The sequence below is a fragment of the Aequorivita vladivostokensis genome, assembly GCF_000952855.1.
GTDB lineage: Bacteria > Bacteroidota > Bacteroidia > Flavobacteriales > Flavobacteriaceae > Aequorivita > Aequorivita vladivostokensis.
The window spans coordinates 230,687-346,029 of the sequence record NZ_JSVU01000002.1; the positions used below are offsets into that span (position 1 = coordinate 230,687).

Below are 115,343 nucleotides of genomic sequence, written 5' to 3' on the forward strand. Positions count from 1 at the left end.
GGCACCTCCCGAGGTAGAAATCGCCATTGGGATAAAGCCCATAATGGCCGCCGTTGCGGTTAGCAAAATTGGTCGTAACCGTTCGTGTGTTGCTTCGTATATTCGTTTCTTTAAGTCTGTCATTCCACTTTCTTTTAATTCGTTGAATTTGTTTATCAGTACCAAACCGTTCAATACCGCAACTCCAAAGAGCACGATAAATCCGACTCCTGCTGAAATACTAAAGGGCATTCCCCGTATCCAAAGCGCAAACACGCCACCAATGGCCGCCAGAGGCACTGCCATATAAATCATTACCGACTGCGAGAACGAGCTCAATGCAAAATAGAGCAATATGAATATCAGAAAAAGTGCAATAGGTACTACAATCATCAATCGGTCTGACGCACGTTGCAGGTTTTCAAACGAACCTCCGTAGGTTACAAAATAACCTGGTGGCAGTTTCACTTCCGTTTCCAGTTTTTGCTGAATTTCCTCGACCATCGATTTTACATCTCGCCCACGAACATTGACTCCTACCGAAATACGACGCGAGGTATTGTCCCTTGAAATCTGCATTGGACCGGGTTTGTAACTGATGTCCGCTACTTCCTTTAACGGTACTTGGGCACCATTTGGTAAATCGATATATAGATTTTTAAGGCTGTTGATGTCCTGTCTGAAGTCCTTCGCCAAACGAATGACCACATCAAAGCGTTTTTCGCCCTCAAAAATCACACCTGCCGCTTCTCCTGAAAAGGCGGCACTTACATAATCATTCAGCTTGTCAACGGTTACACCGTACTGTGCCATTTTTGCACGATTGTATTCCACGGTCATTTGTGGCAAACCACTCGTAGCTTCCACATTGAGGTCGGCCGCTCCGGGAACGCTTCTAATGACCGCTGCGATTTCCTGAACCTTGTCTGCCAATACGCCCAAATCTTCTCCATACAATTTAATGGCCACGTCCTCGCGAACACCCGTAAGCAGTTCGTTAAAACGAAGTTCCACAGGTTGCGTAAACACGAAATTTACACCGGGAACAACTGAAATTTTTTCCTGTATTTTTTCTATAAGTTCTTCTTTGCTATCTGCGGAAGTCCATTTGCTCTTATCCTTTTCAAGAATGATATAGCTATCTGCAATATCCATAGGCATTGGGTCTGTCGGTATTTCGGCCACACCAATCCTTGAAACTACCGTTTTTACTTCTGGAAATTCATTGATTAAATTCTGAAGTTTTTTTGAAGCCTCAATGGATTCTGTAAGACTACTCCCTGGTTTTATCAAGGCCTGAAATGCAATATCGCCCTCATCAAATTTAGGTATGAATTCGCCACCCATATTGCTGAAAATAAATCCTGCAATCAATAGCAGCCCAACCGCACCAATAATGACACCAGCCCTAAAGCGAAGTGCGAAATTGAGCAAGGGCACATACGCCCTGTTCAACCCTGACATTATTTTATCACTGAACCTGTCAATCCTGTTTTCAAATTTGGCGAACCAACTGTTCTGATTTCTGGCAGGTTTTAGGAACATTGACGAAATCATTGGTACATACGTAAGGCACAGGATAATCGCTCCCAAAACCGCAAATCCGAAAGTAAATGCCATTGGACGGAACATTTTTCCTTCTACACCAGTTAAAAAGAGAATCGGTGTAAATACGATAAGGATAATAAGCTGACCGAAAAAAGCCGAATTCATCATCGTGCTTGCCGATTCATAGGCTATTTCATCCATTTCTGGCTGGCCAATGGCGGTTGTGGTTTTCTTCATCCGTTGATGGATGTGAAATACCATTCCCTCCACAATAATAACTGCGCCATCCACGATGATACCAAAATCGATTGCCCCCAAGGACATTAAATTTGCCCACACCCCAAATTGTTTCATCAAGATAAATGCAAACAGTAATGATAAAGGGATTACCGAAGCTGTAATTAATCCACCACGGAAACTTCCCAAAAGCAAGACCAAAACGAAAATCACAATCAATGAACCTTCAATAAGGTTTTTTTCAACGGTGCTTGTGGTCCTTCCGATAAGTTCACTTCTACTTAAAAACGTATCTATGTAAACGCCTTCCGGCAGGGATTTTTGTATTTCTGCAATGCGCTTCTCCACATTTTCGACCACGTTACCAGGGCTTTCTCCTTTCAGCATCAGTATTTGTCCCCCAACAGTTTCGTGTCCATCTTGGGTAAACGCACCATAGCGCACTTGATTCCCATAGCCCACTTTTTCAGCGACATCGCGCACTAAAACAGGGCTTCCGTTTTGTGTGGTTACAACGGTGTTTTCCAAATCTTCAAGGCTACGCGCCAAACCTTCGCCACGAATGAAATTTGCTTGGTGGTTTTTTTCAATATAAGCACCACCAGTATTGGCATTGTTTACTTTCAGGGCTTCAAAAACCTGATTCATTGTAATGCCAAAACTTTTTAATTTATCAGGATTTATGGCAACTTCATATTGTTTCACATAGCCTCCAAAAGCATTGACCTCGACCACTCCTGGAACTAATGCCATTTGGCGTTTTACAATCCAATCTTGAATAGTACGAAGCTCCATTGCATCGTATTTATCTTCGTAGCCCTCTTTTAGTTTTAGGGTGTATTGGTAAATTTCGCCCAGACCTGTAGTTATTGGTGCCATAAATGGCGTACCAAAGCCTTCAGGAATTTCTCCAGCAACTTCGGTTAATTTCTCTTGCACCAATTGCCGGGGAAGATAAGTGCCTGCCTCGTCCTTAAAAACAATGGTAACTACAGACAACCCAAAACGAGACACCGAACGCAGTTCGATAACATCAGGAAGATTTGCCATTGCCAATTCTACCGGATAGGTTACAAATTGCTCAATATCTTCAGTACCTAAATTTGGGGCAACTGTAATAACCTGTACTTGGTTGTTGGTAATATCGGGTACAGAACCCAGATTTATAGTGGCCATAGACCAAATGCCCGTACCTACAAGTGCCACTATAAAGAGCCCAATAATAAACTTGTTATTAATGGAAAATGAAATGATTTTGTTAATCATAAAAAAAGTATTAATTCAGTTTAAACATCGCAATGCAAAGAGATGCAAAGCGTTTATGATGCGACACTTACTTTGAAAAGCATCACGATAGGATATAACTATCCTTTAAAAAACTGAATTATACTTTAGGGGGTTGGAAAAGCGATTCCAGATATCTCGAAGTGAAGTTTACTTTATGTAAGTTAAATTGTTCTTTCCCTTCAAACCTTAATTGATTAGTTAAAGCTAAATTGTTGTTCTCAATCATTAACACTAAAGGGTGGCAACATTGCTGATGGGAATGGATTGGTGTATTCTCCTTATCTGGGTTATGATGATGCTCTTCATTTTTTGCATCATTGTCAACGTAATCTTCAACTACATATTCAAGGAAAGAGTCGCCATAAACTTTATGGTCTTGATAATGTGTTATAATATTTGAGATTTCTTTAATTGGGCCACAAAAGTCCATATCAATGCTAATTCCTTGAAAAAAGGATAGAAACGACATTGATATGGAAAAGAATATTTTCATAAAGTTTTACAAATATACAAATTAATAGATGCACAGGTTGTGCAAAGATTATTCAGATGTTAGCAACAATATTTATTTTCTTGAATTGGTGGACAAGGAACTGTTCCATAAGAACAAAACACACAACAATCTCCATCATAAGGCTTCAAGACTGTTTTACAATTCTCACACTCGTAAAAGAATTGACAAGCGTTTGTTGGCATCTCTTCTACTTTTTTGTGTCCGCAGTTTGGACAGGTAATCTCTGATTTTAATTGAATTTTCATCAAATCTCATCTAATGACTTACGGTTTTTATTAGTACTTTTTTTAAATTCCGAAGGGGTCATTCCTGTTAGCTTTTTAAACTGATTGCTTAAATAAGCGACGCTACTGTAATTCATTCTGAAGGCTATTTCACTCAAGGTTAATTCATCATAAACTATTAGTTCCTTGACACGTTCAATTTTTTGGTTGATGATAAATTGCTCAAAAGTGATACTTTCTACGGACGAGAAGAGTGCACTTAAATATTTATAATCAAGATGTATGTTGTCGCTTACATAATCTGCCCATTTAATGTTCAGTTCGCTGGATGAGTGATGAATTTTATCTACAACCAATGTTTTCATTTGTTCAATAAGTTGGCTTTTACGGTCGTCAATCAAACTAAATCCTGAATTTTGAAGCACTTTGGAAAGACCACTTTTGGTCTTGGCATTTAATGAAGAGACTAATTTAACCTCTCCCAATTTGATAGAAACATACGGTATTTCAAGTTGTTCCAAAATATTGGATACTGCCGAGATGCATTTTGGGCAAACCATATTTTTAATATGGATAGTCTCATTCATATAATACTTGTTTCAAAATAATGTTAATCCAGATTTGTATAGAGAATAATAAACAGCAGCTATTGCTGCAACAACAAAAATCAATACTATTACAACGAAAGCTATAATTTTATCTTTTTTTGAAATATCACTTTTAGGTTGATGTTCCTTCCTTTCATTTTTTCTTCTATTTCTTCTGCTTTCACTCATTATCGTTCGCCGTGATAAAACCAAGATTGCTCTATGGTCTTATTCAGATTACTTGATTAATCCGTATTTCATTTTATTGTAATGTTGCTTTTACCTCTCCACAGGTTTTCATAGCCTCTCCATAATATGGGTTTCGCACCTCTTTTTCTAAACTTATCCAATAAGCACCCTTATCGTTATCTGCCATTGGACAAAACTGGATATATACATTTTCGTTAACCCCAAAAAGTTGCACACTACTTATCATATGCGCAGATAGATGCTTAAAATGTCCTCTTTGCGTTGCGATATCTGAACTGTTCTCAATAGCATTAGCAGAGGTCTTTAGTTCTTTCTGAATGGTCATCCAATGGTTATGTGCTTTTTCATCAGATAATAATTTCATATCTACTTTTTTCAAGGATTGGTTTATTTGGTTTCCTGCTTCTTGTGCATTTTTGGCATCATCATTTACCAATGCATCTTTTAAAAGGATATAATCATCAAAAACCTGTTTTAACTGATTTTGAAATTTGTTTGATACTTCAATTCTTTCGTTCATTTCTGTATGATTGGTTTTATTCATTTTATCTCCAGTATTATTTTTATCTCCCTCCATTCCCAAATGTCCTTCGTGGCCTGTCATTGTTTTGCCGCCTGTTGCATTCATCATACTTTTTTTACCTTGTAGTTGTGCAGCAGCATCAACTGTAAATGTTCCGTTTGTAACTACCTCTTCGCCGTTGGAAAGGCCTTCTGTAATAGTATAAACATCGCCGTTTTTATTTCCCAAGGTTACTGCTCGCATTTCAAAAACGGGTTCGTTGGGATTGGTTTTTACATACACTAATGAGCGTTCGCCTGTCCACATTACCGCAGTAGCCGGAACGGTTATTTGTGTTTCCATGTTATCACTACCTTTTGTCATTGCCACTTTTGCAGTTACAAACATTCCTGGCTTTAAAATATCTTCTTTATTGTTCAATGTGGTCCGAACCGAAACTGTTCTGGATTTCGTATTTAAAACTGGGTCAATAAACGAAACAGTTGCCTCAAATTCCTTGTTGGGATAAGCGTTGGTAGTAACAGTTATTTTCTGTCCTTCCTTTAATTGTGAAATTTGACGTTCGTAGGCATCAAACATCGCCCAAACGGTTCCCAAATCGCTTACTTTTACAATGGGCTGGCCTTGCTTTACATAGTCGCCTTCTTCTGCTATTTTTTGGGAAACTGTACCCGAAACCGTGGCATATATTGGAAAATTTTCCCGCACTTTGCCAGAGCTTTCAATTTGATTGATTTGGGTTTCAGAAAGTTTCCATAGTTTCAATTTGTTGCGGACAGCTTTATACAATGCAGGTTGTGATTCCTTCATACTTGCTGCTGTCAACAATTCCTGCTGTGCGGCAACAAGTGTTGGTGCATAAATAGTTGCCAATAATTGCCCTCTTCGCACTTCCTCGCCTGTGAAATTGACGTTAAGTTTTTCAATACGGCCTTCAAAATAACTTGCTTGAACTGCATTGGCCTCTTCGTTCGCCATAATCTTTCCTGAAAGTTGTATTGTATTTTCATCTGTTCCTGAAACATTTCCAACAATGGTGGTTTGGATATTCGCCAATGCCATTGCATTGTCGCTCATTTTTATTTCGTTCATTGCGAGTCCTTCTGCGCCAGTTTCGGCGGGAATTAAATCCATTCCGCAAATTGGGCAGTCGCCTGGTTCGGGTTGCATAATCTGTGGGTGCATTGAACAGGTCCACATTTGTTTTTCCATTGTGGAATTCTCGGTCATATCAGAAACGTTTTTGGTGTTTGCTGAACCTTCTGCTGAACGGCCAAAAAAGACGTAGCCCAAGACCAAGCCTATGGCCAAAATTGCGATGTAAATGATGTATTTTTTCATAATAGTTATAATTAAGTAGGTCTCGACTACGCTCGACCAGACAATTTATCTGTACGAACCTAATAGGTTTTATCCCGAAGTTTCGGGACTATTAGGTTGGATATTCAACATTATTTTGCTGCTTGCAAACGCTTTATCATATCTTTCATTTCCCCTATTTCTTTACGCTGTGCCTCGATAATATCATCTGCCAACTTTCTGACTTCTGGGTCTTTGATATCTGCTCTTTCACTTGTTAAAATTGCGATGGAATGATGGGGAATCATTGCTTTCATCCAGAGTATGTCGCCAATGATTGGGCTTTGAGCTCTAACCAAGCCAAGTGCGCCGACAAACAAGATTAAACTTCCCAATAAAATAGCGATGTTCTTTTTCTTGTTTTGATACATTTTACGCGTAAAAAACCACATTATGATTGCCATTGCCGCAATACCCAAGCAACTCATATAGAACCGTGTTAGGCTAAAATAAACGTGGTCAATTGAATAAGTGTTAAGGTACATTGTAATGTACATTGCAATAAATGAGGCGGCAAGCATCAAAATGAATTTTGTGTAATTGCCTTTGCTTTCGTGTTGATTTGAATGTTCCATTGTTTTCGGGTTTTTAGTTATTATTTACTTATTTTCTTCTTCTTTATTTTTCTGATTGTTGGCGATGATATGTACCATAGCAGGAATCCGCTTAACACAGTAATCAATCCCAGAAGCGAAAATGCCCTTAATACAATAGTATTAAAGTTGTCGCGCGTGTCATAGTCCATTGTGTGGGTCATCCATAAAAAATCGAACCAACGCCACGCTCGATGCCTTACCGTCTGGAATTTTCCGTCGGTTACCGATATATAAGCCTTCAATGCCTCATCTGTATCATACGAAATAACGTAAGCTGGCAATAGTTTTTCCCGATATTCGTGATAGTCGTCCACTTCGGTTATTTTTTTGATGTTTGCCACTTTTAAACCTTCTTTCATATAATTTTTGGCTACCGACAAGGCTTCTTCTTCCGAAATATCTTGTTTTGCTTCCCCAGTTTTTGCACTATACAATTGTTTATTGTTAACCCAATAATAAGGCTCGTTGTTGATGTCCCTAATTTCGATACTTCTTATGCCTTCGGCATTATGCATTTCTGAAGGACTTATTAGATTGTTGAATGTTTTTGGCACATAATCCAGGTTGCGAAATTCGTCGCCGTGGATGTCGTCTATATTCGTCCAACTGAAGTACATTCCGCTGATGGTCCAAAACAAGAATTGAATCCCCAAAAAGAGCCCCAAATATCTGTGGGTCTTTCGTATTTTGATTGCTGTTTTTCTGTTGACCATAGTCATAAATTAGTTTTGTTTAATTAAAATCATTTAGTTCACAAAAAATTTAACTATCAATCCTCCAGCAAGCCAAACGTAGCTTACCAATGCAGCATATTTAAGTATATTTTCCAAAAGTTGACTTTTGGGTGCCATTTCCTTCATTTGTTTTACATCTTTCCTTTTGAAAAATCCGAGATATATTAAAAAACCTGAAAGTGCCAAAAAGGCTATGTTTAAATAGAAGGTATAATCTAATTTAAAGTATTCGCTATTTTGAATTTTTACTTGTGATGGGTCTGGAAGAAGGCTCAAAAAATCGAATGAATAATGCAGAATAAGTGATGCGCCAATCAATGCCATAAACAGTAAAAACAGGATGAAGAGCGACATTTTCCAACCATAATATTTGGCATTGATACGCAATATTGGAAAAACGACCAAGTCACTAAATATGAATGCCATAACACCTGCAAAACTTACACCTTTACCAAACAGCAACGCTGCTAATGGAATATTTCCCATAGAACCAATAAACGTCAAAAATGCTGCAATAGGCCCAACTATTATATGTTCTAAAATTTCAAAAAATGTAAAATCGGTCTTGCCATTCCCACTATTGATGAATAAGGTTTGAAAGAACGAATCGGGGACGAAAGCCGCTACGATTCCTGCAATAGTAAAGCCAACGGTTACGTCCTTCCATACCATTTTCCATTCCATTCCGTATTGTTTGGAAACTTTTGCCCAACCTTTTTCAGATTGAATTTTCTTTTTCCACGACTTTGATTCGTCCATATCATCGTCGTCCTTATCCTTTAGATTTTTTCGGGCGTTTTCTATGAGTTTTTTTGGGTTTATCACTCGTATCAATAGCCACGAAATGAGAATCAATAAAATTCCGCCGACATATTCGCCCACTATAAATTGCCAACCAAGAAAGATGGAAATGATGATACCCAGTTCAATAACCAAGTTGGTGGAAGCCAATAAAAAGGCAATTGACGACACAAAACTTGCGCCTTTTTTAAAAAGGGATTTAGTTGATGCCAAGGCCGAAAAGCTGCACGAACTGCTGATAAAGCCGAAAAATGTTCCGAGTAAAACACCTTTACCTTCATTTTCACCCATCGTTTCTTGCATCTTTTTTTCGGTTACAAAAACCTGAATCATACTGCTTATAATATAGCCAAGTGCAAACGCCCAAAGTGCCATCCAGAAAAATCCTGTTGTTGTGAAGGCTGCTTCTGCCCACTGTTTTAGAAAATCGTTCATAGACTAATGGTTATTACTTTTAGTACTTTCATAATTTTAGTTTTGAAGGTTGGTTATTTATTGTCAACGTGTATTCTATTAATGTTAGCAATGCCAAAGACAAGGACCAAAAAGCTCAAGAAAATTTCCATCATCACTAAAATTTTCCCCGAGATTGAAATCGGCACAATATCTCCATAGCCAACCGAGGAAAAAGTTATCAAACTGAAATAGATAAATTCAAAAAACTGAACCAAAAATGAACCATTTAGCGTTGTACTCGACTTGTAATTTTCAGGATTCAAAATATACAAAGCGTGATAATCTGCCGTGAAAGAAAAAATAATCAAAACAATTAACACAGCAAATAATGTTAAGACGTGCGCAAGCTGGTGGCTTTCGTCTATAATTTTAGCCAACTGTATGAACGTGAGCCGAACTATAAAAATGGTCTTGAATAAGGCCAAAGCCACAATTAAAAGAGACAGAAATAAGCTGTCGGAATCCTCACCAGCCCATAGAGTATAACTTAAGGATAATACAATGACTATACTTGCAGTAAGTAATACCTTTTTAAACAGTTGTTCATAAAATCCTGTATTTTTAGATGTTTCTATCGTGTTCTCTATAGCCATTTTTACTTATTTTCTTATCTAAATAATTGAAGTGCCAACGCACCACCAACTATTAAGATTAGTATGGTGCATATTATATAATTGAGCCATTTTTTAACAACTGACTTTTCAGTTGTGTTTTGACAATCGTCTTTGCAACATTCTTTCAATGTTAAATTTTTTTTTTTAAAATTCTATTAACAATACTTGAAAATGAGAGGCAAACTTCTATTAACTAATACACCAACCAATATGTTTACCCCTCAAAATCAAGCACACTTCTCTTCTTCATATTTCTCATTATGCCTGCACGCGGGAAGAATTTCACTAACTATTAAACTTATTTTCCTTCCCACGACAGGACTTGAAAACCATTCATATGCCAATATCATCATACAACCTTCTGTTAACTAAAAACCAGAACATTGAAAAGATTTTTTTAACAAGGAATATCTATTGAATAGTTTTTTGAACTTTCCCACATTTTAGCATTTTACTGCCGTAGTAAGGGTTTCTAACTTCGTTACTTGTACTTAACCAAGCACTTCCTTTATCATACATTGGACAGAATTGCTCATAAAGCGTATTTTTTGTCCCTGTAATAGCAACCATATCTGTAATATCTTTGCTCAAGGTTTTGAAATGCTCACGTTGATGGTCTATGGGACTTTCAGAAATATGTTCTGCGTGTTCGGTGGCATCTTCTATAATATCGGCAAGTTCTTTTTGTTCTTCTTTGGTATAACTTTTCGTATCAAAAGCCTTTAGTGAGGCCATTAGTTTAGTTCCAGCTTGAGCTGCTTTTTTTGTATCATCGCCTACCAATGCATCTTTCAGCATAAAATAATCGGTAAGAACTGCTTCAGCCGCTGGATTCATTTTGTCCATTTTCATCGAACTATGGTCCCTTTTCATATCGCCGTGCTCGTGGCTCTTTTTTTCTTTTTCCTGTGCGTTGGTAAAAGAAACTGCTAACAATAGCATTGCTGCTATACTCATTTTTAAATTTTTCATCTTTTTTTATTTTAAATTAATTATAAACTATCTTTTAATTGTGTTATAAAACTGATTAATTCTTCTGTTTCTGCTTCTGAAAACTTTGCGTCTTTATGTATCAAAACGTAAGAATTCAAAGGCATTTCTCCGCTTTCAATCTGCTTGATAATAGACCTCAACTTACTTGCCTTTCTCCGGCTTGACAATGAATCCCATTCGTTGAAGTTAAGTTCAGCTTTTCCTTCTTTAATATGGTCTTCCAAAAACCAGGCAACAGGTTGAATTTTATTATACCAAGGATATTGTGTGTTATTACTGTGGCAATCATAGCAGGATGTCTGTAACTTATTTTGAATAGTTTCTGGGACATTATTGACCAGCATAAAATCGGTTGATGGAACAATGTCACTATGGTTGCGTGTAGTGGGAACAAATTGAATCCCTACAAACGCTAACAATACTATTATTGCTATGATTTTTACTATCCTCATTTAATTGATTTCCTTTTGAACTTTTCCACAATTCAACATCCTACTTCCATAATAAGGATTCATTACATCTTTACTGGTGCTTAACCAAGCACTACCACCATCGTACATTGGACAAAACTGCTGGTATAAAGTGTTTTCTGTTCCAGTAATGGCAACCATATCGGTTACATCTTTACTCAATATTTTAAAATGCTCTCTCTGATGGTCAATGTCACTTTCAGAAATATGTTCTGCGTGCTCTACAGCATCCTCAATGATATCTTTTAAATCGGATTTTTTGGGGTCTGCATATTTTGAAATGTCAAGATTGCCGAAACTTTTTGCTAGCGTGGCACCAAGCTCTTTTGCTTTAGCATTATCATCTGCTACCAGAGCATCCTTAAGATTGAAATAGTCATTTAATACCATTTGCGAATTGCCATCTCCGGTCATAGCCATTTCTTTTTTATCGTCATCGTGATGACCATCACTGTTATCGTGATTCATTTCTGAATGGTCTTCATCAGTGCTATTTTGTTCTTTGTTGTTGTCTTTACAAGACATTACTGTTACGGTTATAAATGCTATCGCAATTATACCTAATGTTGATTTTAATTTGCTCATTTTGTTTTAATTTAAGTTTGTGTTTATTAATTATTATTACTGCTTTTTGACAAGGGTCTTATAATTTCTCAATGACGTTTTCAAGCATTGCAGTTATTTCACTGGCAACCTCGTTCAATCTTTCATTTTTTACAGCCTGCATTGATGCCATTGGGTTTACGGCCGCAACTTCAATGATACCTGTTTCGATTTCCTGTACTATAACATTACAGGGCAACATCGTTCCAATCTTATCTTCTGCCTGTAAAGCTTTGTGGGCATAGGGAGGATTACAAGCTCCAAGTATCCTATATTTTTTAAAGTCAATACCCAGCTTTTTCTTTAGTGTTTCTGTTACATCAATTTCTGTTAGGATTCCAAAACCTTCTTCCTTTAATCCTTGTGTCACTTTCTTGATGACCTCTTCAAAAGTTCCATTGATTGTCTTATTAAAATAATAGTTCATATTTTTATTTTTTTAAATTAATTCCTTGTTTTCTCTCTTCATATTCTTCCTTGGATATTTCGCCTTTGGCAAACCGTCTGTTCAAAATTTCCTCTGGACTTTCTCTCTTGAGGATTTTGCTTCCCTTTTTATCTGCATATAGGATAATCCCCAAGACAATTACTCCCAAAACAATCATCCACGCGTACATCATAACTTTAGTTTTTAACTATTAAAATCTCACGGATAAACCACCACCTGCACCAAAACGGTTGTCGTAGCTCGCCATCAATGAGAAGTTTCGTGATAGGAAATATTCGATACCTGCGTTCCAAACAACTTCCTTTGTAAAATTGTCGTCAGCTGGAAGGTCATTTACCCACCCAAAATCTGCTTGGTATTCATAACTGCCAAAAATGGCCGTTCTTGGGAAAATGAGGATTTCACGGCTCAAACTTATCTGTGGACGCAACTTGTTGTCAATACGCACATCGAGATTGAATAGATAGGGCGTCAAAAATCGGACCCCAGCAATGGCTGTAGTAGAAAGTTCATCCAAACTGTCTTCCATTTCATTCTCGATATTTACACCACCAAACACCCTTAAATAATCGTGCAGATAACGTTCGTAGGTTATTTCTGCTTCCAAATTTTGATTCCAACCATACTCGGCCATTATATTGAACTGGTTGCGAATGTTTGAAGTTACAAAGTTAAATTCCGTCATATGCGATGCCGCATCCACCATTGCCCAAGTGTAATATTTATCTGCCTCGGTAATCAAACCGCTTATGGGATATCCGTTCAAACGGTCATCCCTCGGCGTGTCATAGCTCATAACCCTTGCCATCCCGCTCATCATATGATACAGGATGTGGCAATGGAAGAACCAATCGCCGTACTCGTTACCGTAGAACTCAATGGTCACTTCGCCCATTGGAGGAACGTTGACCGTATGTTTTAATGGCGAATATTCTCCATTCTTGTTGATGACCCTAAAAAAGTGGCCGTGAAGGTGCATTGGGTGGTGCATCATCGTGAGGTTGTTAAGTGTAATCCTGGTAACTTCCTTATGGTTTATTTTAATCTGGTCGGTTTCCGAAAGGGGTACTCCGTTCATACTCCAGATATAGCGGTTCATATTTCCGGTAAGGTTCAATAGGATTTCCTTTACTGGAATATCTTTAGGATAGGTTGTTTTTTCGGGCGATTTTAGGTAATCGTAATTATATTCTGAAAACATTTGCATTCCCTCCATATCATCCATTTCTTTTTCATCCAAATCCATTTTGGAATGGTCCATTTTCTTCTTACTTGTGGAATCTTTGGACATATTCATATCCATTTTTTCATCTTTCATTGCCATCTTTGAGTGGTCCATTTTGGAATGGTCCATTGACATTCTGTCCATTTGCATCCCATATTCCTCTTTCATCTCATAGCGTTCATCTTTCTTTGGCTGGAATTTTAAGGCGTGTGCTCCCATTTTCATATCCATCTTTGCCATTTGCTGCATCATTTTTATCTTGTCTGGCCGCGGAACTACTTCCGCAGGTATCACTTTACCATTTCCAATAAAGGCAGTTGCCGTGCCCGACCCATCCTGTGCCATTGCACGGAACTCAATTTTGCCATTTTCGGGGATGGTGACTATAAAGTCATAGGTTTCAGCGATGGCAATGAAGGTTTTATTTTTTTGGATAGGTGTTACATCCAGTCCATCCGCAGCAACCAATGTGGGCATTTCACCACCAAAAGTCATCCAAAACTGGGTAGAGGCCGAACCGTTGATGATGCGCAACCTCACTTTTTCGCCTGTCTTAAAATCGGGATATTCGGGATTTTGCTGACCGTTTACCAAAAAGGCAGGATAATAAATATCCGCTATATCGGCACCTTCCATCCGTTGTCGCCAAAAATCAAGCTGTGCACCAAACGCTCCACGGCCTATTACTTGGTTCAATGGTGTTGACGTTCCTTTTTTCATTCCGTACCATTCGTTGCCACGCTTTAGGTTTCGTAGTACATTCATCGGTTTTTCGTTTGTCCAATCGGAAAGCATTAAGACCAAATCTGTTTCATAATCCAAGATTTTTTCTTTTGGATTAATAACAATAGAACCAAAAACACCGCTTTGTTCCTGCAACATCGTGTGCGAATGGTACCAATAGGTACCAGCCTGTGCTATTGGAAATTCATATTTGAAAGTTTCGCCTGGGCGAATGGGCGGTGTGGTCAAATAGGGAACACCATCGAAAAAATTTGGGATGATTATTCCGTGCCAATGGACGGAAGTTTCTTCATCCATTTCGTTTTTCACATAAATGACGGCGTATTCGCCTTCTGTAAATTCCAGAATTGGGCCTGGAATGCTTCCATTTACCGTCATTCCTTTTACATCTTTTCCAGCTTTATTAACCATTTCTTCCCTGATGGTCAAGGTATATTCGCGAATAGGACGGTTTTCAGCATTTCCTTCTTTGGATGGTTCAAAAATGTTTTGGCTAAAAACAGTTTGACATCCCATTAACATTAGAAGTAATATGTATTTTAATTGTTTCATTTTTAAATATTTTTTTTATAATTAATCTAAATCTCTCAAACCTCTTATCTCTTTAAATCAAAGTTTTAATTGGTTAAGTAATTTATGATTGTTGATTGAACATAATAAGTCTTGACCGATTCTATTTGGTTAATCTGAAATTTCAGTTGCAACTCTTGAATGTCCAAAACATCATTGAAATCAATCGTTCCTGTTTCATAATTTTTGATAAGAATTTCTTCGGCATCTTTGGCTTGTTTTAGGTTTTTGGATTGTGTATCGTAACTTATTCTTGCGGAATTTCTATCATAAATTGCTTTTGAAAGCATAGTTTGCAAGGCATTTAACCGTTCTTCTTTTTGTGAAGTGATTTCTTGCTGTTTCAACTGGTTCTGCTTGGTCTGGCTCTTGTATTTATTGTTGAAAATCGGTATGGAAAGCGTTACCATCGGCATCAGTATATCCTTGCCGTTATCTATAGGATTCATATCGGTTCGTTCTGAAACTGGGATATAGTCCAACCCAAAACCGATCATTGGGCTGCTTTCTTTTTTATTTAACAGTTCCGACTTTGAGACGGATTCGTAGAGCTTATCATATTTGGTAAGTTCTGGATGTACTTTTAGGTTTTCCTCGGAAATCATTTCGGTTCCTAAAGGCATTTTGGGTTCTGAAACTACTACCACAGTCATATCACTTTCTCTATTCAAGAGATTGTTGAATACAGCCTGTTCAGCCAAAAACTGCTGTTGCAGGACTTCCTTGGACTGCTCCAATTCATTCTGCCTAATCTGCAATCGCAATACGGAAACTGCCGATGCCTTGCCCACTTCCAGAGACGTCAATGCCAAACGTTCGTAAGTTTCCAACAATTGAACGTTCTTTTCCAACACTTCCTGTTTAGCCTTGTTCGCCATTAAGTTGTAATAAGATTGAGAAACCGATAGGACGAGTTTACGTTTGGCAATGACCAGTTCTTCGTATTGTGCAGCTGCCATAGAATTCATATAATTTTCCCTTGCCGTAATGGTGCCAAACCAGGGAATCATCTGTTTCAATGAAAATCTTGCACGTTGGGCCCCGACCCTTGTTTCTGGTTCGCTCACAAAATAGCCTGCACTTACCTCTGTGTTCGGCAACCAATTGGCCTCATTCACTTTTTCGGCAGCAATGCCATATTGAAACTGAACTTTTTGAATTTCGGGGCTGTTGGCAATGGCTTCGTCAATATAGGTCTTTAAATCTTGACTGTAGCTATTGAGAGCCGAAAGACATATTCCCAAAAACAAGACGAATTTTATATGTATTTTACCTTTTTTCATTATTCAATAGTTATAGGTTTTGATTCGTTTTTCAGCCTCTTCTTCGCCATCCGTTCCTTTTTCCAGCTATAAAGCACGGGCACAAGGAAATACGATGTGGTATCGAGCAGCATTCCGCCGAAGATGGGAATGGACATCGGTATCATAATATCACTTCCTTTTCCTGTGGAAGTCAAAACTGGCAAGAGTGCCAAAATGGTCGTGACCGTTGTCATCAAGCACGGACGGATCCGTTTTGAAGCCGCTTCCAACGTGGATTTTCTTATTTCCGCCTTATCCGTTGGGTCGTTTTTATCGAAGGTTTGTGTAAGATAGGTTGCCATTACCACACCGTCATCAGTAGCGATTCCGAAAAGCGCAATAAAACCTACCCAAACTGCCACACTCAAATTGATGGTTTTTATATTGAAAAGGTCTCGTAGGTTTTCGCCAAAAAAGTTAAAATTCAAGAACCAATCCTGGCCATAGAACCAAATCATTACAAAACCACCTGCAAAGGCGACAGTAATCCCTGTAAACACCATTAAGGTGGTAGAAACCGAACGGAACTGGAAATACAATATCAAAAAGATGACTGCAAGTGCCAAAGGCACAATGATGGATAGTGTTTTTTCTGCACGTAATTGATTCTCATAAGTTCCAGTAAATTTATAACTGATGCCCTTTGGCATTACCAACTCGCCACTATCAATTTTTTTCTGAATAAGTGCCTGTCCATTTTCCACGACATTCACTTCGGCAAAACCGTCCAATTTGTCAAACAGCACATAGCCCACCAAAAAAGTATCTTCACTTTTGATGACTTGTGGGCCTTGTTCGTATTTAATGGTCGCCAACTCACTCAAAGGGACAGGACTACCTTTTTCAACAGGAACATAGATATCTTTCAAATCTGACGGGTCGCCACGTAGTTCCCTTGGATAGCGCACCCGAACGCCATAACGTTCCCTGCCTTCCACGGTTTGGGTCAGTACCATTCCGCCAACGGCTACTTTCAGCACATTTTGAACGTCCTCGATGGTAATTCCGTAGCGTGCTAATTTTGTTCTATCAATATCTATGAGCAAATAAGGTTTGCCCACGATGCGGTCTGCAAAAACGGCTTCCTGTTTTACGCCTTCGGCCTGTTTCAGTATATCTTCCAATTGTACCCCAAAGGCTTCAATCTGTTCTAAATCCTGACCTTTAACCTTTATGCCCATTGGTGCGCGCATTCCGGTTTGCAACATTACCAAACGAGTTTCGATGGGTTGCAATTTTGGAGCTGACGTAACGCCTGGCAATTTCGTAACCCTTACGATTTCGTTCCAAATATCATCTGGAGAAGTAATTTCTGGTCGCCAGTTTCGGAAGAACTCGCCGTCGTCATCCGGAATCAATTTTTCTGAAGATACATCGACAGTAACAGACACTTTCTTGCCATTCCTTCGTGCATTTTCTGTTTTTTTAGGGCCCACGGGATTATTAGGGTTTTCAATTAGACTACTATCCTTCTTTATAAAAAACCCATCGTCATCTACCCTAAAGCGTTGTCGCTTCCCTTCTTTCAACATATATTCCTTTTTATATTGAATGACATTTTCGTACATTGACAAAGGTGCAGGGTCGAGTGCGGATTCCGTCCGGCCCGATTTTCCGACTACAGTTTCGATTTCGGGTATGCTTGCCACGGCCATATCCAGTTGCTGTACTACACGTTTGTTCTCTTCAACGCCTGCGTGGGGCATAGAAGTTGGCATCAACAAAAATGAGCCTTCATTGAGTGAGGGCATAAACTCCTTGCCCGTATTTTTGAAAATGATAAAACCAAAAATCAACAAGGCTGTTGGAATGGTCAAGAACAAAAGTCTGTTTGCGAGTGCCCATTTTAAAATTCGGGTATAATATTTTTGGAAAATGGAAAAAACACCTAAAAGACCAAAGCAGATAATGCCTACAAAAAGTAGATTCCAAAACACGCTTTTATCGACTCCTAAAGGTCGCCAATATTCTGCCAGAAGAAAAACAATAGCAGCTACGGAAAGGTAGATATTAATAAGGTTTGAGCGTTTGTGGGACACTTTGTCGCGCTGCTTTGCAAATGCCACAAGACCAAATGCAATCAAAATAACACCTATCCAATGTGCGAAAATTACTGCTATAAACCCAGCCAGAATCAAAAGGCTATTGATACCGTAATTGGTGTTTTTATGAATGTTCCTGTTTTTAAAGAAAATCGCTGCGAATGGCGGAATTATAAAAAGCGCTATGATTATGGATGCTGTAAGCGCAAATGTTTTTGTAAAAGCCAAGGGACGGAACAATTTACCTTCGGCACCAATCATCGTAAATACAGGGATAAAACTGATGATTGTGGTCATTACGGCAGTCACGATAGCTCCCGAAACTTCTGCCGTGGCGTTGTAAACAACAGTGTTTATCGGCAATTTTTTATCATCCTCATCCAGATGCCTGATGATATTCTCTGCCAGAATAATACCCACGTCCACCATTGTGCCAATGGCGATGGCAATACCCGAAAGTGCCACGATATTTGCATCTACACCAAAGAATTTCATTGCAATAAAAACCATCAGCACTGCAACGGGCAAAAGTCCCGATATTAAAATGGACGCCCGAAGGTTGAAAACCATTACGATGATGACCAAAATGGTAATGAGGATTTCCAAAGTCAATGCTTCGTTGAGCGTTCCAAGGGTTTCCTGAATCAGTTCGGTACGGTCATAGAAAGGAACAATGGTTACTTGTGAAGTTCTACCATCGGCCAGTACTTTTGAAGGTAATCCTTTGCTCAATTCCGCAATCTTTTCCTTTACATTAGTGATGACTGCCATCGGGTTTGCGCCATAGCGCGCCACAACGACCGCTCCCACAACTTCTGCCCCTTCCTTATCCAAAATGCCACGGCGGGTGGCAGGACCAAGCGTAACATTGGCAATATCACTAATCTTTATAGACGTGTAATTTTCAGAGGTTACAACGGCGTTTTCAATATCGGCCACAGATTTTACATAACCCAGACCACGCACGAGATATTCGGCCTGGTTTATTTCCAAGGTCTGTGCGCCAATATCCCTGTTGCTTTCCTTTACCGATTTTACGACTTGGGCAAGCCCGATGTTGTATTGGCGCATCAATTCTGGATTGACGTCTATTTGGTATTCCTTGACGTAACCACCGATAGATGCCACTTCTGAAACACCACTGGCAGATGCCAAGGCATATTTCACATAATAATCCTGAATACTCCGCAATTCTTGTAAATCCCAACCACCTGTAACGTTGCCATCTTTGTCCCGCCCTTCTAGCGTGTACCAAAATATTTGCCCCAAGCCTGTGGCATCTGGACCCAAAGCTGGATTAACGCCATCTGGCAAAAGACCACTTGGGAGGGAATTGAGTTTTTCGAGGATTCGGCTTCGGCTCCAGTAGAATTCGATGTCCTCTTCAAAAATGATGTAGATGCTCGAAAAACCGAACATTGAGGAACTGCGGATAGTTTTCACGCCTGGAATGCCCAATAATGTGGTGGTCAATGGATATGTAATCTGGTCTTCAATATCCTGTGGTGAGCGGCCGTCCCATTTGGTAAACACAATTTGTTGGTTTTCGCCAATGTCCGGGATGGCATCCACGGCCACAGGGTCACTGGGCAAAAATCCAGTATTCCAATTAAAAGGTGCGTAAACCGTCCCAAAACCCACAAAAGCAATAAGTATAAGGGCGGCAACGAGTTTGTTTTCTATAAGAAATTTGATGCTTTTATTCAGCATAGAATTGATTATTAAGTAATTATAAATCTTGTGAAAAAGAGATAAACAAGCTGTAATGTCCTAAACAATTTAATGCAGGACTACAGTATTAATTACTTAAAAATCAAATAAGGAAAGTCTGGTCTAAAACTTGAATATCCCTGACCAAGGGAGGAGGTGTATAATCTTTATAGGAATTAAGTTCCGCTTGAGGTTCAACAAACAGAAGTATATAGGTGTGGACAAAAGCAGCAACAAATAACTGTTGTCCTCTTTCTAACTTGTCAAACGATGTTTTTAAAGTATCCTGACCTTTAATGGTCACTTGCTCATCACTACAGCAATCTTTTTTTGAGATATTACATTCTGATGAAAACGCATTGTTTTGTTGAACTTCCATCCCACAAGTTTCAACGTGTCCAAATAAGGAAGAATCCACTAAAGTATCTCCACAATAATGACTATCAACAGTAAAAGAAACTGTTGACAATAACACGATAAGTGCCAAGCAAACGGATGATATTTTATGAAAAACTTTTTTCATTAATGTTGCAAAGTTATAAAAAACTTATCTCATTTTGCATATTTAACAATTCTTTTGGAATCTTCAAGTTTTAAAATTGCCTGTTAAGATAGCTAAATATTGTTTGCAAAAAAAATTCTTTTATAGTTTCCTTTATATGATAAAAATCATATTTCTGTCGAATCTTTAAAAGTATCTTCGCATTAATTAATTTTGCCGTTAATTCATAAAAATTTGATATTAAGCTTATTAAGCCGTAGCATATAATCTATAAAAAATTATCAATGTTAGACAAAATTTATTAATTTTATACTGTGAAGTCTTTTTTTTCTAAAATAATATCCTTCTTTTTAGCAGCTTTAATACTGCTTTCTACTTCTTCTTTTACGGTAGATATGCACTTTTGCTGCAATAAACTGGTCGATATGTCTTTGATAGGCAAAGCAAAAGTCTGCGCAGAGAAGGTTCAAAAGAAAAAGGAACCTTCAAAACAATGCACTACGCTACAAGAAAAAGATTGCTGTAGTAATCAATCTTTTGTAAAAACAGGAGACGAAACCATTAAAAAGGCCAATATTGTACCAGAACCTGAAACGCTGGTTTTCCTAAATACTTTCTTTTATAGCTATATCAATCTTTTTGAAGGGTTGGATGATAAAGTAATTTTCTTTGAAACCTATCGGCCGCCACTTCTATCTACAGATATAATTATTCTCAACGAGACTTTTTTAATTTGAATTTCTTCATCGCAGATTAAATTTTATCTGCATTGCTTCCATAGCCAAGGTTTCACTTCTGGCTAACATTTTTGTACCCTGTTTTCCATAACATTGTACACCATTGAACAAAACCACACATCGCTAACCCTGTTAGGTTTTAACCTTTCAAATCATTGAGTCAAAACCAATGACAATACATTATATACTATGAGCAAACCAAAGGAATTTTGGATTAAAAATATGGTCTGTAATCGCTGCTTAAAAGTAATTCAACAGGAATTACAGCAACTTGGTGTAACGGTACTTTCATTGGAATTGGGAAGATTATTGGTAGAAGCACCAAAAAAAAACAACAATGAGATTGTGAATGCTGTAACAACAGTACTCCACGCAAATGATTTTGAAATTGTTGAAAACGGAGAAGAAATGCTTGTGGAAAGAATCAAGATTATTCTAATTGAACAATTGCAAGAGTTGCCATTACATTTAAAGTTAAAGACATCCGAACTATTGGCATCAAATCTTCATAAGGATTACAAGGCATTGAGCAAGCTTTTTTCTGCCAATGAAAAAACCACCATAGAGAAATACTTTATAAAACTAAAGATTGAAAAGGTAAAGGAACTCATTCAGCTCAAACAGTATTCGTTTTCCGATATAGGCTATATTTTGGATTACAGTAGCGTCAACCATTTGTCCAGACAGTTTAAAGAAGTAGTGGGTATGAGTATGACAGACTATAAAAATACAGAAAACTGGAAACGGAATTTTTATGATGAAATTATATAAATATCAACGAAAGTTGTGCAGATGACAACTTAAAGCAATCATTAATTTTATCAAATGAATCAAAATTAACTCAAACAAAAATGAAAAATTTACTTATCACATTAGTATTAATTCCCTTTTTCGGAATTGCTCAAACATTGGAAGATTTAGAATATATCTCACCTTTTAACAATAGTGTAGCTGCAATTAAAAAAGGAAACGAATGGGGCTTTATTGACCAAGATGGTAAGATAATCGTTGATTTTCGAAATGATTTGATACTTACCAAAACAGACAACGGAACTTATCCCATATTCAGTAACGAAAGATGTCTGATTGCACATCATAAAGATGGTGTGCTCTACTATGGCTATATAGATAAAACTGGAGAAACTGTCATTACACCGCAATACCTGAATGCCACCATCTTTGAATTTGGTAAGGTATTGGCTCTAAAGGTTGAAAAAGAAACCATAGGCTATAACGATATTTTCAAAAAGGACGTGGTAAACTACCATTATTTTGAAGTGGTTATAGATGAAGCAGGAAAAACCGCTGACCATTTAACTCAATTGGCCATTCATGTCTCGCCCAAAGATAAGAATGATAAAAATCCACCTGCTATTACCTCAAAAATGATTTCGGAGAATCTAGTAGCAGTTAAAGACAGTAATAAGAAATGGCGTGTTAAAAAAATAGAGCAATAATGAAAATGTACACAATACATAAAAAATTCAAAAAGATTGATGCTTTTTTTAAAATCTGTCAATTAATAGCTGATAATCCATTCCCTCAACTATAGTCATCTAGATTGTTGGGAATGGGTTTATAAAAATTAAAATAAATGTTTAACTCAATAAAATAATAAATTATGAAAACACTACTAATTGTTTTATCGGCAATTGGGCTTTTAAGCTTAAACAGTTGCAAACAAGAAACAGACCCATTAGCATTAATGGAAAATCCTGAAACCCGCACAGAAGTTTTTAATGCCATTACTAAAAATCACGACTATATGACCGAGTTTATGGAAAGTATGCACGGCAACCAACACGCAATGCAAATGATACAGGGCAATAAAAAAATGATGGGCACTATGATGCAAGGAGAAGGAATGCAAATGATGATGAAAGATAGTACGATGATGCACTCAATGATGAACGGAATGATGAATGACGGCAAAATGATGGGAACAATGATGAAAATGATGCACGAAAAAGGGATGATGAGCGAGGATTGTATGGAATCCTGTAAAAATATGATGGGCGAAAAAGGAATGGATATGCAAGGAATGAATATGGATAGCTCAATCAAAGAAGACCATAATGACCATCATTAATGTTTAACCATTAAAAACAAAAACAATGAAAAATAATCACTGGATATGGATGGTCATCGGTTGTGGATTACCACTTCTGTTCATCTTTTTCGCACCATCAATAGGTATCGGAAGCAGTTCTTCTCTCTTCATATTCATCCTATTTATGTTTGCTTGTCACTTATTTATGCCTCACGGTTCGCATCGTCACGGTGGACATTATCATTCACAGAATAGACAAAAAGAACACGAACACAGTAATGAAGTGTCTAAAACAGAACGAAAAGATGAAGGCAAAGAACACCATCACCATTAAATACTAAATAATGAAACAAAAATTTCAAATAAACGGAATTAGTTGTGGCGGATGTATTGCAAGAGTAAAAAAGACTTTGGAAGAACATCCCAATATAGAAAAAGCAGAGATTTTCTTGGCACCAAAAGGTGCTGCACTTATCACAATGGATGAAGCACTTTCAGTTGCCGACTTACAAAAGCAACTTGACAGACTCAATGGATATACAATTATAGAAATAAACCAATAACAATCTAAAATTTAAAAATATGCATTATTACGACGGACATTTTGGAGGAATGCACCTAATATGGTGGATTATATGGGTCATCTTACTTGCGTGGATATTTTTTATCCCGGCAGATATCCCTTATCAAAAAACAAAGAAGGACAGCCCACTGGATATTCTTAAAAACCGCTTTGCCAAAGGCGAAATATCCAAGGAAGAATTTGAGGAATCAAAAAAGGTTTTAAAATCAGACAACTAACTCAAAACTTTAAAATTATGTATCGATTAAACGTAAAAAAACTCGGATTTGCTTTTGGTCTTACAGGAGCAATAATTTACTTGGGTTGTATGATAGTAATGACAACAGCAGGACAAGAAGAAACAATAAGCTTTTTTAACAGTTTATTACACGGTTTGGATACCACAAGTATTATTAGAATGGACGTGCCATTGCTAGAAGCGTTCTTTGGCATAATACAAACTTTCATTTTAGGATGGCTTATAGGTGCCTGCATTGGCGCTTTTTATAATGCGCAAATAAAAGTTAAAAAATAAGAAGGTAAAATAGGATTTATGCAGTATGTCTGGTTTATATGGTCGCTAATTATTCTCGCACTTTGGGCAATCATCCATTTGTCAAAAAAGGGGTATAGGAAAGAAATGCTTAAAATGAGCCTAATTACTATGCCCTTTGGCTTAACAGAACCCTTGTTTGTGCCTGAATATTGGTTTCCCCCATCGTTATTTGATTTGGCCGAAAAAACTGGCTTTGATATAGAAAGTTTAATTTTTTCTTTCGCCATAGGCGGAATCGGAAATGTACTCTACAACTTTATTTTTAAAAGAGGCTTTGCCGAAATATCTCATAGCGAACGAAACCACAACAGGCATCGGTTGCATATTTACATACTTTTTATACCAGCAATCGTCTTCATCATTCTGGCGCTTTTCACCTCACTTAATCATATTTATTGTGGCATCATCGCTTTGTTCATCGGTGGATTGGCGACACTGTACTGTCGACCAGATTTAAAAGGAAAAATATGGGTCGGGGGAATCTTATTTACGGTATTGTACTTCATTTATTTCGGAAGCATCCTTCCGTTCTATCCCCAATACGTGGAGCTATACTGGAATCTTGACAACCTGACCCATATTCTTATCCTGGGAATCCCAATTGAAGAATTGCTTTTTGCCTTCACATTTGGGATGTACTGGTCTGGGTTATACGAACACCTGTATTGGAGAAAGCTTATACACTTAAATAAAGCCCGTAATTAATAAAACATTCAGATTATGAAAATAGTATTAGCAATAGATGGTTCGGATTTTAGCAAGGTTGCCATTAAGGAACTTGCAAAATTTCCATTACCAAAGGATAGTGAAGTTTGCATCATAAACGTTTATGAGCATCCTGCTCTGTCAACGCCAGAGCTCATTTCAACTACAGTAACACTTGATGTCTATTACCAAGAGTTTATATCCAATGCACAAAAGTTAGGAGAAAAAATCATTTCCGAAGCTGTCAAGGTTTTAAAAGAAAAGAATGGCTCGCTTACTATAACATCAAGTGTTGTAAGCGGTCTTCCAAAAAAAGAAATTTTAGAAAAAGCAGAATCCTTCGATGCCGATTTAATCGTGGTCGGCTCACAAGGGCAAGGCGCATTTTCACGTCTTTTATTGGGTTCTGTATCACAATATTTAGCAACACACGCCAAATGTTCAGTAATGATTGTGAAAGACAAGGATGCAAAGTAAACTACGGCCAACATCAATGGTATAAAAACTAAATATGAACGTCAACCATTCAAATATTACTATTACAGAATCTGCTTGCAAGATAGCAGATGAAATCTGCTTGCCAGATACTTATTTACCTCGTGTTGTTGTTATAGGTGGCGGGTTTGCAGGTTTGGCATTGGTTGAAAAACTGAAACACAAAGAAGTGCAGGTGGTACTGATTGACAAAAACAACTTCCACCAGTTTCAGCCATTATTTTATCAGGTGGCAACAAGTGCTTTGGAGCCTGACAGTATTGTTTTTCCATTTAGAAAACAAATCAATGGCTATAAAAACGTATTGTTTCGTTTGGCTGAAGTCGAGGAAATCCAACCTTCTACAAACACCATTATAACCAATAAGGGAAATGTTCATTTCGACTATCTCGTATTGGCAACTGGAACAACTACCAATTTTTTTGGTATGGACAGTGTCGAGTCCCATAGTCTTGGGATGAAAGACATTCGCGATTCTCTAAATATTCGCCATATGATGCTTCAAAATCTGGAACAAGCTGCAATCACTTGTGATGATAAAGAACGTGATGCCCTGACAAATTTTGTCATCGTTGGCGGCGGCCCTGCTGGCGTAGAGATGGCAGGCGCTTTGGCTGAATTCTGTAAATACATTCTCCCCAAGGATTATCCAGAATACCCTTCTTCCATTATGAATATTTATTTAATTGAGGCTGTTGGAGAATTGTTGGGTGCAATGTCTGACAAAGCCTCTTCTAAAACTCTAAAATACTTGAAGGACTTAAAAGTAAAGGTACTATTCAATGAATCGGTAAGTGATTATGACGGCTCTTTAGTCACAACCAAAAGTGGAAAAACCATTTTAGCCAAAAACCTAATCTGGACGGCGGGTGTTAAAGGACAGTTCCCAAAAGGGATTGATGAAAAACACGTGGTTAGGGGCAATCGCTTAAAAACCAACTTTTTTTTAATGGTAGAAGGCTACAAAAACATTTTTGCCATAGGCGATATCGCAGCACTTATTTCAAAAGACACTCCAAAAGGACATCCACAAGTAGCACAGGCAGCAATTCAACAAGGCAAATGGTTGGGTAATTCATTACTAAAAATTATTAAAGATAAGCCTGTAAAACCTTTCGAATATAAAGACAAAGGTTCATTGGCCACAGTAGGAAAACGCAAGGCAGTAGCCGATTTGGGGAAATTCAAATTTGCAGGTTATTTCGCTTGGTTGCTATGGTCAATTGTACACTTATTATCCATAAGCGGATTTAGAAATAGATTGATGGTTGGTTTTAATTGGGCGGTAAGCTATTTCACATATGAAAAGAGCAACCGCCTGATTATTAGAAATTTTAAACCCAAATCATTAGTAAATGAAACAGAAGAATAATTTATAAACAATTCAAATGAAAAAAATAGCAGTTATAGGATACGGAGTCATTGGAAAAAGGGTGGCCGATGCTATCAATCTACAAGACGATATGGAGCTTTCCGGAGTATGTGATATCATAAGCGATTGGCGCATTCAAAATGCCGTAAGAAAAGAGTACAATATCTACGCAGCAACTGAAGAAGCAGAAAACAAAATGAAATCCGAAGGTATTTCAGTAAAAGGCAATATGCAGGGGCTTTTAGAAAAATCAGACCTCGTCGTGGATTGTACACCTAAAAAGATTGCGGCTCAAAATGTAGCAATTTATAAAAAACAAAATATCAAATTTATTTTGCACGGAGGCGAAAAACACGAAACCACAGGTCATTCCTTTAGTGCCGAAAACAACTATAAATCGGCATTAAATTTAGATGCCACAAGGGTTGTTTCCTGCAACACCACCTCTATTTTAAGAACATTGACAGCTCTAAAAAGAGCGGATTTATTGGATTATGCCAGAGGCACACTTTTAAGAAGAGCCACAGATCCTTGGGAGAGCCATTTAGGTGGTATTATGAATACAATGGTCCCAGAAAAAAACATCCCGAGCCACCAAGGTCCGGATGCTAAAAGTGTAGACCCCGATTTGGATGTCATCACTGCCGCAGTAAAGGTCCCCCAAACCTTAAGCCATATGCACTACTGGAACGTGAAGTTAAAAAAACAAGCATCTAAAAAAGAAGTGCTAAATGCATTTAAAACGTCAAGCCGTATTAAATTGATTCGATATGACCAAGGGTTGGTGTCCAACAACACTATTAAGGAAATGTTTTTGGATATGGGAAGACCTTGGGGCGATATGTACGAAGTTGCCCTTTGGAAAGATATGTTGAAGGTAGTGGGAGATGAACTTTTCTACGCCTACGTAGTCGATAACCAAGCCATTGTAATTCCTGAAACAATCGATGCCATTAGAGCATTAACTGGAATTGAAACAGATGGCGCAAAATCCATTTCCAAAACCAATGAAAGTTTAGGAATCAAATAAAATTGACTTATGAAAACAGATGAAAACATAACAAAGATTTTAGGAGAAAAAGCATCCTACTATTTGGACCACGTTTGTGAAAAAATAACAAAGGATGAATTGCAAACACCAAGCAAAAACAGTCTCGACAAAGTATTTACCAATAGTAACAGAAATCCGCAAGTATTGCGCAGTCTTGCCCAATTGTACAATCACGGAAACATAGGTGGCACAGGTTACTTGAGTATTCTTCCTGTTGACCAAGGCATTGAGCATAGTGCTGCTTTCTCATTCTATAAAAACCCAGATTATTTTGACCCAGAGAATATCATCAAATTGGCAATAGAAGCAGGATGCAATGGAGTGGCTTCAACCTTTGGTGTTTTGGGATTAAATGCAAGAAAATATGCCCATAAAATTCCATTTATAGTGAAGATTAACCACAATGAACTGCTTACCTATCCCAACAAATATGACCAAACATTATTTGGAAAGGTCAAAGCGGCTTGGGATATGGGAGCGGCTGCAGTAGGTGCTACCATCTATTTTGGTTCTGAAGAAAGTAATAGACAGCTAAAGGAAATTTCGGAGGCTTTTGAAGAAGCTCACAATTTAGGTATGGCTACCATTTTATGGTGCTATACCCGAAACGAAGCCTTTAAAACTAAAAAAGAAGATTACCACGCTGCTGCCGATGTAACTGGACAGGCCAATCACTTGGGTGTTACTATTCAGGCAGATATTATTAAACAAAAATTGCCTACAAACAATTTTGGCTTTAAAGAGATAGGGTTTGGAAAATATGATGATGAAATGTATGATACGTTGACAACAGATCATCCTATTGACCTTTGTAGGTTACAAGTAGCCAATTGTTATATGGGTAAAATAGGATTAATTAATTCCGGTGGCGGCTCTAAAGGAGCGTCCGATATAGTGGAAGCGGTTACAACAGCCGTAATCAATAAAAGGGCAGGCGGTTCTGGGTTGATAATGGGTCGAAAGGCATTTCAAAAACCCTTTGGTGAAGGGGTTAAATTAATCAATGCTGTGCAAAGCATCTATTTAGATGAAAAAATAAATATTGCATAATCACTAAACGAGGACATAAAAAAATTGATTCATCTTTTAATAATGACGTTACTATTCATTTCCATAGTGTTCATTTTACCTGTAGTAGCTATTGCAGGCTATCAGCATTACAAGATTGGTACGCAACCAGCTTATGATGCCAACGAAACGCTCTTGAATTATGAAATAATAGGTTCTGGAATAAACAAACTCGTTTTGCTGCACGGTTTAACAGGCTCGTTGAATTATTGGAAACGTGAATTAGAAAGCATAACTAAAACACATTCCTTGCTTTTGATAGACCTTCTAGGCTTTGGTGATTCGCCAAAACCAAAAAGTGATTATTCCTTATCGGTACAACTGCAAGCGTTAGAATTGATTTTAAAAAAAGAAGGGTTCAATGATGGAAAAACAACTATTGCGGGACATTCAATGGGAGCGATAATTTCATTAGCACTTTTAGAGAAATATGCTCATTGGTTCAAGGCAGGAGTTTTTATCGGCATACCTGTTTATAAAGATGCAGATGAATTTAAGAAAGTAATGTCCACACATTCCCTTGTGGATAGGATTTCGTCAAGTAAATTCTCAAAATACATCTGTATGATTCATCCCATATTTATGTCACGTGCATTCAAACCCGATAACCTAACGGATGAAGTTTATGAAGATGCAAAAAAGCATCATTGGATGAGTTATTATTATTCGCTCACTGAAGTCATCTTGAAAACAGATTTATATGTGATGGCAAGGAAAATTAAGGATAAAGACGTGCTTTTTATCCACGGAGAAAAAGACACCACGGCGCCTTTAGAGAATGCCTTAAAATTATCAAGGGAATTTAAAAATGCACACCTGATTACTTCATCGGAAGGAGACCATCAATTCTTTTTGAAAGAAGCAGAATTTGTTTGGAACACAATCCAAGGTTTTACTATTTCAGAAAAAAAGTTACAAAAAACCATATCTAATGAACACTATTAAAATTAAACATATAGGCGTATTTACATCTGGAGGTGATAGCCCTGGTATGAACGCTGCTCTGTACGCCATTGCCAAATCCGCTGAAGCAAAGAGTATAAAAACTAGTGGTTTTCGAAAAGGGTATGAAGGGTTGATAGATGGGGATTTAATATCCTTAAAATCACACGAATTACAAAAGTCATTACACCAAGGTGGCACTGTCCTAAAAACAGCACGGAGCAAGCGATTTCTGGAACTGGAGGGTCGAAAAAAAGCATTGCAAACCATAAAAGCGAACAACGTAGATGCCCTAATTGCTATTGGCGGCGATGGCACATTTAAAGGTCTATTGGCTTTTTCAGAAATATGCGATATCCCATTTATAGGTATTCCAGGAACTATCGACAACGATATTTCCGGTACAGATTACACCCTCGGTTTTGATTCCGCAGTAAATACAGCCATTGAAAATATTGATAAAATACGAGATACCGCTGAATCCCACAACCGTGTGTTCATTGTAGAAGTAATGGGAAGGGATTCAGGCTATATCGCTATTCATTCGGGTTTGATGGTCGGTGCAGATGCCATCCTAATTCCAGAAAGCGGGAAAGACTTTATATACCTATTGGACAAGGTTAAAAACTACGATAGCGAAGATGCCTTCCTTGTCGTGGTTTCTGAAGGTGATGAAATAGGTGCTGAACTTGTTTCCTCAAAAATAAAGGAGGTTAATCCCGATGTCGATTTACGAATCACCAAACTTGGCCACGTACAGCGAGGCGGAAATCCTTCTGCTTTAGATAGAATGTTGGGAATTAGACTTGGAGTGGCAAGTGTAAACGTCCTTTCAGAAGGTAAAAAGAACGCGATGGTTGGAATTTTGAATAATCAATTGCACCTAACCCCTTTTAAAGAGGTAGTCAAACAACATCAGGTAAATACTGAATTATATGAACTTTTAGAACTATTTGGGAAGTAAAATAAAAAGAAATGAAAACAACCATATACAGCACACATAAATTCGATAAACCTTCCATTGTAAATGCCAATAATGGAAAGCATCAACTGAATTTTTTAGAATTTCGACTAACAAAGGAAACCGCCTTATTGGCAGAAGACTCAAAGGCCATAGCACTTTTTTCCAGTGATGACGCCTCTTCGGAAGTGTTGAAGATTTTACACAAGCAGGGCATAAAATTCATCGCTTTACGCTCGGCAGGTTTTAATCACGTCGATTTAAAAAAAGCATCAGAACTGGGTATAAAAGTGGCTCGTGTGCCAGCATATTCCCCGTATGCAATTGCCGAACATACAATGGCGCTGATACTTGCATTAAATCGAAAATTAATTAAAGCGCACAATAGGGTTCGCGAACAAAACTTTTCATTGAACGGCCTGACTGGTTTCGACCTCAATGGAAAAACCGTGGGTGTGATTGGAACAGGGAAAATTGGGTCTGTGCTCATAAAAATTCTACACGGATTTGGTTGCAATATTCTTGCTCAAGATATTAATGAAGACCAAAATATGATAGATAAATATGGTGTAATCTATACGGATTGTGCAACGCTCTGTAAACACTCCGATATAATAAGCCTGCACATACCATTAAAAGTTTCAACAAAACACTTGATTGACAAAGAACATATTGCACTTATGAAACCTGGAGTAATGCTCATCAATACCAGTCGTGGCGGATTGGTAGATACCAAGGCGGTTATCGAAGGATTGAAAACCAAAAAAATTGGCTATTTCGGAATAGATGTTTACGAGGAAGAAGAAGGGTTGTTCTTTGAAGACCATTCTGAAGATATTTTGCAAGACGATGTGATTGCACGATTAATGACCTTCAACAATGTATTAATCACAAGCCATCAAGCATTTTTAACCGAAACAGCTATGACCAATATTGCTGAAACAACCATATATAATCTGGACTGTTTTGAAAAGCAAGTGCGTTCTGGAAACGAAGTCTTTTCGGAAAATTAACAATAACCAAAAATAACAATGTTAAAAATAATCCTTCTATGGTATAAAACAGTTGCAGCAAAAGCCGCAACAGAAGTGCTGACGCCCAATTTTGAAGATATTGAAATTAAGGCAATCCTCAAGGGCTATTGGCTACGCTACAATGCGTTGAAAAGGGAGATTAAAAAAGAACCAACTTTTGGAGGAACACTTATGGTTCATCTTGCAGCAATGTCTACGGCTTTTTATCAAGAATTGACACAAAGAGGGATAAGTAATGCCAAAACCACAAAATACTTTTACGATATCGCTTGGAAGGTCTATAAAATAATGGGTAAGCTATCTTGGAATATTACTCGACTAAAGTATCAAAGTAATGCTAAAAGGCTAAAATATGCCACCGAACTGTTTAGGGCATTTCCCTTCAGCAGCCCTTCCTATAAATGGGAAAACATTCTTCAACCCGATAGTTCTGTTTGCTTTAATTGCACCAAATGTCCCGTTGCCGAATATTTTGAAACCAAAGGACTGTCCGAGTTCTGTGTAAATACTTGGTGTGCATTAGACTTTCCATTGGCCGAAATGTGGAATGCTAAATTGGAACGCACAAATAGTATTGCAGGTGGAGCAAAACTTTGTGATTTTAAATGGAAACCTAATAATTAAAATTTAAATAAAATGAAAAACATACTCGTACCCACCGATTTCTCTGAAAACTGTATCAAAGCTGCACATTTAGGCATTAAAGTGGCCAAACTGTATAAGGCCGAAATACACTTTTTACACCTATTGAAAACCCCTGTAGATTGGGTGAAATTGGATAAGCAAAAGGAAAACAGATATCCAGAGACATTAAAAAAAATTGGCAATGCCAGAGCAGCTTTACGAGAACTGGAAAGAACCGCAGAACGTGAAGGATTAAAATGTCGCAGGTTTCTACAATTTGATGCTGGACAAGGCGATATTTTAGACCATTCAAATCATTATCACCACGATTTCATCATAACAGGAAGCAGTGGCACCAAGGGGGTCATCCGAGAAATAACTGGTAGTAATGTCGAAGAGATTGTTCGAAAAGCAAATGCTCCTGTTATTGTGGTAAAGGATGAACCAGTATCGTTTCCGTTCAAAGACATTGTATTTGTTTCAGACTTTAAGGAAGATGTCAGTCGACCGTTTCAAGAAGTGCAATCCATTGCTGAAAAATGTGATGCAAAAATCCATCTGTTACGGATTAATACAGAAACTGACTTCAATAGCATCGAGCAAGGATTAAACCCAATAAAAGAGTTTCTGCAAAAATTTCCATCAGTAAAAAACTATGGGATGGCTGTTTACAATGAACCTTCGGTAGAAACGGGAATCAACACGTTTGTAGAACAGCAGCCAACAGATTTAATTGCAATGGTTACACACGGCAAGACAGGGTTTTTAAGTCTATTCTCTAAAAGCATCGCTGAAGGTGTTACCAATCATTCCACATTACCCGTAATGACAATACATATTTAAAAAATGGAAAACTCAATTAAAATAGTGAAACACTCTGGAGATGTAGTTGAATTTGATGTGGACAAACTCATCAATTCACTAAAACGGGCACAGGCAAACGATACCGTGATTAAGCAAATAGTAGCACAAATTGAGTCTACAATTTACGATGGTATTACTACAAAAAAAATCTACCAAATGGCATTTAAAATGCTTAAAGGTAAATCACGTGTAAGTGCCTCAAAGTACAAACTCAAAAAAGCCTTGATGGAATTAGGGCCTTCCGGTTTTCCATTTGAAAAATTAGTGGGGAAACTATTGGCACACGAAGGGTTTGAAACAAAGGTTGGTGTGATTGTACAGGGCAATTGCGTGCAACACGAAGTAGATGTTATAGCCCAAAAGAATAATTACCATTATATGATTGAGTGCAAATACCATAGCGACCAAGGACGGTTTTGCAATGTCAAGATTCCCTTGTACATCCATTCACGGTTTTTGGATGTTGAAAAACAATGGGAACATCAAAAAGGTCACGAGGCCAAACTACATAAAGGCGGTGTGTACACCAATACACGATTTACAACCGATGCGGTGCAATATGGTAAATGTGTTGGATTGTTATTGACAAGCTGGGATTATCCTATGGAAAATGGTTTAAAAGACAGAATAGACAAGTCTGGATTTCATCCCTTAACAGCATTAACAACTCTGACCAAATCCGAAAAAACAAAATTATTGGATAAAGGAATTGTACTCTGCAAAGAGCTTCACGAAAAACCTACTTTATTAAACCAAATTGGAATTGATAAAACAAGACATAAAAAGATTTTGGAAGATTCTGAAGCATTATGCAAAAACCATTAAAAAATATAATCTTAAAAATAATTATATGAAAACTAAAGAAACAAAACCACAGAATAACATAGATTTTGAGCCTTTTTACGAAGCATTGGAGAATGACCCGAAACTACTTGAAGAGGCCTTGGAAATACTATTGGATATGGTAGACTTTGAACCTAAATCCATAAAAAAGGTAGCACTCTATATCAAAGAGGATTCACGAAACCTATATAAAGAAATAGTAGAATTGAGTAAATCTAACCAAGATAAAGGGAATACACCTTCTTGCTGTGGTGGACTTTAAATAAATAGTACAAAGATGAATAACACTAAAATAAACATTCACTTTCTGGGCGCAGCTGGTACAGTAACCGGCTCAAAATATTTAGTGGATACGGGAGAAAGAAAGATATTGATAGACTGCGGACTATTTCAAGGGTTGAAGGAATTGCGCCTTAAAAACTGGGAATATCCACCCGTTGAAGTTTCAGAAATTGATATGGTCTTGCTTACCCACGGCCATATGGACCACACAGGGTATTTACCTCGATTGGTAAAACAAGGGTTTAAAGGCCCGATTTACGGCACTAATCCCACTTTGGACATTGCAAAAATCATTTTGAACGATAGTGCAAAAATCCAAGAGCAGGAAGCCGAACGCGCCAACAAAGAAGGCTATTCCAAACATAGTCCGGCAGAACCGCTTTACGATTTAAACGATGTTGAAAAAACCCTTCCACATTTCAAGGGAGTACCACCTGCTCAATGGATGCCATTGATGAAAAATATAAAGGCCAGATTTCAATACAATGGTCATATTCTCGGTGCCACTTACATCGAGTTGGATATACACGGAAAACGTTTTGTCTTTTCGGGAGATATTGGAAGAACCAATGATTTATTGCTCTACCCACCACTAAAACCAAAAAAAGCGGATGTGCTTTTCATTGAATCCACTTATGGCGGAAGATTTCATCCAGATGAAGTAGAAGCACTGCCACAGATTGAAAAATTGGTCAACGATACCATCAATAGAGGTGGCAGCCTGTTTATTCCAAGCTTTTCGGTAGAACGTGCCCAATTGATGATGCTCATTTTTTGGAGATTATTAAAAGAGAACAAAATACCGAAAGTACAAATGATAATGGACAGTCCAATGGGAGCGAATGTACTCGAACTCTTCCACCGTACAAGGGATTGGCACAGATTAGAGGACAATGAATGTGATGAAATGTGCTCACATTTCACGGTCGTAAGCAGTTATCGTGAAACAATGGAATTAAGAACAGACAACAAACCAAAAATCGTGATTGCTGGAAGTGGAATGCTTACAGGTGGAAGAATGCTCAACTATCTCGAAACCCAAGCGCAAAACCCAAATAACACCTTACTTTTTGTAGGCTATCAAGCTGAAGGCACTCGTGGAAGAAAACTATTGGAAGGCGACAAGGAATTAAAAGTGTATGGAAAAACGGTATCCTTTCAAATGGAAGTAGCCGAAATTCAAGGCCTCTCTGCACACGCAGACCACGCTGAACTTTTGGATTGGATGAGCAAAATAAAAAATAAACCAGCCCGAATTTTTATTGTGCACGGAGAAAAAGAAGGTGCCGAAGCACTTCAAAAAGGAATAAAGGAAACCTATGGGTGGGATGCGGAAATCCCGCAACTCTACAACATTGAAGAAATAGAATAGCTTTTGGAAAAATTAAAAATTATGGAACAACACTCAAACATATTAAAATATAAGCATCTCGGAATCTATACACAAAACGAGAATGTAGTGTATATGCGTGAAGATTGCCACGTCTGTGTTTCCGAAGGGTTTGAGGCACTTACCCGAATAAGGATATCCAATGTAACCACATCAATCGTAGCAAGCCTTAATGTTTTAAATTCAGATATTCTGTCACCAAATGAAATAGGGCTATCTGATGCTGCTGCGAAAAAACTGAATGTTTCAGAAAATGATACTTTGTACGTTTCACATTTGGAACCTATTGAATCGTTAAGCCACGTCAGAGCGAAAATCTATAATCAAAAACTGGATTATAAAGCTTATAACGAGATTATAACCGATATCGTGGAAGGCGACTATTCAAACATCCACCTTTCGGCATTTATAACAGCCTGTGCAGGCGACCGAATGGATATTGATGAGATATCCGACCTTACCAAAGCTATGATAGCTTCCGGAAAGCAACTGGATTGGAACAAAGAAATCGTAGTCGATAAGCATTGCATTGGCGGATTACCTGGCAATAGAACCACACCATTAGTGGTTGCCATTGTGGCTGCTTACGGGCTTACGATGCCAAAAACATCATCGAGAGCTATCACTTCGCCAGCAGGCACAGCTGATACTATGGAAGTAATGACCAATGTTACCCTTTCATTAGAAGAAATAAAAACCGTGGTTGAAAAAGAAGGAGGCTGCATTGTTTGGGGCGGTACAGCGCAATTGAGTCCTGCGGACGATATTCTTATTAAAATTGAAAAAGCCTTGGATATTGATAGCGAAGGACAGCTCATTGCTTCGGTACTTTCAAAAAAAGCTGCGGCAGGTTCAACGCACGTCGTCATTGATATTCCCGTGGGAGAAACCGCCAAGGTACGTAGTACAGAAATGGCTCAAAAACTAAAAAACCATATGGAAACCGTTGGAACGGCTGTTGGGCTGAATGTAAAAGTTGTTATAACAGATGGCACACAGCCTGTCGGAAGAGGTATTGGTCCTGCTTTAGAAGCCATCGATATATTGAAAGTTTTAAAAAACGAAGCTGATGCACCAAATGACCTAAAGGAAAGGGCTTTGACTTTAGCTTCTGAACTATTAGAGCTTTCTGGGAAAGTAGAAAAAGGGAAAGGATTAATAACCGCAAATCAACTTCTCAAATCTGGAAAAGCTTATGAAAAATTTGTGGCCATTTGCAAAGCACAAGGTCGCTTTTCAAAACCTGTTTTAGCACCTTATAAAATCGAAATTAAAGCCGAAAAGTCAGGAGTTTTAAAAAGAATTGATAACCGAAAGATTGCAAAACTCGCCAAGCTTTCGGGGGCACCAAACTCAAAGTCGGCAGGGATTCTTTTAAATGTCCATTTAGACGAAAAAATTGAAATAGACCAATTGTTATATACAATATATGCAGAATCTCAAGGCGAACTTAATTATGCTTTGGAATATAAAAATAACCACGACGACATCATAACCATAATTTAAAAACTATGAAAACAATATTATTCAGCCTTCCCGGAAATGAAGAACTCACAGAGCTTTTGGCAAAAAAGATGGATGCAGAAATAGGAAAAGCAACCTTACGCAAGTTTCCAGATGGGGAATCTTACACACGTATATTATCTGATGTTAAAGACAAATGTGTAGTACTGGTATGCACCTTGCACGAACCAGACAAAAAACTATTGCCCCTTTATTTTTTAAGCCACACGGCCAAATCATTAGGAGCAATGTGCACCTGTTTAGTCGCACCCTATCTCGCCTATATGCGTCAGGACAAAATATTCAATGCAGGCGAAGGTGTTACTTCTGGTTTCTTCGGAAAACTGATTTCAGGTTTTGCCGATAGCATTACCACCGTTGACCCGCACTTACATAGAATTAGCTCCTTGGGCGAAGTATATAAAATCCCAAATAAGGTCATTCATGCTGCCGATGCTATTTCAGATTGGATAAAAGAAAACATAGAAAACCCTGTACTTATAGGTCCAGATTCTGAAAGTGAACAATGGGTTTCCGAGGTTGCTAAAAAAGCAGGAGCACCATTTACGGTATTGCAAAAAGTGCGTCACGGCGACCGTGATGTAGAAGTCTCTGTTCCAGATGTGGACAAATACAAGGATGCCACACCTATTTTGGTAGATGATATTATTTCCACAGCGCGAACAATGATTGAAACCGTACAACATTTGAAAAAAGCAGGAATGAAACCACCTATATGTGTGGGTATTCACGCAGTTTTTTCAGGAAATGCCTATCAAGATTTATTGGATTCCGGGGTGGAAAAAATAGTGACTTGCAATACCATCCCGCATCCTTCAAATGGTATTGATTTAAGTGATGTAATGGCAAAAGAAGTTACGAAATTGATGCATCATATATGAGAAAAAAAGGCTTCATATTACTATTCATCTTATTCAATATTACAATGAATGGACAAACTGAAATGCTCATTGGGCAGATTTCAGGAAGATTTGTCATTCGGGAGAATTTTGATGAAAAAGGTGCTTTTCTCAACAAACAAACTTTTGAAGCTGGTAAAACAATGGAGAAAAATGGATATTTTGAAATTGATGTAATCACAGAATTATTTGACAAAGACAAAAAATCCACCGATAAATATACAACGACCTATCGATGTAAGCCAGATGAAGCCAGTGTAATGGTAATGGCGTTTCCGTTTTCAAACCCAAAATCAGAAGAAACCGAAATCAATACCATTTCTGCAAATTTTAAAGAGTTGTATGACTTGGAAAACTTGGAAGATATAGAACTTGAAATGAGTTTTGATTCGGGCTTATTAAATTTTTTCGGTTCAAAAAGCACGATAAAGATTTACGACCGAAAATTAGATAGTAACAAAAAAAAAATTAATTCAAAAATCAACATTAAGGCCTATGCTTTGGGAATTCGCATTAAGCAACTCAATTATAATGTTTACGAAAAATTAAATGGAAACGGTTTATTGACCTTTCAGAAATTTACAGAAGAAGATAACAGTTATTTCACAATGACTTATAACTAAAAACAAATGAAAAATTACGATACACTATCAGAAGCTATTAACGATTTACAGGCAAGTGAATATCCTTATGATTTTAACTTAAAACCTGAATGCCTGGAATGTGCTTCACTGGAAATTGAGATTCATCCAGAGGATTTCAAAGTAGATAAAACCTATCGTTTTGAAGGTATGAGCAGTACCGATGATAATAGCATTTTATACGCCATTTCATCAAAAAACGGAATTAAGGGTCTTTTGGTGGATGCCTACGGCGTATATGCCGAAAACATTTCTGAAGCAATGCGGAAAAAATTACGATAACACTTAAATAGAACTATATGGACAATAACAAAAATCACAAGGACAAAAAAATGGACCATTCGAAGATGGACCATTCTAAAATGAATGAAGATAACATCGACCATTCAAAAATGGACCACTCAAAGATGGACCACTCAAAAATGGAAGACCCAAAATCGGACGACCATAGCAAGATGGACCACAGTAAAATGGACCATTCAAAGATGAAACACGACCACGGAAGCATACCAATGGGTATGGCAGGCCACGACCATCATAAGATGATGATTGCCGATTTTAGGAAACGGTTTTGGGTAACCCTTGTACTTACTATTCCCATACTGTTCTTCTCGCCGATGATTCAGGACTTTTTTGGATATGAGTTTTTGCTTCCCGGAAACCAATATATCCTTTTTGCACTTTCATCCGTAGTTTATTTTTACGGTGGTTGGCCATTTTTAACAGGATTTTGGTCTGAAGTAAAAAAAGGTGCACCAGGAATGATGACCTTAATAGCAATGGCCATTAGTGTGGCCTATTTTTATAGTTCCGCAACAGTCTTCGGATTGCAGGGTGTCGATTTTTTCTGGGAACTGGCAACTCTAATCGCTATTATGCTTGTGGGCCATTGGATAGAAATGAAAAGTGTCTTGGGTGCCTCAAAAGCCTTACAGCTTCTAGTAAGTATGATGCCTGCCGAAGCTCACAGAGTAAAAGGCGATACAATTGAAGATATTTCATTGGAAGATTTATTGAAAGATGATGTGATATTGGTAAAGCCCGGCGAGAAAGTTCCTGCCGATGGTATCATAATCGAAGGGTCTAGTTATCTGAACGAATCTATGTTAACTGGAGAATCAAAACCAGTAAAAAAAGAAGAAAAGGATAAAGTAATTGGAGGTTCTGTAAACGGCAATGGCAGCATAAAGGTAAAAGTGGTACATACAGGAAAAGACAGTTATCTCAACAAGGTTATCACAATGGTTGAGGAAGCACAAAAGACCAAGTCCAAAATGCAAAATCTATCGGATAGAGCAGCAAAGTGGTTGACTTATATTGCCTTGTCTATAGGATTTGGTACGTTGGCAGTTTGGTTAATTCTAGGGTTCCCTTTTGTTTATGCATTAGAAAGAATGGTTACCGTTATGGTCATCGCTTGTCCACACGCACTTGGCCTTGCCATTCCACTTGTAGTTGCGATTTCTACCGCAGTATCTGCTCAAAATGGGCTATTGATTCGTAATAGAACCGCATTTGAGGAATCACGCAAAATATCCACTCTGCTCTTTGACAAAACAGGAACATTGACTAAAGGGGATTTTGGCGTTACCCGAATTGAATCGGTAGATAAAAAATATTCTTCAGATGAAGTATTAAGACTTGCAAGTGCCTTGGAACAAAGCTCAGAACATCCTATTGCCGTGGGAATTATTAAAAAAGTGAAAGAAGACAAGGTTGCTATTCCCAATCCTGAAAACTTTAATGCGATTACAGGTAAAGGTGTAGAGGCAAACGTAGAAGGCAAGCAGGTGAAAGTAGTGAGTCCGGGCTATTTAAGGGATGAAAAAATTACCATTCCTGAAGATGCTTATAGTGACGCCGCTGAAACGGTTGTATTTGTATTAATTGAAGGTGCTTTAGCAGGATACATTGCTCTTGCTGATGAAATAAGACCTGAATCTGCCGAAGCAATAAGGGTCTTTAAAGAAAACAACATAAAAGTCTTGATGGCAACTGGCGATAACGAAAAAACCGCCAAAGCCGTAAGCGATAAACTTGGATTGGATGGATATTATGCCGAAGTATTGCCACACCAAAAAGTGGAAATCGTAAAAGAATTGCAAGGTAAAGGAGAATTTGTGGCTATGACGGGAGATGGCGTTAATGATGCACCTGCTTTGGCACAAGCAAACGTGGGTATTGCCGTAGGTTCGGGAACCGATGTGGCAGCAGAAACAGCAGACATTATTTTGGTAAACAGTAATCCACAGGATATTGCGAACTTAATTTTATTTGGAAAGGCTACCTACAATAAAATGATTCAGAACTTAATATGGGCAACGGGTTATAACGTTGTTGCAATACCATTAGCCGCTGGAGTTCTGTATTCTTCAGGATTTGTTTTAGGACCTGCGGTAGGAGCTGTATTTATGAGTTTGAGTACAATTATAGTGGCCATTAATGCGCAATTATTAAAGCGAAAAATCGGTAAAAAATAAATGGAAAGAAAAGAAGAACTCAACAGGGTATTTTTAATTCTGTTGAGTTTATTTGTAGTGATGTTGGGCTATGGTATATTATTGCCAACCCTTCCTTACTATACCGAAAGGCTAGCAATAAAGGGCAATCTCGACACCGACCTTATCAACTTCCATATTGGATTGCTTACGAGCATCTATCCATTTTTTCAGTTACTATTCGTAGTGGTTTGGGGAAAGCTTTCAGATAAATATGGTCGAAAACCTATAATCATTTGTGGACTAATCGGTTTTGTAATTATGCAATTGCTCACTGGTCTTGCCACGTCTCTAACAATGCTTTATGTTGCTCGAATTTTTGGTGGTATTTTCACATCAGCAGTTATTCCAGTTAGCAACGCATATTTAAGCGACATTACTTCTGAAAAACGGAGAACAAAAATAATGGCCTGGTCAGGCGTTGCCATTAGCTCTGGGGTTATTTTTGGCCCTGTCATTGGTGGCTTTCTATCCCAAACTGATATTCATATAAAATATTCTATAGGTCTGCTACATTTAGACCGATTTTCAGTGCCCTTTTTATTCGTTGCCCTATTAGGATTGATTGTGTTATTCGTTGTGATGAAATGGCTAAAAAACACCGCTCGTGTACATAGGTTAATGACACAAAAAGTGAGCTTGCGATTCACATTTACCAAATATTTTATTGTATTACTCATACTATCCTTTGTAGCCCAATTTGTTGTGACCTTGTTTGAAACTGTTTTTTCAATCTATGGAAAAGATGAATTAGGGTTTAACAGCAAACAGTTGGGTTTAGGTTTTATGCTATGTGGTTCTGTGATGGCCGTTTTACAGCCTGTATTTGCTAGTTATGGTGAGAAGTTTTTATCTCCTAAAAAGCAAATTGCCATTGGGTTCCTAATAGCCGGAGTATCCTTGATTGCTTTTCCTTTTTTTACAAGTGAATTCTTGGTATATGGATTAATCATTATGTTTGCTGCTGGTGGTGCTTTGGTAACGCCAAACTTGTTATCAGCAGTATCATTGACATCTAAAGAAAATACAGGTAGAAATATATCCATACAAAGCTCAACAGGTAGCGTAGGTCAGATTTTAGGTCCTGTTGTAGGTACTTGGCTGATTGCAGATAGTTTTTACTATCCGTTTATTATAGCTGGATTAATAGTTATAATTTCAATTGGATTAGTCCGATTTGTCACTTAAAACTTTTAAAATTGAAATTCCAAATAAAAAAACTCGTTACAGCTTTACTTAAATATAATGAATTATAAATCAGGTGCGTAATTCGGTGCGTAATTAGAAATATATTATTTTAATTATTTGATTTTCAATAACTTAATTATTTAAAGATAGTTCCTCTTTCTCCGCCAAAGCCCGTGAACAAGTTGTTCACGGGCTTTTTTATTTTTCAACTACCCTTTCCATTTCAAATAGTCCATTAAAATTAACTAAACTTTTTGTTTAACAGTTTTATCAATCTATTAAACGTTTTGTATCTTCACACAATATAAAATGGTGACGACCCTACTAAAAACGATACTATGTTTGGAATGTTTAAGAAGAAATCAGAAAAGGAAAAATTGCAGGAGGAATATCAAAAACTCCAAAGTGAATCCTTTAAACTCTCAACAACCAATAGAAAGTTGAGCGATCAAAAAGCCTTTGAGGCCGAAGAAGTGATGAAGAAATTGGAAAAACTCAAATAGCTGAATAATGGCCGAAGAGAAAAAACCCGATAACGTAGTTTTCAATACAGATACAAATCGTTACGATGCTGCATTAAAACCTTATGCAACTTCCGTGGGTGCGCCGGTGATTACAAGTACCGATACCACCGCTTGGAAAAATAGTAGCATCAACAAAACCAATCATAAATTAAACGCCAAATACTTGGAACTGAAGGCAGAATATGAAAAAATGACTAAGGAGTTTGAGTATAACAATCTTATTTTCAATTCGCATTTTAGTTTTGAACCTGTTATTGGCGAAGTTTATCATCTTTATAAAAGGGAAAATGGAAAAAATTTTCTTTCACTCATTGCGCCCGATCAATGTAATTTTAATCACCTTGGCAGCTTTTATCTGAACGTCGATCAAACCTGGGAAAAAGTGGATAAACTATGATTGGCGGAGATTTAACAGATAGGCAATTGGATCGAATCATCGAAATGGCCTGGGAGGATCGCACGCCTTTTGAAGCCATAGAATTTCAGTTTGGATTCCCCGAGAAGGAAGTCATAAAAATAATGCGTGGCCATCTAAAAGAAAGTAGTTTCAGGCTTTGGCGCAAACGCGTTAATAGTGGCGTAAGCCAGAAGCATCTCAAAAAAAGAAGTTCTGAAATAAGCCGTTTTAAATGCTCACGGCAAAAGGCCATTTCCGGAAACAAAATAAGCAAAAGATAGCCCAGCTATTTTTCTAAAATAAATTACCTCTTTCATTTTTAAGGCTCGCCATAATTAAATATATTTCTGAATCAATTCATCCATTTCAGAATTATACCATCAATACACCGAGCTATGAGCAATTACCATATAAAAAATTTAGAGGAATATTTTCAAGTTTATAGAAAGTCAGTAAGAGATCCTGAAAATTTCTGGGAAGAAATTGCTGAGGAAAATTTTATGTGGCGTAAACGCTGGAGTAAGGTGCTGGAATTCGACCTTTCAAAACCTGAGGTTTCGTGGTATAAAGGCGCAAAACTCAACATTACCGAAAATTGTATAGATCGACATATATATGCACGTGGCGAAAAAACCGCAATCATTTTTGAACCGAATGACCCTTCCGAAAAAGCGGAACATATAACTTACAAACAACTGCATGAACGGGTATGTAGGCTTGCAAACGTGCTGCTTGATCATGGGGTAAAGAAAGGCGACCGGGTTTGTATCTATCTACCTATGATTCCTGAGCTGGCGGTTTCATTGTTAGCCTGCGCACGTATTGGCGCCATACATTCCGTGGTTTTTGCGGGATTTTCTTCCACAGCGCTCTCTACCCGGATTAATGATTCTGATTGCAAAATAGTCATTACCAGTGATGGCTCATACCGGGGCGGAAAAACAATTGATTTAAAAGGCATCGTTGACGAGGCGTTGGAAAACTGCGAAGGCCTAAAAACAGTTTTGGTAGTAAAACGCATCCATTCTGAAATAGCGATGAAGGAAAACCGCGATAAATGGCTACAACCCCTTTTGGACGAAGCATATCACGACTGTGTGCCGGTGGTTATGGATGCCGAGGACCCGTTATTTATTCTTTACACTTCCGGAAGCACCGGAAAACCAAAAGGAATGGTACATACCACGGCAGGCTATATGGTCTATACGGCATATACCTTTAAAAATGTGTTTCAATACCGCGAAAATGATGTGTTTTGGTGTACAGCAGATATTGGCTGGATTACCGGCCATAGTTACATCGTTTATGGGCCTTTGGCTAATGGCGCAACCACTTTAATGTTTGAAGGTGTTCCCTCCTACCCAGATTTTGGGCGCTTTTGGCAGGTAGTGGAAAAACATAAAGTAACCCAGTTTTATACGGCACCAACTGCCATCCGTGCATTGGCTAAGGAACGACTTGATTTTTCCGAAAATTATGATCTTTCCTCACTTAAAATTTTGGGCAGTGTGGGCGAACCTATTAATGAAGAGGCTTGGCATTGGTATGACGAAAACATCGGAAAGAAAAATTGCCCAATTGTAGATACTTGGTGGCAAACAGAAACTGGCGGCATCATGATTTCTCCTATTCCTTACTCCACGCCCACCATTCCTACTTATGCCACATTGCCATTGCCCGGTGTGCAACCGGCATTGATGGATGAAAATGGGGAAGAGCTAAAAGGAAATTTAGTGAGTGGCCGCTTGTGTATTAAATTCCCATGGCCCGGAATGGCGAGGACTATTTGGGGTAATCACGAACGGTATCGCGAAACTTACTTTTCAACCTTTGAAAACAAATACTTTACAGGCGACGGCGCTTTGCGTGACAGCACGGGTTATTATCGAATAACGGGCCGTGTAGATGATGTTGTTATTGTTTCAGGTCATAACTTGGGTACCGCGCCTATTGAAGACGCAATAAATGAACATCCGGCCGTGGCGGAAAGTGCTATTGTGGGCTTCCCACACGATGTAAAAGGAAATGCACTCTATGGTTTTGTTATATTAAAAGAAATAGGCGAAAGCAGATTGCACGAAAATCTTCGCAAGGAAATTAACCAGATTATCACGGAACATATTGGCCCTATTGCCAAGTTGGATAAAATACAGTTTACCACGGGCTTGCCAAAAACCCGAAGTGGTAAAATTATGCGCCGTATTCTCAGAAAGATTGCAGAAAATGACACCAGTAATTTAGGCGATATCTCCACGCTACTAGATCCTGAGGTGGTTCAAGATATTATTGACGGAGCCATTTAAGCGAAATTTTTTATTTCCGTAACGTTTTCAATAAAACCTCCAGTACTTGGCTTTTTTCATATTCTGGAAACATTGCTTCATTGGTTGTGATTTTTTTGAAGCATTTTTTTCCTATTCTCACGAATAATTTCCCGAATAAGTACCATCAATTGAAATACGTCAAAAATAAATTGAAATGGATTAGGTTCAACCAAGGGAATTGAATATCTTTAGAATTCTGATAATTAATCAATTACAAACTTCTAATGCTCCCCATTATGATTTGGACAACCCTTCTTCTTTTCCTTACGGTGGTAGCTTGTGTCCTGGGTTATTTAGGCTTAGGATTTGGACCGATTGAACCTGCCAAAATTATATTTTTTGTTTTGGGAACCTTTTTGGTGATTTCGTTTTTTCTGGAAAAACGCAAAAAACGGAAAAAATATTACGAATAGAATAAACACGCTTCTAAGAAAATCGCAACTATCTACCACTTGCGATTTTTTCATTTAATACCATTGCACAATCGATTATTATGCAATATCTTACCCAAGCCAATGTAATTGAGTTAAATAAAAAAGTTATTTGTGTTAAAACTTTTTATTTGATAATAGTATTTTGGCACAACCAAACAACCTTTTAATGAATTCTATACAAGTCAATTCGCTTCCCCTCAAGGATGTAATACGGGACATTGCCAACGTATTTAATATTTCCTATTCCGAAAATTGTGGAGAGTATTTATTGAAAATTCCGCCATCAGTGGGTGAAGGCACCATTAGAGGCATCAATTTTGAAGGCGGCCTAGGACTTATTCAGTATGATTGTATGTTCAATGAGGATATGGAAATTCATTTTGTGGTAAACCATATTCATCCCTTAAAATTTCTCTACACCGTGGAAGGAATTTTGGAACACAGGTTTGAAAATGAAGATAAACTGCGGACCATTGAGCAGTACCAAAACGCCATAGTGGCCAGTAGTAAGCATAACGGCCATGTTCTTTTGTTTAAAAGCAAACGCCACACTACCGTGAACAGTTTGGAGATAGAAAGGGAAAAATTCCAGATAAAAATGGCGTGCGATATTAACAGTCTGGATGATGAACTGGAACAACTCTTTAAGGATATCAAAGCGAGCGGCGCCTTTTATTACAGTGGAAACTATAGTTTGGCAATTTCAGACATCTTAAATACTATGTTAGAATTCCAAGCTGAAAATTTTACGCGCAAATTATTTTTGGAAGGAATGGCTTACCAAATTTTGACCCATCAAATTCTGCAATACCAAGACGATAAAAAGGAAGAGGGAAACCGCACGCTGCTTCGTTCTACTGAACTGAAACAAATCAACTCCATTTCAAGTCTTATTGAAGGAAATATCTCTGATGTGCCCACAGTGGAAAACTTGGCCCGGCAAGCTGGGCTCAATATAAACAAATTGCAGGAGGGTTTTAAGAAACTTTATGGTACCACGGTAAACAATTATGTCCAGAAAACCAGACTGGATACGGCATACAGCCTTTTAACAAAAACCGATCTCAGTATTTCTGAAATAGTAAATGCCATAGGACTGAGCAGTAAAAGTTATTTTTCAAAAATATTTAAGGAAAAATATAATATTTCCCCGTCCGACTTCCGAAAGAAACAGCGCGATAAATAAAAAACCCCAGTCAAAATAATGATAACTGGGGTTTCCTCTTTTTCATAGCAAATCTTTTGCTTTTGCTAAAATAGGGTAACTTATAAAAATTCATTAGCTCAAAAGAATCTTTCATTAACCCAAAATATTCTTTTTTAATTACTTATGGATAATTTAAAAAAACCCTTCCCTGCAGCGAGGTTGGAAAGGGTTTTAATAGTTGATCAAAAAATCCAACTATTTTTTCCAGTGTTGAATTTCATCTTTCAAATCGGCTCTGGACTTGCCTGTTTTGTTCTCTAATCGTTTCAAGGTGTCAGAAAACGATTCATCCTTTATTTCAGAGGCATCGACACTTAAGCCGTAGTGCTTGTTAAAATCTGAAGCCACCTGCTCCCACTTCTGTTTTAAGTAATCTTCATCATCCTTCTCCTTTTCTTCATTATCATCATCGGGATGCTTTACATAGCTTTTTTCATCAGGCTCATTGTGATGTTCACTTTGTGCACCCTTCCCTACGCTGTGCTTTGGACTATTTTTTTTGCTCATAATCTTTTGATTTTATGCTAATATGCTAAATTATTAAACATTCTTATTAAAAATTAACGCATATATTCTAAAATTTAATCCATTCATCATAAATTTTAGATATATTTACCAATCTATACAATTTTTATATCCCCACAATTAGAAACCCCTTTCTCATTGTGTTGATCAAGGGGTTTCGCATTGTCCGTGTATCGGATCAAAAATTACTTAGATTTTCTTACTCTACTCTTCCTCCTCTTCAGGACGGCGTTGGTTTTGAGGTCTGTTTTGTGGATTCCTCTGCTGATTAGTCTGTTGATTTTGAGGATTCCTTTGCTGATTTTGATTTTGTGTGCTCATAACAATTTTTTTTAAATTAATAATGTGGTTTTCTTTTTCACTATTAAAATTAATCCTGCCACAACTACCTTCAGCACAATAAATTCTTAAAATTTTCAATTCGGAACAATTTTTAACTATCTATTATCTTAAAAATCGATTTCGTTGGCTTTTCGTTAAGCGATGTGCTTAAAAATGTAGCTTAAAATTTAATACCAAAACCCTTTCATCATAACTCATTGGCGTTTTGTATCTTTGCGCTTTTAAAGTTTGAACCATGTACACCAATGCATTGCAAGCAATTTCACCGATAGACGGTAGATACGCCTCAAAAACCAGTAGCCTTATTCCCTATTTCTCTGAAGAAGCGCTCATTCGCTATCGCGTGCAGGTAGAAATTGAATATTTCATTGCTCTGGTGGAATTGGATCTTCCGCAATTAGCAGATTTTGACAAAACCCAGTTTTCAAAACTTCGGGAGCTTTATCTTGAATTTACCGTGCAGGACGCAGGGAAAATTAAGGAAACCGAAAAGGTGACCAATCACGATGTTAAGGCAGTAGAATATTTCATAAAAGAAAAATTTGACGCATTAAATCTTCAGAAATATAAAGAATTTATACATTTTGGGCTTACGTCGCAGGACATCAACAATACCGCCATTCCACTTTCGCTGAAAGATGCCGTGAACAATGTTTACGTTCCACTTTTAATGGACGTGAAAAATAAATTAAAGGAGCTTTCCGATGAATGGGCCGAAGTTTCCATGCTTGCACGTACCCACGGCCAGCCAGCCTCACCCACACGTTTAGGTAAGGAAATTGAGGTGTTTGTTGTGCGCATCGAGGAGCAATTTGACTTGATGAACGATATTAAGAGCGCGGCAAAATTTGGAGGCGCAACAGGCAACTTTAACGCGCACAAAGTAGCTTATCCAGAGATTGATTGGCGAGCCTTCGGAAAGAAATTCGTGCAGGATAGGCTAGGGTTGCATCACTCCTTCCCTACCACGCAGATTGAACATTACGACCATATGGCCGCACTTTTTGATTGTTTGAAAAGAATCAACAATATTTTGATCGATCTGGATCGTGATATTTGGACGTACGTTTCCATGGATTATTTCAAACAAAAGATAAAGAAAGGAGAAGTTGGCTCCAGCGCTATGCCGCATAAAGTGAACCCTATTGATTTTGAAAACAGTGAAGGAAACCTGGGCATTGCGAATGCACTCTTTGAGCATCTTTCGGCAAAACTTCCGATAAGTAGATTGCAACGTGATTTAACCGACAGTACGGTTTTACGCAATATAGGCGTACCAATCGGGCATACGCTAATTGCCTTTTACGCAACGTTGAAAGGATTGAATAAGTTGCTTTTAAACGAACCCAAATTTGCCGAGGATCTTGAAAATAATTGGGCTGTTGTAGCGGAGGCAATCCAAACCATTCTGCGTCGAGAAGCATACCCAAACCCTTATGAAGCCTTAAAAGGATTGACCCGAACCAATGAGCGAATCAACCAAACTTCTATCGCAAATTTTATTGAAACTTTGGAAGTACCCGAAAGCGTAAAACAGGAAATGCGCAGTATAACTCCCGCAAATTATACAGGTATTTAAATGTATCTATCAAAAAAAGGCTTCAACCAAAATTAGGAAGAAGCCCATTTCAACTATTAATCAACTAATTTAATCCTTAAAAATCTCTCCAAAACCTTCAAGTTTTGAAACATCCAAATCGCCCCGTTCTGCAGATTTCATAAGTTTCAGCATTTGATCGGGACGCATATTTTCGCCCAATAGCCTGAAAACTGCAAAGCCCCGATTGTCATCACTTGCAAAAACTATAACCTCATCAATCGCGTCCTCTTCGCCTGTGTATTTTAAGGTGGCGTTCCAATCATTGCTTTTTATCCGGGTAAGTTCTTTGTACTGTTCCTGATCTAATATATTCTTCAATTCTTGACGCTCCTTTTCATAATCAGCAGTATCGCCCTCAATAATAGGATAGGCTACAACATTCACTTTTTTAATGGTATTTAATATATCCTTTTCTTCCTGCGTAAAATTGCTGGTGTTTCCTTGGAGCAAGCTGGCGGCAATATCCATTTTTACAAACTTATCATCGTCTTGCTTTTCAACCAAATACTTTTGCAAGGACTTGTCGCTACAGGAGGTCAACGCTACTAATCCGAGAATTAAAGCCATAAAATATTTTAGTAGTGTTGTCATAACTTATTGTTTTTTCTTTTTGTCGATATTCTTCAATTCCTCGCTGCCGGGCACTTTTAGTTCTTCTGTAAGTTTTGAAATTTGTTTTAAATCTATATTTCCCGTAATGCTCATAATAACCGTCATAGGTTTTCCTTCCACAATGCCATCCATATGCATCAACAGTTCACTTACGTAATTTTCGTTTTTACCTTCCTTGCTGTAAAATTTAATATTTCTACCATCTTCCTTTACGCGCATCAATTCACCTAAATTCTTGGAACCAGCAATGTATTTTGCCACTGCGGCATCCATTTTTTGCGAAACGCCGGGATTGTCGGTAGTGAAAATTTTAATATTGTCCAGATCGTTTACCATTTTTAAATATGCCTGTGCCTCTGGATCGGTAGAGTTAAGGTCCATCTTGCTCAAAAGTTTGAACATATTTTTGGTTACCACAACAGAGGTTACATCTTTTTCGTTTTCAAAGGAATCAAAGGCGTTCTGTGCCCAAGAAACCATTGGCGCTATTGCCAGTGCTATTAGTATTGCTATTTTTTTCATCATTTTATTATTTATTGTTTGTTCTATTTTATTGGGTTCAAATGTATTTTATAAGGTATTTAATTAAGATGTTTTTTAAACTGAAACAATGCTTTTTTCTGAATTCTTCTATTTGATGAACTATTCAAAAATTTTATCTTTAGTTTTTCCAAATTGACCCACAAAAGAAAGCTGTTCCGTCCCTTTGTTGAAATTCTCGGAAAGGAGCAACATTGCTTCCTTGCTTTTTTCAAAGGCGGCGAGTGCCTCTTTTTCTTCCTGGGAATAATTAGGTTGCGAAAAGTAAAAGCTGCCCACTCCAAAAGCTACTACCACCATTGCCGCTACAGCGTACCACCAACTTTTTATGGTTCTTGATTTTGTATCTGGTAACACAAAGACCTTCGAAGACTTTTCTGCTCTGGCAGCTTTCAAACCTGCGAAGATTGGCTTGTATTGAACCAAATCATCGGCAACCGTTTTATTGTTGAAATAATCCTGAAGCATTTTTTCTTCAGAAAGACTGGTTTTGCCTTCAAAATAGGCATCCAATAATTGTTTTACTTTAACCGATTCCATATTTATAATTTTTTATCATTTCGTCCCTTACAGCTTTACGGGCCCGGGAAAGCGCCACGCGTATCGCGGTTTCGTTACTGTCGAGCATCTGTGCTATTTCTGAAAACTCAAATTGTTCTACATCCCGCAGTTGAAGCACGATCCGTTGCTGTTCTGGCAAGGTTTCCATTATCCTGAAAACCATTTCCACCCCATCATTTGCCTCAATCCTTTTTTCAATATTCTCTGAAGTCTGATAATTGCTATGAACGATTTTTAAATTCGAGGCCTGCTTCGATTTTAAACGGTCCAAACAATAATTCTTTGTCATTGTGATGGCAAAGGCCTCAGGGTTTTTATAGTTTTCAATGTTCTGTTTTCCGTTCCACAATTTTAAAAATACTTCCTGCACGGCATCCTCTGCTTCATCTTTTGACACCAAAATTCGTTTCGCCAAACGGTATAACTTATCCTTAAAAGGCATTATTACAGTAATAAACTCGGTCTTTTCCATTTTTTGGTTGGTTCTTGGTTTGGTGCCGTCTATTTAAATGACGAATGGGTGCTATTTTTGTTACATTGAAATTTTCGTTGGGCATTGACCGTCTAAATAAGGCTGAAATATTAGTACTACGAGAGAGAGTCCAATACAAATCTCCCGCGTAGTTTTTTTGATACTTTATCTCCTTCGTAGAGAAAGTCTTATTTATTTTGCCGATGGTTTCTCGACGATTTAAAATGATATGAAAAGTCTCAAAATAATTTCGACTAAAAAAGCATATTTTTACCACTACAATATAATCCCTAAATTACCTGTTTAAAAAGAATACCTAAATAAACCTATTTATGAATAGAAAGATTTTCATTTCCCTTTTAGTTGTTTCCGCACTTTTCGTTTCGTGTTTTGAGGACGCCGATGATAATTTCCAGCCGGCCTCTACCATAGATATTCAGAATTTCATCTACCGCGGTCTGAATTATTTCTATCTATATAAAGCAGACACCCCCGAACTAGCAAACGATGCATTTGCTACCCAAGAAGAACTAAATAACTTCCTGGACAATTACGACACCCCTGAAACACTATTTGATTATTTACTGTCCCCACAGGATCGGTTCAGCAATCTATATAGTGATTATACGCTTATAGAGAATGCGCTGAGCGGCATAACCCTTAGTAACGGTATGGAATTCGGCCTGGTTTATTATCCCGATAACAGCAGAAATGTTTTTGGATATGTACGCTACGTGCTGCCTAATACCGATGCCCAAACCCAAGGATTGGAACGCGGTGATATTTTTACGACTATTGACGGCCAGCAATTGAACGAAAACAATTACAATGAGCTACTTTCCCCAGACAGCTATACTGTAGGATTAGCAACTTTTGACGGAACTGATTTTACCTTAACGGGCGAAACAGCACTCTTGAACAAAACCCAATACAACGAGAATCCAGTTTATAAGGCGGAAACACTTACCGTCAACGGAACTAAAATTGGCTATTTAATGTATAATGGATTCATAAAAGATTATGATACCGAACTAAACAATGCCTTTGCGCAGTTTAAGACAGAGGGAGTGAGTAACCTGGTTTTGGATCTTAGATATAACGGGGGTGGTTCCGTTGAAACAGCGACAGACCTTGCAAGTATGATTACCGGACAGTTTAATGGGCAGGTATTTTATCAAGAATTTTGGAATGCAGACAGACAGGCCGATTATGCTGAAAACGGTCTTTTTGATAATACCATCAGTAATGGAAGTACTATTAACAGTTTGAACCTTTCGCAGGTTTACATTATTACTACCAGAAGAAGTGCCTCTGCCAGTGAATTGGTTTTAAACGGACTAAAACCTTATATAGATGCCGTTCAAGTAGGAGATACTACCACTGGAAAATTTCAAGCTTCTTTTTTGTTGTACGATGCTCCAGCGCCTCAATTTAGCAGAAGCCAGGCCAACCCAAACCATACCTATGCCATGCTTCCCTTGGTCTTTAAAACGGCTAATGCAGCTGGAAATACAGATTTCACGGAAGGATTGTTTCCTCAAATTCCATTGCAGGAAAATTATTTCAATCTAGGGCAATTGGGTGACGAAAATGAACCACTGCTGGCTGCGGCTTTATTCGAAATTGCAGGAAGACCTATGACTTCCCAAAAAGAAGGTCCGCATTTAAAGGAAATTTCAGACAGTAAGGCCTCTTCTCCTCTTTTCGGAAAAATGATTGGAAACTAGTTATTATTAAAATGAAGCTCCGTTAAATTTATATAGTTTAACGGAGCTTCATTTTATATATGAAAAATTATTACTCGTTAAAATAGACGCCGCCGGGTACTATGCCTACCTGAAAATCCTGGATTTGTTGATTGGTTGATAAATCATAAATTTTTAATGAACCTCTGCTCGCAAAGTCATCAGCGTCCGTTGCGTATAGGAGGCCATCCTTCGCAACCATAGTGTAGAAAAAACCGGCTATAATATCATTTCCGGGTAAGGAAATGGAACTGCTGTTTAACTTATAAACGTTTCCATCCAAAGAATAGAAAAAGCTATTACCGTCCATCGTTAGGTTGGTTGGGTGCTCCGTCGTGCCAAAAGTGTATGTATTTAAAACCTGTCCGTTTGCAAGGTCAATTTCAACGAGCGAACCTGCGGTTTCGTTGCCGGTATAACTTGGGTTTCCGCCACAAAGTACAAACAGTGAACTACCTTTAACAACCATTGAGTTCGGAACATCACCCACGGTAATGGTATTTTCCAGGTTGGTACCCGAAATTACAGAAATTAAATTATTTTGACCGTAACCGCCCTGGTGCGCCACGTAAATTTTATTATTGTAAGTTACCATACGTTCTGGTCCAAAGGCAACAGGAATGGTAGCAGCAATGGTATTGTTGCGCAAATCCACTACCGCCACAAAATCGTCGCCGTTATCATTGGGGTCGCCCCAATTGGTTACATATCCCCTGTTACCATCTGTTCCCATAAAGTAACGTGGATTGTTAATACCGGTCTTAATTGAATCGACCGCTTCAAAGGAATATCTATTGGCAATCATTATTTTGTTTGAATTGTTCACCACTATATATGCATTATCATCTTGAAAACCCATGGATTGAACAATGTTCCCAAGCTCCGTTCCGTTCACGGTCCTGTAAATATTTTGCGTAACCGTACTGTAATCTTCAGAAATAAAGGTAATGTTGCCACTTCCATTGCCAAAAGGACCTTCATTGGTTACTAAAATTCCCTTTTCAAACGCCGCCGGCACGTATTCTGGCTGGCTATCGTCATCATTGCTACAAGACACAAAAAATAGCGCTGTAATTGCTAAAAAAAATACTTTATTCATCATTTTCATTTTAATTATATTTTAAGGTTTAAGAATATTTGAATATTTCGTGAAGGCATAGGCCGGTACGCCACATTTTCATAATAGGTGTTGAAGGCATTTTTGAGTCTGCCGCCAACGGTAAGGTTCGGTTCAAATGGCAGTGCGACCGAAGCGCCAAAATTAAAAACCGTATAGCCTGCAACACTGCTGCTGTTGTCCGTAGTTGTGTAGGCTTCGCCATTGAACAATCCTTGGGCGTATATTGAAAGTTTTCTAAAATCGTAAGCCACGGTACCCCCAGCCTTTTGGAACGGCACGTAAATTAGCTGCTTTTTCTTTTCCAAATCCTCTGCCTTGGTATAGGAATAATTCGCGCTAAAATCCAACGAGTGTTGCGGACCCAATTTTATAAAATAGCCCAGGGTCGCCTCAATTCCATAATTTCGGGTTTCTTGAATATTTATTGGCTCCCATACACTTCCGCTTATGGGCACCCATTTTATTAAATCTTCGGAAGAAATATAGTAAGCCGCTATGTCAGTCTTCAAATTGCCGAAGGTTATTTCCTGCCCAAGTTCCACTTGATAGGAAGTTTCAGGTTGCAGATTACTATTTCCGCCGCCATACCAGTACAAATCGTTAAAGGTGGGAATGCGATAATTCTTTGAGCCATTCACGCGCAGGGAATAACTTTTTGAAACATCCCATTTCGCATCTGCGGAAAAGAGCCAAGGGTTGTCAAAACCGTTCAGGAATTCTTTCCGAAGATTCAAGCCATAATTAAAATCCCTTGAAATTTTATGGTTGAACAACAAAACGGCGGCCAGTGTTTTGCGGTGGTTTTCTCCCACATTACTGCCTTGTGCTGTAACATAAGTATATTCAATCTTGCTATTTATTCGAAATTTTTTAGAGAGCAAAACTTCCGTTTGAAGGCCGCTGATAAAGGTATTTGCACGCCCCTCGTCATAGAGTGGTTTATCACTATCGGGAAAATATTTAAACTGTTCAAAAAGATGCGCCGCACTTATTTTCATCTTGAAAACTCCCATTTCCTGCTGGATTTGCCAAAGGTTCCGCGTAGCAATATCATTGTAGCCATCCTTTCCCACAGTGTTTAAGCTGCCCGAAAAATTCCGATTGTTGTAACTGTACTCAGAATTCCAGGTGGCCACCCCGCGTTTTAGTTTACGGGCCTCATTAATTTTTGCCGAAAAGCGCAAAAACTCACCGTGTGTATTTTTTTGATTCTTCCCCACATACTCATAATCATTATCGGAACTGATAAAATCCACGCCCACGTTCAAATAATGGTCACCCCAAGTTTGAGTTGTACTGGCCGTTCCACCAAGGGTCGCAAAACTCCCGTAAAGCAGGCCAACTTTAGTACTATGTATTTTTTTGAATGAATACGTATTGTTCAGGTGAATACTTCCGCCCACGGCACCGCTGCCGTATTGCACCCCGCCGCCGCCACTTCTAATTGCGATTTCTTCATAATTTAAAGGTGAAATTACATTGAAATCGGTCTGTCCGGTAAATACCGAATTTATATTGATACCATTCCAGATTACGGCAGTCTGAGCGGCATTGGTTCCGCGGAAAGACGGGGAGGAAACCATTCCAAAACCGTTTTCCTTAAAATATATGTTTGAATTGTAACGTAGCGTCTCGGTAAGTGAAGTTGCATTTCGCTCAATTAGGGAATCACCCAATTTTTCAAGTTTGAAACCTTTAGAAAAATGTACGAGTTTGGAATCGGTCAACATCACCTCGGGCAACTGCTGAATACTGTCAAGCTGCGCAAACGCCGAGGCCGTGCACAGAAAAATTGTGAAAAAAATATGGTAACCCTTTAGTTTCATACTGCAACCTTTATCCCGAAAGTTTGACGTTTTATGTTATGAATATGGCAGGTCTCCTGGCTTGTCTTTTTGTGCAACCTTCCCATCCGCTATATGCGAACAGTGGTTTTTGAAGCATGCACGCCCGAAAATACTTCGGGACGACTTACAGTTGCGGGAACAGCTTCGGATTTTAACCGAATTCCCTTTTAAGAGCTTTTTCCGTGGTGGAAAATTGCTCACCAAAATTCATCGCGAAGATAGTGGTAATTTTTGAAGGACTGAAAGGATATTTAACGAAGTTTGTCCTTTAGTTTTTTAACGTTCATAATAGCAAAGGAAATCAATTAACACTTTCTGAAACTTTGTGATACCTTTGTGCAACTTTGTGTAAAAAACACCCAACAATGCTTTATTTCAAAAAGAACTTCTTCACCCTACTTTTTTTCGTAGCCTTTGTTTCCTGTAAAACTGAAACTGAAAAAACTACTGAAATTGCCTATATACCCACGAAAGAGAAGGAAATTAATTACGCCAAAGGTTTTGAAATAAGCACTTTTGAAGGCTATAAAACCATAACATTGAAAAACCCTTGGCCGGGAACGGACAGGACATTTAAATACGCTTTAATTGAAAAGAACACTATCCTTCAAAACCCTGAGGATTACGATGCTGTGGTGGAAGTTCCGGTAAAGCAAATTGTAGTCACCTCCACTACCCATATTCCTTCTTTGGAAATGTTAAACGAACTGGACGCCTTAATCGGTTTTCCGAATCTGAACTATATTTCTTCGGAAAAAACGCGCCAAAAAATAACCGAGGGAAAAATTGCCGAACTGGGAAAAAACGAAGATTTGAACACCGAAATTTTGATAGACCTAAATCCCGATGCGGTGATTGGGTTTGCAGTTGACGGAAACAATTCTACCTTTTCAACGCTTCAGAAATCGGGCATTCCGGTACTTTACAATTCAGATTGGACAGAGACTTCCCCCTTGGGAAAAGCCGAATGGATTAAATTTTTCGGAGCGCTTTTCAACAAAGAAAAAGAAGCAGATAGCATTTTCAGAAATATTGAGACCGAATATCTCTCCGCAAAAAAAATAGCTTCCGAAGCCAAGACAACACCCTCCGTAATCAGTGGTGCAATGTATAAAGATGTGTGGTATATGCCACAGGGCAATAGCTGGGGCGCACAGTTTATAACCGACGCCAATGGCAATTATCTCTGGAGCGACACATCAGGTACGGGCAGTCTTTCCTTAAATTTGGAATCGGTTTTGGAAAAGGGCCACGACGCCGATTTTTGGATTGGGCCCGGCCAGTTCACTTCACTGGACGAAATGGAAAACGGGAGTCAGGTTTATACGCAATTTAAGGCGTATAAAACTGGAAACGTATATTCGTACAGCATGAAAAAAGGCCAAACTGGCGGCGTTATTTATTATGAATTGGCTCCCAACAGACCTGATTTGGTTTTAAAGGATTTAATAAAAATCTTACATCCAGAACTGTTCCCGGAGCACCAACTTTATTTTTTCAACAAACTCGATTAATGCAGGTTAGCCAAACATACAGATTGCAATTTGCGGTGCTCTTTGTCGCTCTCCTCGTGGCATTCTTGATGAATTTAGGAATGGGATCAGTTTCCATTCCGCTTAACGAAATAATTTCAGTATTTATAGGAAATGGCGCCTCAAAAGAAACCTGGCGTTATATAATTTTTGACTATCGCCTCCCAAAGGCATTGACGGCGATGCTCGCTGGGGGCGGACTGGCCGTGTCGGGATTGCTGATGCAGACGCTGTTCCGCAATCCCCTGGCCGGACCTTTTGTGTTAGGGCTGAGCAGTGGAGCAAGTTTGGGAGTTGCTATTTTAATTTTGGGCGCCAGCGCCTTTGGGGGATTTTTCGGAACCCTATTGTTAAGCCAATGGAGCCTCGTAATAGCTTCGGCATTGGGAAGCTTTTTGGTATTGCTGGCCGTGTTGGCGGTTACCTTCAGAATAAAGGATACTATGGCAATTTTGATTATTGGGTTAATGTTTGGCAGTGTGACAACAGCGGTGGTTTCGGTTCTTTCCTATTTCAGCAATGCGGAACAATTGCAGCAGTACATTTTTTGGTCTTTCGGAAGTCTGGGAAACCAGTCGTGGCAGGGCGTTTTGATTCTGACGTTTTGTTTTTTGGCTGGTTTGGCGCTGAGTTTTTTCAGCAGTAAATCTTTAAACGCTTTACTTTTAGGTGAAAACTATGCCAAAAGTATGGGGCTACACATTAAAAGAACCACTTTTATAATCATTCTCGCAACCAGTATTCTTGCGGGAAGCATTACTGCATTTGTGGGCCCAATTGCATTTGTGGGATTGGCCGTTCCGCATTTGGTGCGCCAATTTTTTAAAACATCAAATCATTTTGTGCTTTTGCCTGCTGTGCTGCTCTGCGGAAGTTTATTATTGTTAATTTGCGATACGGTAGCACAATTGCCCTTCAGTGAATTTACGTTGCCCATAAACGCCATCACCTCACTGGTAGGCGCGCCGGTGGTAATTTGGCTGTTGGTACGCAAACGAAAACTTTTCTTTTAATGGCTTTGGAAGAAAAACATAGTATTTTACAAACGCGAAACCTTGCGGTGGGTTATTCGAAAAAAGGCGACAATCTTATAATTGCCGATAGAATCAATTTTTCCATTAAAAAAGGGGAATTGGTAGGACTCGTGGGTGCTAATGGAATTGGTAAATCCACCTTGCTGCGCACATTAACGGGTATGCAGGCTGCTTTAAAAGGTGACGTTTTTTTAAATGGGAAGAATATCTCGGATTATTCCGCTTTCCAACTCGCAACCCGTTTAAGCGTTGTTTTGACCGAAGCCCCTGCCTCAAAAAACCTGTCGGTGCTGGAGCTGGTTTCCTTGGGCAGACAGCCTTACACAAATTGGATGGGTTCACTTTCCGAAGCAGATAAAAAAGCAATTCAAGCTGCGCTGGAAGCAACCGAAACTGCAACCCTTGCAAATAGAAAATGTTTTGAACTGAGCGATGGCCAAATGCAGCGGGTGGCGATAGCGAGAGCATTGGCGCAGGACACGCCGTTAATTATTCTAGACGAACCAACAACGCATTTGGATATTTACCACCGTGCCTATATTCTGAAATTATTGAAAAAGTTAGCCTCGGAAACGCAAAAGACAATTCTTTTTTCGACCCACGAAATAGATTTGGCCATCCAACTTACCGACAAGATGCTGGTGATGGCAAAGAATGAAACCTATTTCGATGACCCGTGCCAACTGATTGAGGCCGGACGGTTTGATACATTATTTCCAAAAGAAACTATTGATTTCGATGGAAAAACGGGGCGGTTTAAGATAAAAAGTTAATTAGTTATACAGGTACTGAGTTAATTGATTCAGTATAACTTCTTATCTTTATCATCAAACCAAAACTTTGAAAAATAGTCTTTTTTCAAATTACTCATTAACCTAATAACTTAAAAAATTGAACGAAACTTTTCTATTCCTCTTACTTGCTGCCATTTGCTTATTAATCGGAGCTTTTTTGGGTAATTATTTTGCCCGTTTAAAGGGTAAAACCGAAACCAGCAAACTGGAAGAACGCCTGGAAAACGCGCAACTGCAATCAGAAAAACTGAACGAGCGTTTTGAGACCGCCTTGCGCGAAAAAGAAGAAATCAGGCTGGAAAAGGAGCAGATTAATATGTTGCTCACGCGGCGCAATTCAGAATTTGAAAATCTTGAAAACCGCAACCGCGAACAGAAAGCAGAGGTTGAAAAACTACAGGAGAAATTTACCAAGGAATTTGAAAATCTTGCCAATAAAATCCTGGATGAAAAATCCACTAAATTTTCAAAACAGAATAAGGAAAGTCTGGAAATAATTCTGAATCCACTTCAGGAGAAAATAAAAAATTTCGAAAAACGCGTGGAAGACACCCATAAGGAAAGTATTGACCGCCACGCAATGTTGCGACAGCAAATTATTGGTTTGAAAGAGCTGAACGAGCAAATGAGCAAGGAGGCTACAAACTTGACCAAAGCCTTGAAAGGGGATAGCAAAATACAGGGAAATTGGGGCGAATTGGTTTTGGAACGTGTACTCGAAAAGAGTGGTTTGGAAAAAGACCGTGAATATTTTGTTCAAAACAGTTTCACTACTGATGAGGGGAGGCGTGTATTGCCCGACGTCGTGCTGCACCTTCCGGATAACAAGAAAATGATTATAGATTCAAAAGTTTCCCTAGTGGCATATGAGCGTTTTGTAAACGAGGAAGATGAAGACCAAAGGGCCCGTTTCTTAAAAGAGCACGTAACCTCCCTGAAAAAGCATATTGAGCAACTAAGCGGCAAAAATTATCACACGCTCTACGAAATTGAAAGTCCGGATTTTGTTTTGCTATTTGTTCCTATTGAGCCTGCATTTGCAGTTGCCATTAATCGGGACAACAATATTTACAACTGGGCTTTTGAGAAAAACATAGTGATTGTTACTCCTTCTACCCTACTGGCAACGTTGCGAACAGTGGACAGTATGTGGACCAACGAGAAACAACAACAGAATGCTATTGAAATTGCTACACAGGCAGGCAGGCTTTATGACCAATTTGTAAACCTAACCGAAGACTTGATAAAAGTAGGCAACCAGTTAAATACCGTAAAAGGCAGTTACGACAGCACAATGGTGAAACTTACCGGAAAAGGAAATTTGATATCCAAGGTAGAGCGTCTAAAAAAATTAGGTTCCAAGGCGAGTAAGCAGGTAAACGAAAAATTACTGAAAAAAGCGGAGGAAAACTTTGACAACCAATAAGAAAGTTATGAAAAAAGTCCTCGTTATCATCCTTGGCAGCCTTTTGGCATTGTACCTGTTATATTTCGCCTTCGTGTATTTTGTACCGTATAGTGAGGGAACAAGAGCCGGCGAGCTTATAAAATTTAGTCATAAAGGAGTCCTTGTAAAAACTTGGGAAGGAGAGATTAGCCAGGGCATTAGCGGCGCACAGATATTTTCCTTTTCGGTTTTGGACCAAGAAAAGGATGTTATTGAAAAATTAAAGGAGTATCAAGGCAGCTATGTAAAGGTAAGCTATGTAGAACGTTTTACGACCTTCTTCTTTTGGGGTGATACCAAATATTTTATAAACGATGTGGTAAAAGAACAGTCACCGCATTTTAACCGCGAATAGATCTGAGCGTTATTTTTTTGCTATTTTCAGCGTAGTCTGTAAATTATTGGATGTCACTTTCACAAAATACAGCCCACTATTCAATCGGCTCATGTCAACTTGGGTCAAAGTGCCTGTACCCTTTCCTTCAGAAACCAAGGTGCCAAGAACGTTATAGATTTGATAATTATCTATTTTAAAAATAGATGATATAATTAAATCATTTTTAACCGGATTGGGATAGAAATTTAGGTTTTTCACAAATTTCTCTTCTACGGAAAGTTTCCCGACCACGGTTACTTTTCCTCGCATTAGAGGATTTGATTCATTTTCATATTCCGTAACTCCTCTTTTTTGAAAAGTGTATGAGAATTCAGTGTTCAAACCATCAAGAGTACCGCTGCCGAAATTTTCACTGCCGTTCGGGAGACTCGTAACGCTTTTTTGGGAACTGTCTTTCCAGACCCAAATCACAGTATCTCCCACTTCTATGGTGGGGCTTGCAACAGATTCATTTACACCTTGCCCCCAAGCAATTTCAACAACATTCTGACCCGTCAGAATGTTCATTGTAATAAAACATAAGAACAAAGTAATTTTTTTCATAAAAGAATATTTCAGTAGGTTAGTAATCTAATTTACGAAAAAAAATAACACAAAATTTATTATTTGCTCAGGTACATCTTTCTTCTCGCGTAGAGGTCGTAAAATGCATCGTCCTTTAAACTATCAATAAAAAGAATACTTTCGCCCGTGCTCTTCATTTCGGGACCTAGCTGTTTGTTTACATTTGGAAATTTATTGAAACTAAACACTGGCTGTTTTATCGCAAATCCTTCCAACTTAGGATTGAAGTCGAAATCGGTAACCTTGTTGTGGCCCAGCATTACTTTTGTGGCGTAATTTACGTAAGGTTCTCCGTAGGCTTTCGCAATAAAAGGAACTGTTCGCGAGGCGCGTGGATTGGCCTCAATAATGTAAACTATATCGTCTTTTATGGCGAACTGAACATTTATGAGTCCAACTGTGTTGAGGGATTTGGCAATTTTCGTGGTATGGTCCTTTATTTGTTGCATTACAAATTCCCCTATGTTGAAAGGTGGCAAGGTTGCGTTTGAGTCTCCGGAATGGATTCCGCAGGGCTCAATATGTTCCATTATGCCAATAATATATACATTTTCACCATCGCAGATTGCATCTGCCTCGGCTTCAATGGCGCCGTCCAAATAATGGTCCAGCAATAATTTGTTATTCGGAATTTTTCGAAGTAAATCTACCACGTGCTCTTCCAATTCCTTTTTGTTGATCACGATTTTCATCCCTTGTCCACCCAAAACATAGGAAGGACGAATCAATAACGGAAAGTCAAGCTGGTCTGCAAGTGCAAGTGCTTCTTCAGTGGTTTCTGCCGTTCCAAATTCTGGGTAAGGAATGTTGTTTTCTTTTAAAAGTGTTGAGAAACTTCCTCGATCTTCGGCTAAATCCAGCGATTTATATGTGGTGCCGATAATATTGATACCGTAACGATCAAGTTTTTCGGCAAGCTTCAAGGCAGTTTGTCCCCCGAGCTGAACGATAACTCCCTCGGGCTTTTCGTGGCGGATAATATCGTATATGTGTTCCCAAAAAACCGGTTCAAAATATAATTTGTCCGCCACGTCAAAATCTGTTGAAACCGTTTCAGGATTACAGTTTATCATTATGGTTTCATAACCACATTCCGCCGCTGCAAGCACTCCGTGGACACAGCAATAATCAAACTCGATGCCCTGCCCTATCCTGTTGGGACCGGAACCGAGAACGATAATTTTTTTCTTTTCGGTTACTATGCTATCGTTTTCAGAATACGGCTTTTCGCCCTCAAGCTGCATTTCGTTCTCAAAGGTTGAATAGTAGTACGGTGTTTCCGCCTTAAATTCGGCAGCACAGGTGTCCACCAATTTATAAACGCGCTGGATGTTCATCTCCTCACGTTTTTTGTAAACTTGGCTCTCCAGACATTTCAGCATGTGCGCTATCTGACGATCGCCGTAGCCTTTTTGTTTTGCTTCCAACAATAATTCCCTAGGAAGGGTTTCCAAGGTATATTTTGAAATTTCCTTTTCCAATAGAAACAATTCTTCATATTGACGAAGGAACCACATATCAATCTTTGTTATTTCGTGAATCCTGCTGAGCGGAATGCCAATCTGGATTGCATCATAAATCACAAAAACACGGTCCCAGCTTGCGTTTTTCAGTTTGTCGAGAATTTGCTCGTAGTTGGTGTAACTTTTCCCGTCGGCACCAATTCCATTTCTTTTGATTTCCAAGGATTGGGTGGCCTTGTGAAGCGCTTCCTGAAAGGAACGGCCAATGCCCATCACTTCGCCAACAGATTTCATTTGAAGCCCCAAAGTACGGTCTGATCCTTCAAATTTGTCAAAATTCCAACGTGGGATTTTTACGATTACGTAATCCAAAGTAGGTTCAAACAACGCGGAAGTTGACTTTGTAATTTGATTTTTCAATTCATCCAAAGTATAACCAATGGCCAGCTTGGTAGCGATTTTGGCAATTGGATATCCCGTTGCCTTTGAAGCCAAAGCTGAAGATCGGGAAACCCGCGGATTGATTTCAATGGCAATTATTTCTTCCTCCTCATCGGGGCTTACCGCAAACTGAACGTTACAGCCTCCGGCAAAATCGCCAATACTGCGCATCATATGGATGGCCATATCGCGCATTCGCTGGAAAGTGCGGTCGTTTAGTGTCATTGCGGGGGCCACGGTTATGGAATCGCCCGTGTGGATGCCCATTGGGTCCATATTTTCAATGGTACAGATAATAACAACATTGTCATTTTTATCGCGGAGCAGCTCTAGTTCATATTCCTTCCACCCCATCATTGCCTTATCGATCATTACTTCGTGTATGGGTGAAATTTCCAAACCGTGCGATAGTAGCTCGTCAAAATCTTCTTCTCTATAAACGATGGAAGCACCTGCGCCCCCTAAGGTAAAGGATGCCCGGATAACCAATGGAAAGCCAAATTCCTGTGCGATTTCCTTTCCTTGTAGATAGGAGTTTGCCGTGGCCTGGGGTGCCATTTTCACCCCTATTTTTTCCATCAATTCCCTAAATTCTTCCCTATCTTCTGTAATATTTATTGCGTTGATATCAACACCTATCAACTTTACCCCAAAGTCTTTCCAAATTCCCTTTTCGTCTGCCTCAATACACAAGTTGAGCGCTGTTTGCCCGCCCATAGTGGGAAGCACCGCGTCAATCTGCGGATGTTCTTTCAAGATTTTAACAATCGATTTTGTGGTAAGCGGAAGCAGGTAAATATGATCGGCCATTGACGGATCCGTCATAATGGTTGCCGGGTTGCTGTTTATCAAAACGGTTTCTATTCCATCTTCGCGCAGTGAGCGCAGCGATTGTGAACCGGAATAGTCAAACTCACAAGCTTGACCAATAACAATAGGCCCAGAGCCAATGATAAGAACAGATTTAATGGAGGGATTTTTAGGCATTTTCGTTTCTTTTTCGGTGCCGCAAATTTACGGCGCATTAGGGTATAAAAAAAAGGTGTTGCTTAGTTAAACAACACCTTTTATATATAATTTATCAACATTACTTTTTGTGACGGGCTTCAGAAGATACAGATAGTCTCTTTCTGCCTTTCGCTCTGCGGGCAGCCAAAACCTTTCTTCCGTTTACAGAAGCCATACGCTCTCTAAAACCGTGTTTGTTTCTTCTTTTTCTTTTCGATGGCTGAAATGTTCTTTTGCTCATTATAGTATTCTTTAACTTCTGTAAATTCTTTGTTCGGTTGACCTTTACTCAAAGTCGGGTGCAAAAATACAACAAGTTTTCACTTAGACAAACCTTTTTTGAAAAATATATAGAATTTTTTTCGATTCAGAATCTCATCAAGTTTAAGGGCTACTTGGTGCAAAATAATTTAACCTGCAAGTTACAAAATCTTCATAAAAGTGTTTAGATTTTATACCTTTGCAGCCCATTGATAAAGACGATACATGTATAATAAAAATATAAAACTAGTTTTAGCTGCCTTGGTGCTCGGGGCTGCGGTGTGGCAATTTACCGAAACTAATATCGGCAACGGTATCATGCTAATTTTGCTTTCTTTGATTTTCGTTTTTTTGTATTTTAAGAATGAAATCATCCTGCTCGCCTTTCTCCGCCTGCGCAAACAAGATTTTCCCGGCGCCAAAAAATGGTTGGATAAAATTAAGGACCCCAGTGCGGCACTCGTTCCAAAACAAGAAGGTTATTACAATTATCTGAACGGCCTGATGGTTTCTCAGACCAATATGGTGGAAGCCGAAAAATATTTCAAGAAAGCCGAAAAATTGGGCTTGAATATGTCTGCGGATATGGCAATGACAAAGTTGAACCTTGCTGGAATTGCAATGACCAAAAACCGCAAACGCGAGGCAGAACAACTCATGGCAGAGGCTAAAAGTTTAGATAAGCACAATATGCTGGACGAACAGATAAAGATGATGAAGCAGCAGATGAAAAAGATGGGACAGCCCAGACAGCAGTTCGGTCGCAGTGGTCGCGGAGGAAGGAGATTCTAATTTTTTCCAAATACTATCTTTTGAATTCTGTCTTTAAACGAGATTAAAGACCCTGTCGTCGAATAACATCCTGTCAACCAAGTAAATGACCTATCTTTGGCCAAAGCTTTCGCTTATGGGTAGAAAACTACTTTATCTCTTCTTATTGCTTTCCTTTACAACGCAATCACAGATTGGGCAGGGAGATTATTTTTCTGAAGCCATTGGAAAAAACATAAGAAAATACACGAAAAATTCACAAAAGGCCTATGCCGAACACGATTTTGAACGTGCGGAGTTATTATTCGATTCGCTTATAAACAACGTCATTAACGGAAGCTATCTGGACAATTTTAAGGTACGCAAGCTTTCCGGCAGAAAAATCGAGCTGTATAAGTTTGAAAAGCCCATTTTTCTGATGACCTATGCCTCCTGGTGCACGCCGGGCGTTGGGGAGATTCCCGCCCTTAACGAGGTAGCCGAAAAATATTATAAGGATATTGAATTTGTAATTCTATTTTGGGACACAAAACAGAGCGTTCGAAAATCCTCACGTGAGTATTCAAACAAAATAAATATTGTTTATGTGGACGAAAAGGAAAACAAGAACGACCACATTGTTCAAATAATGAAGCACAGCCTCGGTTTCCCCACTTCTTTCTTTATTGATGAAAACAAGCGCATTGTAGATGTAAGGCGCGGTGTATTGCATCCGTACAATGAAAAATATGAAATTTCATTTGAACTCAACCATAATTCTTTCCTAAACGGAATTTCGCTTCTAAAAAATTTAGGAGAAGACGACAAAGAGCATTTGGCATCAAAACAAAACCCGTGAGAAACACTTCTCACGGGTCGTAATTTTCACTTAGACATCAATTTATTGATAATATCCCTTCTCGGGAATTTCAATAAAGTACTCCTTGCCAGAAGCATTTTTTAAATATGTATCCCGCAACCAAGGATTGTGAAGTTTTAAGATTTTGTAATTTATTCCGTAAGGTTTTACCCATTCCGACCAATCGTCCACCGGCGTATCCACTTTTACCGTGTAGGTTGGGATATTTGTGTACAAATCTTTTTCCCTAAAGTTGAAGCCGTATTTTTGGGGATTGTTCATTATCTCCTTTAAGGCCAGAATCCTAAAGACATATCTGCTGGTTTCTGTGTTTAGCAGTAAATCGTAATAGCTGGTTTCCTTTTGTCGGTTTATCTGCTTGTTCATTCCGCCCACACCGGCATTATAGGAAGCCGCTGCCATAGTCCAACTCCCAAATTTCTCTTTTGATTTTTTCAAATATTCGGCCGCTACCATGGTGGCCTTTTCCAAATTGTAGCGTTCGTCCACGTAATCGTTTATTTCAAGGCCGTATTCAAGCCCTGTTCCCTTCATAAAATGCCAAATGCCCGAAGCCCCGGCTGGCGAACTTTGGTACTCCAAGCCACTTTCGGCTACGGCAAGGTATTTGAAATCGTCTGGCAAGCCATATTTTTTCAGCAAAGGTTCAATCTGTGGAAAGTATTTGTTCGCCCTTTTAAAGAGCAGCAGTCCGTTGGATTGCCAATAGGTGTTCACCAACAATTCCCTATCCATCCGCTCGCGAATATCCGGATTGTGGAGCGGTACGGGCTCTCCTGCAAAATCCATTTTTTCTGGCAATGGCAAAGCATAAACATTATAGTCATTGACCAATTTTTTTTCAAAATTCTCATCTGTGGGCGCATCCTGAACCGCGTGGATGCTAAGGGCACTAGCTGTAATTATCAATATGCCCAACCCTATTTTACCTATCATTTTCATATCGTCTTATTTTTAATAAAGATACTTATTTCATCAATTCTTAAGTGGTAAAGAATACATTATTCTTCAAAAATATCCAAAAGCTTTTGTGAAATTTCTCTCCCTCTATTTAGAATCATAATGTGAGTTCCGCCTTTAATAACTTCACATTGGTCAATATATTTTATAGGAAAAACGACGTCTTTCTCACCATGAATGTGGATTACGTCCTGAAGTTTCTCTTTCTTACCCCAAGTTATCATCTTTTCGAGCGCCCAATCCAAATATTGCTTATCCCGAACGTGCAAGTATTCCTGATAAAGCGACAGGCGCTTTTTTGTTTTGGGACCGATGGAATATTTCGTCAAATCGTCGGCACTTAAAACCAGACCGGTGGGTATCAATTTGTAGGCCTTTGTTAAGCTGGCCAATTTCATCCTTCGCGGTAGCTCACTCTTGCTTTTTACACTTGAAATAATAATTAATTTTTTCACCTCCAGAAAATCATTCATTTCCTGTGCCACTACCCCACCGAACGAAACCCCAATAAGAATTGGATTCTTTTCCTGTATGCGCCTTGCCATTCTTTCGGCATAGGCTTTTAAGCTTTCATTTTTTTCGGGAATCAACCATTCCAAAATATGCACTCTATAATTTTCAGGAAACTTAATATTTCGGAAGATCTCTCCTCCCGCGGCCATCCCCGGTACGAAGTAAATATGTGTTTTTTCAGAATTCATAAGTCTTTTGTGAAGAAAATGGCAAAGCCCAAAGATTATTCGTAAATTTACGGGTACAAAGATAGAATTATATAACCGTTTCTTAACAACTGGAAAATTTCAGTCATAATTTGCTTTGAATACAAACCGAACACCGAAAAGTAGCGTATATAATAATAACTTTTTAAGGTACCGTATTCCGTATCTTGAAAGTGACCGTTCCATATCACTGCATTCTGAACACCCTTTTTTCAAAATAAAAATGACTCCCAATGATTGAAGATGTAGAAATTATCGACAACGAGTTTTTGAGACAGTTCGAACTCGAAATTGGCGACAACATGGCCCGCATAGAATATGCTTTGCAGGACCGAAAAATTTTTCTCACTAAGTACGAAATGCCCGAGGACCTGGAAGAACAAGGTTTTCGTGAAATCTTCATCAAAGCCGTTTTTGAGGAAGTAAAGAACCGTGGCATTAGCTTGGTGCCAACAAGCCCAGAAATTGCAGGGTTTATGCGAAAGAACCGTCGGAAATATAAAGATTTGCTTCCTGTGGGCATCAATATTTAGAATGAAGGTTTCTCCAAGGTTTCCGAAATCTTGCAGAAATAAATCCTTAATTCCCTTTTATCCACCAAAGGCCCCTTTAAATGAAATATCTATATAGGTTATTCATTCTTGCTTTCCTTTTTTCCCAACAAAGCTATGGGCAATTTTGGGAGAATAATTTTATTTATGCAAATGCGGGAATTTCAACCGGCAATTTTCTTGGGGTGGAAGCAGGTTTCAATTACATAAAGTATGAAAAATTATATTTCGGTCTAAATTATGCGAATCCTTCTGATGAAGCCAAAAACAAACCGGTAGATTATTCTGGAGGTCTGCTTGGTTCAGACGAAGTAAAAGATATCCACCACTCTTTTAAAGTTTCTTCGGGTTACGTGATAACCTTAAACCCGAAAAAGACCATTAGATTGAACCTGCGCGGAGGTATAGGAGTGCGCTGGTCTCGAATCGCTACAGACTTTCAACAGCACAGTACGGGAGCGGGCTGGTTTTCCAGCACTACTTATTCGTATGATCGAGAAAGCAAATATTCAGCAGAAATAACGGTATTTCCAGCGATTGAATTTCCATTGGCAAGAGGCTACGGCCTTTCCTTAGGGCCAACTCTGTCAGTGGCTGATGGTCGAACATTTGTTGGCTTAAGTTTAAATAATATTTTTGGAGTGGTAAGAGGAAAGACCAGTGCCAACCCACCTCCCAATTAAACCGGAATGGAGGCCTGAACTATAGGATCAAACCTCACCAAACCATCCTCGTCAATTTCTGTAAGCGTAATTTCCTGTAAGGTATTTACCAATTCCGGATTCCACGGCGCTTTCACTTTTACGTAATTTTCCGTGAAACCGTGGATATAGCCCTCTTTGTTTTCGCCTTCAAAAAGAACGGTACGGGTCGTGCCCAATTGACTTTCATAAAAAGCCCTTCTTTTTTTTGCTGAAAGACCGCGCAACATTTTACTGCGCTTGTTTCGCACCTTCATCGGCACTACCCCCTCCAATTCAGCGGCGGGCGTATTGTCCCTTTCGGAATAGGTGAAAACGTGCAAATAGGAAATATCCAACTCGTTCAAAAAATGATAGGTTTCCAAAAACCGCTCATCCGTTTCGCCCGGAAACCCAACGATAACATCAACGCCAATGCAGGCGTGCGGCATTACTTCCCGAATTTTTGCAACCCTTTCCACATAAAGTTCGCGCATATAGCGGCGGCGCATCAATTTTAAAATTTCATTGCTCCCACTTTGCAACGGAATGTGAAAATGCGGTACAAATGTTCGCGACTTTGCCACAAAATCAATGGTTTCGTTTTTCAGCAAATTGGGTTCTATGGAAGAAATGCGAAGCCGCTCTATACCTTCCACTTCATCCAAAGCTTTTACCAATTCCAGAAAAGTGTGCTCGTGTTTTTTGTTTCCGAACTCCCCTTTTCCGTAATCGCCAATGTTTACGCCTGTTAAAACAATTTCCTTTATCCCCTGCGCCGAAATATCGGCGGCGTTCTGCAGCACATTTTCCAATGTATCGCTTCGTGAAATACCGCGCGCCAAAGGAATGGTGCAATAGGTACATTTATAATCGCAGCCGTCCTGCACTTTAAGAAAAGCCCGTGTTCTATCGCCAATGGAATAGGAACCCACGTAAAAATCTGCCTCCTCTATTTCGCAGGAATGCACTTCCCCGAAATCATTTTTGGAAAGGTCATTTAGATAATCGGTTATTTTGAATTTTTCGGTCGCGCCCAAAACAAGGTCAACCCCATCCACATCCGCCAGTTCGTGCGGCTTTAATTGGGCATAGCAACCAACGGCAGCGACAAAGGCCTTTGGATTTGATTTTTGCGCCTGCTTTACAATGGTCTTAAAACGCTTGTCGGCATTTTCAGTTACGCTGCACGTGTTAATTACGTAGATATCAGCTTTTTCGGAAAAATCTACACGTTGAAAACCTTCTCCCTCAAAACTTCTTGCAATGGTTGAAGTTTCGCTGAAGTTGAGTTTGCAGCCGAGGGTGTAAAAGGCGACTTTTTTTGAAGAATGCATTGTTGTATTTTTGGCAATTGCGATTGCAAAAGTACAAACTAAAAACCACGAATACACGAATTATTTGTTTTGAGATTTTACTATTCTAAACCTTAAAGAGCGAATAAACCTATATATTCGTGCATTCGTGGTAAATTTTTTAAATGATTAAAATTCTATCAATTTTCACCGTACTCCTCACGCTCCTATCCTGCATCAAAAAGGCAGAATCAGACCGCGACCACCTCGTCTTCCGCTATAACGAACACGGAAACATCCCGACATTAGACCCCGCATTTGCCCGAAATCCCCAGGCCATTTGGCCAGATAACCAACTTTATAACGGCTTGGTGCAATTGGATGATTCGTTGAATATTAAGCCGGATATCGCCCAAAGCTGGGTCATTGACGATTCCACAAACACTTACACTTTTTCCCTGCGGAATGATGTATATTTCCATCAAAACGTGGCTTTTGCCAAAATGAACCCGGACGTTCTGCCCCGCTACACGCGAAAAGTAATAGCATCAGATTTTGTATACAGTTTTGACCGTTTGACGGATGAAAAAGTGGCCTCCTCCGGCAGTTGGGTGATGAATTATGTTGAAAAATATTGGGCCGAAGACGACCATACTTTTGCAATCAGATTGAAGCAGCCCTTTCCCGCATTTTTGGGCTTGCTCTCGATGCGCTACTGTTCGGTGGTGCCGAGGGAAGCAGTGGAATTTTACGGCAATGAATTCCGAAGTAATCCTGTGGGCACGGGACCTTTTCAGTTTAAAATGTGGGAGGAAAACGTAGAGCTGGTTTTCAGAAAAAATCCGCTGTATTTCGAAAGGGATGAAAACGGAGAAAGGCTTCCCTATTTAGAGGCCGTGGCAATAACATTTTTACCCGATAAGCAAAGTGAATTTTTGCAGTTTGCCCAGGGCAAGCTCGATTTTATCTCGGGTTTGGACGGCAGCTACAAAGACGAGCTTTTAACCACGCACGGAAAGCTGCAACCAAAGTACAAAAACTTGGCTTATATGATTACGGGACCGTATTTAAATACGGAATACCTTGGTTTTTTCCTCGGTACAAATACGCCCGAAATAAAAAGCAAGACCTTGCGAAAGGCCATCAATTACGGTTTCGACCGCCAAAAGATGGTAACCTATCTTCGCAACGGCATGGGCATTCCGGCCATTCACGGTTTTATTCCGAAAGGCTTGCCCGGCTATGCTGAAATTGACGGTTACACCTATCAGCCTGAAAAAGCCAAGGAATTGCTTGCACAATATAAAACCGAAACCGGCGACACAAAACCCGAAATTACCATAGGCACCAACAGCCAGTATTTGGATTTATGTGAATATGTACAGCGCGAACTCGAAAAACTCGGGATTGCCGTGACCATAGACGTAATGCCGCCTTCCACGCTTCGACAGATGAAAAGCAGCGGCGAGCTGGATATTTTTCGCGCCAGCTGGATTGCCGATTATCCTGATGCTGAAAACTATCTATCGCTGTTTTACAGTCCCAACTTCGCTCCCAACGGCCCCAATTATATGCACTTCCGCAATGCTACTTTTGACAGTATTTATGAAAAGGCGCTTACAATTTCAAAAATTGAAGAACGGAAAATCCTCTATACGAAAATGGATTCCATTATTGTTGAAGAAGCCCCGGTAGTGCCATTATTTTATGACATGGCGGTTCGGTTTGTGAATAAAAAAGTGTCGGGTTTGGGAATTAATCCACAGAATTTTTTGGTTTTGAAACACGTGAAAAAGTCGGAATAATTTGTAAATTACAGTTTAAACTTCAAAAAAGTAAAGAACGGGATTTGGAGGTTCTGCTCTGGCAATGGCACAAACGCTTCGCAATAATGCAAAGCAACTTGTAAAACGTGATAAATACTTTGAAAAGGACACTACACCTTTAAATAGTAGCTATGGAAAAATCATCGATTACAAAAAAATGTCCCCCGAACAATTTGAGGCATTCAAACAAAAACTGCGTCAAAAAGAAATAGAGCGACAAAAACGGCTAACTATTGTCTTTGGAAGCGTTATGATAGTGATTGTTGCAGCCCTGATTTATCTTTTATTTTTTTATTAAGCTTTCCGCCATTTGGCCGTTTCCTCAAAAACATGTTCCAAAATCTTGGCGTCCATTTCTGAAAACTCGATGTTTCTTCGGCCCATCACTACTTTTGCCACTTCAAAAGCCTTGTCGGTTTTATAAGTGGTAAAACCACCGCTTCCGCCCCAACTGAAACTGGGAACAAAATTCCGCGGGAAACCGCTTCCGAAGATATTGGCACTCACGCCCACAACCGTTCCGGTATTGAACATGGTGTTGATGCCGCATTTGCTGTGGTCGCCCATCATCAGCCCGCAGAACTGTAATCCGGTTCTTGCAAAACCTTCGGTTTCATAATCCCAGAGCCGCACTTCGGCGTAGTTGTTTTTTAGGTTGGAATTGTTGGTATCTGCCCCCAAATTGCACCATTCGCCCACAACGGAATTTCCCAAAAACCCGTCGTGGCCTTTGTTTGAATATCCAAAAATCACCGAATTGTTCACCTCTCCCCCAACCTTGCTGTGCGGGCCAACGGTGGTATTTGTATAAATCTTGGCACCCATTTTTAAGGTGGAATGTTCGCAAAGCGCAAACGGCCCGCGCACGAATGCGCCTTCCATAATTTCGGCATCTTTACCTATATATATGGGTCCTTCGGAAGCGTTTAAAGTGCAAAATTCAATTTTCGCGCCTTCTTCTATAAAAATATTTTGAGGGCTTTTTGTCCAAACTCCTTCGGGAATAGGCTGCGATTTTCTACCCCGGGTGAGCATTTCAAAATCGCGTTTTATCGCCTCGCCATTTTTTGAGAAAATATCCCAGGTGTGCTCTATTCTCAACACATCGTTGTGGGCATATTGGATTATATCGAAAGTTTCAAAATCTACTTCCTGTCCTTCGGTCGTAAAAAAAGCTATTGGTTCCTCATCAAAAAAGACCGCCTGGTTTTCCTCCAATCCTTTAATAATATTCGCTAAATTTTCCGAAGGAAGGAAAGACGCATTTATCAAAATATTCTTCTCAAGCTCCAAAAAAGGATATTTTTCTGAAAGATAGTCTTCGGTAACGGTCGTTGTGGTAAAGCCCAACAAGTGTTCCCACTTTTCGCGAATAGTCAAGATACCCACACGAATATCGGCGACGGGGCGTGTAAAAGTGAATGGTAAAAGCTGGTTGCGGACGCTGCCGTCGAAGAGGATGTAATTCATTTTGATTTACGATTTTAGATATTTGATTTACGATTTCCTAAAAATCGTAGCTATAAAAATACAAATTCAATATTACTCAAAAATCTACAATCAACAATCGTCTCCCGATAACTATCGGGACTAAAATCAAAAAGCCCCCGATTTCTCGAAGGCTTTTCTATGTTTTACTAAAAAAGTGAAGACTATTCTTCAGTTTTAGCTTCTTTAGCCGCAGGTTTTTTAAATTTGTCGTATTTGTTTTTGAATTTGTCAATACGTCCCGCAGTATCGATAAGTTTTGCTTTTCCGGTATAGAAAGGATGCGAAGAACGTGAAATCTCCATCTTCACCAAAGGATATTCAACACCATCAACCTCGATAGTCTCCTTTGTATCTGCAGTTGATTTAGTAAGGAAAACGTCTTCATTACTCATATCCTTAAAAGCAACTATTCTATAATTTTCTGGGTGGATACCTTTTTTCATCTCTGTAATATTATAATTTAAAATACGCTCTTCCGACCTTTCGGAATTGAGTTTGCAAATTTAAGTATTAATTGGAAATTAGCAACAAAATTTTCCACTTTTTTAATTCGTTACTAAATCGCCCGCAAATGTAACGTTTTGCTATCTTTGTTTACTAACCAACCGAACTTAAAAAACAACGTTAAAATGGAAAACCAACCTATTTCAATTAAAAAATCGGCGGTCAACTACGGCCTTATTTTAGGTGCAGTACTTGCGCTTATGACTACCCTAATGTATGTTTTAAATCCAGACCTTTTCACAAAATGGTGGGTGGGAATTATTAGTTTCATTATAATTATCGCCTTGGGGATTGTATCCGTTGCAAAAGCAAAGGGTTTGCTCGGTGGAATAATGAATTTTAAACAAGCGTTTACCGTCTATTTTATAACCGTCGCCATTGGATTGTTGATCAGCACATTGGTTGGAATTTTAATTTTCAACATCATCGATCCAGATTTAGCAGCTTTTTTACAGGAAAAAACTCTGGAAATGACTGCTGAATTCTTACAAAAACTAGGCACTCCTCAAGCTGAAATAGACAAGCAAATGGCAAAAATGGCCGAACAGGATAACTTTGCAATTGGCACGCAACTGAAAAATTACGTATTCAGTCTTGCTTTTATGAGTGTTATTGGGTTACTTGTTGCACTTATTTTCAAGACAAAAAATCCAAATCCGTTAAACTAATTGATGAATATTTCCATCGTCATACCCCTTCTCAACGAAGAAGAATCGCTAAATGAATTATACCGTTGGATTGCAGAAGTTATGCAATCCAATGGTTTTTTATACGAGCTCATTTTTATTGACGATGGCAGTACAGACGGTTCCTGGAAAATTATTGAAAAATTATCCCACGAAAATTCTGAGGTAAAAGGAATCCGTTTTCAGAAGAATTACGGGAAATCGCAAGCGCTGCACGCGGGTTTTGCAATGGCGAAAGGCGATGTGACTATTACGATGGATGCCGATCTACAGGACAATCCCGAAGAAATTCCCGAACTCTACAAAATGATTACCGAAGAAGGTTTCGACCTTGTTTCGGGCTGGAAAAAGAAACGATACGATTCTGTTTTGAGCAAAAACCTGCCTTCAAAACTGTTCAATTATGCTGCACGGAAAACTTCTGGCGTAAAATTGCACGACTTTAATTGTGGGCTGAAAGCCTATAAAAAGGATGTGGTAAAAACCATTGAGGTCACTGGCGAAATGCACCGCTATATTCCGGTGCTTGCCAAAAATGCTGGCTTCAGCAGAATTTCAGAAAAACCTGTTTTGCACCAGGCCCGAAAATACGGAACCACAAAATTTGGCGCCGAACGTTTTATCCGCGGGTTTTTAGACTTGATTACCATTTGGTTTTTGTCACGTTTTGGAAAAAGACCGATGCACCTATTTGGCGCTTGGGGCGCATTTATGCTTTTTGTGGGCTTTTCCTTCGCACTGTTTTTGGGAATCGACAAGCTATTCATCAATCCTTCGGCAAGACTTATTACGGACAGACCTGAATTTTTTATTGCCCTAATAGCAATGGTTCTGGGATCGCAGCTTTTTCTTGCTGGGTTTTTGGGTGAATTGATCCTTCGAAGCAAAAAAGATTCACGAAACTATATCATTAAAGAAACTGTCAATCAGTAATTGGGGTTTCGGAATCCAAAACATTAGCACTCTTAACAACTCAAACATTAAATCTGGAATCTTGAATTCTCCTTTATTTTATTGCTATTTTTGCACTTTAATTGAAACGAATGATTTACGTAGATCCGAAAATTTTAGACCGCGTTAACCAGTGGCTCACCCCTTTTTTTGACGAAAAAACCCAGCACGAAATTAAGGAAATGATCGCTTACGATCCGGAGGGATTGGAAGACAGTTTTTATAAAAATCTGGAATTCGGTACCGGTGGAATGCGAGGCATCATGGGGCTTGGCGACAACCGAATCAATAAATATACTTTAGGAAAAAACACCCAAGGGCTTTCAAATTATTTAAAGAAACAATTTCCAAACCAAGAAATAAAGGTAGCCATAGCTTACGATTGCCGCCACAACAGCAAGGAATTTGCGAAAGTGGTAGCCGATGTTTTTTCGGCAAACGGAATAAATGTTTTCCTTTTTTCAGAATTAAGGCCTACTCCAGAGCTGTCTTTTGCTGTCAAACACTTAGACTGTCAAGCAGGAATTGTTTTAACAGCTTCGCACAATCCGCCGGAATACAACGGTTATAAAGTGTATTGGGAAGATGGCGGACAACTGGTGCCGCCTCAGGATGGCGAGATTATTGCGGAAATAAATTCGCTGAATTACGAAGACATAAAGTTTGAAGCGAACGAAAATTTAATCCAATTTATAGATTCCGAAGTTGACGAAGCATTCGCAAAAGCTTCAGTTGAAAACGGAACTTTTAATACGCCGGAAGAAGCAAAAGAGAAGTTGAAAATTGTATTCACTTCGCTTCACGGCACTTCAATTACCATGATTCCAAAGGTTTTGGAACAGGCTGGCTATAAAAATGTTTCCATTGTTGAAGAACAGGCAGAACCGAACGGCGATTTCCCAACGGTAAAATCGCCCAATCCCGAAGAACCAGCGGCCTTAAAAATGGCCTTGGAACTCGCCGAAAAAGAAAATGCAGACATCGTAATTGGCACCGATCCTGACTGTGACCGATTGGGCGTTGCCGTGCGAAATGATAACGATGAAATGGTTTTGCTAAACGGAAACGAAACGATGGTTTTGATGACGCACTTTTTATTGGAACAATGGAAAAAAGCTGGAAAGTTGAACGGAAAGCAATTTGTGGCCTCCACCATAGTTTCAACCCCAATGGTTGAAAAGGTTGCGGTTCATTTCAACGTAAAATATCTGGAAGGGCTTACGGGTTTTAAGTGGATTGCCAAAATGATAAAAGACCATCCCGAACTTGAGTTTATTGGCGGTGGCGAGGAAAGTTTCGGCTATTTGGTGGGCGATTTTGTACGCGATAAGGATGCCGTAACCGCTACCCTACTGGCCTGCGAGATTGCCGCACAGAAAAAAAATGCTGGCAGCAACATGTTCCAATATTTAAACGAAGTTTACAATGAATACGGAAGCTACCGAGAGCATTTGATTTCAATAACGAAAAAAGGAAAACAGGGCGCTGCCGAAATCTCGGCGATGATGAAAAAGCTGCGCGAAAATCCGTTTAAGGAAATTGCGGGCAGCAAAGTAATTCGGATGGATGATGTTTTAAAAGGTGAAACCACAGATTTCACAAATCAAAAAACCTTGGCATTAAACCTACCAAAAAGCAACGTTTTAATCTATTATACCGAAGACGGCAGCAAAATTGCAGCGCGACCCAGCGGCACCGAACCGAAAATAAAGTTCTACATTAGCGTGAACACTTCCGAAAAGGATAAATTTGAAGCGGTACTTCAGAAAAAAATTGACGCTATCGCCGCACAACTAAACGTGAGTTAATGAATTATTTCAGAAAAATACTGCGCTATGTTATTCCGTATAAAAAGTATGCGTATTTAAATATCTTTTTTAATGTGCTCTACGCACTATTCAGCACCCTATCTTTTTTGGCGCTAATACCGGTGTTGCAGGTTATTTTTAGCGATCAGCGTGAAGTTGGTCAAGAGCCGGTTTACAATGGCATCACAAAATTAACCACTTACATTCAAGATTCGCTTAACTATCATTTGGTGAAATACATCAATGAATACGGCGATTTTAAGGTGTTGCTTTTTATGATAGGATTGATAGTTACGATCTTTCTACTTAAAAACTTGAGCAATTATCTCGCAATGTATTATTCCACTTTTTTGCGGAATGGCGTGCTAAGAGACCTTCGAAACGATCTGTACAGCAAAGTAATTCAATTTCCGTTAGCCTTTTATTCTGAAAAAAGAAAGGGAGACACCATTTCTCGCTTAAGTGGCGATGTGGACGAGGTGAAAAACTCGGTTCTTTCCGTTTTGGAAATGATTGTTCGCGAGCCATTGACAATCCTTTTTTCATTGGCAACTATGCTATTTATTAGTCCCAAATTAACACTTTTCGTGTTTCTATTTTTGCCGATTTCAGGTTTTTTGATATCGAAAGTTGGAAAGTCGTTGAAAAGAGGTTCGTTAAAAGTACAGCAAGAGCAGGGTGTTTTCCTTTCAATTCTAGAAGAAACTATGGGTGGACTGCGCATAATAAAAGCTTTTCACGCTGAAAACTTATTTCAGAAAAAATTTGAAGATAGCAACCAAAGGTTTTACAGACATTCAAATAAGGTAATGAACCGGCAGAACCTCGCTTCGCCTTTAAGCGAGTTATTGGGAATTATAACCATTGGAATCCTCTTAATTTATGGGGGCTATTTGGTGTTTGTTGACAGAACGTTGGACGCTAGTTTCTTTCTTGGCTACATAATGTTGGCGTACAATATTTTAACACCCGCTAAGGCCATTGCTAAAGCAAGTTATTCTGTTAAACGTGCCGACGGTTCTGCCCAGCGTATTTTAGAATTGCTGGAAGCCGAAAACACAATTACCGATATTGAAAACCCAATACAAAAGGAAGGTTTTGACGGACTTATTTCAATCAAAAATATTTCGTTTAAATATGAGGATCAGTACGTTTTAAAGGACTTTTCACTTGAAATTCCAAAAGGGAAAACCGTTGCCCTCGTGGGCCAATCCGGTAGCGGGAAAAGTACGATTGCAAACCTATTGACACGTTTTTACGACGTAAACCAAGGCACTATCGAGATTGACGGGGTGGATATAAAAAATATTTCGAAGCAATCGCTGCGGGGCCTAATGGGGATTGTTTCGCAGGATTCCATTCTTTTTAACGATACGGTGGCGAATAATTTAAAGCTTGGAAAACCACTCGCAACCGATGAAGAATTAAAAGAAGCCGCGGAAATAAGCAACTCTTTTGAATTTATAAAAGACCTTCCCGAAGGTTTTGAGACCAACATTGGCGACAGCGGTAACAAACTGAGCGGCGGCCAAAAGCAGCGGTTGAGCATTGCCCGAGCGGTTTTGAAAAACCCGCCGATTATGATTTTGGACGAGGCAACTTCGGCATTGGACACCGAGAGCGAGCGTTTGGTGCAGGATGCCTTGGAAAAAATGATGAGAAACCGAACTTCCATCGTTATTGCCCACAGGCTCTCTACCATTCAAAATGCCGATAATATCGTGGTACTCTCCAAAGGAAAAATCGTTGAACAGGGCAAACATCAAGAACTTTTGGAAAAAAAAGGCGTGTATTACAGTTTGGTGGAAATGCAGTCGTTGGCGTAACGGATATTAAAAATTCCGTACCAAATTAAACCTTTCCGAAATATTTCCGTCATATAACCGATTGCGCAAACAATGGTTGAAGAACAAGAACTGGTAACCGCATTACAGACCGAAGGAGCCAAAGAAGCCGCCTTTCGGGAATTGGTGGCGCATTACAAGGAACGTCTCTATTGGCAAATCAGGAATATGGTTTTGGACCACGATGATGCCGATGATGTGCTTCAAAACACCTTTATAAAAATTTTTAGAAATATCAATTCGTTTAAGGGTGAAAGCAAATTGCACACGTGGATGTATCGCATCGCCGCCAATGAGTCCATCACATTTCTCAATAAAAAGGCGAAACGCAACAATGTGTCGATTGACAATGTAAAGAGCAATGCGGTGCGCAAATTGGAAACCGACGTATATTTTGAAGGCGACCAACTGCAACTGCAATTTCAAAAGGCCATCGCAACGCTGCCCGAGAGACAACGATTGATTTTTACAATGAAATATTTTGAGGACCACACCTTTGAGGAACTTTCAGAAATACTCGAAACCTCGGTGGGCGGACTGAAAAGCAGCTATCACATAGCCGTGAAAAAAATCACGGAATTTATAAAAACAGATGAAACCTTATAATTTAACGGTATTCAAGATTTAAAGTGAAAAGAGAAAAAAATATACCCAATTTTAGCATACCCGAAGGTTATTTCGAAACTTTTGAGGAGCGACTTTTCAGCAAAATGGCGGAAGAGAATTTCCCGAAAACCGCTGGCTTTAAAACGCCGGAAGATTATTTTGAAAAATTGGAAACACGAGTTTTAAAAGAAGTTTCAGCTTTAGAAAACCCCAATAAAGTTATCCCGCTCTTTCCGCGGAAATATTTTGGCTATGCCGCTGCCATTGCCGCTTCATTGGTAATTGGCTTTTCACTTTTCAATACCACGAGCAATACTTCGAGTCTTGATTCGCTTCAACTGGCTGCTATTGATACCTATATTGAAGAGGGCAATTTAAATATGGACCTTTACGATCTTACTTCCTATATAGAAGATGAAGACGTTCCCAATATAGATTTGGATGCGAAGTATTTTAGCGACAGTTCGCTAAAAGAATATCTTTTGGAAAATATAGATACCGAAACCTTAATTAATGAGCAATGAATAGATTATTTATGATACTTTTCCTTTTGGCTGCAACCCTGCAGGCGCAGGACGGAAAACACGAAAAAATAAAGGCTTGGAAAACAGCCTACATTACCGAAAAACTCTCGCTCACATCTTCAGAGGCGGAAAAATTCTGGCCCATATACAACAACTTCGATGAAAAATTTCACGAGTTGCGAAAAAAGGAGCGCACCGAGATTTTCCACAAGCTCCGCAATGGTCTTGAAAATCTTTCCGATGCCGAGGCCAATGAATTGATTGACAAAAACCTATCCATTGAAACCAGTGAATTGGAACTGCGGAAACAGTTGACGGCAGAATTGCGAAAGGTGCTTTCGCCAAAAAAGATAATCACCCTTAAAAAAGCGGAAAATGATTTTAAGAGAGAGCTTTTAGATCGCTACAGGCACGGCAAAGGGGAAAAAGGTGAAAAGGGCCCGAAAGGTCCTAAATAAAAAAAGTCCCGAAATTTTCGGGACTTTTTTAGATGGGTCTATCAATCTACATTGCGCCCCATTCCTTTAAAGATTTTTGGTTTAATGCCACATAATCCTTGTTTCCAGCATCTTCAGCTAGTTCCAAAGATTTTTTAGCTGCTTCTATTGCTCCTTTTTTATCACCCGCTTTCGCATAAATAAGCGATTTTTGACGCAATTGCCAGAATTTTGGATCTTTGTTCATTTCAATTGATTTATCGATCCAAGTTTTAGCCTGGTTGATATCCTTGCCAGCTTCCAAATAATAAACTGCAGCTGCGTAATAATCGTTTGCTGAAGGGCCATTCATTACCCTTTGAATGCTTGCAGTAACAGTTTTATCCGTATTGAATTTAATCGGCACGCCAACATATGTTTTTTCCCAAAGCATTCCCAATAAAGCTGAATCGTTTTTCAACTCGTCAAAACTCATCGTGAAAGTTTCAATATTCATAGGCATTGGATAGGCCTGAACAGATACCTGGGCGGCAACTTTGCTATCTTCCCATTTTTCAGGATTTCCCCAATTGTCGGTTTCATCATAAAAATAAACGTCCCAGCTTGAGGCTCCTGGTTTAGTATAAATTGCGTACGATCCTGCCTTAAGGGTTTTGCCTCCTATTTCAACATCGTTGCTAAAAGTGATTTTTGTGTTGGCATTTGCGCCCGTGCGCCACATTGCGTTATAAGGTACCAACTCTCCAAAAATGGTTCTACCTTTCATGGAAGGTCTGGAATATTCTAAGGTAACATCGGTCAGTCCCACCTTTTGTTCAATTTTTTGGAAGGGGCTGGGCTGTGGAGTTTCAATTTGTGCCTGTACGCCAAATGTTAACATAAAAGCAGAAAAAAGTAAAATAATCTTTTTCATTGTAATGGTTTTAAGGTGATTATAATTTTCACGAAGTTACTGTTTGGAAATTTTTTAATCGTTAAGGAAAACCTAAAATCTAAAGTATTTACAACAAAAGAAAATGGCGCAATCCACGATTATAGTTTAAATGCGGTAGAATAGTTAATATTTAGTTTAAACTTTTTTTGATATAGTAAAACAAAGTATTTTTAAGCAAAAATTAAAAAATCATGTTGAAGTTAGTTAAAAGAATATTTAGGATACGCTTCCGCAACAGTGCGATAGAGACCAATACCTACAGGCTCTTGCGCATGAATCGGAAACTTTCGTTCAAACAAGGCAAATAATAGGCGGTAGATGAAGATTTATACGCTACATGCCATACAGAACCTGCCCATATCCCGGGAACAGGCATGGCAGTTTTTATCTGATCCTAAAAATTTGAAAGTTATAACGCCAGATTATATGGGGTTCAACATTCAATCCGGTGCTGATAGGACCATGTACGCTGGGCAAATAATAGAATATATAGTCACTCCCATTTTAGGAATAAAAAACCGCTGGGTAACAGAGATAACCCACGTGGTAGACCAAGAATATTTCGTGGATGAACAACGCTTTGGGCCGTACACCCTGTGGCACCACAAACATTTTATAAAAGAAATTGAAGGCGGTGTGGAAATGGAAGACTTGCTTCATTATAAATTACCATTCGGGTATTTAGGCCAACTAGTGCACCCTTTTTTGGTAAAACCGAAACTGGACGAAATTTTTGAATATCGAAAGAACAAATTGGTGGAGCTTTTCGGCTCTATGTAATTCCAAAAAAATAATTTTATGCAAAAAAATATACTTCTCATTGGAGGTTCCTACGGCATTGGTGCGGCAATTGCGAAAAAACTAAAAGTTAACCACAATGTTATTATCGCCTCCCGCACCAAGGAGGATATTTCCGAAGGCATTTTACATCACACCTTTGATGTCTTAAAGGATGACATTTCAGAACTTGACCTGCCTGAAGAAATCCACGGCCTTGTGTATCTTCCCGGAAGCATTAATCTGAAACCTTTTAAAATGATGAGTCCCGAAACCTTTTGCGAGGATATGGAGCTCAACTTCCACGCCCTGGTTCGCGTGGTTCATGGCCTATTGCCCAAGTTAAAAAAAGCGGAAGTTACAAGTCTAGTATTTTTCAGCACCGTGGCGGTAAAAGTGGGAATGCCTTTCCACACCAGTGTGGCCGCTGCAAAAGGAGCTATTGAAGGTTTCGCAAAGGCATTGGCAGCTGAGTACGCTCCCAATTTTAGAATAAATGTAATCGCTCCTTCACTCACGGATACTTCCTTAGCCTCAAAATTATTGAACAGTGATTCCAAAAAAGAAAAAATGGCAGAACGGCATCCGCTGAAGAAAGTAGGAACGGCAGATGATATCGCAGCTATGGCTACATTTCTGCTGAGCGATGAATCGCAATGGATTACCGGTCAGGTTTTTGGCGTGGACGGAGGTCTTTCAACTTTAAACATAAACTAAGTTTTGGCGGAAAAAGTAAATATATTTTGGTTCCGAAGAGATCTGCGCTTGGACGATAATGTAGGGTTTTACAAAGCCCTTCACGGAAAATATCCGGTATTGCCACTTTTTATATTCGATTCCGAAATACTAAACGAACTGCCCGAAGACGATGCGCGGGTAACCTTTATTTTTGAAACCTTGCAAAAAATGCGGAACGAACTGCAGGAACATGGCAGCAGTCTCGCAATCTACCACGGCAAATCGGAGGAAGTTTTCAAAAAAGTTATCTCTGATTTTGAAGTCCAGAATGTAATCACCAACCGTGATTATGAACCGTATGCCAAAAAGCGTGATGAATCCATTCAGGAACTTCTTGAAGAAAAAGACATCGGTTTTTACACTTATAAAGATCAGGTGATTTTTGAGAGAGATGAAGTAGTAAAGGATGACGGCGACCCTTATGTGGTTTACACCCCTTTTATGAAGACCTGGAAGGCAAAATTCAAAAAAGAGTATGATGAAAAAATTTATTATACTAACGAATTTTTAAAAAATCTATATCAAAATTCGCGGCTTCCAAATCTCACTTTAAACGATATTGGATTCAAAAAATCCAACATAGAAATTCCCGATTATGATGTTACCCCCACAACAATCCAAGAATACGAAAAACGAAGAAATTTCCCGGCGGAAGACGCAACGTCGCATTTAGGCCCACACCTTCGCTTTGGCACCGTAAGCATTCGGAAAATGATGAAAAAGGCAACTGCGGAAAAGAACGAGGTTTTCTGGCAGGAACTTATTTGGCGGGAATTTTTTATGCAAATTCTCTGGCATTTCCCCGAAACGGTTGACAATGCTTTCAAGAAGAAGTACGACAGGATTGAATGGCGAAACAATGAAGATGAATTCAAAAAATGGAAAGAAGGCAAAACCGGTTACCCCCTGGTTGATGCCGGAATGCGGCAACTGAACCAAACGGGCTATATGCACAACCGTGTACGGATGCTCGTGGCGAGTTTTCTCTGTAAACACCTCTTGATTGATTGGCGCTGGGGCGAGGCCTACTTTGCCGAAAAGTTATTGGATTATGAAATGTCCAGCAACGTGGGCAATTGGCAATGGGCGGCAGGCAGTGGCGTGGACGCGGCTCCGTATTTTAGAATTTTCAATCCCACCACACAAATTGAAAAATTTGACAAAGACCACAAATACATCAAAAAATACGTTCCCGAATTTGGGACTAAAAACTATCCCGATAAAATAGTAGATCACAAAGAAGCGAGAGAAAGATGTTTACAGGTTTATAAAAAAGCGGTTTCCTAAAATATGTTAATTTCTGTACGATTATTCCTATTTTGTGTATTATATCGATAAAATATGTAGTTTTATCGATATTTTCACGTTTAATTTTACAAACCCCAAATTGTAAAGTATGGAAACCTACAAAAATGTTTACAGTAATGGTGAAGTGATTGTAACTTATGAACCCAGTCGATGCATTCACGCCGAGGCTTGCGCCAAGGGCCTTTCCGAAGTTTTTAAAACCTCTGTAATTCCGTGGATTGATTTAGACGGTGCCAGTACCAAGAAAATCATTTCACAAGTTAAAAAATGCCCCTCCGGAGCTCTAAGTTGTACCAAAATAAGATCAAAACAGTTTGTTAAAGATTTTGTAATTTGAGAGAAAATTTGGGTGGTTGTGTACAATTTTTCTACTCTTGCACTGTTAAATAAAGCATTGCAAACAAACCTGAAGACATGAAGAAGATTTTAGTACTAACCCTCCCCCTATTTCTATTTACGCTGCATGCGACAGCACAAGACTCAATCCAAGTTCGAAAAAACACTTTGAACGAACAGATGACGGATGCTTTCGATAAAAGCAACAGCTATCAAGAATACAAAGTAATTAAGAAGACCCAGCTTGCTACTTTAAAGCGAAATATTTTAGATTCCGTTTCTTCATTAGAGAAGAAAATAAATACTCAAGAAAGTGAATTAAGTCTTCAGAAAAACGAAATTGATTCGCTTCGTCAAAATCTTCAAAACACCAAACAAAGCTTGGCTACTGCTAAAGAAAAGGAAGACGGGATTGAAATTTTTGGCATTCTTACTTCAAAAGCCACTTATAATGCTATTATGTGGAGCATTATCCTTATTTTATTATTGATTAGCGGCTTCTTATTCTACAGATTTTTGAACAGCCATAAAATTACCAACGCTGCCCAACTGAAAATGGCAGAAATGGAAATTGAACTGGAAGATTACCGAAGAAACAGTCTTGAACGCGAGCAAAAGCTTCGCAGAAAACTGCAGGACGAAATCAACAAAAACCGAAAAGCCTAATTTTAAGATTCGGAACGGGTAATCTTAGCTCCGATAGCCCGAAGCCGCTCGTCTATGTTTTCATAGCCCCTATCTATCTGCTCAATATTGTGGATGGTGCTTGTACCTTGTGCCGAGAGCGCTGCAATCAAAAGTGAAATTCCCGCCCGAATATCTGGTGAAACCATAGTAGTAGCTTTCAGGTTCGACTGAAAATTATGTCCTATTACCGTGGCGCGGTGCGGATCACACAAAATGATCTTCGCTCCCATGTCAATCAGTTTATCTACAAAGAAAAGGCGGCTCTCAAACATTTTTTGGTGAATCAATACGCTTCCTTTGGCTTGGGTGCAGACTACGAGCACAATGCTCAACAAATCTGGGGTAAAGCCCGGCCAGGGTGCATCTGCAACCGTAAGTATAGAGCCATCTATATAACCTTGAATCTCGTATTCCTTTTGCGATGGAATGTGAATATCATCTCCTTTTTTGTTCAGCTTGATTCCAAGTTTTCTGAACGTTTCGGGAATTAGCCCTAAATTTTCCCAACTTACATTTTTAATAGTGATTTCACTTCGCGTCATCGCAGCAAGGCCTATCCAGCTACCGATTTCAATCATATCGGGCAATATACGATGTGTGCAGCCGCCTAGATTTTTTACACCTTCGATTACCAATAAATTGGATCCAACGCCAGAAATATTAGCGCCCATGGCATTCAGCATTTTGCAAAGTTGCTGGATGTAAGGTTCACAAGCGGCGTTATAAATAGTTGTAGTTCCTTTGGCAAGCACGGCAGCCATAATTATGTTTGCCGTTCCGGTAACCGAGGCTTGGTCCAAAAGCATATAGGTTCCCTTCAGCCCCTTTGGAGCTTCCACGCCATAAAAACGCTCTTCTTTGTTATAGCGAAATTTCGCCCCAAGATTGATAAAACCCTCAAAGTGGGTATCGAGTCTTCTTCGTCCTATTTTATCGCCCCCGGGACGTGGAATGTATCCTTTTCCAAACCTTGCCAGTAACGGGCCCACAATCATTATGGAGCCTCGTAGGGAACTTCCCTCCTGCTTAAAAAGTTCAGATTCCAAGTAATCCAAGTTTATCTCATCCGCAATAAAGGCAAATTTGCCCTTCCCGAGTTTTTGGATTTTTACACCAAGATTTTCTAATATCTTTATGAGTTTATTGACGTCAAGAATATCCGGAATGTTCTCAATGATCACCTTTTCCGGAGTTAACAATACGGCACATAGAATTTGTAAGGCTTCATTTTTGGCTCCCTGAGGTGTGATTTCGCCCTTCAGTTTATGCCCGCCCTCTATTTGAAAAGTTCCCATAGATAGTGGTTGAAATTTTAATAACGCTTGCGGTTGCGGTTACTGCTCTGCTTGTAGTTTTTCTTTCCTGAAGAGTTGGTATTGAAACGCTTTTTATTCTTGAGTAAATTGGACGCGTCGCTCAAATCCTCATCGCTATTCTTAAGATTTATTTTTCCGTCAGAAAGTTCAAAAAGATGTTCAAAAATAACCTCATCTTCCACAGTATCCTTGTTCCAGTTCAAGAAGCATTTTTTCATGTGGTTTGCAATAGTAAGGATAAGACCTTCTTTTTTATCTCCCTCTTCCCAACTGTTTGCTACATCAATCATACGCTTGATATTGTTCCCATAGAAACGATATTTGGGATGGTTTTGCGGATAGCTTAACGGTTCGGGCCTTTCCATAAGTTCTTCGCGAGAGGGTATGGGGAAAGGAGAATCCACATCAAGTTTAAAGTCTGAAATTATAAAAAGTTGATCCCAGAGCATGGGCTGAAAATCGGGTACATCGCGAAGGTGTGGGTTTAAGTTGCCCATTACGGCAATTATGCTTTTGGCAATTTTATTGCGTTCGTCTTTGTCTTCGGTGGCAATGGCCTGATCTACCATTTTTTGAATGTGTCGCCCGTATTCTGGAATAATCAATTTTGGGCGCTCTGTATTGTACTCTATTTGTGCTACTTCTTGTATCAAAATGTTTTAATTAAGGGAAGAATAATTGTGTATTCGGAAAGATCGAAAAATCATTTCTCTCGCAAAATACTAAAAATTAAAGTGAAATAACACCTTCAACGGTGGAAACTTCAAGATATTTTTTCACCACGGCATCGGGAGAGTCCATAGTTACTTTTATCGAAACACTGGAATAGGTTCCTTTCGAAGAATCACGGGTAGTAATTTCGGCATCGGTCCCATCAAAAATTGCTCTTATCTCCGCAATTTTCTCAAGATTGGCGGGCACGATAAATTTAAACAGATACTGAGAAGGCCAAGTGGTATCCTCCTCCAGTTGCTTTTTTAAGCGTTCGTAAAATTCTGTGGTGTTCTTGTCTTGATCCATCAAATAGTTTTCCTCTGTGAGCTACAAAGATACACTTTCACCACAAATATTTATTTACTTACTTTGTAGAAAATTGAAACTTTTGGATACACGAAGAATTGTAATTACCGGCGGTCCCGGCTCCGGAAAAACGGCCCTTGTTAGTTATTTGGAAAAAGAGGGATACCCCGTAATGCATGAAATTTCAAGGGATGTAATACTCGAGGCGCAAAAGCAAGGCATTGAACAATTGTTTTTGGAAAACCCTATTTTATTCAGTGAAAAACTATTGGAAGGTAGATTGAAACAATTTCACGAAGGTGAAAAGTGTGCGGCCCCCATTCTTTTTTACGACCGCGGCATGCCAGATGTTACCGCCTATATGGATTTTGTGTCGGCCCATTATCCCGAAAATTTTTGTGAAACCTGTGAAAAATTTCGGTATCACGAAATTTTTGTACTTCCACCGTGGGAAGAAATCTACGAGCAGGACAACGAGCGCTACGAATCCTTTGAACAGGCCGAGAAAATATTTCATTTTCTTAAAAGCAGCTATGAAAATTACGGTTATAAAATTCACGAAGTACCCGTAGGCACTATAAAGGAACGGGTGCAATTCATTTTGAAGAAATTAGGATACTGATACTATGAGTTATTAGGTTATGGGATTATTGGGTTACTTTTAAAACGATTCAAAAACTATATCCTAGAATAACGCAATAACTTAGCAACTTAATAACCTATATACCCTGACAAATCTTCGCGACATACTAACCAAATATTGGGGCTATACTTCCTTCAAACCGATGCAGGAAGAAATAATTGCGTCCGTTATGGATGGAAGGGATACTGTGGCACTCTTGCCCACGGGTGGCGGAAAATCGTTGTGCTTCCAGGTTCCGGCAATGGCTGTGGAGGGTATTTGCATCGTTATTTCGCCGTTGGTTGCGCTGATGGGCGACCAGGTGAATGCCCTAAAGGAGCGGGGAATAAAATCGCTTAAATTGACCGGCGGAATTTCTTTTGATGAACTGAACACCCTTTTGGACAACGCCCTGTACGGCAATTACAAATTTCTTTATCTATCGCCCGAACGGCTCCAGCAGGAAATATTGCAAAACTACATCAAGCAGATGAACGTGAGTTTAATAGCAGTTGATGAAGCGCACTGTATTTCGCAATGGGGAAATGATTTCCGGCCTGCGTATAGGAATATTACCCTGCTACGGGAGATACATCCCTTGGTTCCAATCATAGCGCTTACCGCCACTGCCACGCCCGAGGTTTTGGAGGATACTATTTCAGAGTTGAAAATGGAACATCCGGCGGTTTTCAGAAATTCCTTCGTTCGTGAAAATCTGTCGTACCAGGTTTTTAATGAGGAAGACAAGCTCTACAGAGCCGAACAACTGCTAAAGAACAATCAAGGTTCTGCAATTGTTTATGTACGAAATAGGAAAGGCACCATTGAAATCAGCGAACAGCTCAATACCTTGGGAATTTCCGCCACCTTTTATCACGGGGGAATTTCCGCAAAGGAAAAAGCCCAAAAACTACAAGCGTGGCGCAGTGGCGCAGTTTCCACAATGGTTGCCACGAACGCGTTTGGAATGGGCATTGACCACGCAAATGTGCGCTTTGTAATCCATCTCCAAATTCCCGAAAGTTTGGAAAGTTATTTTCAGGAAGCCGGCCGAGCAGGCCGCGATGGCGAATATGCCGCAGCGGTGTTACTATATAATGAGTACGACAAAATGTATGTGAAGCAGCAGTTTGTGGAGTCGCTGCCCACTACTTCAGATTTGAAGAATATATATCGCACCCTGAGCAATTATTTTCAAATTTCATACGGCGAAGGGGAATTCACAAAACACAATTTTAGCTTTGCGGAATTTTGCAGGACGTATACCCTAAATACCCTTTTAACATACAATGCGCTCAACAGTTTGGACCGTTTGGGGATTATCCAGCTTTCGCAGGAATTTGGGCGAAAATCCAATGTCCAATTTCTAATTTCTTCTGAAAAGGTACTCCAGTACTTTGAAAAGGATACAACGGTATCGATTATTGGCAAGACCATACTCCGCATTTACGGTGGCATTTTTGAAATGCCCACCGCCATAAATCTGGATTTAATAGTTGCCAAAACCGGGCAGACTATTAAAACGGTAATTTCAGTATTAAAGAAAATGGAGCGCGACCAGGTTGTGGAAATGATGCTGCAAATAACCGATGCCACGCTCACCTTTTTAGTGCCGCGGGAAGACGACAAAACCATAAACGTTATTTCCCGCGAAGTAGAGGCACTGAATCGAAAAAAAACGGCACAGGTAAACTCGGTCCTCAATTATATTGCAAATACCAAAACCTGTCGAAGCGTGCAGCTTGTTTCCTATTTTGGGGAAACCACTGCTTCAAAATGTGGCATTTGCTCGGTCTGCAAGGCGAAGACGCCCAAACTTTCAAAAAAGGAGATTCAGAATTTGGCGGGGCAGATTTTGACATTGCTTGAAGAATCGGAATTAACCTCGCGCGAGATTTCAGAAAAACTTACTTTTGCCGAAACGGATATTCTAAAAGTGCTCCGTTTATTGATGGATGCCGAAAAAGTAGGCGCCAATCCTAAAAAACAATATTATTTAAACTGAAAAAATGCAGAACGATTTAAGGATAGTATTCATGGGAACTCCCGATTTTGCCGTTGGCGTCTTAAGAGAAATGGTAGAGGCGGGCAAAAACATAGTTGGCGTAATAACGGCCCCCGATAAACCCGCCGGTCGCGGTAGAAAACTGATGGCCTCGGCAGTGAAGGAATATGCCGCTTCCAAAGGTTTAAAAGTTTTGCAGCCCACCAATTTAAAGGATGAATCATTTCTTGAGGAATTAAAAAATTTGAACGCCAATCTTCAAGTGGTCGTTGCCTTCCGAATGTTGCCCAAAGCTGTTTGGCAAATGCCCGAATTGGGTACTTTTAATTTACACGCTTCGCTCCTGCCACAATACAGGGGTGCTGCGCCTATAAATTGGGCCATCATTAATAATGAAGAAAAAACGGGCGTTACCACTTTCTTTATTGACGAAAAAATTGATACCGGAGCCATTATTGCCAACAAGGAGGTAGCTATAGATAAAGACGAAACCGCCGAAACCCTTCACGACAAATTGATGGCCAAAGGCGGTGAACTGGTTTTGGAAACGCTCGAATTGATTGAAAAAGGGAAAGCAGTACCGAAACCACAGCCCAAAACTGGCAATCTAAAGGAAGCTCCCAAGCTCACTCCAGAAAACACGAGGATAGACTGGAACAAACCGGGCAGGGAAATAACGGCTTTCGTTCGAGGCCTTTCCCCCTATCCCGTTGCTTGGACCATCCTACATAATAATAAAGAAGAACTGAAAGCAAAAATCTACACCGTAAGTTTTGAAAAGGCCGAGCAAAATTTAGAGCCAGGAAGTATTGAGACATCGAAAAAGGAACTAAAAGTAGCCTGTGCCGACGGTTATGTTTCAATTGAGGAAATCCAACTTCCGGGAAAGCGCAAAATGGATATTTCATCGCTGTTGAATGGTTACTCCTTTGATGAAGATTCCAAACTATCGTAAACCCTTGTCAGCACTGATTTCATTAAAAACCCTTAAAAATCGGCCATGTTTATTAACAAACATCCCAAGTTATTAACAAAAATAGTGATTTACAGCGTGGTTACTTGCCTGAACGGATATTCCTGTTAAATTTGTAGGGCAATTAATCGAAGTTTAACCAACAATTTAATTTAAAAAAATTATGAACAAATCAGATTTAATCGATGCAATGGCAGCTGATGCCGGAATTACAAAAGCTGCTGCTAAGAAAGCATTAGAGTCTTTCTTGGGCAACGTTGAAAAATCCCTTAAGAAAGGTGATAGAGTATCACTTGTAGGATTCGGATCTTGGTCAGTATCAAAAAGAGCTGCTAGAGAAGGTAGAAACCCACAAACAGGAAAAACCATTAAAATTGCCGCTAAAAAGGTAGTTAAGTTCAAAGCTGGTTCAGATTTACAAAACAGCGTAAACTAATTGTAAAATATTTTACAGCATTGTGGGTCCTTCTTTTCAATTAATTGAAAAGAAGGACTTTTTTATTGGTGTGATATAGAGCAAATTACAAATTCGTAATATTTTTACATATTTGTTTAATTAAATATAATTATAACATCCTTTTGGTAAATTTTTGGTATTTCTAAAATTATTACTTAGATTTAATTCAACAAAAAAACTATATGACCACTTTAAAACCAGCCAAAGGACTCTTATTGGTCGCGGAACCCTCCATTATTGGGGATGTTTCCTTTAACCGTTCTGTCGTACTTCTGGCCGAATACAATCAAAGTGGATCTGTTGGGTTTATCCTCAATAAACCCCTTCCGTACAAGCTTCGCGACTTTGTGCCTGAAATAAATTCAAAGCTGCCGGTGTTTAACGGTGGACCCGTAGAGCAGGACAATCTCTACTTTATACATTGCATTCCCGAAATTATTCCCGACAGTATTGAAATTTCAAACGGAATATACTGGGGCGGCGATTTTAATGCAATAATCGATCTGTTGCGGGAAGACCGACTGAAAAAAGACCAAATACGTTTCTTTTTGGGCTATTCAGGCTGGGAAAGTGAGCAACTGGATCAAGAACTTGAAGTAAATAGCTGGGTGGTGGTTCCTAATAATTATAACAATAGCATAATTGGCAAAACCAATGTAAATTTCTGGAAAGAAAAGATGATAGAGTTTGGAGGCGATTATCTTTTGTGGTCCAATGCTCCCGAAAACCCTAGCTTCAATTAAGCCATTCTCGCCCTGAGATTTAATTTTGGCAATAGTGTCTTCGCTACAGTATTATTAAATTCTTTTTTTCGATATTTTGTAACCGGAACCAATCCCTGTATAGTATTGGTTATAAAAATTTCATCCCCCTTCTGAAGCTCAAATGGTGAAACAGAACTTTCTTCAATCTCAATTTTGGGAAGCTCCTTTATAATGGCGATAATCTGCTTGCGCATAATTCCATTTAAACAACCGTCTGAAAGTGGCGGGGTCTTGATGATATTTCCTGTAACCAGAAAAACGTTCCCATTCAAGGCTTCAACAATTTGTTTGTTTTCGTTAAGTAGCAAACAATTGTCGTACTGGTTTTCCTGGGCGTAAATGCTTCCCAGAATATTAATCAGCCGGTTGGTGGTCTTTAATGTGGAAAGCAGACCGGAGGTAATGTAATGGTCCTTAAAAAGTTCAATTTCGCAGTTAGATTCATCTAAATTATAAAATGGTTCTTCCAGTTTTTCCAAAGAAATTGCATATTCAATGTCATTTGTTAAGGGGGCGTATTTTCCACCCGTTTTTCGCCAAACCAATAGTTTAATACGAAAAGGATTATTTTTTTCTTCGGAATTCACAATCCGTATTATTTCTTCCTCCAAAAATTCCATCGTGAAATTCATAGGTATTTCCATCCGAAGGATGCGCATAGACGCCATTAATCTAAAATAATGATCTTCCCAAAAGTATATTTTCCCGCCAGAAAAACGTAAGGTTTCAAATACGGCATCCCCGTAATTTAAACCTCGATTATTTAAGGCAACTGTTGCATTTTCGGTTTCCAGTACCGTTCCGTTCAAGTTTATCATAAAAAAACCGCCCCTTTTTTGGGAACGGTGCAAAAGTATTATAATTTAAAAGGTTTTTAGGCGGAACCCAGTATAGACTTTAGATTGGAAACCATGTTGTCCCAAAGCATTTTTCCCTCCTCTATCTCATCTTCTTCCGCAAAGTCGGTCACCATTAAGGACACGTCCTTGGTTATCTCATCAACTTGGATGCGAAGTTCAAAATAAAAATCTTCTCCTTCATCCTCCACCCATCTAAATTTGATGCGTTCGGGGCTTTTTTTACTGAGCAGTTTTGCTTTTTCCTCACTTCCTGACCATATAAAGGTATAAAATTCGCCCCTGGAATTTACGTTGTCCGCATACCACTCAGAGAGACCCGAAGGTGTTGAGATATATTGATATAACAGTGAAGGGGAAACCTGAATGGGAAATTCCATTTCATATTTTATTTTATCTTCCATAGTTCTTTGTTAGTTGATGCCCAATATATATATATTAATCTTAACCTCAAATGAAAGATTGAAAATTTTTCTTTTAAAAATTGTGTGCAAAAAAACCGAAATAATTCAACAAAAACCGAAAGTTATATTTGCCACACATAATTTTGTTTCTATCTTTGCACCCGCTTAGGCATACTGCTCGGGCAGTATTATTTTGGCGAGGTAGCTCAGCTGGTTAGAGCGTCGGATTCATAACCCGGAGGCCTCGGGTTCAAGTCCCGATCTCGCTACATAAAATCCCCACGGAAAACTCCACGGGGATTTTTTTATTGGCTATAATGAAGCTGTATCTATACAGGTTATCTTTTTACATTCTCTTCTTTATATTCCGTTGGTCGAAAATTTCTTGCAGATGTGGCTTTAATTCATACATTTGTTAAAATCTAGTTAATAAATAATTGGGAAACAGATTGATATAGGTTTTATAAAGGTTTAAATTTACTCTTGAACTTTTAAAACCTATAATTATGAAAAATTATCTATTTGCATTAGTAATGCTAGCCGGCCTAGCTTTTAGCTGTACCCCAGAAAACCAAATTAGTGATGAGCAACAAATCGACAAACGAAAAATGTGCCCCCCGGGAGACAGGAACTGTAACGGGATTCTTGACTCTCAAGAATAAGTCAAAAATTAGTATTTATTTGATATCACTAGCGATAATGGCGGTATTGTCGCCATTTCTCCACGTGGTATATCTTATTGATGATAAAGAGGGCATACTTGGATTTACATATATGTCCTCTTTTATGTATTCACTAAGTCTTCCAATTATGGCAATATGTTCAGGATTGTTGCTGAAGTACACTGGCACCCTCCTAACTGATTTGAATATTTATTTTAGATATATCAGTAATTCTTTTCTTTTTGTAGGTATATTTTTTATGGTCTATACTTTTGTCCCAATGTTTGACTTTTCTTCATCCATATACTTTATAGGGCTACTAATCGTTTCTGTAATTTTGACCATCGCTTCACATTATTTACATAAAGCTGTATTAACCACCGAAGAACGCCTAAAAAAAATAATATCAAAACTTTTCGACTTTATAATTCTTGAAACTCCCCGCAAACACGTTTCAGAGGAAAAACAGATTGACTATGTTATTTCCTATGAAAAAATTATTAACGAAATTGGGGACGAATGAACAAAACATTGAAAAATTTAACACGACTTCGTATTGCCGGCATGCTCTCTGAAGCAGCGAGGCTTGAGGCGGAAAAGAAGTTAATGGAAAAACCAAAGAATCCAATAATTTCTGAAGACACCACCAATATTACGTTTGGCTAAAAACCGAATTTATCGGTCCTTCAAAAAAGCCTCCAGCTCCTTAAAACTTACTTGCGATTGCTCGCCGCTCTTCATATTTTTTAAGGTAAAGGACTCGGCTTGTATCTCCTTCTCTCCAGCTAATATCGTAAATGGAATATCACGTTTATCGGCATACCCCATTTGTTTGCCCATTTTTACGTTATCTGGGTAAAGTTCTGCCGTGATGCCAATTTTACGTAAGTTGGTAATGGCTTTCATCGCATAAAGCGCCTCCTTTTCGCCGAAATTTATAAAAAGCGACTTGGTGTTTTTTGCAACAGTGGCAGGAAAAAGATTTAACTCCTCCAATACCAAATAAATGCGGTCCAAACCAAAGGAAATACCCACCCCGCTCATATCCTTCAATCCAAAAATACCGGTTAGGTCATCATATCGTCCCCCACCGCCTATGCTGCCCATATTCACCTCTGCCGGGGCAGAAACCTCAAATATGGCTCCGGTGTAGTAATTTAGGCCACGGGCAAGGGTTACGTCAATTTCCAGCGAGGCTGTCTGCAACCCAAGAGTTTCAACATTATCAGTGATAAAGGTCAATTCTTCTACACCTTTCATTCCCAGTCCAGAAGTTTGGAGCATTTCGCGCAAAGAATTTAATTTGTCGTTATTATTTCCCTTAAAGGAAAAAAGCGGCTGTAGTTTTTGTAGGGCATCTTCACCGATGCCTTTGTTGCGCATTTCAGTTTTAACGCCCTCCTCTCCTATTTTATCCAGCTTGTCCAAAGCAACGGTAAAATCTATCAATTTGTCCTCGGCGCCGATGGTTTCGGCAATGCCGCTCAATATTTTACGGTTGTTGATTTTTATGGTTACGCCTTTTAAACCAAGCTTGCTGAAAACGGCATCGTACAACTGTACAAATTCAACTTCCTGCCACAGTGAATTGGAACCCACAACATCGGCATCGCATTGAAAAAACTCACGGAAACGGCCTTTTTGGGGTCTGTCCGCACGCCAAACGGGCTGTATTTGGTAGCGTTTAAAGGGAAAAGTTATTTCGTTTTGGTGTTGCACAACGTAGCGCGCAAAGGGCACGGTAAGGTCATAACGAAGGGCTTTTTCGGATATTTGGGAAGTTATTTTGTTGCTATCCTTTTCAGAAAATACTTTATCATCTACTTTAGAAAGAAAGTCGCCACTATTCAAAATCTTAAAAATCAACCGGTCGCCCTCTTCGCCATATTTCCCCATCAAGGTCTCACTGTTTTCAAAGGACGGGGTTTCAATTGGCTGAAAACCGTACAGTGAAAACGTTTCCTTAATAATATCAAAAATATAGTTGCGGCGCGTGACTTCCTCGGGACTGAAATCGCGGGTACCTTTTGGGATGGATGGTTTCAAAATAGATTTTAGATTTTAGACGTTAGATTTTAGAGTGGTGGATGTGGGTACTGGGTAGAAAATTTCACACAACTCCTACCTCATACCTCATACCTTCAAAAAGCAAATATCTTAAATAAAATTGAGGTTTACCACAATTAATTAGAGGCGTTCTGTGTACAGCGTTGCGGGATTTCTGTAACTTTATCCACCTTTTGCAGTCTAACGATTAACACAAAATAAAAATATGTTTTCACTTTTCCGGGAAAATGTCCGAATTGCGTTGGATTCCATAAAAAGCCAGCTGCTCAGGACGATTTTGACCATCGTAATAATCGGGATCGGCATTTGGGCGCTCGTGGGCATTTTGAGCGCCGTTACCGCACTGGAGAACACCATTTCGGGCAACTTTGCATCGATGGGCGCCAATACCTTCAATATCCAGCAATATGAATTTTCGGTACAGACTAACAATAGCGGCGAAAGGGAAAAGATAAACCCCATAATAAGTTACAACAACGTGCGGGAATTTATAGACAAATATGAATTTCCGTACACGCAGACTTCCCTGTCATTTCAAGGGACATCAACTGCTGAAGTAAAATATGGTTCGGAAAAGACAGATCCGGAAGTTCAGGTTTATGGCGTGAATGAAAATTATCTGGAAAACACCGGGACCGAAATTGACAAAGGTCGAAATTTTACCGTATTTGATATTCAGAACAATAACAAAGTGTGTTTAATAGGTGCCGATTTTGTCAAAAATCTTTTTGAGGATGAAGACCCCATCAATAAAACCATCAGCATTCGCGGAGTTAAGTTTAAGGTAATCGGTCTTTTGGAATCCAAGGGTTCAACGTTCGGAAACAATCAGGATTTAAAGGTCTTGATCCCGGTACAAGTGGCACGCGGCATTTTTACCCAGCCCAACATCAATTACAATCTAAGCGTAAAGGTTGACGACAAACAGATGATGGAAGCTGCGCAGGATGAAGCCATCATCACCTTCCGGAATATTCGTGGCCTTAGCCCTGTGGAAGAGAATAATTTTGGGATTGAACGCAGTGACGATTTGATAAACCGAATTGCAATGATAACGGGTTATCTGGAAGTGGCGGCTTGGATAATCAGCATTATTACAATTTTAGGGTCTTCCATAGCCCTTATGAATATCATGCTTGTTTCGGTAACCGAGCGCACCCGGGAGATTGGCGTGCGCAAGGCGATGGGCGCAAAACGCTCCACTATTTCTACCCAATTTTTTATGGAAACCATCGTCATTGGACAGTTTGGTAGCATTCTAGGAATTATTTTGGGAATACTGACCGGATTTGCCTTTGCTAAAATTTTTAAATTTGATTTTACCCTGCCCTGGACCGCAATTATTTGGGCAACGATAATAACCTTTATAGTTGCCGTTATAGCTGGCTCATACCCCGCCTCAAAGGCTGCGCGGCTGGATCCCATTGAAAGCTTGAGGTATGAATAATAGAGAAAATTACAAATAACAAATTCCAAATCCCAATCATATTCAATTTTGGATTTGAGGAATTTTAACCGGTGCTTTTAATTATTCGCTCAACAAGTCCCTGAAATACGTATAAAGCTCTCCTTTGGTTATTACCGAACCTTGCTGAATCAAAATAAATATATCCTTGTTGCGATCATCGGTTATCGCTTTTGTGGAAGTATATAGGTTTACGGCATCATCGTGAAGATTTTGTTGAAGCCATTTGTAACCATAATCGGTCGTGATGTCAATATTTTCATTGTCAACTTTTATGGCGATCAGTTCCATAAATGCTTCTGAAATGTGAAATAGCATCAATTGTTTTGGCGAAATATGCTCTAAATATTTCACCTTATTCAGAACGCCTTCCCAAATTAAATCACTGAAAACGTCGAGTTCCTGTTCAGCCACGTCGGGTTTTTCAGTTTTCAATTGTTTCCATTCGTCTGCGGTAATGGATTGGCTGGCAAGAAAATTTATGAATTCTTGATGGAGTTCTTCAAACTGTTCCTTTGTTAATCTGGCATATTTCATATTCGTCCTCGATTATCTATTCTATTTTAAAACGGAAATTTTCCCAAAACAAAAAACCTTCCCCGGTTACGGGAAAGGTTTTATAATAATTAAACATGTTAATTAATTTTCTTCTGTTTTTTCCTCTGCTTCGGTTTCAGCTTCCGGTTTGGCGTCAGCTTTAACCTCAGGCTTGGCCGCAGGTTTAGACTTAGTTGCCGGTTTAGGCTCAGCTACCACTTCAAAAGGGAAATTGCTAACCACATCTCTGTGGAAACGGATTGTTGCCTCATAAGGACCGGTACGCTTTACGGCGCCACCAGCAATAATGATATATTTCTTCTCGATAGATACACCTTCCTTTTCAAGGGCATCGGCAAGATCGGCATTTGTTACAGAACCGAATAATTTGTCACCTTCGCCAGTCTTGGCAGTGATCTTAATTTCCAGTCCATTTAGTTTCTCAGCCTGTTTTTTAGCCTCGTCAACTACTTTCTTTTCTTTGAAGGCACGTTGCTTCAAGGTCTCGGCCAACATCTTTTTGGCCGAAGGCGTTGCAAGAACAGCGTGGCCTTGTGGAATCAAAAAGTTTCTTCCAAAACCGTTTTTCACGGTTACCAGATCATCTGCAAATCCCAGATTTTCTACGTCTTTCTTTAATATAAGTTCCATAATCTTCTCTGGTTTTTATTTTAACAAATCGGTTACGTAAGGCATAAGTGCCAAATGGCGTGCTCTTTTAACGGCCACGGCCACTTTGCGCTGATACTTCAACGAGGTTCCGGTAAGCCTTCTAGGAAGGATTTTACCTTGCTCGTTTACAAATCTCAATAAGAAATCTGGGTCTTTATAGTCCACATATTTAATGCCGGACCTTTTGAACATACAGTATTTCTTGGTCTTGTTGGTCTCTATATTAAGCGGGGTAAGATATCTTATCTCTCCGTCTTTTTTTCCTTTTGCTTGTTGTTGTAGGGTTGCCATAAATTAAGCTGATTTTTTATTGCGGTTTCTTCTTTTTTCTGCCCAAGCAATTGCGTGCTTGTCAAGGCTCACTGTAAGGTAACGCATAAAACGCTCGTCCCTTTTAAATTCAGTTTCTAGTTCGTGAACAACATCACCCTCAACGGTGAATTCAAAAAGGTGATAAAACCCACTTTTTTTGTTCTGGATTGCGTAGGCAAGTTTTTTCAAGCCCCAATTTTCTTTGGATATCATCTTAGCACCTTTAGAAACAAGAAAATCTTCGTATTTCTTTACTGTTTCCTTTATCTGATCTTCAGATAAAACGGGATTTAAGATGAAAACAGTTTCGTAATGATTCATAAAAAATCTATTAAAATTAATGTTTAATCCCTTGGCTTTCTGCCAAAGAGGGTGCAAAAATAATACTTTATTTGTTATAATCAAACCTTAATTGAAATAGTATTTAAAATTGAGGTTTTCAGACCAAGTGTTCAAAATTTTCGATTAAAATACAAAAAAGTTGCATTTCATCGATTATTTGCATATTATTGCCTTAAGCAAAACCTACTATTGTGGAAAAAACAATATTGAAATGTGCAATTGTGGACGACTCCACACTGCAGCGGCTTTCCATCGTGAAGCTTATCCAAATGCACCCATCTCTTGAACTTGTGGGAGAGTACAAAAATGCCATTGAGGCCAAAATGGGCATCGCTTCCACCGAAATCGACCTGATATTTTTGGATATTGAAATGCCCATTCTTTCGGGCTTTGACCTTTTGGACGATATCCAAAGAAAACCTCAAGTAATATTCGTTACCGGAAAGACAAAATATGCCTTCAAGGCCTTTGATTACGATGCCGTTGATTACCTCCGCAAACCCATTGCAAAAGATCGTTTTTTGAACGCCGTCCATAAAGCAATTACAAACTACAAGCTTAAAAACGAAGAAGGTTTTGATGATGAAGATTTCATCTTTGTTAAGAGCAATCTTAAAAAACGTAAGGTTTTTCTTAATGAACTGCGCTATATTGAAGCTTTGGGAGATTACGTAAAACTTGTTACCGAACACGAATCCTTAGTGGTTCTTTCCACTATGAAAGCTTTTCAGGCCCTGTTGCCAAGTGAGCGTTTTCTGAGAATCCATAAGTCGTATATTGTTAATTTGGACAAGGTGCAACGTTACAACAGCAAAACTATCGAGCTTGATAAGGACCAACTTCCACTGAGCCGAAATAGAAAGGCCGATCTGGTCGAAGCTTTGGCGGCTACGCAAAACGCCTAATAATTATCTACATCTATATTTACGCGTACGCTTGAAAATTCCTTAATGGAATTGAAGCTGCGCCACACATTTTCTATGTATTTCTTCGTTTTTTCCAAAGATTGGTTTTTTGGAATTTTAACGAGAATGTTCATGATGTATTTATTCTTGATTCGACCCACGGGCGGCGGCTCGGGCCCCAAGATATTTTCCTTGAACTGCATTTCCAAGGCTTGCCCAAACCAGGCAGAGGCTTTCTGTACCCGCTCCAATCCTTTATCCTTGAAAACAATTTTTATTGTACGGTAAAAGGGCGGATACTTATAATTGTAGCGCTCGTCCAGTTGTTCCTTATACATCGCCTCATAATCGTTCACGCTAACCTGCTTTAAGATTTGATGATATGGATTGTAGGTCTGGATCAAAACCTTGCCGCGCTTTTGGGTGCGTCCTGCCCTACCCGAAACTTGTTGTAGCAACTGAAAACTGCGTTCGTGCGCACGAAAATCGGGGAAATTCAAAAGATTGTCGGCATTCATTACACCCACCAAACTTATATTTCTGAAATCCAAGCCTTTCGCGAGCATCTGTGTACCAACCAGAATATCAATCTCCTCATTTTCTAAAGCTTCAATCAATTTTGAATAAGCGTGCTTGCCCTTGGTGGTGTCCTGGTCCATGCGCGCCACTTTACTGTTTGGGAACAAGGTTTTCAACTCAGTTTCAATCTGTTCGGTGCCGAAACCTTTGGTGTCCAGCGTTTCGCTACCGCAGGCAATGCAGCTTTTCATCATCGCCATATGATAGCCGCAGTAATGGCAACGCAATTGGTTTTTATACTGGTGAAATGTTAAGCTCACATCACAATTGGGACATTGTGGTGAGATGCCGCAGGTGGTACATTCCACAACGGGCGAAAACCCTCTTCTGTTTTGAAAAAGAATTACCTGCTCGCCATTTTTTAAAACATCGCGCATTTCTTCCAAAAGCCGGTCACTGAAATGACCAGTCATTTGTTTCTTCCGGGTTTTTTCCTTGATATCGACCAACTCAATATCGGGCATCAGAACATTTCCGAAGCGTTTTTTCAGCGTTACCAATCCAAACTTCCCGGTTTTTGCATTGTGGTAACTTTCCAGGGAAGGCGTTGCGGAGCCCATCAAAAGTTTAGCCTTGTGAAGATTTGCCAGCACAATGGCACTGTCACGGGCATTATAGCGCGGCGCGGGACTGTATTGTTTAAAGGATGGCTCGTGTTCTTCGTCTACAATAATAAGCCCTAAATTCTTAAAAGGAAGAAATAACGAAGAGCGGGCACCGATAATTATTTGTGATTTTGGTTTTTCGGAAAGTACGTTCTTCCAAACCTCAACCCTCTCATTTACCGAAAATTTAGAATGATATACTGAAATCCTTTCCCCAAAATATTTTTGAAGTCGCGTGATGAGTTGTGTTGTTAAAGCAATTTCAGGAAGCATATAGAGCACTTGCTTTCCGGTTGCTATAACCTCTTCAATAAGGCGCACATAGATTTCGGTTTTTCCGCTGGAAGTAACGCCGTGCAGCAAGACCGTATCGTTAGTTTCAAATGAAGATTTTATTTCACCGTACGCCTTTATTTGCGCTTCGTTCAGCGTTTTGATTTCTGAGGAAGCTTCGCCGGAAAACTCCACGCGATCCTGCTGAACGTAATACTCCTCCAAAATACCTTTATCAATCAACGCTTTCAGGGTAGCGGCAGATGCCTCACTTTTCTTTTGAAGCGCCGTGCTGCTGATTGGCTTTTTGGTTTTGGTATTCAGCATAAAAAGATGCATCAACACTTCGCGCTGTTTGTGGGCGCGGGTGAGTGCATCCAAAAGCTCGCGCAGCTTTTCTTCGGAAGTGTATTTAGGGGCCAGCTTTATGTAGCGCTTCATCTTGGGCACATACTGCTCATATACCGTTTCCTCCACTTCGATAATATTTTTATCCAACAATTTCTGGATAATGGAAACGATGTTTTTTCTGTCCAAAATAGCTCGCGCATCGTTTATATGAAGCGAAGACTGGTGTTGCAAGGCTTCGTATAAAACAAACTCATCATCGCTTAGCGATTCCTCTTGCTGAAAATTTCGGGAGGAAAGTTTGATAATGGTTTCACTTTCCAAAAGAAACGCACCGGGAAGGGCAGCTTTTATCACTTCACCTAAAGAACACATATAATATCCCGCAAGCCACTCCCAATGTTTCATTTGGATGGAGGTAATGATGGGTTCCTCATCCAAAATATGGTCTATGGACTTGGTTTCATAACCCACGGGAGGCTGGTCGTGTACTTGGTAGACAATGCCGGTGTAAACTTTGGATTTTCCAAAGGGAACGGCAACGCGCATACCCTGCTTTAAAAAGGCGGCTTCATCCTTGTTCACGCTGTAGGTGAAAGTCTGCTTTAAGGGAATGGGAAGGATGGCGTCTATGAAATACACGGTTGTTATGAGTTAAGCGTTATGAGTTAAGGTTTTGAGGTTATTGGTATTAAAAAAGCCACCAAAATTGGTGGCCTAAAGATACTATTTTAAATATTTTTTATTCTACGCGGGTCCAGGTTTGTGTTCTTCCCAGCAGCGAGAAACCTATATAACCGCGAACGTCCAATTTGTTTGGGCCATCAAGTTCTATGTAGCACTTATATACTTTTCCATTGTTGGGATCCATGATGGTACCGTCATTGTATTCATCGCCGTCTTTTTCAAGTCCTTTAATGATTACCAGGCCAAGCACCGGTTTGTTTTTGTCCTCTCCCGGGCATTTGTCGCATTTTACATTTCTTTTTGCGGGGTTGAGGATTTCTACGATTTTTCCGTAAACCTTTCCATTTTGCTTATAGATTTCTACAATGGATTTTGCCTCGCCCGTCTCGTCGTCGATGGTTTTCCACTTTCCGGTTACATCCTGTGCGGCAACCGACATTACCGTTAAGGCTATGAGGGAAAAAGTTAAAAGTATTTTTTTCATCTGTTTAAAAATTTAGGTTTATAGTTAAAGTTTATCTTTTAGCCGCCTTATGGAAACGTTAAGTTCAAACCCGAGCAGCAAGAGGTTTGCGTTTATCCAAATATAGAACATCAAAATTAAAAGTGCACCAATGGAACCGTATAACTCGTTATAATTTGAAAAATTATTTATATACACCCCAAATAGATAGGTTGTAATTACAAAAAGTAAAGTTGTGGTAATAGCCCCTATCGAAAAGAAATGGGAAGCTTTCCCCTCCTTGGTTCCAAAATAATACAAGGTGGCGATAACCCCATATATCATCACCAAAAAAACAACAAATTGAAAGAACGAAATCCAGAAAACGTTGTTATCTATATAGGCTCTGGACTGAAGGTCATTGATAACGTATTCGCCATAAAGAATGACCCCTACCGAAGTTAACAACAACAATGCCAAGAAAATAGAAACTACAATAGCTACAAGGTATTGCCTGAAAAAGCTGCGATTAATTGTTACGTGAAACGAATGTTCAAACGCACTGAAAATGGTATTAACGCCATTTGCAGATAAGAAAATGGACAAAAAGAAAACAAAAGACAACAAACCTGCCCGCGGGTTTACGGCAATATCTGCGATTATTGGATAAAAGAATTCTGTAGTCTTTGCGGGCAGCAGCGCTTCAATAAATATGAGAAATCGCGTTTGGAAACCGTCGATGGGAATATAGGGAATGAGGTTAAGCAGAAATAACAGAAAAGGAAATAGCGCCAGAAAAAAACTATAGGCAATGGAACTGGCCCTGAACGAAAATGTGCCATTTAAAATGCCCGCGACGTAAACTTCCAGCAAATGGTATAAAGAAAACTCACCCAATCCCGGAAGTTTAATCTTTTTACTGAAACGCACTAAATCCCGGACAATCGGAATGTTTATTTCTTCTTCCTCCTCGCTCATTTAACCGCTTTTAGGCTCAAATCCATATTGTGGACCGAATGGGTCAGCGCGCCGCTGGAAATATAATCTACGCCACATTCGGCATATTTTCTGGCGGTTTCCAAGGTAATGCCGCCACTGGACTCTGTAAGGCATTTGCGGTCTATAAGTTTTACGGCTTTTCGGGTATCTTCATAATTGAAGTTATCTATCAATATTCTATAAACACCGCCCGATTTTAATATTTCCTCAATTTCTTCCAGGTTTCGGGCTTCCACGATTATTTTTAAATCAAGACGGTTCCTTTCCAAATAGCGTTTGGTTTTTTCTATGGCCTTGGTAATTCCGCCGCAGAAATCGATGTGGTTGTCTTTTAGCATTATCATATCGTACAAGGCAAAACGGTGGTTCTCCCCGCCCCCAATCTTTACGGCCCACTTTTCCAAAGCTCGAATGCCGGGCGTGGTCTTGCGGGTGTCGAGGATTTTGGTATTTGTGCCTTCCAGTAGTTTCACATATTCGTTGGTTTTGGTAGCAATGGCGCTCATACGCTGCATTGCGTTCAAAACCAATCTTTCCGATTTTAGGATGGATTGAGAAAGTCCCGAAACATAAAATGCCACATCGCCATAGTTTACGGGGCTTCCGTCCTTTATTTTAATATCGAGCTCAAGTCCCGGATCTACATATTCAAAAACCTGCCGGGCAAATTCAACGCCGGCAATGATGCCCTCGTCCTTTACCAAAAGTTTGGCGGAGCCCAGCGCATCTTCCGAAATGCAGGCCAGCGAGCTGTGGTCGCCATCGCCCACATCCTCGCGGATGGCGTTGGCGATGATGATGTCTATTTCTTTGTTGAATTGTTTTTCTGAAATCATAGCAAGGAAATTTCAGCTAAAATAACAAAAAGAGTTGGCAGTATTCAGTTTCAGTAGGAAGTTACGCAAAAACCTTTAAAATCCATTACTTTTGAAATATGAAAATAACACTGCTCGCCATAGGCAAGACCGACAACAAACAACTGCAAAGCCTGATGGATGACTACACCAAGCGCCTTGGGTTTTATATTGCTTTTGAAATGGAAGTGATTCCCGATGTGAAGAATGCGAAGAATCTTTCCGAAGCGCTTCAAAAACAAGCAGAAGGCGATGAAATTCTGAAGCGCACCACTACTGCCGATGTTTTGATTCTGCTTGACGAAAAGGGAAAAACCTATTCTTCGGAAGGGTTTGCACAGTTTCTTCAAAAGAAAATGAATAGCGGGTTAAAGAACCTCATCTTCGTAATTGGTGGTCCGTATGGGTTTAGCGATGCCGTTTATGAACGTGCCAACGGAAAAGTTTCGCTATCCGCAATGACCTTTTCGCACCAAATGGTTCGGCTTTTCTTTATTGAGCAGCTGTATCGCGGGTTTACTATCCTTCGGAATGAGCCGTACCACCATCGGTAGGGATTTGTTTATTCAGAACTTACCTGCAGAGGCACGGCAGGCAGGTTTGGGATTTGGGATTTGGAATTTGGAATTTGGAATTTGGAATTTCAATTCCATTGGCAATCTATATAGTCCGTAAACATGTGGAATAATAATCCCACAGCTATGATCCTAGTTTTCCTAAAGAATAACAATACCACATATCCTGCCATCGCCCAATAGGTGTGCAACGGGTGGAAGTTGATGCTGCAACGTCCGGGATCGAAAATTGGGGTGGCGAGGAGGTGATCTAAATCTACTAGCATAGTCGCAAGCATAATGAGCCAGGCTTTTTTCCATTGACTTCTGAAAAAAACATAAGCTATAAGGCCGGGAACCAAAAGATGCAACGTATAGTGTACCAGCGTTTGTAGCATCAGATCAGGTTAAGGATTGGTTATTTTTGCCAACAGTACTATCTGCCCCAAATGATAGGCATCGTGCTGGAGAATGCCGTGGATGTGTTGATAATAGGTGAGTTTATTTACCGGATATTTATTGATGAAATCTGCCTCATTAAAGGTGCTAAGGAAATAGAGCCATTCCTTTTGGGTTCTTTCCAAAGTTTCGAGGGTTTGTTGCCACGCTTCTTCGGAAGTATCTTTTATCTTTTCTATATAATTGTTTGACGGGGTTTCAAGCACTTCGCCCTGTACTCTTTTCAATACATTTTTGCGCCAAGCTATCATATGGTTTACGATTTCCCAGATGGTGTTGCCGTTTTTAATGGGGCGCTGTGCGGCCTGCTCTGCCGTAATACGGCTGAGCGTATCCTCCAAGGTTACATCTATCCAAGGGTGGCCGTGATATAGGTCTGTGAAAAGGGATTGTATGCGGTGCGACTCGTTCATTTTTTGGTTGAGGGTTGATAGTTTATAATTGATGGTCAATCAAAGATAAAGAAATATTTTAGGAAGGTCGCAGTATCGTTTAGAGGTTATATTTTGGTAAAAACTTTAAATAGTTTACTTTTCAATATTCTAAACAGCCGTCTAAAACTTACTTATGAAAAAATTATACGCAGTTGCCCTTTTCTTTTTGGCCATTTCATTTCCTCCGAATATAATCTTTGCCCAATGCGGCGATGTAACCTTGGAAAGTTTGACCAACCCCGGACCTTATGAAGTTGCAACCCTTACCGAGGCGGATGGCCTGAGAAATGGTCCGGACTATGCAGGTGCCACGGTATATTACCCCACCAATGCTACTCCCCCTTTTGCAAGTATTGCCATTGTTCCCGGGTTTACTGCACTGCCCTCCAGCGTGGAGGAATGGGGGCCGTTTTATGCTTCGCACGGAATAGTTACTATTATTATTGGAACGAACTCACTATTTGACTTTCCTGAGCAACGGGCCACTGCACTTTTGGATGCCTTGGAAACCATGCGGCAGGAAAATACCCGAAGTACTTCCCCCTTGGAAAACCAGCTGGATGTGGACAAATTTGCGGTAAGTGGATGGTCTATGGGCGGCGGCGGCGCACAGCGGGCTGCCGTTTTGGACAATACCATAAAAGGCGTAGTTGCATTGTGTCCTTGGTTGCCAAACGCGTCCTTAAACCACGATAGTCCGGTATTGATTTTTAGCGGTGAGAATGATCCTACCGCTCCTCCTGCACAGCACGCCGACCTTCATTATGCCGCTACGCCAAATACAACAAACAAACTTCTTTTTGAGGTTGAAAATGGAAACCATTCCGTAGCCAATACACCCAATGGCGGGAATGGTGCCGTGGGCAAAATAGCGCTTTCTTGGCTTAAATTATACTTGGATGATAATGACTGTTATTGCCCGTTGCTAACCGATGAACTTTTGGTAAATCCGCCTGCGGCTTCCAAGGTGCTGTCCAGCTTTGAGTGCGAACTTGTGCTGGGAGTGGCGGAAAATACTGTTGATATAAGCCTATATCCCAATCCCACACAAGACTTTGTGTATATAAATGTTTCCAAGGTTACCTATTATGAAGTTTATTCTGCCCTTGGACAACGCTTACTATCTGGCAAGCTTACCCAAGGCGAAAAGCAAATTGACTTTTCAAACTTTGCGCAGGGGCTTTACTATGTGGGGGTTGGCAATGAAACAATGAAGGTTATCCGGGAATAAGAGTTTTTTCTTGGATATTTGATTGTTTAAGCACTGAAGTGGCCTGAGCGGGACGCTTGTGCTTGCAGGAAAAATATTGTCAATGTCTTTACAAGGACTTTTACTGATGACAGCAGAATATTTTGGGAGTGTTTGTGTGATTTAAAATAGATGATAAGTTCAGATATATGAGTGATTCTTTAACGTAGTTATGAGGTAACCAAGGAGTATATAGGGAGAATATAGGGAGTATGGTCGGCTTAGCATCGGCATACGGTCGTCATATGATCGACATATAGTCGACATACGGATTAATCCTTTCTAGGGAAGAACTTCGAAGACGAAGCAAGTTAGAATTGAATTATAAATATACAACAATCAGATAGCCCATTGCAAATTTTTTTAAATGTAAAATTGTGGAATTGGTTAATTGGAGAAGTGATTGGAAGGATATTAGCGGGATGCTTTTGGTAGCGAAGAAATATTATAAATGATATGGTAAATGGGCATGCTTTACTTCGGATGCGCTCAGTGCATTTGGAATCTCGCCAAGGGGTTTGCTATGGGTCGCATTGCAAATGCTAAAAGTAGATAGGCACGCTTTATAAATGCGAGCTAGGGGATTGGCACGAGCGGGACGCTCGCGCTAGTGGGGGGAATCAATTATTCCTTTTTAAAGATTATAATTTTATTGTCTTCTATTTCAATAAAACCATCACAATCATTAGTTTTAAAATATATTAGAAGATTGCCATTTGGCATCTTATATGTTTTGGGATTATAGTCCCATATTCTTATATCTGAAATTAATTGCAAATTAATCATTTCTCCATTTTCAATCTTGCTTACATAAGTTTTATGATCCTTATCTGTTAAGATATGATAAAGTTTATCCTTGTATTGAAAACTAGTAAGAGCTAGAGCATTATATGCTTTCCAAATTTCCGTAACACCCTTTCGGGATTTGGATTCAGTGTCACCAAAATAACGGTAAATAGTCTTTCCTCTTTTCTTTATAGGTTTGGGCAAAACAAATAATTCCATTGATTTAGGGTCTTCAATTTCTACCAATTCTGAAAATCCGCCTAAATGTGCTAATGAATTTGTAACAATATATTTTCCATCTATTTTATTTATTGCAATGGGACAAGTTGCTTCGCAGGAATATACAATTCCAGTATTCTTATTTTTAAACCAAATTGAACCTCCCCATTCACCGCTACAAGTTTGGCTTACAATGTAATCATCATCTTCAAAAAATGTAGTTTGTTGTTTATTGTAGAAAGATTTAGATATATATGGAACACTATCTGTTATTTTCAATTCAGATATTGCAAATAAATTGTCATCCTGACACTAACTAATTGAGTAAAAAATTATAACAAAAAAGAAGCCTAAAAGATATTTCATATTTTGTTATTATCACTCCACCCCCTCAATCAAAACCCCCAACATTTCAATAGCAGCATCGCTAATACGAGTTCCTGGGCCATAAACAGCAACGGCGCCGGCATCAAAAAGGTATTGGTAGTCCTGCGCGGGTATTACGCCGCCCACGATAACCATAATATCTTCACGGCCATACTTTTTTAGGGCTTCAATCACCTGTGGCACTAAGGTTTTGTGCCCAGCGGCAAGGGAGGAAACGCCGAGAATGTGCACATCGTTTTCCACCGCCTGTTTGGCGGCTTCGGCAGGGGTTTGGAAGAGTGGGCCTATGTCCACATCAAAACCTACATCGGCATAGCCGGTGGCTACTACTTTGGCGCCGCGGTCGTGACCGTCCTGCCCCATTTTGGCAATCATAATACGGGGGCGGCGGCCTTCAAGTTCGGCGAACTTGTCTGCCATTTGCCTTGCCTTATCAAAACTTGGGTCTTTTTTCATCTCTTTGCTATACACGCCGCTAAAGGAGCGTATTTGTGCCTTATACCTGCCGAATTCCTTTTCCATCGCGGAGGAGATTTCGCCAAGGGTTGCGCGGTGGCGGGCGGCTTCTACGGCTAAAGCTAATAAATTCTTATTCCCCTGAAAAGGGGAATCTGTTGAATTTGACCAACTTCGCGCATATTCAGTAATTGCGGCGAGTGCGGCTTCCACCTTTTTGGTGTCGCGGGTGGCTTTTATGCGGTTTAGGCGTTCAATCTGCGAGGTACGGACTTTTTGGTTGTCCACGTCGAGGATTTGCAGCGGATCTTCCTTTTCAAGACGGTATTTGTTTACGCCTACTATGATGTCCTGTCCGCTATCAATACGCGCCTGCTTACGGGCAGAGGCTTCCTCTATGCGCAGTTTGGGGATGCCGGCCTCAATGGCTTTGGTCATGCCGCCGAGTTCTTCTACTTCCTCTATTAGCACCCAGGCTTTGTTGGCAATTTCGTTGGTAAGGTTTTCCACATAATAACTGCCCGCCCAAGGGTCAACCGTTTTGGTGATCTGGGTTTCGGTTTGCAGGAAAATCTGGGTGTTTCTGGCGATACGGGCAGAGAAATCGGTTGGTAATGCAATGGCCTCATCCAAAGCGTTTGTGTGCAACGATTGCGTGCCGCCGAAAACCGCTGCGGCGGCTTCAATGGCGGTTCGGGCTACATTGTTGAATGGGTCCTGCTCGGTAAGGCTCCAACCGCTGGTTTGGCAGTGGGTGCGCAGGGCGAGTGATTTTTCGTCCTTTGGATTGAACTGTTTTACAATCTTTGCCCATAGCATACGGGCAGCGCGCATTTTTGCGATTTCCATAAAATGGTTCATCCCGATTGCCCAGAAAAAGGAAAGTCTTGGTGCAAAAGTGTCAATATCCATTCCTGCCTTTATTCCTGTGCGGATGTATTCCAAACCGTCTGCAAGCGTGTAGGCAAGTTCAATATCCGCGGTAGCTCCCGCTTCCTGCATATGGTAGCCAGAGATGGAAATGCTGTTGAACTTGGGCATATTTTTCGAAGTGAATTCAAAAATATCGCTGATGATTTTCATGGAAGGTGTTGGCGGATAGATGTAGGTATTGCGCACCATAAATTCCTTTAGAATGTCATTCTGAATAGTTCCTGCCAAGTCTTTTGGCAAAACGCCCTGCTCTTCCGCAGCCACAATGTAGAACGCCATAATGGGAAGCACGGCGCCGTTCATCGTCATGGAGACGCTCATCTTGTCCAACGGAATTTGGTCGAAGAGGATTTTCATATCCTCCACGCTGTCAATTGCTACGCCTGCTTTGCCCACATCGCCCTCCACGCGGGGATGGTCGCTATCGTAACCTCGATGGGTGGCAAGATCGAAAGCTACCGAAAGTCCTTTTTGGCCAGCGGCCAGGTTTCTTCTGTAAAAGGCGTTGCTATCCTCCGCCGTTGAAAAACCGGCGTATTGGCGGATGGTCCACGGGCGGCGGACGTACATGGTTGAATATGGCCCGCGCAGGTGTGGCGCGATTCCAGCTACGAAGTTTAGGTGTTTAAGATTGGCAATGTCTTCAGCTGTGTAGTGCTTTTTTATTCCTATTTCTTCGGCTGTGGTAAAAGTTTCGGGTTTCAGGTTACTGGTTTCAGGTTGCAAGTTATTATTTGCTTCCGGTTCCCGGCTTCCAACTTCTGTCTTCAAATCGATATGTTGTATATTTTTTCTGGCCATTATATTTCCAATTTTTCAATAAAAGGGTCAAAATAAACCCCTACTGGCGTAATAAGCTGATAGGCTATTGTCTTCCCGTTACGGGTAATAAAGTACAGAGCGTTGTAATACTCAAAGTTCTTCGCTTCGGAAGAAATTTTATAGACGCTTTTAAAGATACAGTTCTTTGGGTAGCCCACATATTTAGCGGTAATTTTTTCGTAGGAAGAGCTGGCGTCCAATAGATTTTCAGTTTGGGTACGCATCATTCCCAAAAACAATTGGGCATCTTTTTTTGAAATTTCCATATAGGGAATTCCAAAAACCAAACAGGTGGAACCCGATTCCTTATCAAAATATATATACAGCTCTCCGTCCAGACTTGCTTTTTGGTTGATGTTCACAATCTGTGCATTGGCTTCCTCTTCGGAAAGTTTCTCCTTTAAGGTCTGCTGGTATTCTGCCATCGAGTAGCGTTCAAAGCTAAGGGGCAGAAAAACCCGTGCGCCATCTTCTTCCAAAAAATGATATTCGCCTTTTAGTTCCAGCTCTCGATTGCCTTCCTTTAATTCCATCCAATCCACTACCTGTTTGCCAACCTCCAGACAGGAAAAAAGTGTGGTTGCCAATAAGGCGGCAAGTAGGAAGAAGGCCGATTTTTTAAACATAATACTACAGACTGTTTGTTGCCAAATAAATTCCGAAGCCAATCAAAAGGATTGCCGTTACCAAAAATAGATAGCGGTAATATTTTGATTTGCTGAGTTTTTTGAGTCGGATAAGAATGGCAAGACCCAAAATGGCGAAAATAATACCTACGATAACTTTTAGTGCTTCTATACTCATGATTCAGTTTTTAAGCGTTCCTGTTCCGTGATTTCTGATAATCTCTTTTCAACTATTGGGGCGATTAGGGTTTTGGTGGGGTTGTGTTTTACGAAAGGGAAAAGTTCCAAATCGCCTTTCATTCGGTCGTTTTTGTTGGGGTGATAGTTTGTGCCCAATAATTTCAGTTCGCCACTGTCAAAAAGTTGTTGTTCCTTTTCGGCGCTTTCCTTTATTTTCTTTTGAATGGTTCCATCCTTTAACTGCTGTAGAAAACCGCCGCCCTTTTCTATTTCCTTAAACAATTGAAGCGCTTTTTCGGCCAATTCATCTGTGAGGCTTTCAATATAATAGGTTCCGTCTACAGGATTGCTGACCGTGTCGAAATAACTTTCGTGCTTTAAGATAAGCAGTTGGTTGCGGGCAATGCGCTCGCCAAACTCATTGCTCTTGTGGTAGAGCGCATCATACGGCAAATTGCAAACAGTATCGGCCCCGCCCAAAATTGCGCTCATACATTCGGTGGTGCTGCGGAGTAGGTTTACATTGTAATCGTAAAGGGTTTTGTTTCGTTTTGAAGGGGTGGATATAATGTGGCAGGTTTCGGATGTTCCGTATTCCTTTGCCAGGGCTGCGTAAAGTTTACGCAGAGCCCGGATTTTTGCTATTTCGAAGAAGTAGTTTGGGCCTGTGGCGAGCTTGAAGGTTAAACTTAAAGGTTGCTTCGTTTCAGTCGCAATGTGATTTAAATATTCATTGGCATGCGCGAGGGCATAAGCCAGTTGCTGCACTATATTGGCACCGGCGTTTTGATATAAAGTTGCATCAACGGAAAGTAGGTTTTGCGAAGGATTCTTTTCAAAAATACTGTCCAGAATTTCGTGGTCCTTTTTCAAATTATGAAACCAGTTGCCCGTGCGGGCGAGATTTCCTATTAAATCTATATTGTAATAAACTATTGCTTTTCTCTCCGAATTGGCAGGTAGGTCTGAAAAGAATTTGATGAGCTTATTATAAAATGCTTCGGAAAGGAATGTTAGGTTGA

123 protein-coding genes, 1 tRNA gene and 1 riboswitch (2 of these 125 running past the window's edge) are annotated in these 115,343 nt (G+C 39.4%); of the genes, 68 read left to right on the top strand and 56 right to left on the bottom strand.

What is annotated here, in order from left to right; all coding sequences use genetic code 11:
• The 18 genes from MB09_RS03750 to MB09_RS03830 all read right to left on the bottom strand — a co-directional run.
• Positions 1-3,030, bottom strand: the 5' portion of a protein-coding gene (locus tag MB09_RS03750; RefSeq protein ID WP_045079540.1) for a CusA/CzcA family heavy metal efflux RND transporter. It extends 1,386 nt beyond the left edge of the window; only the first 3,030 of its 4,416 coding nucleotides appear in the window; its start codon is at positions 3,028-3,030; the stop codon falls past the left edge of the window.
• Between the two features lie 118 nt (positions 3,031-3,148).
• Positions 3,149-3,544: a hypothetical protein gene (locus MB09_RS03755; protein WP_240484801.1), complete on the bottom strand. Its 396-nt coding sequence runs from the start codon at positions 3,542-3,544 to the stop codon at positions 3,149-3,151.
• A gap of 59 nt (positions 3,545-3,603) precedes the next feature.
• Positions 3,604-3,810, bottom strand: coding sequence for a GDCCVxC domain-containing (seleno)protein (locus MB09_RS16350; RefSeq protein ID WP_084709024.1), 207 nt, complete (start codon positions 3,808-3,810; stop codon positions 3,604-3,606).
• Positions 3,810-4,376 (bottom strand): helix-turn-helix domain-containing protein, encoded by a 567-nt coding sequence (locus tag MB09_RS03760; RefSeq protein WP_045079541.1) that lies wholly within the window; start codon positions 4,374-4,376, stop codon positions 3,810-3,812. Before MB09_RS03760 ends, MB09_RS16350 begins: the two co-directional genes overlap by 1 nt.
• A gap of 262 nt (positions 4,377-4,638) precedes the next feature.
• Positions 4,639-6,450, bottom strand: coding sequence for an efflux RND transporter periplasmic adaptor subunit (locus MB09_RS03765; protein WP_045079542.1), 1,812 nt, complete (start codon positions 6,448-6,450; stop codon positions 4,639-4,641).
• A 110-nt stretch (positions 6,451-6,560) separates the two neighbouring features.
• Positions 6,561-7,043, bottom strand: a complete 483-nt coding sequence (locus tag MB09_RS03770; RefSeq protein WP_045079543.1) for a DUF305 domain-containing protein — start codon at positions 7,041-7,043, stop codon at positions 6,561-6,563.
• A 20-nt stretch (positions 7,044-7,063) separates the two neighbouring features.
• The gene (locus MB09_RS03775) at positions 7,064-7,777 is read right to left on the bottom strand and encodes a PepSY domain-containing protein (protein WP_045079544.1); all 714 of its coding nucleotides are present in this window, start codon (positions 7,775-7,777) and stop codon (positions 7,064-7,066) included.
• A 33-nt stretch (positions 7,778-7,810) separates the two neighbouring features.
• Complete coding sequence (locus MB09_RS03780; protein ID WP_045079545.1) at positions 7,811-9,034, bottom strand: permease; 1,224 nt, start codon at positions 9,032-9,034, stop codon at positions 7,811-7,813.
• 53 nt (positions 9,035-9,087) lie between these two features.
• The gene (locus MB09_RS03785; RefSeq protein ID WP_045079546.1) at positions 9,088-9,648 is read right to left on the bottom strand and encodes a potassium channel family protein; all 561 of its coding nucleotides are present in this window, start codon (positions 9,646-9,648) and stop codon (positions 9,088-9,090) included.
• Between the two features lie 432 nt (positions 9,649-10,080).
• Positions 10,081-10,641, bottom strand: coding sequence for a DUF3347 domain-containing protein (locus MB09_RS03790; protein ID WP_045079547.1), 561 nt, complete (start codon positions 10,639-10,641; stop codon positions 10,081-10,083).
• Positions 10,642-10,661: 20 nt separating this feature from the next.
• A complete protein-coding gene (locus MB09_RS03795) occupies positions 10,662-11,114 on the bottom strand; it encodes a heme-binding domain-containing protein (RefSeq protein WP_045079548.1) in 453 nt (150 codons plus the stop codon).
• On the bottom strand, positions 11,115-11,717 hold the full coding sequence (locus MB09_RS03800) for a DUF3347 domain-containing protein (RefSeq protein ID WP_045079549.1): 603 nt from the start codon (positions 11,715-11,717) through the stop codon (positions 11,115-11,117).
• 58 nt (positions 11,718-11,775) lie between these two features.
• Positions 11,776-12,162, bottom strand: a complete 387-nt coding sequence (locus tag MB09_RS03805; protein WP_045079550.1) for a DUF302 domain-containing protein — start codon at positions 12,160-12,162, stop codon at positions 11,776-11,778.
• A 4-nt stretch (positions 12,163-12,166) separates the two neighbouring features.
• Positions 12,167-12,355, bottom strand: a complete 189-nt coding sequence (locus MB09_RS03810; protein ID WP_045079551.1) for an SHOCT domain-containing protein — start codon at positions 12,353-12,355, stop codon at positions 12,167-12,169.
• 18 nt (positions 12,356-12,373) lie between these two features.
• Positions 12,374-14,704, bottom strand: a complete 2,331-nt coding sequence (locus tag MB09_RS03815; protein ID WP_045079552.1) for a multicopper oxidase domain-containing protein — start codon at positions 14,702-14,704, stop codon at positions 12,374-12,376.
• A gap of 65 nt (positions 14,705-14,769) precedes the next feature.
• On the bottom strand, positions 14,770-16,005 hold the full coding sequence (locus tag MB09_RS03820; protein WP_045079553.1) for a TolC family protein: 1,236 nt from the start codon (positions 16,003-16,005) through the stop codon (positions 14,770-14,772).
• On the bottom strand, positions 16,005-19,778 hold the full coding sequence (locus MB09_RS03825) for an efflux RND transporter permease subunit (protein WP_045079554.1): 3,774 nt from the start codon (positions 19,776-19,778) through the stop codon (positions 16,005-16,007). Before MB09_RS03825 ends, MB09_RS03820 begins: the two co-directional genes overlap by 1 nt.
• Before the next feature lie 103 nt (positions 19,779-19,881).
• The gene (locus MB09_RS03830) at positions 19,882-20,301 is read right to left on the bottom strand and encodes an HYC_CC_PP family protein (protein ID WP_045079555.1); all 420 of its coding nucleotides are present in this window, start codon (positions 20,299-20,301) and stop codon (positions 19,882-19,884) included.
• Between the two features lie 293 nt (positions 20,302-20,594).
• On the opposite strand from MB09_RS03830, the gene MB09_RS03835 reads away from it, so the two are divergent.
• From MB09_RS03835 to MB09_RS03990, 31 genes are all read left to right on the top strand, one after another.
• Positions 20,595-21,017 carry an HYC_CC_PP family protein gene (locus tag MB09_RS03835; RefSeq protein ID WP_045079556.1) on the top strand — a complete coding sequence of 141 codons (423 nt, stop codon included), beginning with the start codon at positions 20,595-20,597 and terminating at the stop codon, positions 21,015-21,017.
• A 189-nt stretch (positions 21,018-21,206) separates the two neighbouring features.
• Positions 21,207-21,788 carry a helix-turn-helix domain-containing protein gene (locus MB09_RS03840; RefSeq protein ID WP_045079557.1) on the top strand — a complete coding sequence of 194 codons (582 nt, stop codon included), beginning with the start codon at positions 21,207-21,209 and terminating at the stop codon, positions 21,786-21,788.
• 80 nt (positions 21,789-21,868) lie between these two features.
• On the top strand, positions 21,869-22,474 hold the full coding sequence (locus MB09_RS03845) for a WG repeat-containing protein (protein WP_045079558.1): 606 nt from the start codon (positions 21,869-21,871) through the stop codon (positions 22,472-22,474).
• A gap of 164 nt (positions 22,475-22,638) precedes the next feature.
• On the top strand, positions 22,639-23,106 hold the full coding sequence (locus tag MB09_RS03850) for a hypothetical protein (protein WP_045079559.1): 468 nt from the start codon (positions 22,639-22,641) through the stop codon (positions 23,104-23,106).
• 305 nt (positions 23,107-23,411) lie between these two features.
• On the top strand, positions 23,412-23,630 hold the full coding sequence (locus tag MB09_RS03855; RefSeq protein ID WP_205618087.1) for a heavy-metal-associated domain-containing protein: 219 nt from the start codon (positions 23,412-23,414) through the stop codon (positions 23,628-23,630).
• Positions 23,631-23,649: 19 nt separating this feature from the next.
• A complete protein-coding gene (locus MB09_RS03860; protein ID WP_045079561.1) occupies positions 23,650-23,868 on the top strand; it encodes an SHOCT domain-containing protein in 219 nt (72 codons plus the stop codon).
• 17 nt (positions 23,869-23,885) lie between these two features.
• The gene (locus tag MB09_RS03865) at positions 23,886-24,164 is read left to right on the top strand and encodes a DUF5676 family membrane protein (protein ID WP_045079562.1); all 279 of its coding nucleotides are present in this window, start codon (positions 23,886-23,888) and stop codon (positions 24,162-24,164) included.
• 114 nt (positions 24,165-24,278) lie between these two features.
• Positions 24,279-24,890: a lycopene cyclase domain-containing protein gene (locus tag MB09_RS03870; RefSeq protein WP_240484803.1), complete on the top strand. Its 612-nt coding sequence runs from the start codon at positions 24,279-24,281 to the stop codon at positions 24,888-24,890.
• A 15-nt stretch (positions 24,891-24,905) separates the two neighbouring features.
• The gene (locus MB09_RS03875; protein WP_045079564.1) at positions 24,906-25,367 is read left to right on the top strand and encodes a universal stress protein; all 462 of its coding nucleotides are present in this window, start codon (positions 24,906-24,908) and stop codon (positions 25,365-25,367) included.
• A 34-nt stretch (positions 25,368-25,401) separates the two neighbouring features.
• Positions 25,402-26,757, top strand: coding sequence for an NAD(P)/FAD-dependent oxidoreductase (locus MB09_RS03880; protein WP_045079565.1), 1,356 nt, complete (start codon positions 25,402-25,404; stop codon positions 26,755-26,757).
• Between the two features lie 16 nt (positions 26,758-26,773).
• On the top strand, positions 26,774-27,787 hold the full coding sequence (locus MB09_RS03885; RefSeq protein WP_045079566.1) for a type II glyceraldehyde-3-phosphate dehydrogenase: 1,014 nt from the start codon (positions 26,774-26,776) through the stop codon (positions 27,785-27,787).
• A gap of 9 nt (positions 27,788-27,796) precedes the next feature.
• Positions 27,797-28,858 (top strand): class I fructose-bisphosphate aldolase, encoded by a 1,062-nt coding sequence (locus MB09_RS03890; protein ID WP_045079567.1) that lies wholly within the window; start codon positions 27,797-27,799, stop codon positions 28,856-28,858.
• Between the two features lie 42 nt (positions 28,859-28,900).
• A complete protein-coding gene (locus MB09_RS03895; protein WP_045079568.1) occupies positions 28,901-29,821 on the top strand; it encodes an alpha/beta fold hydrolase in 921 nt (306 codons plus the stop codon).
• Positions 29,808-30,782 (top strand): ATP-dependent 6-phosphofructokinase, encoded by a 975-nt coding sequence (locus tag MB09_RS03900; RefSeq protein ID WP_045079569.1) that lies wholly within the window; start codon positions 29,808-29,810, stop codon positions 30,780-30,782. Before MB09_RS03895 ends, MB09_RS03900 begins: the two co-directional genes overlap by 14 nt.
• 11 nt (positions 30,783-30,793) lie before the next feature.
• Positions 30,794-31,792: a 2-hydroxyacid dehydrogenase gene (locus tag MB09_RS03905; protein WP_045079570.1), complete on the top strand. Its 999-nt coding sequence runs from the start codon at positions 30,794-30,796 to the stop codon at positions 31,790-31,792.
• Positions 31,793-31,810: 18 nt separating this feature from the next.
• Positions 31,811-32,437, top strand: a complete 627-nt coding sequence (locus MB09_RS03910; protein WP_045079571.1) for an L-2-amino-thiazoline-4-carboxylic acid hydrolase — start codon at positions 31,811-31,813, stop codon at positions 32,435-32,437.
• 12 nt (positions 32,438-32,449) lie between these two features.
• Positions 32,450-33,280 carry a universal stress protein gene (locus MB09_RS03915; protein ID WP_045079572.1) on the top strand — a complete coding sequence of 277 codons (831 nt, stop codon included), beginning with the start codon at positions 32,450-32,452 and terminating at the stop codon, positions 33,278-33,280.
• A 3-nt stretch (positions 33,281-33,283) separates the two neighbouring features.
• Positions 33,284-34,126, top strand: a complete 843-nt coding sequence (locus MB09_RS03920; RefSeq protein WP_045079573.1) for an ATP cone domain-containing protein — start codon at positions 33,284-33,286, stop codon at positions 34,124-34,126.
• A gap of 25 nt (positions 34,127-34,151) precedes the next feature.
• Positions 34,152-34,406, top strand: coding sequence for a hypothetical protein (locus MB09_RS03925; RefSeq protein ID WP_045079574.1), 255 nt, complete (start codon positions 34,152-34,154; stop codon positions 34,404-34,406).
• Between the two features lie 15 nt (positions 34,407-34,421).
• Positions 34,422-35,798 (top strand): MBL fold metallo-hydrolase RNA specificity domain-containing protein, encoded by a 1,377-nt coding sequence (locus MB09_RS03930; RefSeq protein WP_045079575.1) that lies wholly within the window; start codon positions 34,422-34,424, stop codon positions 35,796-35,798.
• Positions 35,799-35,819: 21 nt separating this feature from the next.
• Entirely contained in the window at positions 35,820-37,322 is a 1,503-nt protein-coding gene (locus MB09_RS03935) for a thymidine phosphorylase family protein (protein ID WP_045079777.1), read from the top strand.
• Between the two features lie 5 nt (positions 37,323-37,327).
• Positions 37,328-38,221 (top strand): ribose-phosphate pyrophosphokinase, encoded by an 894-nt coding sequence (locus MB09_RS03940; RefSeq protein WP_045079576.1) that lies wholly within the window; start codon positions 37,328-37,330, stop codon positions 38,219-38,221.
• A 44-nt stretch (positions 38,222-38,265) separates the two neighbouring features.
• Complete coding sequence (locus tag MB09_RS03945; protein WP_240484804.1) at positions 38,266-38,862, top strand: hypothetical protein; 597 nt, start codon at positions 38,266-38,268, stop codon at positions 38,860-38,862.
• Positions 38,863-38,868: 6 nt separating this feature from the next.
• Entirely contained in the window at positions 38,869-39,162 is a 294-nt protein-coding gene (locus tag MB09_RS03950) for a hypothetical protein (protein ID WP_045079578.1), read from the top strand.
• A 65-nt stretch (positions 39,163-39,227) separates the two neighbouring features.
• Positions 39,228-41,360 (top strand): copper-translocating P-type ATPase, encoded by a 2,133-nt coding sequence (locus tag MB09_RS03955; RefSeq protein WP_205618090.1) that lies wholly within the window; start codon positions 39,228-39,230, stop codon positions 41,358-41,360.
• Positions 41,361-42,566, top strand: a complete 1,206-nt coding sequence (locus MB09_RS03960; protein ID WP_045079579.1) for an MFS transporter — start codon at positions 41,361-41,363, stop codon at positions 42,564-42,566.
• Positions 42,567-42,904: 338 nt separating this feature from the next.
• On the top strand, positions 42,905-43,069 hold the full coding sequence (locus MB09_RS15870) for a Lacal_2735 family protein (RefSeq protein ID WP_045079580.1): 165 nt from the start codon (positions 42,905-42,907) through the stop codon (positions 43,067-43,069).
• A gap of 7 nt (positions 43,070-43,076) precedes the next feature.
• On the top strand, positions 43,077-43,487 hold the full coding sequence (locus tag MB09_RS03970; protein ID WP_045079581.1) for a DUF2452 domain-containing protein: 411 nt from the start codon (positions 43,077-43,079) through the stop codon (positions 43,485-43,487).
• Positions 43,484-43,768, top strand: a complete 285-nt coding sequence (locus MB09_RS03975; protein WP_045079582.1) for a TIGR03643 family protein — start codon at positions 43,484-43,486, stop codon at positions 43,766-43,768. Before MB09_RS03970 ends, MB09_RS03975 begins: the two co-directional genes overlap by 4 nt.
• Before the next feature lie 114 nt (positions 43,769-43,882).
• On the top strand, positions 43,883-45,790 hold the full coding sequence (gene acs / locus MB09_RS03980) for an acetate--CoA ligase (protein ID WP_045079583.1): 1,908 nt from the start codon (positions 43,883-43,885) through the stop codon (positions 45,788-45,790).
• Positions 45,791-46,411: 621 nt separating this feature from the next.
• Positions 46,412-47,431 (top strand): helix-turn-helix domain-containing protein, encoded by a 1,020-nt coding sequence (locus MB09_RS03990; RefSeq protein ID WP_045079585.1) that lies wholly within the window; start codon positions 46,412-46,414, stop codon positions 47,429-47,431.
• A 216-nt stretch (positions 47,432-47,647) separates the two neighbouring features.
• On the opposite strand, the gene MB09_RS03995 is transcribed toward MB09_RS03990, so the two are convergent.
• Together MB09_RS03995 and MB09_RS04000 are read right to left on the bottom strand one after the other, a co-directional pair.
• Complete coding sequence (locus tag MB09_RS03995) at positions 47,648-47,959, bottom strand: hypothetical protein (protein ID WP_045079586.1); 312 nt, start codon at positions 47,957-47,959, stop codon at positions 47,648-47,650.
• 222 nt (positions 47,960-48,181) lie between these two features.
• The gene (locus MB09_RS04000; RefSeq protein WP_045079587.1) at positions 48,182-48,397 is read right to left on the bottom strand and encodes a hypothetical protein; all 216 of its coding nucleotides are present in this window, start codon (positions 48,395-48,397) and stop codon (positions 48,182-48,184) included.
• A gap of 157 nt (positions 48,398-48,554) precedes the next feature.
• Between MB09_RS04000 and purB the strand changes: the two genes are divergently transcribed.
• Positions 48,555-49,898, top strand: a complete 1,344-nt coding sequence (purB, locus tag MB09_RS04005; protein ID WP_045079588.1) for an adenylosuccinate lyase — start codon at positions 48,555-48,557, stop codon at positions 49,896-49,898.
• Positions 49,899-49,967: 69 nt separating this feature from the next.
• On the opposite strand, the gene MB09_RS04010 is transcribed toward purB, so the two are convergent.
• The 4 genes from MB09_RS04010 to MB09_RS04025 form a co-directional block, all read right to left on the bottom strand.
• On the bottom strand, positions 49,968-50,510 hold the full coding sequence (locus tag MB09_RS04010; protein ID WP_045079589.1) for a DUF4252 domain-containing protein: 543 nt from the start codon (positions 50,508-50,510) through the stop codon (positions 49,968-49,970).
• 3 nt (positions 50,511-50,513) lie between these two features.
• On the bottom strand, positions 50,514-51,056 hold the full coding sequence (locus MB09_RS04015) for a DUF4252 domain-containing protein (RefSeq protein WP_317619470.1): 543 nt from the start codon (positions 51,054-51,056) through the stop codon (positions 50,514-50,516).
• Between the two features lie 117 nt (positions 51,057-51,173).
• On the bottom strand, positions 51,174-51,611 hold the full coding sequence (locus MB09_RS04020) for a hypothetical protein (RefSeq protein ID WP_045079590.1): 438 nt from the start codon (positions 51,609-51,611) through the stop codon (positions 51,174-51,176).
• Positions 51,598-52,104: an RNA polymerase sigma factor gene (locus tag MB09_RS04025; protein WP_045079591.1), complete on the bottom strand. Its 507-nt coding sequence runs from the start codon at positions 52,102-52,104 to the stop codon at positions 51,598-51,600. The genes MB09_RS04020 and MB09_RS04025 overlap by 14 nt, the downstream gene beginning before the upstream one ends.
• Positions 52,105-52,436: 332 nt before the next feature.
• Between MB09_RS04025 and MB09_RS04030 the strand changes: the two genes are divergently transcribed.
• Positions 52,437-53,831, top strand: a complete 1,395-nt coding sequence (locus MB09_RS04030) for a S41 family peptidase (RefSeq protein WP_045079592.1) — start codon at positions 52,437-52,439, stop codon at positions 53,829-53,831.
• Between the two features lie 70 nt (positions 53,832-53,901).
• Here the strand turns inward: MB09_RS04030 and MB09_RS04035 are convergent, their stop codons facing one another.
• Together MB09_RS04035 and MB09_RS04040 are read right to left on the bottom strand one after the other, a co-directional pair.
• The gene (locus MB09_RS04035) at positions 53,902-54,951 is read right to left on the bottom strand and encodes a YncE family protein (protein ID WP_131459810.1); all 1,050 of its coding nucleotides are present in this window, start codon (positions 54,949-54,951) and stop codon (positions 53,902-53,904) included.
• Positions 54,952-54,962: 11 nt separating this feature from the next.
• Positions 54,963-56,795 (bottom strand): TonB-dependent receptor, encoded by a 1,833-nt coding sequence (locus tag MB09_RS04040; protein WP_045079594.1) that lies wholly within the window; start codon positions 56,793-56,795, stop codon positions 54,963-54,965.
• 29 nt (positions 56,796-56,824) lie between these two features.
• Positions 56,825-57,037: riboswitch (cobalamin riboswitch) on the bottom strand.
• A 144-nt stretch (positions 57,038-57,181) separates the two neighbouring features.
• Between MB09_RS04040 and MB09_RS04045 the strand changes: the two genes are divergently transcribed.
• From MB09_RS04045 to MB09_RS04065, 5 genes are all read left to right on the top strand, one after another.
• A complete protein-coding gene (locus MB09_RS04045; protein WP_045079595.1) occupies positions 57,182-58,330 on the top strand; it encodes an ABC transporter substrate-binding protein in 1,149 nt (382 codons plus the stop codon).
• Positions 58,330-59,361, top strand: a complete 1,032-nt coding sequence (locus MB09_RS04050) for a FecCD family ABC transporter permease (protein WP_045079596.1) — start codon at positions 58,330-58,332, stop codon at positions 59,359-59,361. Before MB09_RS04045 ends, MB09_RS04050 begins: the two co-directional genes overlap by 1 nt.
• Complete coding sequence (locus MB09_RS04055; RefSeq protein WP_045079597.1) at positions 59,361-60,155, top strand: ABC transporter ATP-binding protein; 795 nt, start codon at positions 59,361-59,363, stop codon at positions 60,153-60,155. Before MB09_RS04050 ends, MB09_RS04055 begins: the two co-directional genes overlap by 1 nt.
• Before the next feature lie 118 nt (positions 60,156-60,273).
• Complete coding sequence (gene rmuC / locus MB09_RS04060; RefSeq protein WP_045079598.1) at positions 60,274-61,602, top strand: DNA recombination protein RmuC; 1,329 nt, start codon at positions 60,274-60,276, stop codon at positions 61,600-61,602.
• A 7-nt stretch (positions 61,603-61,609) separates the two neighbouring features.
• Positions 61,610-61,978, top strand: a complete 369-nt coding sequence (locus MB09_RS04065; protein ID WP_045079599.1) for a hypothetical protein — start codon at positions 61,610-61,612, stop codon at positions 61,976-61,978.
• Positions 61,979-61,987: 9 nt separating this feature from the next.
• On the opposite strand, the gene MB09_RS04070 is transcribed toward MB09_RS04065, so the two are convergent.
• From MB09_RS04070 to rpmH, 3 genes are all read right to left on the bottom strand, one after another.
• Positions 61,988-62,563 (bottom strand): T9SS type A sorting domain-containing protein, encoded by a 576-nt coding sequence (locus MB09_RS04070; protein WP_078056377.1) that lies wholly within the window; start codon positions 62,561-62,563, stop codon positions 61,988-61,990.
• A gap of 59 nt (positions 62,564-62,622) precedes the next feature.
• On the bottom strand, positions 62,623-65,475 hold the full coding sequence (gene carB, locus MB09_RS04075; protein ID WP_045079601.1) for a carbamoyl-phosphate synthase large subunit: 2,853 nt from the start codon (positions 65,473-65,475) through the stop codon (positions 62,623-62,625).
• 100 nt (positions 65,476-65,575) lie between these two features.
• Positions 65,576-65,737 (bottom strand): 50S ribosomal protein L34, encoded by a 162-nt coding sequence (gene rpmH, locus MB09_RS15700; RefSeq protein ID WP_068760675.1) that lies wholly within the window; start codon positions 65,735-65,737, stop codon positions 65,576-65,578.
• Positions 65,738-65,982: 245 nt separating this feature from the next.
• On the opposite strand from rpmH, the gene MB09_RS04080 reads away from it, so the two are divergent.
• Both MB09_RS04080 and MB09_RS04085 read left to right on the top strand, forming a co-directional pair.
• On the top strand, positions 65,983-66,549 hold the full coding sequence (locus tag MB09_RS04080) for a hypothetical protein (protein ID WP_045079602.1): 567 nt from the start codon (positions 65,983-65,985) through the stop codon (positions 66,547-66,549).
• An 85-nt stretch (positions 66,550-66,634) separates the two neighbouring features.
• A complete protein-coding gene (locus MB09_RS04085) occupies positions 66,635-67,366 on the top strand; it encodes a TlpA family protein disulfide reductase (protein ID WP_240484805.1) in 732 nt (243 codons plus the stop codon).
• A 42-nt stretch (positions 67,367-67,408) separates the two neighbouring features.
• On the opposite strand, the gene MB09_RS04090 is transcribed toward MB09_RS04085, so the two are convergent.
• Together MB09_RS04090 and MB09_RS04095 are read right to left on the bottom strand one after the other, a co-directional pair.
• Entirely contained in the window at positions 67,409-68,329 is a 921-nt protein-coding gene (locus tag MB09_RS04090; RefSeq protein WP_045079603.1) for a lytic transglycosylase domain-containing protein, read from the bottom strand.
• A gap of 59 nt (positions 68,330-68,388) precedes the next feature.
• Complete coding sequence (locus MB09_RS04095; protein ID WP_045079604.1) at positions 68,389-69,048, bottom strand: alpha/beta fold hydrolase; 660 nt, start codon at positions 69,046-69,048, stop codon at positions 68,389-68,391.
• A 251-nt stretch (positions 69,049-69,299) separates the two neighbouring features.
• Between MB09_RS04095 and MB09_RS04100 the strand changes: the two genes are divergently transcribed.
• Positions 69,300-69,599 carry a GNAT family N-acetyltransferase gene (locus tag MB09_RS04100; RefSeq protein ID WP_045079605.1) on the top strand — a complete coding sequence of 100 codons (300 nt, stop codon included), beginning with the start codon at positions 69,300-69,302 and terminating at the stop codon, positions 69,597-69,599.
• A gap of 80 nt (positions 69,600-69,679) precedes the next feature.
• Entirely contained in the window at positions 69,680-70,300 is a 621-nt protein-coding gene (locus MB09_RS04105; RefSeq protein WP_045079606.1) for a hypothetical protein, read from the top strand.
• Here the strand turns inward: MB09_RS04105 and mtaB are convergent.
• Positions 70,297-71,634 (bottom strand): tRNA (N(6)-L-threonylcarbamoyladenosine(37)-C(2))-methylthiotransferase MtaB, encoded by a 1,338-nt coding sequence (mtaB, locus tag MB09_RS04110; RefSeq protein WP_045079607.1) that lies wholly within the window; start codon positions 71,632-71,634, stop codon positions 70,297-70,299. The two genes, MB09_RS04105 and mtaB, sit on opposite strands and share 4 nt — an antisense overlap.
• Before the next feature lie 143 nt (positions 71,635-71,777).
• On the opposite strand from mtaB, the gene MB09_RS04115 reads away from it, so the two are divergent.
• Positions 71,778-73,397 (top strand): ABC transporter substrate-binding protein, encoded by a 1,620-nt coding sequence (locus MB09_RS04115; protein WP_045079608.1) that lies wholly within the window; start codon positions 71,778-71,780, stop codon positions 73,395-73,397.
• 64 nt (positions 73,398-73,461) lie between these two features.
• Positions 73,462-73,716 (top strand): hypothetical protein, encoded by a 255-nt coding sequence (locus MB09_RS04120; protein ID WP_045079609.1) that lies wholly within the window; start codon positions 73,462-73,464, stop codon positions 73,714-73,716.
• On the opposite strand, the gene MB09_RS04125 is transcribed toward MB09_RS04120, so the two are convergent.
• Both MB09_RS04125 and MB09_RS04130 read right to left on the bottom strand, forming a co-directional pair.
• Positions 73,713-74,888: a GlmU family protein gene (locus MB09_RS04125; protein ID WP_045079610.1), complete on the bottom strand. Its 1,176-nt coding sequence runs from the start codon at positions 74,886-74,888 to the stop codon at positions 73,713-73,715. The two genes, MB09_RS04120 and MB09_RS04125, sit on opposite strands and share 4 nt — an antisense overlap.
• A 182-nt stretch (positions 74,889-75,070) precedes the next feature.
• Entirely contained in the window at positions 75,071-75,352 is a 282-nt protein-coding gene (locus tag MB09_RS04130; RefSeq protein ID WP_045079611.1) for a type B 50S ribosomal protein L31, read from the bottom strand.
• 186 nt (positions 75,353-75,538) lie between these two features.
• Between MB09_RS04130 and MB09_RS04135 the strand changes: the two genes are divergently transcribed.
• The 7 genes from MB09_RS04135 (at position 75,539) to MB09_RS04165 (ending at position 82,290) form a co-directional block, all read left to right on the top strand.
• Positions 75,539-76,081: a DUF4199 domain-containing protein gene (locus MB09_RS04135; RefSeq protein ID WP_045079781.1), complete on the top strand. Its 543-nt coding sequence runs from the start codon at positions 75,539-75,541 to the stop codon at positions 76,079-76,081.
• Between the two features lie 3 nt (positions 76,082-76,084).
• Positions 76,085-77,032 (top strand): glycosyltransferase family 2 protein, encoded by a 948-nt coding sequence (locus MB09_RS04140; protein WP_045079612.1) that lies wholly within the window; start codon positions 76,085-76,087, stop codon positions 77,030-77,032.
• A 110-nt stretch (positions 77,033-77,142) separates the two neighbouring features.
• Entirely contained in the window at positions 77,143-78,858 is a 1,716-nt protein-coding gene (locus MB09_RS04145) for a phospho-sugar mutase (RefSeq protein ID WP_045079613.1), read from the top strand.
• Entirely contained in the window at positions 78,858-80,684 is a 1,827-nt protein-coding gene (locus MB09_RS04150; protein WP_045079614.1) for an ABC transporter ATP-binding protein, read from the top strand. The genes MB09_RS04145 and MB09_RS04150 overlap by 1 nt, the downstream gene beginning before the upstream one ends.
• A 72-nt stretch (positions 80,685-80,756) precedes the next feature.
• Entirely contained in the window at positions 80,757-81,308 is a 552-nt protein-coding gene (locus MB09_RS04155) for an RNA polymerase sigma factor (protein WP_045079615.1), read from the top strand.
• 23 nt (positions 81,309-81,331) lie between these two features.
• Positions 81,332-81,832: a hypothetical protein gene (locus MB09_RS04160; protein WP_045079616.1), complete on the top strand. Its 501-nt coding sequence runs from the start codon at positions 81,332-81,334 to the stop codon at positions 81,830-81,832.
• On the top strand, positions 81,829-82,290 hold the full coding sequence (locus tag MB09_RS04165) for a hypothetical protein (protein WP_045079617.1): 462 nt from the start codon (positions 81,829-81,831) through the stop codon (positions 82,288-82,290). The genes MB09_RS04160 and MB09_RS04165 overlap by 4 nt, the downstream gene beginning before the upstream one ends.
• A 46-nt stretch (positions 82,291-82,336) precedes the next feature.
• Here the strand turns inward: MB09_RS04165 and MB09_RS04170 are convergent, their stop codons facing one another.
• A complete protein-coding gene (locus MB09_RS04170; RefSeq protein ID WP_045079618.1) occupies positions 82,337-83,182 on the bottom strand; it encodes a DUF2911 domain-containing protein in 846 nt (281 codons plus the stop codon).
• A gap of 339 nt (positions 83,183-83,521) precedes the next feature.
• On the opposite strand from MB09_RS04170, the gene MB09_RS04175 reads away from it, so the two are divergent.
• From MB09_RS04175 to MB09_RS04195, 5 genes are all read left to right on the top strand, one after another.
• Positions 83,522-83,983 carry an SRPBCC family protein gene (locus MB09_RS04175; protein ID WP_045079619.1) on the top strand — a complete coding sequence of 154 codons (462 nt, stop codon included), beginning with the start codon at positions 83,522-83,524 and terminating at the stop codon, positions 83,981-83,983.
• A gap of 18 nt (positions 83,984-84,001) precedes the next feature.
• Positions 84,002-84,697: an SDR family NAD(P)-dependent oxidoreductase gene (locus MB09_RS04180; protein WP_045079620.1), complete on the top strand. Its 696-nt coding sequence runs from the start codon at positions 84,002-84,004 to the stop codon at positions 84,695-84,697.
• Positions 84,698-84,700: 3 nt separating this feature from the next.
• On the top strand, positions 84,701-86,005 hold the full coding sequence (locus tag MB09_RS04185; protein WP_045079621.1) for a cryptochrome/photolyase family protein: 1,305 nt from the start codon (positions 84,701-84,703) through the stop codon (positions 86,003-86,005).
• A 109-nt stretch (positions 86,006-86,114) separates the two neighbouring features.
• A complete protein-coding gene (locus MB09_RS04190; RefSeq protein WP_045079622.1) occupies positions 86,115-86,363 on the top strand; it encodes a (4Fe-4S)-binding protein in 249 nt (82 codons plus the stop codon).
• A 77-nt stretch (positions 86,364-86,440) separates the two neighbouring features.
• Positions 86,441-87,028, top strand: a complete 588-nt coding sequence (locus MB09_RS04195) for a hypothetical protein (protein WP_045079623.1) — start codon at positions 86,441-86,443, stop codon at positions 87,026-87,028.
• Between the two features lie 2 nt (positions 87,029-87,030).
• Here MB09_RS04195 and murA read toward each other — a convergent pair whose 3' ends face one another.
• The 3 genes from murA to MB09_RS04210 form a co-directional block, all read right to left on the bottom strand.
• Positions 87,031-88,344 carry a UDP-N-acetylglucosamine 1-carboxyvinyltransferase gene (gene murA, locus MB09_RS04200; protein WP_045079624.1) on the bottom strand — a complete coding sequence of 438 codons (1,314 nt, stop codon included), beginning with the start codon at positions 88,342-88,344 and terminating at the stop codon, positions 87,031-87,033.
• 17 nt (positions 88,345-88,361) lie between these two features.
• Positions 88,362-89,018: a DUF4290 domain-containing protein gene (locus tag MB09_RS04205; protein ID WP_045079625.1), complete on the bottom strand. Its 657-nt coding sequence runs from the start codon at positions 89,016-89,018 to the stop codon at positions 88,362-88,364.
• Positions 89,019-89,094: 76 nt separating this feature from the next.
• The gene (locus MB09_RS04210; RefSeq protein ID WP_045079626.1) at positions 89,095-89,385 is read right to left on the bottom strand and encodes a DUF493 family protein; all 291 of its coding nucleotides are present in this window, start codon (positions 89,383-89,385) and stop codon (positions 89,095-89,097) included.
• Between the two features lie 82 nt (positions 89,386-89,467).
• On the opposite strand from MB09_RS04210, the gene MB09_RS04215 reads away from it, so the two are divergent.
• The 5 genes from MB09_RS04215 to MB09_RS04235 all read left to right on the top strand — a co-directional run bounded on the left by MB09_RS04215 (position 89,468) and on the right by MB09_RS04235 (position 94,185).
• Positions 89,468-90,007 carry an AAA family ATPase gene (locus tag MB09_RS04215; protein ID WP_045079782.1) on the top strand — a complete coding sequence of 180 codons (540 nt, stop codon included), beginning with the start codon at positions 89,468-89,470 and terminating at the stop codon, positions 90,005-90,007.
• A 124-nt stretch (positions 90,008-90,131) separates the two neighbouring features.
• Positions 90,132-92,012, top strand: coding sequence for a RecQ family ATP-dependent DNA helicase (locus tag MB09_RS04220; RefSeq protein WP_317619472.1), 1,881 nt, complete (start codon positions 90,132-90,134; stop codon positions 92,010-92,012).
• A 4-nt stretch (positions 92,013-92,016) separates the two neighbouring features.
• Positions 92,017-92,967: a methionyl-tRNA formyltransferase gene (gene fmt / locus MB09_RS04225; RefSeq protein WP_045079628.1), complete on the top strand. Its 951-nt coding sequence runs from the start codon at positions 92,017-92,019 to the stop codon at positions 92,965-92,967.
• Positions 92,968-93,148: 181 nt separating this feature from the next.
• Positions 93,149-93,421: an HU family DNA-binding protein gene (locus tag MB09_RS04230; protein WP_045079629.1), complete on the top strand. Its 273-nt coding sequence runs from the start codon at positions 93,149-93,151 to the stop codon at positions 93,419-93,421.
• Positions 93,422-93,624: 203 nt separating this feature from the next.
• A complete protein-coding gene (locus tag MB09_RS04235) occupies positions 93,625-94,185 on the top strand; it encodes a YqgE/AlgH family protein (protein WP_045079630.1) in 561 nt (186 codons plus the stop codon).
• Here the strand turns inward: MB09_RS04235 and MB09_RS04240 are convergent.
• Entirely contained in the window at positions 94,182-95,024 is an 843-nt protein-coding gene (locus tag MB09_RS04240) for an aminotransferase class IV (RefSeq protein ID WP_045079783.1), read from the bottom strand. The two genes, MB09_RS04235 and MB09_RS04240, sit on opposite strands and share 4 nt — an antisense overlap.
• Positions 95,025-95,080: 56 nt before the next feature.
• Positions 95,081-95,467, bottom strand: a complete 387-nt coding sequence (locus tag MB09_RS04245; RefSeq protein ID WP_045079631.1) for an START-like domain-containing protein — start codon at positions 95,465-95,467, stop codon at positions 95,081-95,083.
• Between the two features lie 195 nt (positions 95,468-95,662).
• Here MB09_RS04245 and MB09_RS04250 point away from each other — a divergent pair.
• From MB09_RS04250 to MB09_RS16110, 3 genes are all read left to right on the top strand, one after another.
• A tRNA-Met gene (locus MB09_RS04250) sits at positions 95,663-95,736 on the top strand.
• Between the two features lie 412 nt (positions 95,737-96,148).
• Positions 96,149-96,652 (top strand): hypothetical protein, encoded by a 504-nt coding sequence (locus MB09_RS04255; protein ID WP_131459812.1) that lies wholly within the window; start codon positions 96,149-96,151, stop codon positions 96,650-96,652.
• The gene (locus MB09_RS16110) at positions 96,649-96,795 is read left to right on the top strand and encodes a hypothetical protein (protein ID WP_165586670.1); all 147 of its coding nucleotides are present in this window, start codon (positions 96,649-96,651) and stop codon (positions 96,793-96,795) included. The genes MB09_RS04255 and MB09_RS16110 overlap by 4 nt, the downstream gene beginning before the upstream one ends.
• Before the next feature lie 9 nt (positions 96,796-96,804).
• Here the strand turns inward: MB09_RS16110 and hisS are convergent, their stop codons facing one another.
• Complete coding sequence (gene hisS / locus MB09_RS04260; RefSeq protein ID WP_045079633.1) at positions 96,805-98,178, bottom strand: histidine--tRNA ligase; 1,374 nt, start codon at positions 98,176-98,178, stop codon at positions 96,805-96,807.
• Between the two features lie 223 nt (positions 98,179-98,401).
• Between hisS and MB09_RS04265 the strand changes: the two genes are divergently transcribed.
• A complete protein-coding gene (locus MB09_RS04265) occupies positions 98,402-99,643 on the top strand; it encodes an ABC transporter permease (protein ID WP_045079634.1) in 1,242 nt (413 codons plus the stop codon).
• 81 nt (positions 99,644-99,724) lie between these two features.
• Here the strand turns inward: MB09_RS04265 and MB09_RS04270 are convergent, their stop codons facing one another.
• The 4 genes from MB09_RS04270 to rpsF all read right to left on the bottom strand — a co-directional run bounded on the left by MB09_RS04270 (position 99,725) and on the right by rpsF (position 101,503).
• Complete coding sequence (locus tag MB09_RS04270; RefSeq protein ID WP_045079635.1) at positions 99,725-100,198, bottom strand: DUF6495 family protein; 474 nt, start codon at positions 100,196-100,198, stop codon at positions 99,725-99,727.
• Positions 100,199-100,300: 102 nt separating this feature from the next.
• A complete protein-coding gene (gene rplI, locus MB09_RS04275) occupies positions 100,301-100,849 on the bottom strand; it encodes a 50S ribosomal protein L9 (protein WP_045079636.1) in 549 nt (182 codons plus the stop codon).
• A 15-nt stretch (positions 100,850-100,864) separates the two neighbouring features.
• Complete coding sequence (rpsR, locus tag MB09_RS04280; RefSeq protein ID WP_045079637.1) at positions 100,865-101,161, bottom strand: 30S ribosomal protein S18; 297 nt, start codon at positions 101,159-101,161, stop codon at positions 100,865-100,867.
• Between the two features lie 3 nt (positions 101,162-101,164).
• A complete protein-coding gene (gene rpsF / locus MB09_RS04285) occupies positions 101,165-101,503 on the bottom strand; it encodes a 30S ribosomal protein S6 (protein WP_045079784.1) in 339 nt (112 codons plus the stop codon).
• Between the two features lie 212 nt (positions 101,504-101,715).
• Between rpsF and MB09_RS04290 the strand changes: the two genes are divergently transcribed.
• A complete protein-coding gene (locus tag MB09_RS04290) occupies positions 101,716-102,429 on the top strand; it encodes a LytR/AlgR family response regulator transcription factor (RefSeq protein WP_205618088.1) in 714 nt (237 codons plus the stop codon).
• Here the strand turns inward: MB09_RS04290 and priA are convergent.
• From priA to nadC, 4 genes are all read right to left on the bottom strand, one after another.
• A complete protein-coding gene (priA, locus tag MB09_RS04295) occupies positions 102,426-104,876 on the bottom strand; it encodes a replication restart helicase PriA (RefSeq protein WP_045079639.1) in 2,451 nt (816 codons plus the stop codon). The genes MB09_RS04290 and priA overlap by 4 nt on opposite strands.
• 100 nt (positions 104,877-104,976) lie before the next feature.
• Positions 104,977-105,405, bottom strand: coding sequence for a DUF2147 domain-containing protein (locus tag MB09_RS04300; protein WP_045079640.1), 429 nt, complete (start codon positions 105,403-105,405; stop codon positions 104,977-104,979).
• A 24-nt stretch (positions 105,406-105,429) separates the two neighbouring features.
• Positions 105,430-106,341, bottom strand: coding sequence for a YihY/virulence factor BrkB family protein (locus tag MB09_RS04305; RefSeq protein ID WP_045079641.1), 912 nt, complete (start codon positions 106,339-106,341; stop codon positions 105,430-105,432).
• On the bottom strand, positions 106,338-107,198 hold the full coding sequence (gene nadC, locus MB09_RS04310) for a carboxylating nicotinate-nucleotide diphosphorylase (RefSeq protein ID WP_045079642.1): 861 nt from the start codon (positions 107,196-107,198) through the stop codon (positions 106,338-106,340). The genes MB09_RS04305 and nadC overlap by 4 nt, the downstream gene beginning before the upstream one ends.
• Before the next feature lie 98 nt (positions 107,199-107,296).
• Here nadC and rlmH point away from each other — a divergent pair, with 98 nt between their 5' ends.
• Complete coding sequence (rlmH, locus tag MB09_RS04315) at positions 107,297-107,770, top strand: 23S rRNA (pseudouridine(1915)-N(3))-methyltransferase RlmH (protein WP_045079643.1); 474 nt, start codon at positions 107,297-107,299, stop codon at positions 107,768-107,770.
• Positions 107,771-107,859: 89 nt separating this feature from the next.
• Here the strand turns inward: rlmH and MB09_RS16355 are convergent, their stop codons facing one another.
• Both MB09_RS16355 and MB09_RS04325 read right to left on the bottom strand, forming a co-directional pair.
• Entirely contained in the window at positions 107,860-108,168 is a 309-nt protein-coding gene (locus MB09_RS16355) for a DUF6122 family protein (RefSeq protein ID WP_045079644.1), read from the bottom strand.
• Between the two features lie 9 nt (positions 108,169-108,177).
• Positions 108,178-108,642 carry a DinB family protein gene (locus MB09_RS04325; RefSeq protein ID WP_045079785.1) on the bottom strand — a complete coding sequence of 155 codons (465 nt, stop codon included), beginning with the start codon at positions 108,640-108,642 and terminating at the stop codon, positions 108,178-108,180.
• Between the two features lie 154 nt (positions 108,643-108,796).
• Here MB09_RS04325 and MB09_RS04330 point away from each other — a divergent pair, with 154 nt between their 5' ends.
• The gene (locus tag MB09_RS04330) at positions 108,797-109,894 is read left to right on the top strand and encodes a poly(ethylene terephthalate) hydrolase family protein (RefSeq protein ID WP_052671284.1); all 1,098 of its coding nucleotides are present in this window, start codon (positions 108,797-108,799) and stop codon (positions 109,892-109,894) included.
• A 642-nt stretch (positions 109,895-110,536) separates the two neighbouring features.
• Here the strand turns inward: MB09_RS04330 and MB09_RS04335 are convergent.
• The 5 genes from MB09_RS04335 to MB09_RS04350 form a co-directional block, all read right to left on the bottom strand.
• Positions 110,537-111,196, bottom strand: a complete 660-nt coding sequence (locus MB09_RS04335) for a hypothetical protein (protein WP_045079645.1) — start codon at positions 111,194-111,196, stop codon at positions 110,537-110,539.
• Positions 111,197-111,295: 99 nt separating this feature from the next.
• Entirely contained in the window at positions 111,296-113,494 is a 2,199-nt protein-coding gene (gene scpA / locus MB09_RS04340; protein WP_045079646.1) for a methylmalonyl-CoA mutase, read from the bottom strand.
• Positions 113,494-114,141, bottom strand: a complete 648-nt coding sequence (locus tag MB09_RS04345) for a hypothetical protein (protein ID WP_045079647.1) — start codon at positions 114,139-114,141, stop codon at positions 113,494-113,496. Before MB09_RS04345 ends, scpA begins: the two co-directional genes overlap by 1 nt.
• A gap of 4 nt (positions 114,142-114,145) precedes the next feature.
• Positions 114,146-114,319 (bottom strand): hypothetical protein, encoded by a 174-nt coding sequence (locus tag MB09_RS16115; protein WP_157881717.1) that lies wholly within the window; start codon positions 114,317-114,319, stop codon positions 114,146-114,148.
• A protein-coding gene (locus MB09_RS04350; RefSeq protein ID WP_045079648.1) for a methylmalonyl-CoA mutase subunit beta crosses the window boundary here: on the bottom strand, positions 114,316-115,343 show its 3' portion. The gene runs 364 nt beyond the window's last position; the window shows 1,028 of its 1,392 coding nt (coding positions 365-1,392); its start codon lies beyond the right edge, outside the window; the stop codon is at positions 114,316-114,318. Before MB09_RS04350 ends, MB09_RS16115 begins: the two co-directional genes overlap by 4 nt.

Excerpts from the sequence above, each read along its gene's own strand:
- MB09_RS03890 (WP_045079567.1), top strand. The coding sequence starts at position 27,797 with ATGAAAACAGATGAAAACATAACAAAGATTTTAGGAGAAAAAGCATCC.
- MB09_RS04245 (WP_045079631.1), bottom strand. The coding sequence starts at position 95,467 with ATGGAAGATAAAATAAAATATGAAATGGAATTTCCCATTCAGGTTTCC.
- MB09_RS03975 (WP_045079582.1), top strand. The coding sequence starts at position 43,484 with ATGATTGGCGGAGATTTAACAGATAGGCAATTGGATCGAATCATCGAA.
- MB09_RS03815 (WP_045079552.1), bottom strand. The coding sequence starts at position 14,704 with ATGAAACAATTAAAATACATATTACTTCTAATGTTAATGGGATGTCAA.
- MB09_RS03820 (WP_045079553.1), bottom strand. The coding sequence starts at position 16,005 with ATGAAAAAAGGTAAAATACATATAAAATTCGTCTTGTTTTTGGGAATA.
- MB09_RS03790 (WP_045079547.1), bottom strand. The coding sequence starts at position 10,641 with ATGAAAAATTTAAAAATGAGTATAGCAGCAATGCTATTGTTAGCAGTT.
- MB09_RS04265 (WP_045079634.1), top strand. The coding sequence starts at position 98,402 with ATGTTTTCACTTTTCCGGGAAAATGTCCGAATTGCGTTGGATTCCATA.
- murA (WP_045079624.1), bottom strand. The coding sequence starts at position 88,344 with ATGGGAACTTTTCAAATAGAGGGCGGGCATAAACTGAAGGGCGAAATC.
- MB09_RS04020 (WP_045079590.1), bottom strand. The coding sequence starts at position 51,611 with ATGGAATCGGTTAAAGTAAAACAATTATTGGATGCCTATTTTGAAGGC.
- MB09_RS04015 (WP_317619470.1), bottom strand. The coding sequence starts at position 51,056 with ATGATGAAAAAAATAGCAATACTAATAGCACTGGCAATAGCGCCAATG.
- MB09_RS04330 (WP_052671284.1), top strand. The coding sequence starts at position 108,797 with ATGAAAAAATTATACGCAGTTGCCCTTTTCTTTTTGGCCATTTCATTT.
- MB09_RS03760 (WP_045079541.1), bottom strand. The coding sequence starts at position 4,376 with ATGAATGAGACTATCCATATTAAAAATATGGTTTGCCCAAAATGCATC.
- MB09_RS04325 (WP_045079785.1), bottom strand. The coding sequence starts at position 108,642 with ATGAACGAGTCGCACCGCATACAATCCCTTTTCACAGACCTATATCAC.
- MB09_RS04140 (WP_045079612.1), top strand. The coding sequence starts at position 76,085 with ATGAATATTTCCATCGTCATACCCCTTCTCAACGAAGAAGAATCGCTA.
- MB09_RS04080 (WP_045079602.1), top strand. The coding sequence starts at position 65,983 with ATGTATAATAAAAATATAAAACTAGTTTTAGCTGCCTTGGTGCTCGGG.
- MB09_RS03970 (WP_045079581.1), top strand. The coding sequence starts at position 43,077 with ATGGCCGAAGAGAAAAAACCCGATAACGTAGTTTTCAATACAGATACA.
- MB09_RS04065 (WP_045079599.1), top strand. The coding sequence starts at position 61,610 with ATGAAAAAAGTCCTCGTTATCATCCTTGGCAGCCTTTTGGCATTGTAC.
- MB09_RS03800 (WP_045079549.1), bottom strand. The coding sequence starts at position 11,717 with ATGAGCAAATTAAAATCAACATTAGGTATAATTGCGATAGCATTTATA.
- MB09_RS03795 (WP_045079548.1), bottom strand. The coding sequence starts at position 11,114 with ATGAGGATAGTAAAAATCATAGCAATAATAGTATTGTTAGCGTTTGTA.
- MB09_RS03990 (WP_045079585.1), top strand. The coding sequence starts at position 46,412 with ATGAATTCTATACAAGTCAATTCGCTTCCCCTCAAGGATGTAATACGG.
- rpmH (WP_068760675.1), bottom strand. The coding sequence starts at position 65,737 with ATGAGCAAAAGAACATTTCAGCCATCGAAAAGAAAAAGAAGAAACAAA.
- mtaB (WP_045079607.1), bottom strand. The coding sequence starts at position 71,634 with ATGCATTCTTCAAAAAAAGTCGCCTTTTACACCCTCGGCTGCAAACTC.
- MB09_RS03860 (WP_045079561.1), top strand. The coding sequence starts at position 23,650 with ATGCATTATTACGACGGACATTTTGGAGGAATGCACCTAATATGGTGG.
- MB09_RS03870 (WP_240484803.1), top strand. The coding sequence starts at position 24,279 with ATGAGCCTAATTACTATGCCCTTTGGCTTAACAGAACCCTTGTTTGTG.
- MB09_RS04165 (WP_045079617.1), top strand. The coding sequence starts at position 81,829 with ATGAATAGATTATTTATGATACTTTTCCTTTTGGCTGCAACCCTGCAG.
- MB09_RS03770 (WP_045079543.1), bottom strand. The coding sequence starts at position 7,043 with ATGGAACATTCAAATCAACACGAAAGCAAAGGCAATTACACAAAATTC.
- rlmH (WP_045079643.1), top strand. The coding sequence starts at position 107,297 with ATGAAAATAACACTGCTCGCCATAGGCAAGACCGACAACAAACAACTG.
- MB09_RS03875 (WP_045079564.1), top strand. The coding sequence starts at position 24,906 with ATGAAAATAGTATTAGCAATAGATGGTTCGGATTTTAGCAAGGTTGCC.
- MB09_RS03920 (WP_045079573.1), top strand. The coding sequence starts at position 33,284 with ATGGAAAACTCAATTAAAATAGTGAAACACTCTGGAGATGTAGTTGAA.
- MB09_RS03785 (WP_045079546.1), bottom strand. The coding sequence starts at position 9,648 with ATGGCTATAGAGAACACGATAGAAACATCTAAAAATACAGGATTTTAT.
- MB09_RS04175 (WP_045079619.1), top strand. The coding sequence starts at position 83,522 with ATGAAGATTTATACGCTACATGCCATACAGAACCTGCCCATATCCCGG.
- MB09_RS03755 (WP_240484801.1), bottom strand. The coding sequence starts at position 3,544 with ATGAAAATATTCTTTTCCATATCAATGTCGTTTCTATCCTTTTTTCAA.
- MB09_RS16115 (WP_157881717.1), bottom strand. The coding sequence starts at position 114,319 with ATGAGTATAGAAGCACTAAAAGTTATCGTAGGTATTATTTTCGCCATT.
- MB09_RS04190 (WP_045079622.1), top strand. The coding sequence starts at position 86,115 with ATGGAAACCTACAAAAATGTTTACAGTAATGGTGAAGTGATTGTAACT.
- MB09_RS03995 (WP_045079586.1), bottom strand. The coding sequence starts at position 47,959 with ATGAGCAAAAAAAATAGTCCAAAGCACAGCGTAGGGAAGGGTGCACAA.
- MB09_RS04040 (WP_045079594.1), bottom strand. The coding sequence starts at position 56,795 with ATGAAACTAAAGGGTTACCATATTTTTTTCACAATTTTTCTGTGCACG.
- MB09_RS04345 (WP_045079647.1), bottom strand. The coding sequence starts at position 114,141 with ATGTTTAAAAAATCGGCCTTCTTCCTACTTGCCGCCTTATTGGCAACC.
- purB (WP_045079588.1), top strand. The coding sequence starts at position 48,555 with ATGTACACCAATGCATTGCAAGCAATTTCACCGATAGACGGTAGATAC.
- MB09_RS03780 (WP_045079545.1), bottom strand. The coding sequence starts at position 9,034 with ATGAACGATTTTCTAAAACAGTGGGCAGAAGCAGCCTTCACAACAACA.
- MB09_RS03825 (WP_045079554.1), bottom strand. The coding sequence starts at position 19,778 with ATGCTGAATAAAAGCATCAAATTTCTTATAGAAAACAAACTCGTTGCC.
- MB09_RS04120 (WP_045079609.1), top strand. The coding sequence starts at position 73,462 with ATGGCACAAACGCTTCGCAATAATGCAAAGCAACTTGTAAAACGTGAT.
- MB09_RS04030 (WP_045079592.1), top strand. The coding sequence starts at position 52,437 with ATGAATAGAAAGATTTTCATTTCCCTTTTAGTTGTTTCCGCACTTTTC.
- MB09_RS03850 (WP_045079559.1), top strand. The coding sequence starts at position 22,639 with ATGAAAACACTACTAATTGTTTTATCGGCAATTGGGCTTTTAAGCTTA.
- MB09_RS04105 (WP_045079606.1), top strand. The coding sequence starts at position 69,680 with ATGAAATATCTATATAGGTTATTCATTCTTGCTTTCCTTTTTTCCCAA.
- scpA (WP_045079646.1), bottom strand. The coding sequence starts at position 113,494 with ATGGCCAGAAAAAATATACAACATATCGATTTGAAGACAGAAGTTGGA.
- rpsF (WP_045079784.1), bottom strand. The coding sequence starts at position 101,503 with ATGAATCATTACGAAACTGTTTTCATCTTAAATCCCGTTTTATCTGAA.
- MB09_RS04155 (WP_045079615.1), top strand. The coding sequence starts at position 80,757 with ATGGTTGAAGAACAAGAACTGGTAACCGCATTACAGACCGAAGGAGCC.
- MB09_RS15870 (WP_045079580.1), top strand. The coding sequence starts at position 42,905 with ATGTTTGGAATGTTTAAGAAGAAATCAGAAAAGGAAAAATTGCAGGAG.
- MB09_RS04300 (WP_045079640.1), bottom strand. The coding sequence starts at position 105,405 with ATGAAAAAAATACTTTTAACTTTTTCCCTCATAGCCTTAACGGTAATG.
- rplI (WP_045079636.1), bottom strand. The coding sequence starts at position 100,849 with ATGGAACTTATATTAAAGAAAGACGTAGAAAATCTGGGATTTGCAGAT.
- MB09_RS04130 (WP_045079611.1), bottom strand. The coding sequence starts at position 75,352 with ATGAAAAAAGGTATCCACCCAGAAAATTATAGAATAGTTGCTTTTAAG.
- MB09_RS03805 (WP_045079550.1), bottom strand. The coding sequence starts at position 12,162 with ATGAACTATTATTTTAATAAGACAATCAATGGAACTTTTGAAGAGGTC.
- MB09_RS04055 (WP_045079597.1), top strand. The coding sequence starts at position 59,361 with ATGGCTTTGGAAGAAAAACATAGTATTTTACAAACGCGAAACCTTGCG.
- MB09_RS04050 (WP_045079596.1), top strand. The coding sequence starts at position 58,330 with ATGCAGGTTAGCCAAACATACAGATTGCAATTTGCGGTGCTCTTTGTC.
- MB09_RS03960 (WP_045079579.1), top strand. The coding sequence starts at position 41,361 with ATGGAAAGAAAAGAAGAACTCAACAGGGTATTTTTAATTCTGTTGAGT.
- MB09_RS16350 (WP_084709024.1), bottom strand. The coding sequence starts at position 3,810 with ATGAAAATTCAATTAAAATCAGAGATTACCTGTCCAAACTGCGGACAC.
- MB09_RS03885 (WP_045079566.1), top strand. The coding sequence starts at position 26,774 with ATGAAAAAAATAGCAGTTATAGGATACGGAGTCATTGGAAAAAGGGTG.
- MB09_RS03855 (WP_205618087.1), top strand. The coding sequence starts at position 23,412 with ATGAAACAAAAATTTCAAATAAACGGAATTAGTTGTGGCGGATGTATT.
- MB09_RS04230 (WP_045079629.1), top strand. The coding sequence starts at position 93,149 with ATGAACAAATCAGATTTAATCGATGCAATGGCAGCTGATGCCGGAATT.
- MB09_RS03830 (WP_045079555.1), bottom strand. The coding sequence starts at position 20,301 with ATGAAAAAAGTTTTTCATAAAATATCATCCGTTTGCTTGGCACTTATC.
- acs (WP_045079583.1), top strand. The coding sequence starts at position 43,883 with ATGAGCAATTACCATATAAAAAATTTAGAGGAATATTTTCAAGTTTAT.
- MB09_RS04145 (WP_045079613.1), top strand. The coding sequence starts at position 77,143 with ATGATTTACGTAGATCCGAAAATTTTAGACCGCGTTAACCAGTGGCTC.
- nadC (WP_045079642.1), bottom strand. The coding sequence starts at position 107,198 with ATGATTTCAGAAAAACAATTCAACAAAGAAATAGACATCATCATCGCC.
- MB09_RS03945 (WP_240484804.1), top strand. The coding sequence starts at position 38,266 with ATGAATGGACAAACTGAAATGCTCATTGGGCAGATTTCAGGAAGATTT.
- MB09_RS03925 (WP_045079574.1), top strand. The coding sequence starts at position 34,152 with ATGAAAACTAAAGAAACAAAACCACAGAATAACATAGATTTTGAGCCT.
- MB09_RS03910 (WP_045079571.1), top strand. The coding sequence starts at position 31,811 with ATGTTAAAAATAATCCTTCTATGGTATAAAACAGTTGCAGCAAAAGCC.
- MB09_RS04210 (WP_045079626.1), bottom strand. The coding sequence starts at position 89,385 with ATGGATCAAGACAAGAACACCACAGAATTTTACGAACGCTTAAAAAAG.
- MB09_RS03900 (WP_045079569.1), top strand. The coding sequence starts at position 29,808 with ATGAACACTATTAAAATTAAACATATAGGCGTATTTACATCTGGAGGT.
- MB09_RS16355 (WP_045079644.1), bottom strand. The coding sequence starts at position 108,168 with ATGCTACAAACGCTGGTACACTATACGTTGCATCTTTTGGTTCCCGGC.
- MB09_RS04305 (WP_045079641.1), bottom strand. The coding sequence starts at position 106,341 with ATGAGCGAGGAGGAAGAAGAAATAAACATTCCGATTGTCCGGGATTTA.
- MB09_RS03940 (WP_045079576.1), top strand. The coding sequence starts at position 37,328 with ATGAAAACAATATTATTCAGCCTTCCCGGAAATGAAGAACTCACAGAG.
- rpsR (WP_045079637.1), bottom strand. The coding sequence starts at position 101,161 with ATGGCAACCCTACAACAACAAGCAAAAGGAAAAAAAGACGGAGAGATA.
- MB09_RS04035 (WP_131459810.1), bottom strand. The coding sequence starts at position 54,951 with ATGATGAATAAAGTATTTTTTTTAGCAATTACAGCGCTATTTTTTGTG.
- MB09_RS04180 (WP_045079620.1), top strand. The coding sequence starts at position 84,002 with ATGCAAAAAAATATACTTCTCATTGGAGGTTCCTACGGCATTGGTGCG.
- MB09_RS04010 (WP_045079589.1), bottom strand. The coding sequence starts at position 50,510 with ATGACAACACTACTAAAATATTTTATGGCTTTAATTCTCGGATTAGTA.
- MB09_RS03905 (WP_045079570.1), top strand. The coding sequence starts at position 30,794 with ATGAAAACAACCATATACAGCACACATAAATTCGATAAACCTTCCATT.
- MB09_RS03775 (WP_045079544.1), bottom strand. The coding sequence starts at position 7,777 with ATGGTCAACAGAAAAACAGCAATCAAAATACGAAAGACCCACAGATAT.
- MB09_RS16110 (WP_165586670.1), top strand. The coding sequence starts at position 96,649 with ATGAACAAAACATTGAAAAATTTAACACGACTTCGTATTGCCGGCATG.
- carB (WP_045079601.1), bottom strand. The coding sequence starts at position 65,475 with ATGCCTAAAAATCCCTCCATTAAATCTGTTCTTATCATTGGCTCTGGG.
- MB09_RS03915 (WP_045079572.1), top strand. The coding sequence starts at position 32,450 with ATGAAAAACATACTCGTACCCACCGATTTCTCTGAAAACTGTATCAAA.
- MB09_RS04095 (WP_045079604.1), bottom strand. The coding sequence starts at position 69,048 with ATGAATTCTGAAAAAACACATATTTACTTCGTACCGGGGATGGCCGCG.
- MB09_RS03865 (WP_045079562.1), top strand. The coding sequence starts at position 23,886 with ATGTATCGATTAAACGTAAAAAAACTCGGATTTGCTTTTGGTCTTACA.
- MB09_RS04195 (WP_045079623.1), top strand. The coding sequence starts at position 86,441 with ATGAAGAAGATTTTAGTACTAACCCTCCCCCTATTTCTATTTACGCTG.
- MB09_RS03880 (WP_045079565.1), top strand. The coding sequence starts at position 25,402 with ATGAACGTCAACCATTCAAATATTACTATTACAGAATCTGCTTGCAAG.
- MB09_RS03935 (WP_045079777.1), top strand. The coding sequence starts at position 35,820 with ATGGAACAACACTCAAACATATTAAAATATAAGCATCTCGGAATCTAT.
- fmt (WP_045079628.1), top strand. The coding sequence starts at position 92,017 with ATGCAGAACGATTTAAGGATAGTATTCATGGGAACTCCCGATTTTGCC.
- MB09_RS03810 (WP_045079551.1), bottom strand. The coding sequence starts at position 12,355 with ATGATGTACGCGTGGATGATTGTTTTGGGAGTAATTGTCTTGGGGATT.
- MB09_RS04100 (WP_045079605.1), top strand. The coding sequence starts at position 69,300 with ATGATTGAAGATGTAGAAATTATCGACAACGAGTTTTTGAGACAGTTC.
- MB09_RS03845 (WP_045079558.1), top strand. The coding sequence starts at position 21,869 with ATGAAAAATTTACTTATCACATTAGTATTAATTCCCTTTTTCGGAATT.
- MB09_RS04150 (WP_045079614.1), top strand. The coding sequence starts at position 78,858 with ATGAATTATTTCAGAAAAATACTGCGCTATGTTATTCCGTATAAAAAG.
- MB09_RS03840 (WP_045079557.1), top strand. The coding sequence starts at position 21,207 with ATGAGCAAACCAAAGGAATTTTGGATTAAAAATATGGTCTGTAATCGC.
- MB09_RS04045 (WP_045079595.1), top strand. The coding sequence starts at position 57,182 with ATGCTTTATTTCAAAAAGAACTTCTTCACCCTACTTTTTTTCGTAGCC.
- MB09_RS04115 (WP_045079608.1), top strand. The coding sequence starts at position 71,778 with ATGATTAAAATTCTATCAATTTTCACCGTACTCCTCACGCTCCTATCC.
- MB09_RS04070 (WP_078056377.1), bottom strand. The coding sequence starts at position 62,563 with ATGAAAAAAATTACTTTGTTCTTATGTTTTATTACAATGAACATTCTG.
- MB09_RS04125 (WP_045079610.1), bottom strand. The coding sequence starts at position 74,888 with ATGAATTACATCCTCTTCGACGGCAGCGTCCGCAACCAGCTTTTACCA.
- MB09_RS03765 (WP_045079542.1), bottom strand. The coding sequence starts at position 6,450 with ATGAAAAAATACATCATTTACATCGCAATTTTGGCCATAGGCTTGGTC.
- MB09_RS04085 (WP_240484805.1), top strand. The coding sequence starts at position 66,635 with ATGACCTATCTTTGGCCAAAGCTTTCGCTTATGGGTAGAAAACTACTT.
- MB09_RS04025 (WP_045079591.1), bottom strand. The coding sequence starts at position 52,104 with ATGGAAAAGACCGAGTTTATTACTGTAATAATGCCTTTTAAGGATAAG.
- MB09_RS03895 (WP_045079568.1), top strand. The coding sequence starts at position 28,901 with ATGACGTTACTATTCATTTCCATAGTGTTCATTTTACCTGTAGTAGCT.
- MB09_RS04240 (WP_045079783.1), bottom strand. The coding sequence starts at position 95,024 with ATGATAAACTTGAACGGAACGGTACTGGAAACCGAAAATGCAACAGTT.
- MB09_RS04090 (WP_045079603.1), bottom strand. The coding sequence starts at position 68,329 with ATGAAAATGATAGGTAAAATAGGGTTGGGCATATTGATAATTACAGCT.
- MB09_RS04235 (WP_045079630.1), top strand. The coding sequence starts at position 93,625 with ATGACCACTTTAAAACCAGCCAAAGGACTCTTATTGGTCGCGGAACCC.
- MB09_RS03950 (WP_045079578.1), top strand. The coding sequence starts at position 38,869 with ATGAAAAATTACGATACACTATCAGAAGCTATTAACGATTTACAGGCA.
- MB09_RS04270 (WP_045079635.1), bottom strand. The coding sequence starts at position 100,198 with ATGAAATATGCCAGATTAACAAAGGAACAGTTTGAAGAACTCCATCAA.
- MB09_RS03930 (WP_045079575.1), top strand. The coding sequence starts at position 34,422 with ATGAATAACACTAAAATAAACATTCACTTTCTGGGCGCAGCTGGTACA.
- MB09_RS03955 (WP_205618090.1), top strand. The coding sequence starts at position 39,228 with ATGGACCATTCTAAAATGAATGAAGATAACATCGACCATTCAAAAATG.
- MB09_RS04135 (WP_045079781.1), top strand. The coding sequence starts at position 75,539 with ATGGAAAACCAACCTATTTCAATTAAAAAATCGGCGGTCAACTACGGC.
- MB09_RS04170 (WP_045079618.1), bottom strand. The coding sequence starts at position 83,182 with ATGAAAAAGATTATTTTACTTTTTTCTGCTTTTATGTTAACATTTGGC.